The 115,343-nt window shown below is 49.9% G+C and carries 85 protein-coding genes and 3 pseudogenes (1 of these 88 running past the window's edge); 60 read left to right on the top strand and 28 right to left on the bottom strand.

Features of this window, described 5'->3' with window-relative positions; translation table 11 throughout:
• On the bottom strand, positions 1-1,271 hold the 5' portion of the coding sequence (surA, locus tag CDA54_RS02460; protein WP_099033606.1) for a peptidylprolyl isomerase SurA. Its footprint begins 7 nt before the window's first position; only the first 1,271 of its 1,278 coding nucleotides appear in the window; it begins with the start codon at positions 1,269-1,271; its stop codon lies off the left edge, out of view.
• 106 nt (positions 1,272-1,377) lie between these two features.
• Positions 1,378-3,591, bottom strand: a complete 2,214-nt coding sequence (locus CDA54_RS02455; protein WP_099033420.1) for an LPS-assembly protein LptD — start codon at positions 3,589-3,591, stop codon at positions 1,378-1,380.
• Positions 3,592-4,132: 541 nt separating this feature from the next.
• Here CDA54_RS02455 and djlA point away from each other — a divergent pair.
• Positions 4,133-4,981 (top strand): co-chaperone DjlA, encoded by an 849-nt coding sequence (gene djlA, locus CDA54_RS02450; RefSeq protein ID WP_180237090.1) that lies wholly within the window; start codon positions 4,133-4,135, stop codon positions 4,979-4,981.
• Positions 4,982-5,217: 236 nt separating this feature from the next.
• On the opposite strand, the gene CDA54_RS02445 is transcribed toward djlA, so the two are convergent.
• Both CDA54_RS02445 and CDA54_RS02440 read right to left on the bottom strand, forming a co-directional pair.
• On the bottom strand, positions 5,218-5,811 hold the full coding sequence (locus tag CDA54_RS02445; protein ID WP_099033419.1) for a peptidylprolyl isomerase: 594 nt from the start codon (positions 5,809-5,811) through the stop codon (positions 5,218-5,220).
• Between the two features lie 23 nt (positions 5,812-5,834).
• On the bottom strand, positions 5,835-6,968 hold the full coding sequence (locus tag CDA54_RS02440) for a methyltransferase (protein WP_099033418.1): 1,134 nt from the start codon (positions 6,966-6,968) through the stop codon (positions 5,835-5,837).
• 18 nt (positions 6,969-6,986) lie between these two features.
• Between CDA54_RS02440 and CDA54_RS02435 the strand changes: the two genes are divergently transcribed.
• The 14 genes from CDA54_RS02435 (at position 6,987) to nqrM (ending at position 20,561) form a co-directional block, all read left to right on the top strand.
• Positions 6,987-7,604 (top strand): alpha-ketoglutarate-dependent dioxygenase AlkB family protein, encoded by a 618-nt coding sequence (locus tag CDA54_RS02435; RefSeq protein ID WP_229748018.1) that lies wholly within the window; start codon positions 6,987-6,989, stop codon positions 7,602-7,604.
• Positions 7,605-7,950: 346 nt separating this feature from the next.
• On the top strand, positions 7,951-8,274 hold the full coding sequence (gene bolA / locus CDA54_RS02430; protein WP_099033416.1) for a transcriptional regulator BolA: 324 nt from the start codon (positions 7,951-7,953) through the stop codon (positions 8,272-8,274).
• Positions 8,275-8,521: 247 nt separating this feature from the next.
• Positions 8,522-9,028, top strand: a complete 507-nt coding sequence (locus CDA54_RS02425; RefSeq protein ID WP_229748017.1) for a TRAP transporter small permease subunit — start codon at positions 8,522-8,524, stop codon at positions 9,026-9,028.
• The gene (locus CDA54_RS02420) at positions 9,028-10,398 is read left to right on the top strand and encodes a TRAP transporter large permease (RefSeq protein WP_099033415.1); all 1,371 of its coding nucleotides are present in this window, start codon (positions 9,028-9,030) and stop codon (positions 10,396-10,398) included. The genes CDA54_RS02425 and CDA54_RS02420 overlap by 1 nt, the downstream gene beginning before the upstream one ends.
• A 15-nt stretch (positions 10,399-10,413) precedes the next feature.
• Positions 10,414-11,502: a TRAP transporter substrate-binding protein gene (locus CDA54_RS02415; protein ID WP_099033414.1), complete on the top strand. Its 1,089-nt coding sequence runs from the start codon at positions 10,414-10,416 to the stop codon at positions 11,500-11,502.
• 140 nt (positions 11,503-11,642) lie between these two features.
• The gene (gene fabV, locus CDA54_RS02410) at positions 11,643-12,821 is read left to right on the top strand and encodes an enoyl-ACP reductase FabV (RefSeq protein WP_099033603.1); all 1,179 of its coding nucleotides are present in this window, start codon (positions 11,643-11,645) and stop codon (positions 12,819-12,821) included.
• Between the two features lie 441 nt (positions 12,822-13,262).
• Positions 13,263-14,603 carry a Na(+)-translocating NADH-quinone reductase subunit A gene (locus CDA54_RS02405; protein ID WP_099033602.1) on the top strand — a complete coding sequence of 447 codons (1,341 nt, stop codon included), beginning with the start codon at positions 13,263-13,265 and terminating at the stop codon, positions 14,601-14,603.
• Between the two features lie 3 nt (positions 14,604-14,606).
• Complete coding sequence (locus CDA54_RS02400; protein ID WP_099033413.1) at positions 14,607-15,824, top strand: NADH:ubiquinone reductase (Na(+)-transporting) subunit B; 1,218 nt, start codon at positions 14,607-14,609, stop codon at positions 15,822-15,824.
• Complete coding sequence (locus CDA54_RS02395) at positions 15,814-16,569, top strand: Na(+)-translocating NADH-quinone reductase subunit C (RefSeq protein ID WP_099033412.1); 756 nt, start codon at positions 15,814-15,816, stop codon at positions 16,567-16,569. Before CDA54_RS02400 ends, CDA54_RS02395 begins: the two co-directional genes overlap by 11 nt.
• 13 nt (positions 16,570-16,582) lie before the next feature.
• A complete protein-coding gene (locus tag CDA54_RS02390; RefSeq protein WP_099033411.1) occupies positions 16,583-17,215 on the top strand; it encodes an NADH:ubiquinone reductase (Na(+)-transporting) subunit D in 633 nt (210 codons plus the stop codon).
• A 3-nt stretch (positions 17,216-17,218) separates the two neighbouring features.
• A complete protein-coding gene (gene nqrE / locus CDA54_RS02385) occupies positions 17,219-17,827 on the top strand; it encodes an NADH:ubiquinone reductase (Na(+)-transporting) subunit E (RefSeq protein ID WP_099033410.1) in 609 nt (202 codons plus the stop codon).
• Between the two features lie 23 nt (positions 17,828-17,850).
• On the top strand, positions 17,851-19,083 hold the full coding sequence (gene nqrF, locus CDA54_RS02380) for an NADH:ubiquinone reductase (Na(+)-transporting) subunit F (protein ID WP_099033409.1): 1,233 nt from the start codon (positions 17,851-17,853) through the stop codon (positions 19,081-19,083).
• A 219-nt stretch (positions 19,084-19,302) separates the two neighbouring features.
• Positions 19,303-20,313 (top strand): FAD:protein FMN transferase, encoded by a 1,011-nt coding sequence (locus tag CDA54_RS02375; RefSeq protein WP_373286056.1) that lies wholly within the window; start codon positions 19,303-19,305, stop codon positions 20,311-20,313.
• A 14-nt stretch (positions 20,314-20,327) separates the two neighbouring features.
• The gene (gene nqrM / locus CDA54_RS02370) at positions 20,328-20,561 is read left to right on the top strand and encodes a (Na+)-NQR maturation NqrM (RefSeq protein ID WP_099033408.1); all 234 of its coding nucleotides are present in this window, start codon (positions 20,328-20,330) and stop codon (positions 20,559-20,561) included.
• Between the two features lie 56 nt (positions 20,562-20,617).
• Here nqrM and CDA54_RS02365 read toward each other — a convergent pair whose 3' ends face one another.
• Positions 20,618-22,117 carry an AmpG family muropeptide MFS transporter gene (locus CDA54_RS02365; protein WP_099033407.1) on the bottom strand — a complete coding sequence of 500 codons (1,500 nt, stop codon included), beginning with the start codon at positions 22,115-22,117 and terminating at the stop codon, positions 20,618-20,620.
• A gap of 416 nt (positions 22,118-22,533) precedes the next feature.
• On the opposite strand from CDA54_RS02365, the gene CDA54_RS02360 reads away from it, so the two are divergent.
• Positions 22,534-25,152, top strand: coding sequence for a leucine-rich repeat domain-containing protein (locus CDA54_RS02360; protein ID WP_180237089.1), 2,619 nt, complete (start codon positions 22,534-22,536; stop codon positions 25,150-25,152).
• A 178-nt stretch (positions 25,153-25,330) separates the two neighbouring features.
• On the opposite strand, the gene CDA54_RS02355 is transcribed toward CDA54_RS02360, so the two are convergent.
• The 5 genes from CDA54_RS02355 to rapA form a co-directional block, all read right to left on the bottom strand.
• Complete coding sequence (locus tag CDA54_RS02355; RefSeq protein ID WP_099033405.1) at positions 25,331-27,772, bottom strand: putative Ig domain-containing protein; 2,442 nt, start codon at positions 27,770-27,772, stop codon at positions 25,331-25,333.
• Between the two features lie 195 nt (positions 27,773-27,967).
• The gene (locus CDA54_RS02350; protein WP_099033404.1) at positions 27,968-28,291 is read right to left on the bottom strand and encodes a hypothetical protein; all 324 of its coding nucleotides are present in this window, start codon (positions 28,289-28,291) and stop codon (positions 27,968-27,970) included.
• Positions 28,292-28,471: 180 nt separating this feature from the next.
• The gene (locus CDA54_RS02345; protein ID WP_143452247.1) at positions 28,472-29,311 is read right to left on the bottom strand and encodes a DUF3530 family protein; all 840 of its coding nucleotides are present in this window, start codon (positions 29,309-29,311) and stop codon (positions 28,472-28,474) included.
• A gap of 35 nt (positions 29,312-29,346) precedes the next feature.
• Positions 29,347-30,003 (bottom strand): bifunctional tRNA pseudouridine(32) synthase/23S rRNA pseudouridine(746) synthase RluA, encoded by a 657-nt coding sequence (gene rluA, locus CDA54_RS02340; protein WP_099033402.1) that lies wholly within the window; start codon positions 30,001-30,003, stop codon positions 29,347-29,349.
• Positions 30,003-32,828, bottom strand: coding sequence for an RNA polymerase-associated protein RapA (gene rapA / locus CDA54_RS02335; RefSeq protein ID WP_099033401.1), 2,826 nt, complete (start codon positions 32,826-32,828; stop codon positions 30,003-30,005). The genes rluA and rapA overlap by 1 nt, the downstream gene beginning before the upstream one ends.
• Before the next feature lie 266 nt (positions 32,829-33,094).
• On the opposite strand from rapA, the gene CDA54_RS02330 reads away from it, so the two are divergent.
• Positions 33,095-34,492 (top strand): PhoH family protein, encoded by a 1,398-nt coding sequence (locus CDA54_RS02330; RefSeq protein WP_099033400.1) that lies wholly within the window; start codon positions 33,095-33,097, stop codon positions 34,490-34,492.
• Between the two features lie 236 nt (positions 34,493-34,728).
• On the opposite strand, the gene CDA54_RS02325 is transcribed toward CDA54_RS02330, so the two are convergent.
• The 3 genes from CDA54_RS02325 to CDA54_RS02315 form a co-directional block, all read right to left on the bottom strand.
• The gene (locus tag CDA54_RS02325) at positions 34,729-35,691 is read right to left on the bottom strand and encodes a transglutaminase-like domain-containing protein (protein ID WP_099033399.1); all 963 of its coding nucleotides are present in this window, start codon (positions 35,689-35,691) and stop codon (positions 34,729-34,731) included.
• A gap of 75 nt (positions 35,692-35,766) precedes the next feature.
• Positions 35,767-37,173 carry a siroheme synthase CysG gene (gene cysG / locus CDA54_RS02320; RefSeq protein ID WP_099033398.1) on the bottom strand — a complete coding sequence of 469 codons (1,407 nt, stop codon included), beginning with the start codon at positions 37,171-37,173 and terminating at the stop codon, positions 35,767-35,769.
• Between the two features lie 298 nt (positions 37,174-37,471).
• Positions 37,472-39,241, bottom strand: coding sequence for a DEAD/DEAH box helicase (locus CDA54_RS02315; protein WP_099033397.1), 1,770 nt, complete (start codon positions 39,239-39,241; stop codon positions 37,472-37,474).
• A 219-nt stretch (positions 39,242-39,460) separates the two neighbouring features.
• Here CDA54_RS02315 and prsT point away from each other — a divergent pair, with 219 nt between their 5' ends.
• Positions 39,461-42,199, top strand: coding sequence for an XrtA/PEP-CTERM system TPR-repeat protein PrsT (gene prsT / locus CDA54_RS02310; RefSeq protein ID WP_099033396.1), 2,739 nt, complete (start codon positions 39,461-39,463; stop codon positions 42,197-42,199).
• Positions 42,200-42,242: 43 nt separating this feature from the next.
• On the opposite strand, the gene CDA54_RS19905 is transcribed toward prsT, so the two are convergent.
• Both CDA54_RS19905 and CDA54_RS02305 read right to left on the bottom strand, forming a co-directional pair.
• Entirely contained in the window at positions 42,243-42,377 is a 135-nt protein-coding gene (locus CDA54_RS19905) for a hypothetical protein (protein WP_268235264.1), read from the bottom strand.
• A gap of 101 nt (positions 42,378-42,478) precedes the next feature.
• Positions 42,479-44,104, bottom strand: coding sequence for an alpha-glucosidase family protein (locus CDA54_RS02305; protein WP_099033395.1), 1,626 nt, complete (start codon positions 44,102-44,104; stop codon positions 42,479-42,481).
• 326 nt (positions 44,105-44,430) lie between these two features.
• Between CDA54_RS02305 and CDA54_RS02295 the strand changes: the two genes are divergently transcribed.
• From CDA54_RS02295 to CDA54_RS02275, 5 genes are all read left to right on the top strand, one after another.
• On the top strand, positions 44,431-45,507 hold the full coding sequence (locus CDA54_RS02295; RefSeq protein WP_099033393.1) for a substrate-binding periplasmic protein: 1,077 nt from the start codon (positions 44,431-44,433) through the stop codon (positions 45,505-45,507).
• 42 nt (positions 45,508-45,549) lie between these two features.
• On the top strand, positions 45,550-46,113 hold the full coding sequence (locus CDA54_RS02290) for a TetR/AcrR family transcriptional regulator (protein WP_099033392.1): 564 nt from the start codon (positions 45,550-45,552) through the stop codon (positions 46,111-46,113).
• A gap of 470 nt (positions 46,114-46,583) precedes the next feature.
• Complete coding sequence (locus CDA54_RS02285; protein WP_099033391.1) at positions 46,584-49,418, top strand: TonB-dependent receptor; 2,835 nt, start codon at positions 46,584-46,586, stop codon at positions 49,416-49,418.
• A 140-nt stretch (positions 49,419-49,558) separates the two neighbouring features.
• Positions 49,559-51,055, top strand: a complete 1,497-nt coding sequence (locus CDA54_RS02280) for a tryptophan halogenase family protein (protein ID WP_099033390.1) — start codon at positions 49,559-49,561, stop codon at positions 51,053-51,055.
• A 150-nt stretch (positions 51,056-51,205) separates the two neighbouring features.
• A complete protein-coding gene (locus CDA54_RS02275; RefSeq protein WP_099033389.1) occupies positions 51,206-51,910 on the top strand; it encodes an OmpW/AlkL family protein in 705 nt (234 codons plus the stop codon).
• A gap of 132 nt (positions 51,911-52,042) precedes the next feature.
• Here the strand turns inward: CDA54_RS02275 and CDA54_RS02270 are convergent, their stop codons facing one another.
• A complete protein-coding gene (locus CDA54_RS02270; protein WP_099033388.1) occupies positions 52,043-53,431 on the bottom strand; it encodes a M14 family metallopeptidase in 1,389 nt (462 codons plus the stop codon).
• A 162-nt stretch (positions 53,432-53,593) separates the two neighbouring features.
• Between CDA54_RS02270 and CDA54_RS02265 the strand changes: the two genes are divergently transcribed.
• The 7 genes from CDA54_RS02265 (at position 53,594) to CDA54_RS02235 (ending at position 65,333) form a co-directional block, all read left to right on the top strand.
• Positions 53,594-54,631, top strand: coding sequence for a S66 peptidase family protein (locus CDA54_RS02265; RefSeq protein WP_099033387.1), 1,038 nt, complete (start codon positions 53,594-53,596; stop codon positions 54,629-54,631).
• A 124-nt stretch (positions 54,632-54,755) separates the two neighbouring features.
• Complete coding sequence (locus CDA54_RS02260; protein WP_099033386.1) at positions 54,756-56,339, top strand: sensor domain-containing diguanylate cyclase; 1,584 nt, start codon at positions 54,756-54,758, stop codon at positions 56,337-56,339.
• Positions 56,340-56,543: 204 nt separating this feature from the next.
• Positions 56,544-58,961, top strand: a complete 2,418-nt coding sequence (locus tag CDA54_RS02255) for a glycoside hydrolase family 31 protein (protein WP_099033385.1) — start codon at positions 56,544-56,546, stop codon at positions 58,959-58,961.
• A gap of 24 nt (positions 58,962-58,985) precedes the next feature.
• The gene (locus CDA54_RS02250) at positions 58,986-60,887 is read left to right on the top strand and encodes an alpha-amylase family protein (RefSeq protein WP_099033384.1); all 1,902 of its coding nucleotides are present in this window, start codon (positions 58,986-58,988) and stop codon (positions 60,885-60,887) included.
• Positions 60,888-61,530: 643 nt separating this feature from the next.
• The gene (locus CDA54_RS02245) at positions 61,531-62,988 is read left to right on the top strand and encodes an MFS transporter (protein WP_373286062.1); all 1,458 of its coding nucleotides are present in this window, start codon (positions 61,531-61,533) and stop codon (positions 62,986-62,988) included.
• A 2-nt stretch (positions 62,989-62,990) separates the two neighbouring features.
• Positions 62,991-64,691 (top strand): alpha-amylase family glycosyl hydrolase, encoded by a 1,701-nt coding sequence (locus CDA54_RS02240; protein WP_099033382.1) that lies wholly within the window; start codon positions 62,991-62,993, stop codon positions 64,689-64,691.
• Positions 64,692-64,934: 243 nt separating this feature from the next.
• Positions 64,935-65,333, top strand: a complete 399-nt coding sequence (locus CDA54_RS02235; RefSeq protein ID WP_373286061.1) for a DUF3718 domain-containing protein — start codon at positions 64,935-64,937, stop codon at positions 65,331-65,333.
• Positions 65,334-65,391: 58 nt separating this feature from the next.
• Here the strand turns inward: CDA54_RS02235 and CDA54_RS02230 are convergent, their stop codons facing one another.
• The 4 genes from CDA54_RS02230 to tolC form a co-directional block, all read right to left on the bottom strand.
• Positions 65,392-66,990 carry an L-lactate permease gene (locus tag CDA54_RS02230; RefSeq protein ID WP_099033380.1) on the bottom strand — a complete coding sequence of 533 codons (1,599 nt, stop codon included), beginning with the start codon at positions 66,988-66,990 and terminating at the stop codon, positions 65,392-65,394.
• Positions 66,991-67,061: 71 nt separating this feature from the next.
• On the bottom strand, positions 67,062-68,102 hold the full coding sequence (locus tag CDA54_RS02225) for an MBL fold metallo-hydrolase (protein WP_099033379.1): 1,041 nt from the start codon (positions 68,100-68,102) through the stop codon (positions 67,062-67,064).
• Positions 68,103-68,209: 107 nt separating this feature from the next.
• The gene (locus CDA54_RS02220; protein ID WP_099033378.1) at positions 68,210-69,232 is read right to left on the bottom strand and encodes a LacI family DNA-binding transcriptional regulator; all 1,023 of its coding nucleotides are present in this window, start codon (positions 69,230-69,232) and stop codon (positions 68,210-68,212) included.
• Between the two features lie 295 nt (positions 69,233-69,527).
• Positions 69,528-70,877 (bottom strand): outer membrane channel protein TolC, encoded by a 1,350-nt coding sequence (tolC, locus tag CDA54_RS02215; RefSeq protein ID WP_099033377.1) that lies wholly within the window; start codon positions 70,875-70,877, stop codon positions 69,528-69,530.
• 224 nt (positions 70,878-71,101) lie between these two features.
• On the opposite strand from tolC, the gene nudF reads away from it, so the two are divergent.
• From nudF to CDA54_RS02180, 7 genes are all read left to right on the top strand, one after another.
• Positions 71,102-71,722, top strand: coding sequence for an ADP-ribose diphosphatase (nudF, locus tag CDA54_RS02210; protein WP_099033376.1), 621 nt, complete (start codon positions 71,102-71,104; stop codon positions 71,720-71,722).
• Positions 71,719-72,168, top strand: a complete 450-nt coding sequence (locus tag CDA54_RS02205) for a DUF1249 domain-containing protein (protein WP_099033375.1) — start codon at positions 71,719-71,721, stop codon at positions 72,166-72,168. The genes nudF and CDA54_RS02205 overlap by 4 nt, the downstream gene beginning before the upstream one ends.
• 45 nt (positions 72,169-72,213) lie before the next feature.
• Positions 72,214-72,960 (top strand): metallophosphoesterase, encoded by a 747-nt coding sequence (locus tag CDA54_RS02200; protein ID WP_180237088.1) that lies wholly within the window; start codon positions 72,214-72,216, stop codon positions 72,958-72,960.
• A complete protein-coding gene (locus tag CDA54_RS02195; RefSeq protein WP_099033373.1) occupies positions 72,948-73,532 on the top strand; it encodes a YqiA/YcfP family alpha/beta fold hydrolase in 585 nt (194 codons plus the stop codon). Before CDA54_RS02200 ends, CDA54_RS02195 begins: the two co-directional genes overlap by 13 nt.
• A 101-nt stretch (positions 73,533-73,633) precedes the next feature.
• A complete protein-coding gene (gene parE, locus CDA54_RS02190; RefSeq protein ID WP_099033372.1) occupies positions 73,634-75,526 on the top strand; it encodes a DNA topoisomerase IV subunit B in 1,893 nt (630 codons plus the stop codon).
• 44 nt (positions 75,527-75,570) lie between these two features.
• Positions 75,571-76,845: a YfiM family lipoprotein gene (locus CDA54_RS02185; protein WP_099033371.1), complete on the top strand. Its 1,275-nt coding sequence runs from the start codon at positions 75,571-75,573 to the stop codon at positions 76,843-76,845.
• Between the two features lie 140 nt (positions 76,846-76,985).
• On the top strand, positions 76,986-77,858 hold the full coding sequence (locus CDA54_RS02180) for a mechanosensitive ion channel family protein (protein ID WP_099033370.1): 873 nt from the start codon (positions 76,986-76,988) through the stop codon (positions 77,856-77,858).
• A gap of 275 nt (positions 77,859-78,133) precedes the next feature.
• On the opposite strand, the gene CDA54_RS02175 is transcribed toward CDA54_RS02180, so the two are convergent.
• Complete coding sequence (locus tag CDA54_RS02175) at positions 78,134-78,559, bottom strand: NUDIX domain-containing protein (RefSeq protein WP_099033369.1); 426 nt, start codon at positions 78,557-78,559, stop codon at positions 78,134-78,136.
• A gap of 225 nt (positions 78,560-78,784) precedes the next feature.
• Here CDA54_RS02175 and CDA54_RS02170 point away from each other — a divergent pair, with 225 nt between their 5' ends.
• Positions 78,785-79,837 carry an efflux RND transporter periplasmic adaptor subunit gene (locus CDA54_RS02170; protein ID WP_099033600.1) on the top strand — a complete coding sequence of 351 codons (1,053 nt, stop codon included), beginning with the start codon at positions 78,785-78,787 and terminating at the stop codon, positions 79,835-79,837.
• Between the two features lie 2 nt (positions 79,838-79,839).
• Positions 79,840-82,950 (top strand): efflux RND transporter permease subunit, encoded by a 3,111-nt coding sequence (locus tag CDA54_RS02165; protein ID WP_099033368.1) that lies wholly within the window; start codon positions 79,840-79,842, stop codon positions 82,948-82,950.
• A gap of 114 nt (positions 82,951-83,064) precedes the next feature.
• Here CDA54_RS02165 and CDA54_RS02160 read toward each other — a convergent pair whose 3' ends face one another.
• Genes CDA54_RS02160 through CDA54_RS02150 form a run of 3 tightly spaced genes read right to left on the bottom strand, consistent with a single transcriptional unit; the run spans position 83,065 to position 84,599 of the window.
• A complete protein-coding gene (locus tag CDA54_RS02160) occupies positions 83,065-83,286 on the bottom strand; it encodes a DUF2798 domain-containing protein (protein ID WP_099033367.1) in 222 nt (73 codons plus the stop codon).
• Entirely contained in the window at positions 83,279-83,959 is a 681-nt protein-coding gene (gene mutH, locus CDA54_RS02155) for a DNA mismatch repair endonuclease MutH (protein WP_099033366.1), read from the bottom strand. The genes CDA54_RS02160 and mutH overlap by 8 nt, the downstream gene beginning before the upstream one ends.
• A 1-nt stretch (position 83,960) precedes the next feature.
• Entirely contained in the window at positions 83,961-84,599 is a 639-nt protein-coding gene (locus CDA54_RS02150; protein WP_099033365.1) for a lysoplasmalogenase, read from the bottom strand.
• A 137-nt stretch (positions 84,600-84,736) separates the two neighbouring features.
• On the opposite strand from CDA54_RS02150, the gene rppH reads away from it, so the two are divergent.
• The 10 genes from rppH to CDA54_RS02100 all read left to right on the top strand — a co-directional run bounded on the left by rppH (position 84,737) and on the right by CDA54_RS02100 (position 95,332).
• Complete coding sequence (gene rppH, locus CDA54_RS02145; protein WP_099033364.1) at positions 84,737-85,258, top strand: RNA pyrophosphohydrolase; 522 nt, start codon at positions 84,737-84,739, stop codon at positions 85,256-85,258.
• Between the two features lie 11 nt (positions 85,259-85,269).
• A complete protein-coding gene (gene ptsP, locus CDA54_RS02140) occupies positions 85,270-87,549 on the top strand; it encodes a phosphoenolpyruvate--protein phosphotransferase (protein WP_099033363.1) in 2,280 nt (759 codons plus the stop codon).
• Positions 87,550-87,588: 39 nt separating this feature from the next.
• Complete coding sequence (locus tag CDA54_RS02135) at positions 87,589-88,389, top strand: sulfite exporter TauE/SafE family protein (RefSeq protein WP_099033362.1); 801 nt, start codon at positions 87,589-87,591, stop codon at positions 88,387-88,389.
• 81 nt (positions 88,390-88,470) lie between these two features.
• Positions 88,471-89,280, top strand: coding sequence for a prolipoprotein diacylglyceryl transferase (gene lgt, locus CDA54_RS02130; RefSeq protein ID WP_099033361.1), 810 nt, complete (start codon positions 88,471-88,473; stop codon positions 89,278-89,280).
• A gap of 2 nt (positions 89,281-89,282) precedes the next feature.
• Positions 89,283-90,116: a thymidylate synthase gene (locus tag CDA54_RS02125; RefSeq protein WP_099033360.1), complete on the top strand. Its 834-nt coding sequence runs from the start codon at positions 89,283-89,285 to the stop codon at positions 90,114-90,116.
• A 2-nt stretch (positions 90,117-90,118) separates the two neighbouring features.
• Positions 90,119-91,135: a response regulator gene (locus tag CDA54_RS02120; RefSeq protein ID WP_099033359.1), complete on the top strand. Its 1,017-nt coding sequence runs from the start codon at positions 90,119-90,121 to the stop codon at positions 91,133-91,135.
• The gene (locus CDA54_RS02115; RefSeq protein WP_099033358.1) at positions 91,128-92,093 is read left to right on the top strand and encodes a GGDEF domain-containing protein; all 966 of its coding nucleotides are present in this window, start codon (positions 91,128-91,130) and stop codon (positions 92,091-92,093) included. Before CDA54_RS02120 ends, CDA54_RS02115 begins: the two co-directional genes overlap by 8 nt.
• A 90-nt stretch (positions 92,094-92,183) precedes the next feature.
• On the top strand, positions 92,184-93,260 hold the full coding sequence (gene dinB / locus CDA54_RS02110; RefSeq protein ID WP_099033357.1) for a DNA polymerase IV: 1,077 nt from the start codon (positions 92,184-92,186) through the stop codon (positions 93,258-93,260).
• A gap of 90 nt (positions 93,261-93,350) precedes the next feature.
• The gene (locus CDA54_RS02105; RefSeq protein ID WP_099033356.1) at positions 93,351-94,904 is read left to right on the top strand and encodes a M17 family metallopeptidase; all 1,554 of its coding nucleotides are present in this window, start codon (positions 93,351-93,353) and stop codon (positions 94,902-94,904) included.
• Between the two features lie 212 nt (positions 94,905-95,116).
• Entirely contained in the window at positions 95,117-95,332 is a 216-nt protein-coding gene (locus tag CDA54_RS02100; RefSeq protein ID WP_099033355.1) for a DUF1653 domain-containing protein, read from the top strand.
• On the opposite strand, the gene CDA54_RS02095 is transcribed toward CDA54_RS02100, so the two are convergent.
• Together CDA54_RS02095 and CDA54_RS02090 are read right to left on the bottom strand one after the other, a co-directional pair.
• A complete protein-coding gene (locus tag CDA54_RS02095; protein ID WP_180237087.1) occupies positions 95,329-96,312 on the bottom strand; it encodes a class I SAM-dependent methyltransferase in 984 nt (327 codons plus the stop codon). The genes CDA54_RS02100 and CDA54_RS02095 overlap by 4 nt on opposite strands.
• Before the next feature lie 141 nt (positions 96,313-96,453).
• Positions 96,454-99,336 (bottom strand): TonB-dependent receptor plug domain-containing protein, encoded by a 2,883-nt coding sequence (locus tag CDA54_RS02090; RefSeq protein ID WP_099033353.1) that lies wholly within the window; start codon positions 99,334-99,336, stop codon positions 96,454-96,456.
• 313 nt (positions 99,337-99,649) lie between these two features.
• On the opposite strand from CDA54_RS02090, the gene CDA54_RS02085 reads away from it, so the two are divergent.
• From CDA54_RS02085 to CDA54_RS02055, 7 genes and pseudogenes are all read left to right on the top strand, one after another.
• Complete coding sequence (locus CDA54_RS02085; protein ID WP_099033352.1) at positions 99,650-100,750, top strand: sensor histidine kinase; 1,101 nt, start codon at positions 99,650-99,652, stop codon at positions 100,748-100,750.
• Positions 100,743-101,498, top strand: a complete 756-nt coding sequence (locus CDA54_RS02080) for a LytR/AlgR family response regulator transcription factor (protein WP_099033351.1) — start codon at positions 100,743-100,745, stop codon at positions 101,496-101,498. The genes CDA54_RS02085 and CDA54_RS02080 overlap by 8 nt, the downstream gene beginning before the upstream one ends.
• 107 nt (positions 101,499-101,605) lie before the next feature.
• On the top strand, positions 101,606-102,454 hold the full coding sequence (locus CDA54_RS02075) for an MBL fold metallo-hydrolase (protein ID WP_099033350.1): 849 nt from the start codon (positions 101,606-101,608) through the stop codon (positions 102,452-102,454).
• 234 nt (positions 102,455-102,688) lie between these two features.
• Positions 102,689-103,678, top strand: coding sequence for a serine/threonine dehydratase (locus tag CDA54_RS02065; protein WP_099033348.1), 990 nt, complete (start codon positions 102,689-102,691; stop codon positions 103,676-103,678).
• An 87-nt stretch (positions 103,679-103,765) separates the two neighbouring features.
• A pseudogene (locus CDA54_RS19995) lies at positions 103,766-103,936 on the top strand (hypothetical protein); the annotation flags it as partial.
• Positions 103,937-104,440: 504 nt separating this feature from the next.
• Positions 104,441-105,412, top strand: a pseudogene (locus CDA54_RS19990) (methyl-accepting chemotaxis protein); the annotation flags it as partial.
• Between the two features lie 39 nt (positions 105,413-105,451).
• On the top strand, positions 105,452-107,107 hold the full coding sequence (locus tag CDA54_RS02055; RefSeq protein WP_099033347.1) for an amidohydrolase: 1,656 nt from the start codon (positions 105,452-105,454) through the stop codon (positions 107,105-107,107).
• A 2-nt stretch (positions 107,108-107,109) separates the two neighbouring features.
• Here the strand turns inward: CDA54_RS02055 and CDA54_RS02050 are convergent, their stop codons facing one another.
• Positions 107,110-107,955: a LysR family transcriptional regulator gene (locus CDA54_RS02050; protein WP_099033346.1), complete on the bottom strand. Its 846-nt coding sequence runs from the start codon at positions 107,953-107,955 to the stop codon at positions 107,110-107,112.
• A 153-nt stretch (positions 107,956-108,108) separates the two neighbouring features.
• Here CDA54_RS02050 and gcvT point away from each other — a divergent pair, with 153 nt between their 5' ends.
• From gcvT to gcvP, 3 genes are all read left to right on the top strand, one after another.
• Entirely contained in the window at positions 108,109-109,200 is a 1,092-nt protein-coding gene (gcvT, locus tag CDA54_RS02045; protein WP_099033345.1) for a glycine cleavage system aminomethyltransferase GcvT, read from the top strand.
• A gap of 125 nt (positions 109,201-109,325) precedes the next feature.
• The gene (gene gcvH / locus CDA54_RS02040) at positions 109,326-109,715 is read left to right on the top strand and encodes a glycine cleavage system protein GcvH (RefSeq protein ID WP_099033344.1); all 390 of its coding nucleotides are present in this window, start codon (positions 109,326-109,328) and stop codon (positions 109,713-109,715) included.
• 143 nt (positions 109,716-109,858) lie between these two features.
• Positions 109,859-112,762, top strand: coding sequence for an aminomethyl-transferring glycine dehydrogenase (gcvP, locus tag CDA54_RS02035; protein ID WP_099033343.1), 2,904 nt, complete (start codon positions 109,859-109,861; stop codon positions 112,760-112,762).
• Positions 112,763-113,002: 240 nt separating this feature from the next.
• Here gcvP and CDA54_RS02030 read toward each other — a convergent pair whose 3' ends face one another.
• A complete protein-coding gene (locus CDA54_RS02030) occupies positions 113,003-114,421 on the bottom strand; it encodes an alkaline phosphatase D family protein (protein ID WP_099033342.1) in 1,419 nt (472 codons plus the stop codon).
• Between the two features lie 601 nt (positions 114,422-115,022).
• On the opposite strand from CDA54_RS02030, the pseudogene CDA54_RS02025 reads away from it, so the two are divergent.
• Positions 115,023-115,265, top strand: a pseudogene (locus tag CDA54_RS02025) (hypothetical protein); the annotation flags it as partial.
• Positions 115,266-115,343 lie beyond the last annotated feature (78 nt).

The following is a 115,343-nucleotide window of genomic DNA, read 5'->3' as shown; positions in this document are numbered from 1 at the left end:
AGTACTTCGATATAGGCGCTGTCACGCATTTCCCGCAACCAGTTGTCAGTTTCTTCAGCGAACTTACGATTGAACAGCAGACGAGACGCCTTCTCTTGCTGCACTTTATCTGTGACATCGCCGACTCTTCTGTCCAGTAACTGGACAATATGCCAGCCATGGGAGGAGCGGAAAGGTTGACTAATCTGGTCTTTTTCCAGCTTTTCCAGCGCCTCTTTAAAAGCGGGTACATAGGCACTTGGGTCCGACCAGCCAAGTTCGCCGCCTTTAAGTGCCGAGCCGGGATCCGCAGAATGCTCTTTGGCCAGTTCAGCAAAATCAGCCTCTCCGGCAAGAATCTGTTCTCTGAATTCTTCCAGCATCTGTTGTGCCCGTTCTTCGCTGAGAATGACGGTGGGTTTAATCAGAATATGGCGGGAGTTAACTTCTTCAACCTCTACCTGTTCCATGCCCTTCAGATCACTAACTTTAAGAATGTGAAAACCTGCCCCACTGCGAATAGGACCAATTAATTCACCTTTCTTTTTGTCTTGTACGGCTTCGGCAAACAACGTGGGCATGGCATTAATATTCATCCACCCCATGTCACCCCCTTCAAGGGCTTTGGCTCCGGATGATGAAGCAATGGCAATCTTGGCAAAGTCAGATCCATTATTGAGTAGTTCCAGAACTTTATTGGCCCGGTCTCTGGCGCTGTCGATATCTTCTTCTGTGGGCTCGGGGGGAAAACCGATAAGAATATGCCCCAGACGGTACTCAGCTTGCTGCAAACCTTGTTGCTGCATCAGCCTTACCAGGCTTTCTACTTCCTGAGGTGTGATATAAACACGGCGACGAACATTGGCCCTGCGCACTTCTCCGGTGATCAGTTCGCGGCGAACTTCTTCACGATAGCTGTCGTAGCTGACACCTTCAGCAGCGAGACTGGCTCTGAGCTGCTCAACGGTAGCACCTTCACTTTCAGCAATACTGGCGATCGTCTGTTCAAGTTGCGGGTCGCTGACCTGAATCCCCATACGTTCGGCCATCTGCATTTGCAGGCTGGTCAGTATAAGACGTTCTGTGGCCTGCGTACGAACGGCCTGATCAGAAGGTAAGTCCTGTCCGGAGGCAATAGCGTTACGTTTGACAGACTGAACCAGTTCCTGGATTTCGCTCTCCAGCACCACGCCCTGATCGACAATGACCGCTACGCGATCCAACTCCTGAGGTTGACTGCTTACGGCAGCCGAGAAAAAAAGCAAAAAGCATAGTACTGGGTTTAATTTCATATTTGACTTCATTGGTTGGTAATTTTCCCGATCTTGATCGCCGCCCAGCTTGCCCACTTTTGCGCTGTGGTCAAGGAGAAACTTGCTGACGATCAGACTGATCATATCAATTATTCAAGAAATAGGGGTGCCGATATCCGAACAACCCTTCATTTAGTAACGATCTGGCCGAATCTTTTCCGCCAAATCCTTTAAACACAAATTGTAATGCAATACCTGATTCGAACTCGTCGTTACTCTGTTCACCGAGGGCATCGAATCTGTTGCTCAGATAGCGCTGTGCCACAAATTGCAGTGCCCAGCAGCAGGACTGGTATTGTATGCCGGTAAAGCTTTCGATCGTTCTGTGGGTTGATAAATCCTTGTACCAGCGACCAACCCAGTGCCAGTTCTGGTGTAATGGCCAGCTTGCTGTCACACCCACCTGATCAATCTCGTTGCCAGCGATATCCCTCACATAGCGGTGATTTAACTGAATCAGTTTATTGTCGGCCAGCTTGTAATCCAATGAAATATTGCTTCGCTCAACCCGTTGGTTTACTGACGACAACTGGATTTGTGAGCGAACAAACCACTTGGAACTGATGCGCCAATCAAGTTCGGCTGCCAGAGCCGACCTGTCTTCTTGCCGATTGTTATCGCTGAGCCTTGTATCACCAAAATAGAATATCTGCCCCAGACTAAGACGCAATTGCTCTGTGTCATTGTCATCCAGCAAACGGGTGGTTAAACCCAGAGTCAGTTGGTTGGAATCGCTGATACGATCCAGCCCGGTAAACTCCTGGCCTCGGAACAAGCCGATATAATCATTCAGCAACCTGCTGGTATCGTAGCGTCCGATCTGCTGCTGATCTTCATAGCTGGTATACAGATACTGCATTTTGGGTTCCAGTGTCTGAGTCATCTGATCGCCAAAAAGTTCGATTTGTCGCTCAAAGTTTACCGCTCCGTAGATCCGGCCCTGGCCCAGGGTGCGGCTCACAGACTCTTTCAGGTTAGAGCCCTGGGGCAGTGATTGACGGTAGAATGTCTGCAGTAATGTTCCCTCTGCTACAAATTCACCCCAGCTATTATGCAGCGGCAGGCTTACTGTTGGTGCCAGATGAAGACGGGTTGCCGATGGACTGTCCTGCTCGCCATTCTCGAAATGAGCCAGTTCGGAGTTAAGTCTGAACTCGAGCAGAGATGTCAGATCCTGATGATAATCCAGTTTGAGTTCCGGAATGGCGCGGTAGCTATTAGGGTGATTGCCAATGATTTCAAAATCTTTTATCTGTGCGGAAAAATTCAGATTATCTGAGAAATACCACAGTTGCAGATTCTGATTTAGGTGTGTATCGGCTCTGTTGTAGAAATCTGAGCCCAGATCAACAATGTAATTATCGTCACTAAGGCCGTTTATTTCTGCACTTACCTGCCAGTTTTCCGATAACTCCCCCTGATGCACAAACCGATAAAAATAACGTGCCTCATCGAGATCGCTGCGACGGTCATCGTGCAGGTACTCGAGATCAAGCTGGCCATTGTGAGACTCAGTCAGATATCTGAATTCGGTCTTCAGCTGCAGCCCCCGGTCAGACATCAATCTGGGAGACACAGTGGCGTCATAATTGGGAGCTATATTCCAGTAGTAGGGTTGTTCATAAGACACGCCTATTCTGTCGGAACTCGACAGGGTCGGAAACAGAAGACCGGTCTGACGCTGCTCAGAAACGGGAAAGCTGAAATAAGGAAGATACAGCACAGGAACGCCAGCCAGGTAGAAACGGGTATTTCTGGCTTCACCCCAAATCTCCCCAGGCCCTAACGTAATGCTGCTGGCTTTAATTAACCAGTCTTCGTGACCAACAGGACAGGTAGTGAAACTGACGCCCTCGAGATTGATCCCGGTCTGATTACTGATATCAATATGTTGCGCCTGCCCCCGTCCGACAAACCCGAGCATCTGATATTCAGTATTTTCCAGTGATAAGCTTCCTGAAGCCAAATCCAGACCCATATTGTCACTGGTGATATGAATCTGGTTATCAGTAAAGGCGATATCGCCACTGGCTTTGAGCTGTCTGGCCGTTTTATCAATCAGGGCCTGCTGAGCCTGGATAATGCCCTGTTTGCTTTGTATTTCCACTCTGCCACTGAATTGGGCAAGTTTGTCCTGTTGTATCTGCGCATTTCTGGCTTTTACTCTTATGTCACTATCACCCGGCAGACTCTGACTGCTTAATGGCAGTGTCGGAGGTGCCAGACATAAAGGCGGCTGAGCCCAGACAACAGTGCAGAACAGCCCCAAAGGCAATAGTGTAATTCGGGATATTTTCATAAAGGCGCGGATGATGCTCAATAAACCGGTCACGGGCAAAAAAGGCAATTTTAAGGGTTTCAGTCTGTTTTACCAGTACTATACCCAGGAGCACCATTATTCCTTTGTAATTAAGTCGTGATTGAAGACTATTCTGATGTTTTTTGTTCAGACGGAAGAGCATCTTAACGGCGTTAAAAAGCGAATTTATAACGGACATGAAAACACTTGCGTTGAGACACTTATATGAGGCGATGGTCAGTGGAATTTATACCATCGCTCCCGGTATAATCCACAGCCCGCCCAGGCATTACAGTACATTTTCAATGTCAGGTTTTATCGCCAGGCAAGGCTGGTCATAGGCTGTCTTCAGAGGTGATGAAATCTGAGAGTAGATGGTGCTTTTGAAGTTATCTTTTGAGGCGGCACAGGTTTGTCAATCTGGCGTTCAGAGAAAAAACGCGTTGTCAGAGGCGTTGGCTTCAAAAGCGCTGTTTGGGTATATTAGCCGTGGCAACTCGTTGAAGGTTTGCGCTCAATCTTATCGTTAAGGAATATTTATATGCCAATTTGGGGAAAGGTGCTCGGTACTTTCTTTGGTTTTATGTTTGGTCGCATTCCCGGAGCTATTCTTGGTTTTATCGTCGGACATTTATTTGATCGGGGATACAGTCAGGATTTTAACCAAATGGGCGGGTTTGGGCGGTTTTTCGGGAAAGCCGATGATTTGAATCGCCAGGCTGTTTTCTTCCATGCTCTGTTTTCCTGCATGGGGCATGTTGCTAAAGCCAATGGTCAGGTGACCACTGATGAGATTAAGATGGCCACCGCATTGATGGACCAGATGGGGCTCACAGGTGAAACCCGCAGTGAGGCGCAACAAGCTTTCAGAGAGGGTAAAGCTGCTGACTTTCCTCTGAAGCAGACATTGCAGGAATTTCATCAGTCCTGCCATGGCCGCAGGGATATTTTACAGGTGTTTCTGGAGATTCTGATTCAGGCAGCGTATGCCGACGGGGGGCTGGATAAGGCCGAACAGAAAGTTCTGGAAAATGCTGCAAGTTATCTGGGATTTCGTCAGCACGAACTACTGTACTTACTGTCAGTGTATGAAGCAGAACTGCGCTTTCGTACCCGTAGTCACCAGCGACGCACCAGCAGTGGCGGACCCAGAGGGCGCAGTACCTACTCCGATGCACAGAGCCTGAATGATGCCTATCAAATACTTGGGGTGAACAAAAGTGACGATATGGCGAAGATCAAAAAAGCTTATCGTAAGCTGATGAGTGAAAATCACCCTGATAAGCTGGTTTCCAAGGGTTTGCCTAAGCAGGCACTGGAACTGGCTAAAACCAAGGCACAGGATATTCAGGCTGCTTATGAGCTAATTAAGAAAAAACGGGAAGGCTGAGGTTTAGCACCAACCATACGAAAACAACGCCTGGAGCGATTTTTAACGCCAGTAGTTTAATGGCGGCCCGCAGGGCGCAGGACAGGGATAGGCCGTAGTAAAAGGGTGAAAAATTTAACCACAGAGGCACGGAGGGCACAGAGGTTTTAAGGCACAAGGCATGGGCCCTGCATTTCTCTGTGTTCTCTGTGCCTCTGTGGTGATAAATATTATATTTTTCCGGAATATCAGCCAGTTCAGAATTGCGGTGGCAATATCGTGGCTTTTTTCAATATGACAGGTTCAACCGGCACATTGGGCCAGCCAAAAGTCGGATCCACCTGAGTTTCAACGGCGGCAATCTTATCCAAAACCTCCATACCCTCGGTAACCCTGCCAAATACGGCATAGCCCCATTTTCTGCCGGGATCTAAGCTTTCATTGTCGTTCATATTGAAGAAAAACTGTCTTCCTGCAGAGTGGGGATCATTCTCTCTGGCCATGGCCAGGGTGTAGAGTTCGTTTTTGTTGCCGTTGCCGGACTCGTTAAATATGGTTCTGATAGTGGGTTTACTGTTGAATTCTGTGTCATAGCCGCCGCCCTGAACCACAAAGTCCTCTATGACTCTGTGAAAAATGGTGTCTTCATAGCTGCGCTTTGACACATAGAGCAAGAAGTTGTTACTGGTGATTGGCGCTTTGATGCGATCCAGCTCCACCACAATCTCACCCATGCTGGTTTCCAGTCTGACTTTCGGAAACAGGTTGTCAGGCTGAATTTTAGCCCCTTCATTCTTGGCTGCCACAGACAGGGACGCCAGTGTCATAAAAATTGCAACCCAGACTCTCATAAGGTTTCCTTTTTAGTTACGGGTTATTTTTTAATGGCTGATAAGATACTGAATTTATTATTTGCTGCAACCTGATGATAGCTGCCAAATAAACGTTTCAACTTATGATGGTAGTCCAGATGACGGTTGCCGATGATCCTCAGTTCTCCACCGGTATGAAGACAGTCATTTGCCTGCTTAAACATGTGCCAGGCAATGTGATCGGTGATGCGCTGCTGTTGATGAAAAGGCGGATTACAGAGGATCAGGTCTGCCTTGCGGGGAATGAATGCACTCAGACAGTCACTGACAACAAATTCACACCGCTGCAGTTTGTCAGCCATATTATATTGCACATTAAGCCTGGCTGAGGCCACCGCCATAAAAGACTCATCCACAAAACACGTGTTCTGTGCATTTCTTTGAGCCAGCATTGCCATACCCAGAATTCCATTGCCGCAGCCAAGATCAATCACTGATTTTCCTCGTGCATCAGGCAGGTGCTGAAGCATAAAACGGGCGCCAATATCGAGTTGCTGGCGGGCAAACACGTTGGCATGATTATGTATGCGCCAGTTGTGCTCTGGCAGGTTCCAACACGTGGGGTAGGGTGAAACCAGACCTTTGTTGCTTTGAGACTGACAAAATATCAGTCTCGCTTTCTTTTTCGCCAGAGAAGTTCTGACCGGCCCGAGATACTTCTCGAATAAGCTCAGCGTTGAAGTGTGGATCTGCGTGACTTTGCCAGCAGCGATGATACGGGTATTCGTAGTGACCACTGATTGCAGCTGGCAAAGCTGATGCTCGAGTAATGCCAGTGTTTTAGGAATCTTAATCAGCACCCACTCGGGAGATTCGGCGGGCAGAGTCAGGCTGTCAAAGAAGTTCACCGTATTGGTATTGAGCTTATTGATTTTCAGATTTTGCTGACAGGCCAGCTGAGATACCAGTGAGTCTCCCATCCAGCATGGATTTTGTGCAGCCAATGCGCAACACAGAGCACCGCAATCGTCATTGAATATCCACAAAGACTTTGCGTTACGCCCGCTCTGTGCGGCAAATTGTTCAACAATATACTCATCGGCAGCGTCCCAGGCCTGTTCGCTTTTGTGTTGGGAGGACGCCGGATAGCGGTAAAGTTCAAGGGTCTTATCTGTTAGGATCAGACTGGTATTCATATGTGTACGGGTCCATTAATGCAATCAGTGCAAAATAGTCTTTTCGCCCGGCAGGACATCAATATGGCAGATGCCGAACTGACCTATGTGGCAGACTTTCTGCCCGCCAGCGAGGCAGATTCGCTGTTGGCTGTTTTACAGGGCACATTGGCCTGGCGTCAGGATAGTATCAGAATTTACGGGCGAGAGGTTAAAATCCCCCGCTTGCAGGCCTGGTATGGCGACATGGAAGCCAGCTATAAATACTCAGGGCTGGATATGCACCCAATACCCTGGACGCAAGCTCTGCTTGATGTAAAACACGCCTGCGAGCAACAATCTAATAGTAAATTTAATGCGGTACTGGCGAATTACTATCGCAACGGGGCTGATGGGATGGGCTGGCATTCTGACGATGAGCCAGAGTTGGGCAGCAACCCGGTAATCGCTTCTGTGAGCCTGGGCCAGAGCCGCAATATGGATTTCAGACATCGACAAAGCGGTGAGAAATACAGAATTGAGCTGGGCCATGGTAGTTTGCTGATTATGGCAGGCCCGACCCAGCAATATTGGCAACACGCCGTGCCGAAGAGCCGTAAAGCCCTGAATGAACGCATTAACCTTACCTTTCGCCATATTATCCCACGAGCCTCTTAGCATAGGGTTTTACATTGGAATAACTTTATTAGCTGACGAAAAACTGTACTTTTCTCTAAGTATTCCAGGTTATAAAAGTTTGAATTAAACAGAGTTAAAAATATAAATCGTAGCCTCAGTGAGTTAGCATAAATGGGTGGGTTATTTATATTTTGGCCTTTGTTTCGTCACCGTATATAGCTAAATTTATGCAGGCTGTGCTGATTTTTTATTGTGCTTTTGCAGCGGAAATAATCCCAATGATAAGTTCAGGAAACAACCTATTCTTTGGCACTGCGCAGCGTAACAGGATTCGCATTAGCCCATCAGTTTATGTACAAACCCAGAGAGAGAATAAGGAAAGTCGATGAATATTCAGTCCCGAATTGAAGAAAAATTACTCAGTCATTTTGCCCCGGCTTACCTTGAAGTGGTGAATGAGAGTCATCAGCATAATGTACCTGTTGGTTCACAAAGCCACTTTAAGGTGGTACTGGTGTCTTCTTCTTTCGATGGTGAACGATTGATTAATCGTCATCGTGCAGTTAATGCTGTTTTACGTGAAGAATTGGCTGAACATATCCATGCACTAGCGCTGCACACCTATACCGATAGTGAGTGGCGTGGTTTGTATGGCGGTGCGCCTGATTCTCCTGATTGTCTGGGCGGACTGAAACGAAAAGCCTCCTGAGTCTGTTTGATGTCATGATGCTACCGGCCGCGTAGCATCATCTTCCCCCCTTGATTATTAATTTTTGATTCGCTTGACCATTCCAATTGCGTGAATATTTTGTTAAAAACGGCTGCCAGATGACAAAATGGATAGCGGGTTCAGTAAGAGTTAAAAGCCCTGAAATCGCTGGTACTCGCTAAACTGCTCATATATTCTGTGTTTAGTGACCAACTGATAACAACTAAAACAAGAGCGCGGACCTTCCTTGTTACAACGTTGCCAAATTATTATCGATCGAACCAATGATATGCTGTGCAAACTGGTCAGCTGGCTGACCTTGCTGATGGTATTGTTGGTATTCACCATTGTACTGCTCAGATATGGCTTTAATCTGGGCTGGATTGCCATGCAGGAATCCGCTTTGTATCTGCATGCTATCGTGTTCCTGCTCGGTGCGGCCCATACTCTTAAGGCCGATGAGCATGTCAGAGTCGATATTTTTTACCGTAACGCGTCACCCGGGCGCCAAGCCTGGATTGATATTCTCGGCACCTTGTTGTTGTTGATACCGGTAAGCCTGACCATTCTGATATTGAGTTGGGATTATGCGGTTAATTCCTGGGCCCTGCTTGAAGCCTCAGGGGAAGCCGGAGGTCTGCCGCTGGTTTTTATTCTCAAATCACTGATCCCTTTGTTTGCCCTGACTATGCTGCTGCAGGGAATCGCGCAAATATTTAACAATATCCTATTCCTTAAAGACGGGGTGCGCTGATGGAATGGCTCTCCCTGTTAATGTTTGTACTGGTTTGTGTGGTGCTGATGCTCGGTTATCCGGTGGCATACTCACTGGCGGGCACGGCATTAATTTTTGCCGGTGTATGCTCCTTATTTGGTGCATTCGATATGGCCTATATGAGTGCGCTGCCCAGCCGTCTGTACGGGATTATGACGAATCAGACTCTGCTGGCGGTTCCTCTGTTTGTGTTTATGGGCATAATGCTGGAAAAATCCAGAGTGGCAGAGCAATTACTGACGGCAATGGGGCAGGTGTTTGGTCGCTATCGTGCGGGACTCGCTGTATCCGTGATTCTGGTGGGCATGTTAATGGCGGCCAGCACCGGGATTGTCGGTGCAACGGTAGTTACCATGGGACTGTTATCACTGCCTTCTATGCTTGAGCGCGGATATTCCCCGGCTCTGGCCACTGGCAGTATTTGTGCCACCGGCACGCTGGGACAGATTATTCCGCCTTCTATCGCACTGGTGCTGCTGGGTGATGTGTTGTCCAGCGCCTATCAAAGAGCGCAACTTAATATGGGCATTTTCTCACCGGAATCGGTATCGGTGGGAGATTTGTTTGTGGGCGCGTTGATCCCGGGCCTGATATTGGTTGGATTATATTTAGCCTACGTATTAGGGCTGGGTTTTTTCAGGCCCCAGTCGGTACGTAAAGATCAATCTGAACAGCAACAGACCCTGAGTGTCGTGTCTCTGCTGCGTGCACTATTGCCGCCTTTGCTTTTGATGGTACTGGTGTTAGGTTCTATTTTACTGGGGTTGGCCACGCCTACAGAAGCGGCTGGTGTCGGGGCGCTGGGGGCATTGCTGTTAGCGATGTTCAGTCGCCAGCTTTCAGTTAAGCGTCTGCAGGATGTCATGCTAAGCACCACTAAAGTGACGTCAATGGTGTTTCTGATCCTCATCGGTGCGTCAGTTTTTTCATTAGTGTTCAGAGGGTTAGGCGGTGAAACCTTAATCGAAGACTTCTTTACCGGCCTGCCTGGCGGGGTGTTCAGCGCCATGTTAGTGGTGATGCTGGTGATTTTCCTGCTCGGTTTCATTCTCGACTTTATTGAGATCACCTTCGTGGTAGTGCCCATAGTGGGGCCTGTATTGCTGATGATGGGCGTGGATCCTGTCTGGCTGGGGATCATGATCGCCATTAACCTGCAAACCTCTTTTTTAACTCCGCCCTTTGGTTTTGCTTTGTTCTATCTTCGGGGGGTTGCTCCTGAAGGCGTAAAAACATCGGATATGTACAAAGGGGTAGTCCCCTTTATTATTCTGCAGCTGCTACTATTGGTCGCTCTTGCCATCTGGCCAGAGTTGGTAACCTGGTTACCAGATAAAATTTATGGCTGAAACAAGGAGTAAGTCTTGAAAATTGTTAACGTTATTGGTGCAGTGGCGCTGAGTGCCTTGCTGTTTGCCTGTTCTGATCAGGAATCGCAGGAAACGGCCGCTTCTGAAGCCCGGCAAAGTTATAAGTGGAAGCTGGTAACATCCTGGCCGAAAAATTTCCCTGGGTTAGGCAGGGCGCCGGAGACATTTGCGAACTACGTGGAGCGTATGTCAGGCGGACGTTTAACGATTCAGGTGTATGGTGCCGGTGAGCTGGTACCAGGCTTTGAGGTATTTGATGCAGTATCAAATGGCACCGCTCAAATGGGCCATGCAGGAAGCTATTACTGGAAAGGTAAGGCACCGGCAGCACAGATTTTTACGGCGATCCCCTTTGGTATGAATGTTACCGAAATGAATGCCTGGATCCATTATGGCGGTGGTCTTGAACTGTGGCGAGAGTTGTACAAGCCCTTCGGAGTCATTCCGTTCGCAGGTGGAAATACCGGTGTGCAAATGGCGGGCTGGTTTAAAAAGGAAATCAATAGTATCGGGGATCTGAAGAACCTCAAGATGCGGATGCCGGGTTTAGGCGCAGAAGTACTTAAAAAAGTAGGGGGAATGCCAGTGGCTTTGCCCGGAGGACAGATTTTCACTTCATTACAAACCGGGGCCATTGATGCCACTGAATGGGTGGGCCCTTATAATGATCTGGCATTTGGTCTGCATAAAGTGGCTGATTATTATTATTACTCTGGCTGGCACGAGCCTGGCGCTATGCTGGAATTTACCGTCAATGAAGAGGCTTACAATGGGCTGCCTGAAGATTTACAGGCTATTATTGAAGTGGCGACCCGCGCCGTGAATCAGGATATGCTGGATGAATATACCGCCCGCAATAATGAAGCACTGATGGCGCTGCAGGATAAACACGGGGTTAAAGTATTGCCTCTGCCCAATGACGTTATGCAGGCACTTAAGACGGCGTCATTGGAGGTCATGCAGGAGCAGTCCGAGGCAGATCCTCAGTTTGCAGAAATATACGACTCCTATCGTAAATTCCAGCGCAATGTCAGCCGTTATCATCAGTTGTCCGAATTTGAATACTATAAAAATCGTCAATGATGCGACGCTGTATTAATTCAATTCATGCCAAAAACGGCCGTTCTGTGCCCCTTTATGCTCTTTGGCATTAGCTGCTCAGAGTTGTTTATCAGTATCAGGGGGATACAATGCCCCCAATTTCATTTGAAGGAATATTTATTATGGTTATCCAGCCGAAAATTCGCGGCTTTATCTGCACCAATGCTCATCCTGTGGGTTGTGCCACCAATGTAAAAAAACAAATCGCTTATATTTCTAATCAGCAGCAACCAGATGATGGTCCAAAAAACGTACTGGTATTGGGGTGTTCTACCGGATACGGGCTCGCCTCCCGCATCACCGCTGCCTTTGGATATGGCGCAAAGACCCTGGGTGTGTGTTTTGAAAAACCGCCAACAGAGCGCAAAACGGGCACAGCGGGCTGGTATAATACGGCGGCCTTTCATCAGCAGGCCCATGATGCAGGACTGTATGCAAAAACCATTAATGGCGATGCGTTTTCCAATGAAATAAAAGCCGAAGTCATTGAAGCCATCAAAGCTGATATGGGTAAGGTTGATCTGGTGGTATATAGCCTGGCTTCACCGCGACGTACTGATCCCAATACCGGTGAGACCTTTAAGTCTGTGCTGAAACCCGTCGGCCAGGGGTATACAACCAAAACCTATGACACCGACAAGGATCGGGTACATGAGATCGAGCTGGAGCCGGCGACTCAGGAAGAGATTGACCATACAATCAAGGTAATGGGCGGTGAAGACTGGGAGATGTGGCTGGATGCTCTGGATGAAGCCGATTTACTGGCAGATGGTTGCCGTACTACGGCCTATACCTATATAGGTAAAGAACTGACCTGGCCGATATACGGCCATGCCACCATTGGTAAAGCCAAAGAAGATCTGGACAGAGCCGCCTCGGCGATTAATGCCTCAAAGGCAGATAAGCAGGTTAAGGCCTATGTTTCATCACTAAAAGCGCTGGTGACCCAGGCTTCCTCCGCGATTCCGGTAATGCCGTTATATATTTCTTTGATTTACAAAGTCATGAAAGAAGAAGGCACCCATGAGGGGTGTATTGAGCAAATTCAGGGCCTGTTTGCAGAAAAGCTCTTTGCACCGAACCCACAAACTGATGAAGCCAATCGTTTGCGTATGGATGACAAAGAAACCAATGAGCAAACACAGGCTAAGATAAAGGCGTTGTGGGATCAGGTGACGCAGGAGAATTTTCATCAGCTAAGTGATTATGAGGGTTACCATCAGGAATTCCTGCACCTGTTTGGTTTCGGCTTTGACGATGTGGACTATGATGCGGATGTCGATCCACTCGCACAGTGGTAATAATGAGCCGTTAAAAAACGAACCGCCGTTAAGGCGGTTTTTTTGCTCAATAGCAGACACTGGCCTAAAGTTGCACAAATATTGCCATGGAAAAGGTGGGCCGGTTAGTGCTAAAATGCGCCGCTTAGAGACCAAGCTAAAAGGTTTCAGCCTCTTTTTCCTGAATTGGGCAAGGTTGTTTGCAGTTGATTTCCTCATGCACAGCATGTGATGAATTTCTGCAGTCACTTAAGCGGTACAGGTCATTGGGGATGATGAGGAGCCTTTGTAAGTCGGCAGCGGACGCAGAGCCGAACCGTACAACTCAAGTATTAAAGTATAAATTGCAGGCGCTTGCCACATTTGTGAGCAGGTCAGGTTCGCTTTGAGTCCTCATCAGGGTTGGGTTTTTAATCCAGGCAATCCTGATGAGTATTCAGTCAATGAGTAGTGCAATTGCGTATGATTAAAATCACTAAAGGGTTGGACCTTCCTATCACGGGAGAGCCACAACAACAGATCCATGATGGTCCCCAGGTTAACCGGGTGGCCGTACTTGGAGAAGAGTATGTCGGGATGCGCCCTACTATGCATGTGCAGGTAGAGGACAAAGTTAAGAAAGGTCAGTTACTTTTCGAAGACAAAAAGAATCCCGGGGTTAAATTCACTGCGCCTGCCGCCGGAACTGTGGTTGAAGTTAACCGCGGAGCCCGACGTGTGTTGCAATCAGTAGTGATAGAATTGGATGGAGACGACAAAGAAAGCTTCGCCAGTTATGAAGAGGCGAAGCTCGATAGCCTGGCTCGTGATGAGGTGGAAAAAAATCTTGTTGACTCCGGGTTATGGGTTGCGCTTCGCACTCGACCTTACAGCAAATCGCCTGAGTTAGGTTCAAAGCCTGCGGCGATTTTTGTTAATGCCATGGATACCAATCCATTGGCGGCGGATCCGACGGCTATTATTGCTGAACGCAAACAGGACTTTATTAATGGTCTGAAGGTGTTAAGCAATCTTACCGATGGCAAGTTGTATGTGAGCAAAGCCGCAGGCACCGATGTCAATGTTGGTGATGCCAAAGCTGAAGTCAATGAATTTGCCGGTCCGCACCCAGCAGGTCTGGTAGGTACCCACATCCATTTCTTAGACTCTGCCGGACCTGGCAAAGTGGTGTGGCATATCAATTATCAGGATGTGATGGCCTACGGCGCATTTTTCACCACAGGTGAGATCGATAATCGCCGGGTTATTGCTTTGGGCGGCCCCGCCGCTAAAAATCCTCGTCTTCTGCGTACCATTCTTGGTGCCAGTACCGAACAGCTCACCGCCGGTGAAATGACAGGTGGCGATATTCGCGTGGTTTCCGGCTCTGTGCTCTGTGGTACGAATGCACATGGCGTACATGGCTATCTGGGACGTTTTCACCTGCAATTGAGCTTGCTGGCAGAAGGTAACCAGAAAGAGTTCTTCGGCTGGTTGCGCCCGGGCAGTGATAAGCACTCTGTTACCCGCGCGTATCTGGGACACTTGTCGCCTAAACGTCTGTTTAATATGACCACTACCACCAATGGCTCGGATCGTGCCATGGTGCCAATTGGTAACTATGAGCGGGTGATGCCGCTGGATATTTTACCCACCATGTTGTTGAGAGATCTGCTCTCCGGTGATACTGACAGCGCACAGTTGCTGGGATGTATGGAATTGGATGAAGAAGATCTCGGATTGTGCACTTATGTGTGCCCTGGCAAGTATAACTATGGACCTGTCCTGCGTGAGTGCTTGGCCAAAATTGAGAAAGAGGGCTGATCCATGAGTTTAAAAGATTATCTGGAAAAAATTGAACCCAGCTTCGAGCCGGGTGGAAAATATGAAAAATGGTATGCCCTGTATGAAGCAGCGGCGACTATTTTTTACACTCCTGGTAAGGTTAACCAGGCCGTTACTCATGTTCGCGATAGCATCGATCTGAAGCGCATCATGATCATGGTATGGATGGCGACTTTTCCGGCCATGTTCTACGGCATGTACAACGTTGGTATGCAGGCCAATGATGCCCTGATGGCAGGAGCCTCATGGGCTGACACCGTCGACGTATACTGGCAGGCAGGCCTGTTTGCCACTCTGGGCGGTGAATTGGGAACTCAGGCAGCTGGCTGGGGTTCAATGTTGCTTTATGGTGCCTGCTTTTTCGTGCCAATTTATGCGGTTACCTTTATTGTCGGCGGCTTCTGGGAAGTGCTGTTCGCTTCTGTGCGTAAACATGAAGTGAACGAAGGGTTCTTCGTTACCTCTGTGTTATTCGCGCTGATTCTGCCAGCAACAATACCTTTGTGGCAGGTGGCATTAGGGATCACCTTTGGTGTCGTAATCGCTAAAGAAGTGTTTGGCGGCACAGGCCGTAACTTCCTTAACCCGGCACTTTCTGGGCGTGCATTCCTGTACTTTGCGTACCCTGCACAGATCTCCGGTGATGCTATCTGGACCGCTGCCGATGGCTTCTCAGGTGCAACCGCATTGAGCCAGGCTGCCAGCGGCTCATTGGATTATGCCGACACGCAGCTGTGGTGGGACTCATTCTTTGGAAGCATTCAGGGCTCCGTGGGTGAAGTCTCTACTCTGGCACTGCTGATCGGTGGCTTGTTTATCATGTATATGCGCATCGCCTCATGGCGCATTGTGCTGGGTGTGCTGTTCGGTATGGCACTGTTCAGTACCTTGCTGAACATGATTGGCAGCGATACCAATACCATGTTTGCCATGCCCTGGTACTGGCATCTGGTTACCGGTGGTTTTGCCTTTGGTATGCTGTTTATGGCTACGGACCCGGTGTCTGCGTCGTTCACCAACCAGGGGAAATGGGCATACGGTATCCTGATTGGTTTTATGTGTGTAATGATCCGCGTGCTCAATCCCGCTTTCCCGGAAGGTATGATGTTAGCCATCCTGTTCGCTAACCTGTGGGCACCTTTGTTCGACTACTTCGTTGTGCAGGGCAATATCAAACGGAGGATGGCACGTGTCAGCTAAACAAGAATCTTTCGCAAAAACTGTCGGCATAGTGGTTGCCGTCTGTCTGGTTTGTTCCATCGTAGTATCCGGGGCGGCAGTTGGGTTGCGCTCCTTGCAACAGACTAACGCAGCTCTGGATAAGCAAAGCAATATACTGCATGCAGCTGGATTGCTTGAACAAGCTAAAGGCGATATTGCCGGTACTTACGAGTCTATGATTGAACGACGTTTCGTTGACCTCAGTACTGGCGAATATGTGGATATGCCTGCCGATTATGATATGTATAAGGCGGCCAAAGTGACGGAAAAAAGCATCGCCGTTGAAAACAGTAATGTAGGCTTTCAGCGTCGAGCGGATGTTGCCAGTGTTTATCTGGTGAAAGATGAATCCGGCACCGTAACCCGTATTGTTCTGCCGGTTCACGGAAGCGGTCTCTGGAACCTGATGTATGGTTTTCTCGCCATTGATAATGATGGCAATACCATTCGGGAACTGATCTATTATGATCAGCAGGAAACACCCGGGCTCGGTGGTGAGGTGCAAAACCCTGACTGGCAAGCCAAGTGGGATGGTAAAAAAATCTATAAGGACGGTGATGTTGCCATTGCGGTGAAGAAAAATGTAGCAGCAGGAAATGAATACGCTGTTGATGCACTTTCAGGCGCTACACTGACCAGTAATGGTGTTCAAAATACGCTGGATTATTGGTTGGGTGAAAATGGCTTTGGCCCTTATCTGAATAAACAGCCCTGGAAGTCTTGAGGAGGCAATAGCAATGTCAAAAGCAAAAGAGTACAAAAAGACGCTGTTTGGGCCGATTCTGGACAACAACCCCATCGCCTTACAGGTGTTGGGTGTCTGTTCGGCTCTGGCAATTACAACGAAACTGGAAACAGCACTGGTCATGTCGCTGGCACTGACTATGGTGGTGGCGTTTTCTAACCTGTTTATTTCCATGTTACGTAACCACATTCCTTCCAGCGTGCGTATTATTATTCAGATGACCATTATCGCGTCCCTGGTTATTGTGGTGGATCAGATTCTCAAGGCGTACTCCTATGAGATCTCCAAGCAGCTCTCAGTGTTCGTGGGGTTAATCATCACCAACTGTATCGTCATGGGACGTGCAGAAGGCTTCGCGATGAAGAACCCGCCAATGATGAGTTTGCTGGATGGTATCGGCAATGGTCTGGGTTATTCCTTTGTATTAATCATCATTGGGGTTATCAAGGAGCTGTTCGGTTTTGGTACGTTGCTCGGCTATGAGATTCTGCCGCTTGTGCAAAATGGTGGCTGGTATCAGGGTAATGGTCTGCTGATTCTGCCGTTCAGTTCGTTCATGCTGATCGCCGGCCTGATCTGGTTTATTCGTACCATCAAGCCAGAGCAAGTGGAGCCTAAGGAGTAAGCCATGGAACATTATCTGAGTTTGTTAATAAAGAGTATTTTTGTTGAGAACATGGCCCTCTCGCTGTTTTTGGGCATGTGTACATTTCTGGCCGTATCCAAAAAGGTTAAAACCTCCATGGGTCTTGGTTTGGCAGTAATTGTGGTGCTGGGTATCTCTGTTCCGGTTAACCAGGTTATCTATGTCAATGTACTGGCGCCCGGAGCCCTTGACTGGATGGGCTTCCCGGAGGCTGACCTGAGCTTTCTGAGCTTTCTGACCTTTATCGGTGTGATTGCAGCGTTGGTGCAGATATTAGAAATGCTGCTGGATAAGTTTTTTCCACCGTTGTACAACGCGCTGGGAATATTTCTGCCATTGATTACGGTTAACTGTGCGATTTTTGGCGGCGTGGCTTTCGCTGTACAGCGTGAATATAACTTTAGCGAAAGTGTTGTCTATGGTTTAGGCAGCGGTATAGGTTGGGCTCTGGCTATTACCTTGCTGGCGGCCGTGAGAGAGAAGCTTAAGTATGCGGATATGCCTGAAGGCATTCGCGGACTGGGCTCCGTATTTATGATTGCCGGGCTAATGGCGCTGGGTTTCCAGTCGTTCACTGGCATCGCACTGTAACGCACGACACATAGGAGTATCTAATGAATCAAGTAGAGATTTATCTTGGTGTCGGCATGTTCATCGCCATCGTGCTGGTGCTGGTGTTCATCATTACCTTCGCCAAGTCAAAATTGGTGCCTTCCGGTGAAGTCACCATCGAAATCAATGGTGATCCGGAAAAATCTATTACCGCATACCCCGGTGACAAACTACTCGGGGCGCTGGCTAACGCGGGTATTTTCGTTTCTTCCGCATGCGGCGGTGGCGGTTCATGCGGCCAGTGCCGGGTAGATATTAAAGACGGTGGTGGTGAGATTCTGCCTACCGAACTTGACCATATTACCAAGCGCGAAGCCCGTGAAGGTTGCCGCCTGTCCTGTCAGGTGGCCATCAAGCAGGATATGAAAATTGAGCTCGAAGACGAAGTCTTCGGTATCAAGAAGTGGGACTGTGAAGTTATTTCCAATGACAACAAGGCCACCTTCATTAAGGAACTTAAGCTCAAAATCCCCAATGGGGAGAGCGTGCCTTTCCGTGCCGGTGGTTATATTCAGATTGAGGCTCCACCTCACCACGTCAAATATAAAGACTTCGAGATCCCTGATGAGTATAAGCCTGACTGGGAGCGTTTCGGTTTCTTTGATATCGAATCTAAGGTGGATGAAGAGGTCATTCGTGCTTATTCCATGGCTAACTACCCGGAAGAGAAAGGGATTATTCTTCTGAATGTCAGGATTGCCACTCCGCCACCAAACAATCTGAGCCTGCCTGCCGGTAAGATGTCTTCTTATATCTGGAGTCTGAAGGAAGGTGATAAAGCGACCATTTCAGGTCCTTTCGGTGAATTCTTTGCTAAAGAGACGGATGCGGAAATGGTGTTTGTGGGTGGAGGTGCCGGTATGGCACCTATGCGTTCACACATTTTCGATCAACTGCGTCGGCTCAATACCGACCGTAAGATCACCTTCTGGTATGGTGCCCGTTCTCTGCGTGAAATGTTCTATGTAGAAGATTTCGATGAACTACAGGAACAAAACGATAACTTTACCTGGCATGTGGCATTGTCTGATCCGCAGCCTGAAGATAACTGGGAAGGTTACACTGGCTTTATCCATCAGGTATTGCTGGAAAACTACCTCAAGGATCACCCGGCCCCGGAAGATTGTGAGTTCTACATGTGTGGACCTCCAATGATGAATGCGGCTGTCATCAATATGCTCAAGGAAATGGGCGTTGAAGATGAAAATATTATGCTCGACGATTTCGGCGGCTGATATTCGGAAATAAAAAAAGGGGCCTCGGGCCCCTTTTTTGTAACAACTACACCACAAACAGTTTTTTTACCGCGGAGCCGCAGAGTTCGCAGAGAAAACAGAGATCAAAGTCTCCGCTTCCTCTGAGACTCTGCGGTGATATTTTTTGTTGTGAGTATCAAATGCGGTTGTGGTCAGTTTTATGGTCTGGAATGAGTGGTATAACATCAGAGAAATAGTTTGAAATTCAGTAGTTTACAGTTTTATTTATGGCCTTTGGTATTATTTATATTGGTGGCCTGTTCACAAGCTCCGGCAGAATCTGTATTGCATGGCCAGACAATGGGCACGACCTATAACATTAAGTTTGTAAACAGCGCAGGGCTGGACGAAGTGCAATTGCAGCAACAGATTGACAGTAAACTTCAGCGCGTCAATGCGCTGATGTCCACTTACGATCCGCAGTCAGAACTGTCGCAGTTTAATCAGTGGCAGAGTACCGAGCCCTTTCCTTTGTCTGATGAGACCCTGCTGGTGATGCGGGAGGCAAAGCGACTGGGAGAGCTCAGTGGTGGCCTGCTGGATGTGACGGTTGGCCCGCTGGTAAATTTATGGGGTTTCGGTCCCAAGGCGCGGCCGGAGAAAATCCCATCGCCACAACAAATCGAGGCAGTGCAGGCGGCCATTGGGCTGGATAAACTGGTACTGGATACAAACAGTGCGCGTAAATTGCAACCGGATCTCTATGTGGATCTGTCGACTATCGCCAAAGGTTATGGGGTGGATGTGGTGGCTGACTTTATGCAGGAGCAGGGCATTGAACACTACTTGGTGGAGATTGGTGGCGAGATGCGTCTTAAAGGCATAAAGGCATCGGGTCAGTCCTGGCGGGTAGCGATAGAAAAACCGGTCTCCACAGAGCGTGCTGTACAGCAGATTATCAGCATCGGTGATAACGCATTGGCAACATCCGGTGACTATCGCAACTATTACGAACAGGAAGGTGTGCGCTACTCCCATTTGATTGACCCAACCACAGGTTATCCAATCCAGCACAATCTGGTTTCAGTTACGGTGGTACATCCCTCCAGTATGACGGCTGACGGCCTGGCTACGGCCCTGAATATCATGGGGGCGGAAAGAGGACTTGCCTTTGCCAAACAACATAATTTGGCCGTTTTGCTGATCACCCGCGAAAAAGACGGCTTTAAAGGGTATAATACGCCCGGGTTTGAACCTTATATTCAGTAGTTAAGGATGGTTTTGTGAGTACATTTTTTCTGGCGTTCGGCTTTTTTCTTCTGGTCGTGGTGTCCATGTCAGTGGGCTATCTGGTGCAGAAGAAAAGTATTTCAGGCAGCTGTGGTGGTTTAGGTTCCATCGGAATCGAAAAGGCCTGTGACTGCCCCGAGCCCTGCGATCGCAAAAAGGCTCGTCAGGAACGTGAGCAGGCGCGCCAGAAAAAGCTAGAGGAATGGCAGCAGAATAAAATCATCTGATTATCCTGGCGGGCAGGGCGGATAGTCGTTTATGCCGCTCCAATCTTTGCTTTTTGTCAGGCTCTGTCGCCTGCAATCGCCCGCACTTTGTTCCGGATAAGATAGAGTAATATCAGACTCGGCAGTACCATCAGTGCAGTCAGCACAAAGAATATTTGCCAGTTACCATCAAAGTAATCGACGATGACACCGCTGTAGGCGCCCAGCGTGGTGCGCCCGAAGGTACCTATGCTGGCCAGCAGCGCATACTGGCTGGCAGTAAAAGCGCGGTTACACAGTACCGAGATAAAGGCCATAAACGCCACGGTACCCCAGGCGGCGGTAAAGCCATCCACCACGATGGTGACAAATAACAGCGTTTTATCCGGGCCCACCGAGGCCATCAGGGCAAATAACAGGTTGCTGGCCGCCATCACGATGCCTCCGACAAATAACCCTTTTATAATGCCAATACGCAGATTCAACAGCCCGCCAGTAACAGAGGCAACAATGGTCACCGCCCAGGTCAGAAGCTTGGAATAAGCGCCGATATCTGAGTTGCTGAAACCGATCTCTTTGTAAAAGACAATGCTCATGCGCCCGAGTATGGCTTCGCCCATCTTAAACAACACCACAAATAACAACAGTGACAGCGCGACTTTGACGCCGTTGCGGTTAAAGAAGTCCCGCAAGGGCTCACCGAGGGATACCAGCAGCCAGGCCAGGGCTTTTTGTGTGCTGCCTGCTGCAACGGGCCCCTGTGCGGGTGCCTGGCGCAGCATTCTGCTGATATTACTGATAGCTAAGATAGCCAGCCCCGCTACTACCAGGTTAATTGCGCCGGTCTGATAGCTGAACCAGGTGGGGGCAAAAACCTGTGTTATGCACAGAGCAATGGCAACAATGATGGCTGTTAATACCAGCGTAGCCTGATGTTTGTGCACTGATATGGCGCTCAGGTAACGGCTCTGCGCCTGTTGGTAAACATTTTCACGATAGGATTTGGGCTCATTGGCAACCCATACGCCAATACTTAACAGCGCCATAATACCCGCCAGCAACAGATAAATATCCGACCATTGCCAGCCCGGCAGGTCAGCCATAAAAAACGGTATTGCTCCTAAACCGGCATAGCCGGTCCACCAGCCTGAGGTAGCCATGGCCGCTGCAGTAGATTGTTGTTCGTTCTGGTCGGCTGGAATGCTATCAATCCGGAACGCATCGATAACAATATCCTGAGTAGCCGATGACAACGAGATGGCCAGAGCCGTGAGGCCGGCAAAGGTCAGGGTCTGGGTGGGATCCACCAATGACAGCCCCAGGCAGCCCAGCACCATCAGCCATTGCATCAGTAAAATCCAGCCCCGGCGCTGACCTAAAGCCTGCAGCAGGGGAAGTCTTATCCTGTCTACCAGTGGCGACCACAGGAAATTAATCGAATAAACCGCAAAAACAGCGGAAAAATACCCAATCGCAGAACGTGTCAGCCCGGCATCTTTAAGCCAGGCCGACATCACCGAGCCTATCATCACCCAGGGGAAACCACTGGCGATGCCTAACAGAAAAATGCTCAGCATTGTGCGGTTACGAAAATGGTTTAGTTGTTCAACAACAAAAGACAAGGGGCAGGTTCGGGGTTAGCTGACAATCAGGCTATTGGGCCATGGATAGACGCCGGAATCAAGAGACAGGCGAACTAATCAATCCATAGCTACTGCACGAAATTGCTTCACGCATTTTGTTGGAGCAACTAAAGTAAGAAACTGTCCGATAAGCACATTTATTTACATATTCGTGAATGTTTGGTATTTTTAGAGCGTTTTTTAACACCTTCAGAAAAACGCTTCATCAAGCAAAGGAATGACCAAGCGCCATGGATGAGACGCAATACCTCCGACTCTCATGCTCGTTTTTTCCTTTGATTTTGACATTAATATAATAAAACTTGGGTCAGAAAATGAGTAAACAGTATCTAATATCTCTAGCATGTCTTGTGCTTTGTGCATGCGGTGGTGGTTCATCAGACAGTCAGCCAACGCCACAGCCGCAGGCACCAAACCAGCTACCCACTATCTCCGGTTTAGAATCTGTCACAGCCTTTGAGCGGGATAGTATTGAGATTTCCGCACAGGCATCTGATGCAGACGGCCAGATAGATAGTTATCAATGGTCACAGACCTCTGGTACAGAAGTCGAACTGTTGGGAGGTACCACCTCAATACTGAGTTTTAGTGCCCCGGCACTGACCGAAGAAGAGCAACTGGAATTTTCTCTCACCGTAACCGATAACGACGGGGATACAGCTACTGCATCTGTAACGGTAGATTTATCGGTTTATCCGGAGATTGATAAGTCTTTAATTGCGGATCCAGGCTTGTCAAACTGCCTGTCTGCTCAATCAGCGGATTCCGGCACCAGATCTTTGACTTGCGATGGTTATTCTATCGCTGATCTGGATGGTATCGCTGAAATGACACAACTCGAGTCACTGGTTATTAAGGGCAGTGCTTTACAGAATACGGATGGTATTGCTTATCTGGACACACTGAAACATCTGGATATCACTAAGAATAACACCGGTATTACAATGAATCTGGCCGGTCTGCAAGGCCTGCAAACGCTTAAAATTGAGACACAGGGAACTCTTTATGGCCTGAGTGAGCAATTAGCGCCGTTAACAGCACTTAAAACATTAGAGTTGGATTCAAACCGCAACTGGCCTGGCGTCTCTCTGGCTAGTCTGACTTCAGCGACGGATATGGAGGCGCTGGATATACGCAATATTGAGGTCACAGACGTTGGGGGCCTGAAAGAACTCGAAAGCCTTACTCATTTGACCTTGTCTAATACCCGATTAAATACGCTGTCTTTTCTGGTTGATTTAAACAACTTAAAGTCGTTGGATATAAGCTACAACTACCAAGTTAGAGATCTTAGTGCGTTGTTAAATCAGGGGCAGTTAGAGAGTCTGAATATTGAGGGGTTATCGCAAATCGATACGAGCCCTCTTGATCAACTCACAGCTCTCAAGGAACTCAGTCTCGGCGGTTCTGGTGGTGAACTGGATATTGAATTTGTTGAGCAACTGACAGAGCTTGAAGCACTGAGTGTTAAAAATACCAATTTGCTGTCTGGTTATCAGACTATCGTTAATCTTACCAAACTGAAATCACTGACCTTGTCCCAGGTTGATATCAGTACTCTGGGCTTTCTTGCTGAACTGACCGCTCTGGAGTCTCTTGATCTGTCCGGTAACAGGCGAATCAGTGATATCAGTGCAATCGGGCAACTTACCAATCTTGAAGAATTAAGTCTGGCCCAACTTGACAACCTCAGTGAGCTTCAACCCTTGTCGGGTCTTAGCAGTCTTAAATCATTAGATTTATCGAATACTGGTAATTACGGTATTTCCTTAAACACCGAGGCGTTAACGGAACTTGAACAACTGACTTACCTGAACATAAGTAATAGTCATATCAATGATCTGAGCTTTTTATCCTCAATAATCTCTTTACAGACCTTAGAAGCCGAGTATTTGAATACCAACGGGAGTCTGCCAGATTTGAGTGCCTTGGAAGGTTTGGAAGCCGTTTACTGGGGTTATTTAAATGAGCAGGATGCGATCAATTTGGGAACAGCTAGCTCGGTAGCATTGCTTAGTATTAAAGAGCTACAAACCAGCGACTTTGGCTTTCTGAAAGAAATGGATAATCTTCAGATCCTCGTAGTAGAGTCTGGCTCTTATGCAACAACCAGTGGAGATGGACTCGAGTTATTGACCAATCTGGAGGCTTTGTATGTTGGCAGGAACCAGATAGAAACTATGCCGGACCTGGCGGAGCTGACTAAACTGAGTTCGGTGACTATGCAATCAAGGCGTTTGACCAGCCTGAATTTCCTCAAGAATACATCATCGCTTCGCTATCTAGATGTTCGACAGGCCAATGAACTGACCTGTCAGACATTGGCTGAGACAGAGGAATTGTTCTCTAATATTGATTTCAAAGTGCCAGCTGACTGTGTAGAGGTTCCCGTAACGAACCTGGTATTTGCGGATGAAAATCTGAGTTCGTGTATACGACAGCGTGGGTCAGATGCGATGGATATAACCAGTATCCGCTGTCATTCTAAAGTAGCTTCCATGGAGGGGATTGCGCAACTTCCTAATTTGACCAGTATTACTTTGTATTATATTGATAATGGGGCAGCTCTCTCAGAGCTGGCGGAACTATCCAACCTAACGGATTTGAGCCTGGAAAATACCTCTTTATCGACACTAGCTAGTTTACCTACTTTAGATGCATTGACTACCTTAGAGGTTGATTCCAGTCAACTGGTAAGCTTAAACAGTCTCGCCACTATGCCTAATGTGACGAGACTGGAGATTGATTACAATTCAGCTTTGGTTAACTGGAATGGAATAGATAAGCTACCCAAGCTCAAATATATTGATGCCTATGGGAATTCCAGTTTGGAGGATATTTCTGCAACGCTGGTTCATCCTTCTCTTGAGAGAGTCTATCTTTCAGGCTCACACAATCTGACTTGTGATGACAAACAAGCAATGGAGGATGCCGGAATTCAGGTTAGTGGGTGGTACAGTTGTGACTAACTAAGTCTTCAATCACGTTCCAGAAGGGCGCAGAGGCGCCCTTTTTATTTATAAAGAAAGTTTCCGCTTAAGTTTAATCTCGTTTGCAAAGCAATTATTCGGTGACACTTCAGATCTTATCTTTATAACAGAGATCCCCGCTTTTGCGGGGGGCTGTGTATAGGCTTAGTGTATTAGGTCAGTCCAGGGTGGAATTTTCCCAGGCTTCCTGCCACTGGCTAAGATCGACTTTCTGCAGCCATTTCAGCAAAGGGGTCTGAATTAGGCCTTCCTCATCCTTATCAACCTGGCCGTTACCGTTCCTGTCGTTAAAACCTCTGCGTTGCTCCAGAATCAGATACTGATTTTCATCTCCACCTAAAAGAATCCAGTCTCTGGTTACGTAACTACGATCTGTAATAACGTGAAGCATCGACACAAGGCCTTCAGATGTTATCTCCCAGCCAGAATAGTCTTTTCGCCAGAAACTCGGAACAACAGCATCAGAAGAGGCTTCAGGATTGATGCTTGTGTAGTCATTATTCTTGGATAAAATAAGAGCAAACGCCCGTTCTTGCTTTATTAACCCGTTGTTCTGATAATCCGATGAAGCCCAATGGCCGAACTCCCACACGGAATTCCATCCATAGGGTAGTTCAGAAGTCAGTATATTGGTCAGTTCCAACTCAAGATCATCAGGCTGATTCGTTTTGGCTATCCACCTGACCAGGCGCTGTTCAAGTTCCTCATCCACATAATGATTAACCAGTGCTGCATATAACACGCCGTTGCTAGCGAAGGGAATATACTCGTAGCGTTCGTTTGCCGTGGTAACAGATAGTTTATTCTCTTCAACATTACCGACAATGCTCTTGCCGCTTAATCTGGCGGTGGTCTGTTCGCCATTGACCGTCATCAGATCAACAATATAGTTCGTCATTTCCAGGCTCCCATCGGCCACTTCATAGGCTGAGGGGACTGTATAACTGAGCGGTAATGCCCATTTTCCAGATGAGAAATCTGCTGTCATATCAGGTTGACCCATTCCAACCTGCGTATAGAGCTGATGGCTGCTTTTAAGCGTAATCTGGGCTGTGGGCAGTTCTTTCACACATTCACACGAGAGGTAGGACGTTAATGAATCAAGGGTATAAGTAACCTGGTGGGAACCTTGAGCCCAGATAATGCCGGACTCTCCTGGTATCAGAGTATAGGATTCCTGTATTGTTTTTTTATCCAGGTAGACGTTAATAGTATGTTCATTAGCGGCCTGATTTATCTGCTCAACCAGCTCATGCGAAAAACCATACTGATCGGCCAGAATCTGATAATCTTTGTAAATATCCTCTTTTTCCGAGAGTGGGACCCATACTAGCTCTTCTTCTGCTCTGGAAGGGTAATTCAGGATTAATCTGTTGCCTTCTTTAGTCCAGGTAAGTTCAAATTCTCCAACTTCGTAATCGTATCCTTTGACTCCCTCAACAAATGCCATGCCGGTGCCGTCTGCATGTAGCTCCAGAATGATTTCACTAGATGGCACATGACCCTGTTGCGGGGCCTGGGAAAGGATATGAATACCAACCAGATCCTCATCCGTAATGGCCTGCACAACATCCGTATCAGTTAACGTGGCATTAATGGCCGTGTTTAAATCCAGTGCAAAGGCCTGGGCATAATCGCCACTTTCGTCTGCCAGCCCTTGTTCCTGCAGCCATTGCATTGCAGTTTCCCATGCAGAAGTCGTTTCACTTTGCCAGGCAGTGAGGGTGCTGGCTGAGTCAGGTAAAGCATAGGCCGGGTTGTCTGCCAGTAACTTAATCAGACCTGCCATGGTATGCAGCCTGTCGGCATCAATAGCCTGCTCCAGGGCTGATAGCTGCTCTGGTGTGGCAGCAACGCCATTATTCTTGTCTGCGGCCAACAGGTATCGGGCGGTGGAAAGCTGAGTAATATTAAGCCTTGGAATTTCGGAGGCGATGAGTTGCTCATCGCTTCCGGCTATTTCAATCAGTGTCTCATATGATGTGATCTGGCTGATAAGTTCAATATGTGCCTGCTCACCCGCACCCACAGCTTTAATGGTCAACATATCAGCAGGTGAGTATTCTCCGTCGCGCAGGACAATGGTCAGATTATAGTTTCCTTGATTATCTGCTGTGGTGTTGAAAGTGTTGTCGCCAACAGTGACAGTAATCTCGCCCTGACTCAGCGGTGCATCGGTGGCTTTACCATTAAGGCTAATTTCTCTGACTGCCAACACCTGTAAATCAAAGGAAGGCAGAGACTGAGTAATGTCTCCGTCCGATACGCTGATAACGATGTCAGAATATATGCCGGCATCCTCTCTGGATGGGGTACCGTTCAGCTCGCCAGTATCTGTATCAAAGCCAGCCCATTCCGGCAGGTTTTCCACACTGAAGGTCAGAGTATCGCCATCGGCATCTGAGGCCTCGGGTATAAAACTGTAGTCAGCGTCCTCATCTACTGTGGCTGCAGATGTGCCGGTAATGGTCGGAGCGTTATTAACTGGCGCCGGTGGCGTTGTTGGTGCACCGCCATCAGAGCCTCCGCCGCCTCCACAGGCCGTCAGAAATAAGATAAAACAAAGATATACGGGGAACGAAACACGTGATGGATTCACGGTACAACTCCTTTTGCGAATAAGATTCCTGGATAGGGTGTGATTACAACTTGTTACTAATCTTCACAGAAACGGTGAAGATAGTCCAGAATTGAGGGGGAGTTGCATCGCTGAAGCTGGACTAGCGGTAAATAGACAATAGTGGTTATGCAGTGTGTTCGGTTTACGATAAGGAGAAAGAAGGTGCTGGTGGTTCTAAGGCCTGACACCCACACAATCAAGGGGGTAGTGGCCTTCGCCTTCGAGGTATTGCAGGCAGGTGATGAGTTCACTGCGCAGGTAGGGATCTTCCTGTAATTTTTGTTCTGACCAGAAATGCACCTGATGCAGCAAGTGCCAGAATACCCGCTCTTTCTGAGTGCAAGGTTGGGTCAGCGTGTTTTTCACCTGACTCCACTCCTCCATGGTATCCCAGAAATACAAGTCCACTTCCCGATAGGGGATGCGCCCCTCCCAGAAAGCTTTGACGAAATACACCAGTTGAGATGCTTTGCGGTTGATAAAATTATTAACAGTCACAGGTTTAATAATACTCCGGCCCGTTTTTCCCCTAGTATAGTTAGGAATTCAGGATTTATCCTGATGTAGCGTTAACCGAATATCCTGTTCAGGTTACTCAGTTAAGTGCCATTGGGGATCCCTTAACTGCTAATAGTTTCGCGGTAAATGACAGCGTTGTCAAACAGGCGAGGAGGCTTCTTACCAGCCCATGTGGATTAACCATCCCTGAACTTCTTTTGCAATATAGGGGTATTGATGAGCATAAAGGTCAGTACCGACAATTTCACGCTGCCGGTAATGCATTTTCAGGGCTTTTTCAGCGGCAATCAGTCGCTGTTGTCGCTGACTGAGGGTCCAGGCATTGTTCCAGCGGTTATAGATATCCAGCACCGGAATCGTCAACCCTGCCATTTTCTCAGCCAGTTGATGGTTACGCGCTGGTTCAGGCCAGTAGGGGGATACCGTCACCAAAGCGTCAGGTAGCCCCGTTTGCTGCTGTGCATAATGGTTCAGCAGCGCGGCGGCACTGGAACCTTGTGAGATAACCAGTACAAAGCCAGGGTAGTTCTGGGTAAACTGTATGGCAGCATCCACCCGTTCGCTAATCAGCGTTTCAAAGCGCTCGTATTGTTCGGTGCTGAGTATTGACGCCGGTTCAATAGGCTGGATGCTCTTTGGTTGTTCAGCTGCGTCTTCACTGTCGCCGGACTCCTGAACAGCGTACAGTTCAATCTCAGGCGCAGTGATCACCAGGGTAACCCAGCCTTCGTCATTCAGATGACGCGCAAGCGGACCAAGAGACTGATTGCCAAGGTGAGAAAGACTGAAATCATTGACCAGAATAGCCACGCCCATATTGTTGGGGATGGTATGCTCACTGAATAGCGCGGCGAAGCGCTGCTCGCCGGCTTCGAGCTGGCGATACTGGTGCTCCGGGAACCCACGCTGAATATCCTGATTCCGCATCTCAGCAGGAACTAACTGCTCGGCATGGCAGCACAGTGACACAAAGAAAAGCAAACAGATGCGTTTTATCATAGGTCTTTTATCGGGAGAAATGCCGGTAACTTGAGTCAGAACGGGCAGCAAGAGTCAAATCTGATCCGTTGCCCGGTTACCGGGTGAGTCAGCGCAAGCATACAGGCATGCAGTTGTAATCTTGAGGCCATTTCCAGAGCCTGTGAATGAGCATACAGACGATCACCCAGTATCGGATGTCCCAGGCTGAGCATATGTACCCTGAGCTGATGCGAACGACCCGTGATTGGCACCAGCTCTACGCGGGTTGATGCACGCTCATGTTCCAGTACATGCCATCGGGTCAGAGCGGATTTTCCCCTTTCCCTGTCCACCATTTGTTTAGGACGATTGGGCCAGTCACATATCAGCGGCAGGTTAACTTCACCGCTTTTTTGTTTTGGCGTTGCCCAGATCCTGGCCTGGTAAATTTTTTCGGTTTCCCGGTATTGGAATTGTCGGGAAACATGTCGATGACTGTGTTTGTTCAGCGCCATCAACATAATTCCGGATGTGGCCATATCCAGCCGATGTACCACCGTGGCAGTGGGGAATACCGACTGTGCCCGGTTTTGCAGGCTGTCTTTATGTTCGGGTGCCTTTCCAGGCACTGATAACAGCCCACTGGGTTTATCCAGTACCAGCAGATCCTCATCCTGATACAGGATTTTCAGCCAGGGTTCGCAGGGTGGTAAGTAGTGAAGTAGCGCCATCAGTGAGAATTCACCACCAGCCGGATAGCTTCCAGTTGCAGCCGGGCGCCATTGATCAACTCACCCAGCTGATGGATCTGGTGGGCAAGGTGCTGGATCTCTTCATCTCTGATGCTGGGGTTAAGCTTTTTCAGGTTAAGCAATCTGTCCAGTTCATCGCCGAGCTCTGCCTGCATTTTACTCAGGCAGGAATGGCGTAATTCCCGGGCAGCCTTCGCTGCGGCTTTGCCCGCCTGTTTCAGGCCAGTCTGAATCTGCGACTCTAATGCCTTGAGGAGCTGTCCGGCAATTTTGTTGTTCAGTGGTTGCAGCTCGTTAAAGGGTTGCATCACTTCCTTGCCTTTGGCATCCAGACACAGGCGAATAGGGGTAGGCGGCAGATAGCGGTGTAGCTGAAGATCACGGCTGGCGTTGGCGCTGAGTACAAACAGGCATTCAATAAAGTAGCAACCATTTGCCACAGACTTATCCTGCATCAGTGCCAGACTGCTTTTTCCCAGCGTGTCGGTAAGGATCAGATCCATGGCGTGTCGCACCATGGGATGATCGGCGCTGAAAAACTGAATATCCTCAATAGCCAGCGCTGTCTCCCGCTCATAGGTAATCGTCAGGCCTTCTTCATCAAGACCCGGTAACTGATTGACCATGGTGTCACCGGGGCGCAGGATATAGCTGCTTTCGTTCTTGTCCTCCTGCAATACACCAATGGTGTCAAGCAGCCTGCCCATAAATCGCTCCAGCCTGGCAGAATCATCGATACTATGGATAGCATCCAGTAACGGCTCCACTTTGCCGCGGCCGGAAGAATTCAGTTCCAGCAGTTTATCTCTGCCCGCTTCCAGATCTTCTCTGAGCTTAAGGTACCGTTGTCGGGTTTGCTTTAAGAGCTTATCGAACAGACCCGGCTCTGAATCCGGGCGCAGTGCATTGAGAAGTTCGTGCCGGACCTCTTCATAGACGGTGCTGCCTACCGGGCAGGTGTGCTCAAAAGCATTGAGTCCCTGATGGTACCATTCAAGCAGCTTTTGCTGGGCGCTGTGAGCGAAGTAGGGGAGGTGAATCTGTATATCTTGTTGCTGACCAATTCGATCCAGTCTCCCGATACGTTGTTCCAGCAAGTCAGGCAGCAGTGGCAGATCGAATAACACCAGATGGTGAGCAAACTGAAAGTTGCGTCCCTCACTGCCAATCTCGCTGCAAATCAGCGTCTGAGCACCTTGCTCTGACTGGGCAAAAAATGCCGCCATTTTATCCCGTTCAACGATACTCAGGGCTTCATGAAAGATACCGGCGTGAATGCCAGCCCTAATCCGCAACGCTTCAGCCAGTTGCATGGCTGTGCCGGCACTGGCACAGATCACCAGTACTTTCTCATTTTTAAATTGCTGTAGCAGTCCGATAAACCAGTCCACTCTGGGATCCGACTGGGTCCATTGTTCCTGCAGCGAGGCGTGCCGTTCAGGAGTCAGATAGTATTCAACGTCCAGATCCTCTGACTGAAATAACGTCTGATATTGTTCAGGCAAATCTAATGGGTAACTATGCAGGTGACGTACAGGAAAGCCTTTGATTCCAGAGCGACTGTTTCTGAATAGCAGGCGCCCGGTTCCATGGCGATCAATCAGCTCACCAAGCAGATGCTGTTTCTCCTGTTCAGTAGCCTGATTGAGGTTTTTCAGTCTGTCGGCCAGCTCCGGGGCAAACTCTGTGATGTCAGAGATCTGCTCCGGTGTAAGCGAGTTGCCTTCAAGTAACGGCGCGATAGCTTCAGCGAGCTGGCTGTAACCCTGTTCTTCCTGTAAAAACGCCTGATAGTCATAGAAACGATCCGAATCGAGCAAACGCAGACGGGCGAAGTGGCTGGCATGGCCCAGTTGATCCGGGGTGGCGGTTAGTAGCAGAACACCACGGGTAACAGAAGCCAGCGCTTCGATACACTGATAAGCTGCTGATGGCGCCTGTTCTGACCATTCGAGATGGTGCGCCTCATCCACTACCAACAGGTCCCAGGGAGCGGCCTTTGCCTGGGCCTGGTATTTGGGGTTTTGGGTCAGAAAATCCAGACTGCAGAGTACCAGTTGTTCAGATTCAAAAGGATTGTCAGATTCTTCACTCAAAGCCTGACAGCGCTGAGTATCAAAGATGGCAAAGGCCAGATTGACCCTGCGCAGCATTTCTACCAGCCATTGGTGTACAAGACTGTTGGGCACCACAATCAAAACCCGGGCGGCCCGGCCGGTAAGAATTTGCTGATGAATGATAAGCGCCGCTTCGATGGTCTTACCCAAACCCACTTCATCGGCCAGCAATACTCTTGGCGCATGGCGATTGGCCACTTCAGCGGCGATATGAATCTGGTGGGGTATCAGGTCTACCCTTGCCCCGGTCATTCCCAGTAAGGGGGAAGTCTGGTGCTGATATTGCTGTTCAAGACAGGCCAGGCGCAGATCAAACCATTTCGGATCATCATACTGGCCACTGAGCAAGCGCTGATCAGGCTGATCGAGTACAAAATGATGATCCACAAAGGTTTCTTTCAGGCTGGTATTCAGACCGGTATCAAGGCGCTGGCCAATATAGGTTAACTGGCCATCCAGCTCACTGATTTCTTCAACCAGCAGTTGCCAGCCCTGATGACTGGCGATCTTGTCGCCAATGCCAAAGGTTACCCGTATCAGAGGAGCGGATGCCAGTGTATAGGTGCGCTGTTCGCCAGTAGCCGGAAACAGCAAAGTGACGGTTCTGTCTGCTATCTCTACTACTGTGCCGAGTCCGAGCTCTGACTCTGTCTGACTTATCCAGCGTTGCCCCAGGGCAAATGACATAATAACTCCGGTAAAATGTAGTGCGGCGGCGGATTTTACTCTGCCGGGAAAGATTTTCCTACCTTGCAGAACAAAGGGACCTCTAAAAGTAGATGATCAGCGGGCAAAAGTGTTTTATTGTGAACCTGTCGTCGTTAAAACTTACGCCGACAAAGCAAAAAGCTTGTGCTGTTCGTGGCTGAATGCTTTTTTCGTCATGGACGCATTGATGGCCACCAATGGTCAGTGTCTGGCCGCTGGTGGCGCACCCCAGCCGGAGACGCTAAATGGCCAAAACCAAAGCTGTTAATACTAAGATTTACGTTCTCGATACCAATATCCTCCTGCATGAACCCTTTGCTTTTCTCTCCTTCAAAGAAAATGATGTCGTCGTTCCTATGACGGTGCTCGAAGAGCTGGATTATATTAAAGACAGTAAAAAAGATGTGGCCCGGGATGCGCGTATTTCCATTCGCGCTATGGAAGATGTGTTACATGAAGCTACACCCGATCAGCTTACTGCCGGCGTTTTGCTGAAGGGGCTGGGCTCGGGCGTTTCGGCGCCGACCGGGCACTTCTCCATTTTTTCAGATCACGGTATGCCTAAGGCTCAGCAGGTTTTCACCAGCAATGAAAATGACAACCGTATTATTAATGCCGCACTGCATATTCAGCAGCGGGCCACCCCAAGACAGGTCGTGCTGGTCACCAAAGACATTAATATGCGCCTCAAAGCCAAAGGTGCCGGACTGGCGCATGTGGAGGACTATCGTACAGATCAGTTGATCAGCGATATTAAGTACCTCAGCCGCGGATATCATAAGTTTGAAGGGAATTTCTGGGACAAGGTTAAGTCGGTGGAAAGTCGCACTGAAGGCCGCGAAACGGTGCATAGTATTGATCGTAAAGTGTTTCCTGAGGCCTATATCAATGAATTTCTAATCGATGACTCAAACCAGTTTGCGGCTGTAGTGGAAGGAATGACCGACTCCACCCTGGAAATTCTCGATTTGGGTTATGAACGCCTGATGTCAGGGAAAGCCTGGGGGATTCATCCGAAGAATATCGGCCAGGCCATGGCGCTGCACGCGCTACTCGACCCCTATATTGATCTGATTATTATGACCGGCCCGGCGGGTTGCGGGAAAACCCTCCTGGCACTCGCGGCGGCCCTGGAAATGGTGATTGAGCGCAAAATGTATGACAAGATCATCGTTACCCGCAACACTCCTGAGATTGCCGAATCTATTGGTTTTCTGCCCGGTACCGAGGAGGAGAAAATGGCGCCCTGGCTGGCGGCTATTACCGACTCACTGGAAGTGCTGCATAAAAATGATGAGAATGTGAAAGGCTCCATGAGCTACATCATGGAGAAGGCCAACATCCAGTTTAAGTCGGTGAATTTTATGCGCGGGCGCAGTATCCAGAATGCCATTGTCATTCTCGATGAGAGTCAGAATCTGACCGCCTCACAGCTTAAAACCATCATTACCCGCTGTGGCGAGGGCACTAAGCTGATCTGTACCGGTAACCTGGCGCAGATTGATTCTAACTACTTAAGCCCGGTGACATCGGGCCTGACCTATCTGGTGGAGAAGTTTAAGAACTTTACCGGCAGTGCCACCATTAACCTCGACGGTGTGGTCCGCAGTCGCCTGGCCGAGTTCGCCGAAGAGCATTTGTAAAAGACTTTTCACCACAGAGGCTCGGAGGGCACATAGAGGTAAAGGGGATTAAACTGTTAATACCTCTGTGTTCTTCGTGCCCTTGTGGTTATTTTTGTCTTTTTTTAACAGGTCGCGGTCCACAATAGAGGCATTCGGGGATTTTTAGCTCCATCCCGTAATCCGCTTCGCTCCTTACAGGCTACCGATAACATAAATGGTGAGTCCTTTGCGATCTCAGCGACTCTGCGGTGAATTTAGTTCTGGTTGACGATTTCAAAGCTGTACATGCCACCGTCGATGGCGGCCAGGCTCTGTTCTGCAATCTGACCTGCAGGCATCAGGGCGGGGCCTGTGGGCTCAGCCAGAATGTAGGTATTACCGTTTAGCCTCAGGGTTTTATCTTTACTGCTATGGGCCAGCTGTACGCCCAGAAGTGCGTGGTTGGGCAGATAAATAATGGCGATTTTTACCGTCGGCAGCATCGATCGAAGCAGCGCAGCGGCCACCACGGTTTTACTGTCGCAATCCCCATGGTTATTGACTAACACTTGCGCCGGTGGCAGGTAACCTGAACCATCAGACACCATTCTGTTCTCGAGCGGGTTATAAGGAATCGTCTGTAACCAGCTCAGCAACATATTCACATAAGCCCGGGCCTGGCTGTTGTCTTTAAGTTTGGCATACAGGGCGTTTGCAGCTGGCAGTAAGGCTACGACACTCTCCCGTGCATAGCGGATATGGTCCGGTTTGACCCCTTCCTTTCCGAAATGATTGGTAAAATGGGCGTAGTAGTTGTCATAAAGGTAGTCATCAAAGGCTTTTTGCTGCAGTTCCTGCAACTTTTTTTGCCAGTGTTCGATGTTCTCACGTTTTCGTGATCGCACTTCGAAAGCCAGTTCTTCACCTACTTTTCGTACCTCAATCCGCGCTTCTCGGGGATCCACCACCTGCGCCGCTTTTTGCATCGCTATCATCACATGACGCTGGGCAATATGAGGCTGATAGGTTAGCAGCTTCTGGAACTGCTCATTGACCTGTTGCTTATCAAGGTCAAATATTATTTCCTGAGGCAGGTTGTCATGATCCAGCCAGCTATAGCTTAACTGAATTGTGGTATCACTTTGTGTTTTCGCAAACACCACTTGCTCAGCATGACTCAGATGATTTGCTAAAAGTGTAGCTATGATAAAAGAAACCCGATAAAAGACTTGCCCCATACCACTCAAAGAAAAATATCCCGACAATTTTAAGTCAGTATAGCCATGGGATGATTGTGGAACAACGGTATCACGTTACGCCTTTGCGGGTGTTATGCTGGCCGAATCCGTTTTGAACCAGTTCAGCTTATCTCGCAGTGTAACTACACTGCCGACGATAATCAGAGCTGGCGGCCTGATATGAGTTGCGCGGTCCTCAATGTCAGCCAGTGTACCTGTCACCACCTGTTGGTTAGCAGTAGTGGCCTGCTCAACCAGGGCGATGGGTGTACTCTTGTCCATGCCATTGGCTATAAGCTCACGGCAGATAACCGGCAGGCCGGTCAGACCCATATAAAATACCAGTGTCTGACCTTTTTGAACCAGTGCCGGCCAGTCCAGATTTATAGAGTCGTCTTTGAGATGTCCGGTGGCAAATACCACAGACTGCGCATGATCTCTGTGTGTCAGTGGAATGCCTGCATAGCTGGCTGCACCACTGGCGGCCGTAATGCCGGGCACTACCTCAAATTCAATCCGGTGCTCAAGCAGGGTTTCAATTTCTTCGCCGCCCCGCCCGAAAATAAAGGGGTCACCGCCTTTTAGACGCACCACCCGTTTGCCCGCTTTCGCCTCGGTGACCAGCAATTGATTGATATCCTGTTGCGGCAGAGTGTGGTTACTCGCCGCCTTACCCACATAAATCTTTTCTGCGTCGCGGCGTACCATGTCCAGAATTTCCTGCGATACCAGACGATCATATACCACCACATCGGCTTTTTGCATTAATCGCAAGGCACGAAATGTGAGTAATTCTGCGTCACCCGGGCCGGCTCCGACCAGATAGACCTGACCGGTAATTTTGGGTGACGATTGTGCCAGATAATGCTCCATCAACTGTGTGGCTTTACCTTCATTGCCTTTAAGCACTTGTTCTGCAATATCGCCATCGAAGAAGTCTTCCCAGAAATACCTGCGCTGGGTCAGGTTGTTGAAGCGTCGCTTGACCTTTTCCCTGAATGTCTGGGCAAATGCACCCAGGCGGCTGATGCTGCGGGGGATATCAGCTTCAAGCTTCTGGCGCAGATAACGCAGCAAAACCGGGGCTACGCCGCCACTGCTCATTGCAATCAGAACAGGAGAGCGGTCGATAATCGACGGGGTAATAAAACCACATTGGTCAGGAGCATCCACTACATTGACCAGCAAGTTTCTGGCTTTAGCTTGTTCGCTAATTTGTTGGTTAAGGGCGCGATCATTGGTGGCCACAAAGACCAGTTGACGGCCATTAAGGTCGTGTGGCTGGTATTCACGGGAATGCCACTCCAACTGAGATTGTTCGCTGACCAGCCGTTCAACCGTAGAGCACGCCCAGGGCGCCACTATGGTAATGCTGGCATGGGTACGTAGCAGCAGCTCTGCTTTGCGGGCGGCCACTTCGCCGGCCCCCACAACCAGCACATTCAGTGCCGTGGTATCAACAAATAAGGGGAAATATTGCATGGGAAAACACTTAATCGGACGTTATCTGAGAGTCTGACACAACTGCTTATAACAACAAAATATCAAATTACGAAAATATATGCTTTTTAGTGAGGAGTGAGGAGGTAGAGTGATGAATTATGAATGCTGAATTATGAATAAAAAGCCTTCAACCACGAAAAACACTAAACTCACGAACGAACTATTACCTCTCGCAGAGGCGCAGAGAAGTAAAGGTGTGGTGCCATAAAGCCCCTGCGTCTCTGCGAGATCAAAGTTCCTCTTTTTTGCTCTTTTCAGTAGAGGACTTCAGCCTGAATTACTCTTTGGGTTTACGTTCTTTACGCGGTTTGTCGAATTTAGGCTTATCTCTTTTCGGTGGCTCATCGGTCCATTCTCTGATCCCCAGTTTCTGCCCTGAAACCCTGGCTTTTTGCAATACCTGGCGAACTTCCGGCGGCATCCCTTCGGGTAAATCTACCGTACTGAAACTGTCATGGATTTCGATAGCGCCGATATGCTTGCTGTCCATACCCGCTTCGTTGGCAATGGCGCCGACGATATTACCGGGTTTGACGCCATGTGTATGGCCTACATCCAGGCGGTAGCGCTGCATCCCTTCCTCGGGCTTGGAACTGCGACGGCGGGGTTTATCACCAGCTTTACCATCCCGTCCTCTTGGTCCTCGTTCGGGTCTGTCTCTGCCCCCCCGATCACGTTCTCCGCGCTCGACTCTTGGCGGGCGGGCATTAAGATCAGGGCGATCAGATTCACTCAGAAGCAGAGGTTCATTACCCTGAGCCAGTTTGGCCAGCGCTGCCATCAGCACTTCAGGCTCAGCTTCCGTTTCTGCCTGAATGGCCTCAATAACGGTGATTAGAGCTTCCAGCTTGTCATCATTCATTGCCTCGATAACGGACTGTTTAAAGCGTTTGAGACGCTGCTCATTCAGCTCGGAGATCGATGGGATGGTCATGACTTCAATTTTTTGACGGGTAGCCTTTTCTATGGCCCCCAACATGCGCTTCTCACGGTGTGAGATAAACAATATGGCTTCACCGGAGCGTCCGGCTCGGCCTGTACGGCCGATGCGATGCACATAAGATTCGGTGTCATAGGGAATATCGAAATTGATCACGTGGCTGATGCGTTCCACATCCAGCCCCCGGGCTACCACATCGGTAGCGATCAGAATGTCTATTTTACCCTGCTTGAGGCGATCAACAGTCCGTTCTCTGGCACTTTGCTGAATATCGCCGTTTAGCGGTTCAACGGCAAAGCCTCGTGCGGCAAGCTTTTCCGCCAGTTCCATAGTAGCGTTTTTAGTGCGTACAAATACAATGATGCCATCGAATTCTTCCACTTCAAGAATCCGGGTCAGTGCCTCAAGTTTATGATGGCCGGCTACCTGGCAAAAACGCTGGCGAATGGTGCTGGCGGTACTGACCTTAGAGGCAATCCTTACTATTTTTGGGGATTTTAAGTACTTATTGGTGATATTGCGGATGCGATCGGGCATGGTTGCAGAGAACAATGCGGTCTGACGCTCTTTCGGAGCATGGCTTAAGATCCACTCCACATCATCAATAAAGCCCATACGTAGCATTTCATCGGCTTCATCCAGTACCAGGAATTTCAGCTTATCAAGTTTCAGGGTGCCCTTTTTAATGTGGTCAATAATTCTGCCCGGTGTACCCACAACAACCTGAACACCGCGCTTCAATGGCCTGATCTGGTTATCGTAGGATTGTCCGCCGTAAATAGGCAGTACTTTAATATTGCGATCAAAGCTGGCGTAGGTGTGAAAGGCTTCTGCAACCTGAATGGCCAGCTCCCGGGTAGGTGCTAAAACCAGCAATTGTGTTGTGGTGTCGCTACTGTCTATCTTTGCCAGCATGGGCAGGGCGAAGGCGGCGGTTTTTCCGGTGCCTGTCTGTGCCTGACCTAACAGATCGTGACCTTCCATAATCAGCGGAATACTTTCCGCCTGTATCGGAGAAGGCTTTTCATAGCCTACTTTCTCCAGTGCCTTGAGTACCGGCTCGGGAAGGTTTAAGTCTGTAAAGCTGAGATCTGTATTACTGGTCATAGGGTTCCTGCTGCTGATCGCCGACATCCGACAATATTAAAGCCGCAATTATATGCGATTTGACTGATTTAAGACAGTAAAAGCCACAAATGACACAAAAGGATTATTGTTTCGGCCCGGGTAAATATTCCGCCAAAGGCTGTCGTGACAATTGACTGTCCGGCGACTCTGGCCTATGGTGGGATTCTACTTGTACTCACTGTTACATAAGGATTTCCAGTGTTTCGTATTTTCTTAATTTTGTCCTTCAGTATGCTCGTGTTGGCGTGCAGTCAGCAAACGGGTGAACAGCATCTTGAAAAGGCACAAGGCTATGCGGCAGAAAAAGATCATCCTGCGGCAGTCATTGAGCTGAAAAGTGCGTTGCAGAAATCGCCTCAGTTGGCGGCCGCCCGATTTGAACTGGGCCGCATTTATGTTCAGCAACAACAATTCCAGCAGGCCGAGAAAGAGCTTAACCGCGCCATGGAATATGGTTACCCAGAAGAGGAAGTGATACCGCTATTGTCAAAGGCGTATCAGAAAACCGGCGCTGATGTGGCCCTGAGCAAACTGAAAAATCAGTATGCGGGTCTCAGCGAAGAAAAGGCGGCAGAAGTTGGTTTCTACAAACTGGAGTCTTTAGTCAGACTGCAACGTACCGATGACGCCCGTGCGTTAATTGAGCAGATTAGAAATTATGATACGGATTCGCCATATAAAGCTCTGGCTCTGACCTACTCCTATTTGCTGGATGAAGAAAAAGAACGGGCAATGTTGCAGTTGAAAGACGTCATCAGCAATCATCCTTATCAGCCTGACGCCCTGACGCTTTTAGGGCGGTTACATATCAGTGAAGGTAACCGTGAAGGTGCCATTGAGGCCTATCAGCAATATTATGCCGCCAATCCCGATGATCATCAGGTCAGCTTTATGCTGGCCAGATTGCTGACGGATGCAGGCAGGACAGAAGAAGCGGAGCCGATTCTGGATAAATTGCTGACAGTCAGTGATACCAACCCATTACTGAACCAGTTAAAGGGATTGAGTCGCGCGAATGACGGCGATCATGAAGAGGCCCTGAAATATACTGAAAAGGCACTGATGAACAAGGGCACTGATCCCGGTCTGCGACTTGCTGCGGGGTATAGTGCGTTCCAGCTTGGAGATTTCAGCACGGCGGTTCAGCACCTCTCCCATGTGGCCAGTGACCTGCCTGCAAATCATCCCGGCCTGAGGCTTCTGGCTGCCAGTCAGATACAACTGGGGTTGACCGATGAAGCGGGTGAGACCCTCAAACGTCTCGAGCAGCTGTCGGACCAGGAAGCGCAGTTGTTTTCAGCCGCCGGATTTGAAATGCTCAAAGAAGGCAACATAAAAGGGGCCGAGGAAATGGTGGCGCGTTCACAGGGGCTGAGTGAATCCGCCACTGACTTAACCCGCCTTGGCGTGTTGCAACTATCACTGAACGATGTCAAAGGTATTCTGAATCTTGAACAGGCCCTTGAGCAGGAGCCGGAGCAGGATACCACCAGAGCCACACTGGCCACGGCCTATCTGGTAACAGAACAATATGACAAAGCCATGCAACTGGCCCAGGAGTGGAAAGAGCAGGGGGATGTGCAGGGGTTTTTGCTTGCAGGAACGATATTGAGACGCCAGGGAGAGGATCAGCAGGCCCGTGCAGAGTTTGAACAGGCAGAACAGATGGCGCCGGAAGATCCGAAAGTCAGGCTGGCTCTTATTGATCTTGCACTTGCAGAGAATGAGACTGAACAGGCGACTGCGTCATTAAAGCAGTTGCTGGATGAGCACCCGACACAAATTCCGGCGTTATCAAGATATTTTGATCTGATGCACCGAAGTAAAGAGAGTGAAAAGGGTATTGCGCTTATTCGCAAAGCGCTCTCTGAGAAGCCTGACAACATTCAGCTGAAAGTGCTTCTCGCCCATGCTTATCTGCTAACACAGCAGCCACAGGAAAGTATTAAGCTTTTGTCTCAGGAGGAAGCTGCAAAAGATTTGCCGGTCAAATACTGGGACATTCTTGGCCAGTCCTACCTTCGCAGTAATAAGATAAAGGAAGCGACTGACCATTACGATACCTGGCTGGAATATCACCCGCATAATCTTAAGGCAGTAATGGGTAAGTTGTTTCTGCTGGATATACAGAATCAGTTTCAACAAGGTCTTGAACTGGCCAAAGATGTGATGTCTCGCTATCCCGATGATGTGCGTTTGCTGTCGGTTTATACCCATTTTCTGCTGATGACAGGTGATTTTGAAGAGGGTCGTAAGCGATTTGATACCTTGCCAGCAAAGGTTAAGGCAAGTTCATTGGGCAAGGGGCTGCATGGAAGGTTGCTGGCCGGTGAAGATAAATGTGCTGAGGCGATGCCAAATATTCAGGCGGCCTATGAGGACAAACCTAACCACCGACATCTATCGTTGGCCGTTTTCTGCCTGAATAAACTGGACAGACGGGAAGACAGTTATCAGTTGTTAAGTGAGCATGTGGACAGGATGCCCCAGGATCAAGCCTCACTGATGATGCTGGCCGAGCGCGAGATTCCCAGAGATATGAAACAGGCTGCGGCGCGCTATAAGCAAGTACTCGAACTTAACAGCACCAACTACCTGGCTCTCAATAATATAGCTTACCTGCAAATGAAGCTGGGTAATTTAGACGATGCGCGGGATAAAGCTTTGCTGGCTCTGGAACAGCGCCCTGAGGATCCTGCCGTGCTGGATACTGTCGCACAGGTAATGAAAGCCCGGAACAATTTGAGTGAGGCGGAGAAGTACCTGGCCAGGGCTGCTGAGAACAATCAGACTACAGATGAAATTTATCTTAATTATGTAGAAGTTCTGTTTGAACGCGGAAGAACTGAACTTGCCAGGCGTAAGCTTAATCAAAGAGATTATAAGCAAGACAGTGCCATCAAGCGTGCAGAAAGTCTTAAGCAACAGTACCAATAGTTAAAAAGGAGTGGCCCGGCCACTCCTTTTTAATGGATAGTATTTAGTCTTTCAGGTGATACAAAACGTCATCAAGTAAACGATCTAGCTCCTGCCCGGTTTCCCGCACCTGTTTGGCTAATAGTATGGGCGAAGGATTATTTTTAGTCACCGGCTGTTCCAGCTGATTTCGTTTCATTGCCTGAACCATGTTGTATTGATCTTATCTATACGTATATTAACGGGGCATAAAAAGATCAACTTATCAGCAAAAAGCTGCTGATAAGTATCAACAAAACGCTAGTCCAATGTTGAGAAGAGACAACCGTACGGAGGCAGGCTGAGGATGCCATTATCCAGTGAGCCAGTCTTAAGCCCATGCTGAGTATCGATGACTGCAGCAGAATGAATGTTCAGTTCACATCTTACGGCTTGATCAGAGAGGTTGAAGCAAACCAGAAGCTTTTGCTCAGGCGTATTACGAACGAACGCCAGCACTGACTCGGGTACGTCTAAAAATGCAATGCTGCCCCTGATCAGTGCAGCTTGGTGTTTGCGCCAGCGCATAAAGTGACGAAAACAGTTAAGCACGGAGTCATTCTGTTCATGCTGAGTTTCAACCGCCTGGGACAGGTGGCTTTGAGGTACGGGCAACCAGGGCTTTGCGTCAGTGAAACCGGCGTTTTTCTGTTCTGCCGACCAGGGGTGTGGCGTTCGGCATCCGTCTCGGCCTTTGAAATTAGGCCAGAAGGTAATACCGTACGGATCCTGTAGATCTTCAAATTCAAGCTCAGCCTCGGGCAGACCGAGTTCCTCTCCCTGATATAAACAAACACTGCCGCGTAACGAGGCGACCATCGCCAGCAACACTTTGGCAAAATCCGGAGCCGGGCTATCCCCTGTACTCCAACGAGATACGGCTCGCTGCACATCGTGATTGCTGATCGCCCAGCAGGGCCAGCCATCAAGCATCTTTTGTTCGAGTGCTTCTACTGTACGGCGAATGTAGGCAGCGGAAAACTCATCACACAAAAGCTCAAAACTGTATCCCATATGCAGTCGTTTGTTGCCCTCGGTGTACTCAGCCATGCTGGCCAGAGAGTCTTCAGAGGAAATCTCTCCCAATGCAACGGTTCCTGGGTACCTGTCCAGCAGCGTTCGCAGTTCCTCTACAAAGCCAATGTTTTCAGGTTGTGTGTTGTTGTAGTAGTGATACTGGAACGCATAAGGATTGTCTTCACTAAATCCACGCCCTTTACGCTCCTCGGCAGGCTTGGCCGGATTGTTGCGCAATTGCTGATCATGGAAGCAGAAATTAATCGCGTCCAGACGTAGCCCGTGCACGCCTTTTTTCAGCCAGAACTCTACGTTGTTGAGCACTGCTTCGCGGACTTCAGGATTATGGAAATTTAAGTCGGGCTGGCTGACCAGGAAATTATGCAGGTAATACTGACAGCGTCTGGGTTCCCATTGCCAGGCTGAGCCGCCAAAAATAGACAGCCAGTTGTTCGGCGGCGAGCCGTCTGGCCTGGCATCGGCCCATACATACCAGTCCGCCTTATCATTGTCCCGGCTCTGACGGCTCTGCAAAAACCATTCATGTTGATCCGAAGTATGGCTCAGCACCTGATCAATCATCAGCCGAATTCCCAGCCTGGATGCTTTTTCTACCAGCGCCTCAAAGTCGATCATCGTGCCAAACATCGGGTCGATATCCCGGTAGTCACTGATATCGTAGCCAAAGTCTTTCATGGGGGATTTAAAAAAGGGAGAAATCCAGATCGCGTCTACACCCAGACTGGCCACATAATCAAGTTTACTGATAATTCCTGGCAGATCTCCAATACCGTCGCCGTTGCTGTCCTGAAAACTGCGCGGATAGATTTGGTAGATTACGGCACCTCGCCACCATGGCTGTTGATTCATACGCTAATTGCTTTTTCTTATTGCATAAATGTTGGCGAAGCATACGCCACTAGTAATTGGTCTGTAAAAACCCTGCATACGTATTCAGTCATTTTATGTGGCAGGGAATACCCTGTCTCTATCTTAACTTACTGTTATTAAAATACTTTATTTCTGTGGCAATATTGGCTTCCGGTACCGCCTTCTGGTGTTCCGATATGACCTCGCCAGTTACCAAAAAGCGGTAACTAACCAGGTTTAATAGCCAGCTAGCTGTGACAAGCTTTTGAAACTCAACACAATACCCCCTATGCTGAGCCTGATAGATAATACAAAAAGGATAACCCATGTCATTTCGCCTACGCCTGGTCTGGCTTTTATTACTACTCTCAATGAGTTCTGCTAAGGTTTTCGCCCAGGCAGCTCCTGACGATACCCTGGTCATTGGTACAAAAATAGCGCCTCCCTTTGTGATCAAGCAGGAGAATGGGGATCTGACCGGCATCAGCATTGAATTATGGCAACAGGTTGCTGCTGAAATGGGGGTAACCTACCGGTTTGAAGAAGCAGAGCTGGATGAATTGATAGGCGGGCTTCAAAGCGGACGATTTGACGCATCTGTAGCGGCATTAACCGTGACGGCTGCTCGTGAATCGAGCGTTGATTTCACTCATCCCTATTTTACAACAGGTCTGGCCATCGCGACGTCCAAACACAGCAGTGGTATCTGGACCATTATTGCAGGTCTTTTTTCCTGGCAGTTTCTGGTTGCTCTTGCTGGCCTGGGTGGATTATTACTGGCAGTGGGTGTTGTACTCTGGTTGTTCGAGCGCAAAAGAAATGCCGAAATGTTTGGCGGAACAGCTGCGCAAGGAATAGGCGCAAGCTTCTGGTGGGCCGCGGTCACTATGACAACCGTGGGCTATGGCGATAAGGCCCCGACAACCTTTGCCGGAAGAGTGGTGGGGCTGGTCTGGATGTTTGCAGCAATTATTCTGATTTCCAGTTTCACGGCCGCTATTGCTACCAGCCTTACCGTCAGCCAGCTGGAAACCAAGATAACCGGGGCCGATGATTTGCCCGAGGCCAGTGTCGTTAGTGTGGCCAGTTCCGCCAGTGCGGACTATCTGCAACGAAATGGTATCGGCTTTGTACAACGCGCATCGTTGGCCGGGGCGCTGGAAGAGGTGGCCAAAGGACAGACCGATGCACTGGTATATGATAAACCTATTATGCAGTATCTGGCTCGCCAGACTTACCCCGGAAAACTGGCAATTCTGCCGGAAATTCTTGAGCGCCAGGATTATGCCATTGCGGTTGCAGAAGGCAGTGGGTTGCGAGAGCCAATGAATCAGGCACTATTAGAGGTTATTGCTAGCGACGAATGGCAACAACGGCTGGATTTTTATCTGGGCAACCATTGATAGCGCACCAGCTTCTATAATGAAGTGTTAACGGAGGCTGGTATGACCGACAAAAACATTATTCTGGATAAGGCGCTGCAATTGGGTAAGCAAACGGGCTGGGAAAATCTTAGCCTGGCTGACACAGCCCGTGTTCTGGATATTCCTCTGGTTGATATTTATCAGCACTTTAGTCAGAAAGATGAGCTGGTGGACGCCTGGTTTGACCGTGCCGATCGGCATCTCCTCAGTATCCGTTCCGGGCCGCAGTGGCTGGCTAAGCCACCTGCACAACGCATTGAAGAGGCGGTCTGGCGTTGGCTTGAAGCCCTGGCGGAGTACCGCCATTTAACCGGTCAGATGTTGTTATACAAACTTGAACCCGGTCATATTCATCTTCAGATTGGAGGCCTGTTACGGATCAGCCGGACTGTCCAATGGCTGATGGAGGTAGCGAACCTTCGGGCCCGGCATCTGGCCCGTATTCAACAGGAAATTGCCTTAACAACGGTGTTTGTCAGTACCTTTGTTCATTGGCTGAATGATAATTCAGAACAACAACACTGTTCCCGCCGCAGTCTCAGCTTTAAACTGCGTACCGGCGCATTACTTAAGATCTGGAAGTAATTTTACTACCATTAATTTTAAGTCCTCTATGAGCCTCGCTTCTTCTCTATAACTCCTCAGACTTTGAGTGGCCGGTGTCGTCTGCCAGATGCAATTAAAATAACGCTTTTAGCGATAGGTTTTATGCGCAAATCACTCGCCAAATCCTGGTGAAACATTTTATATATGTAATTTAGTTACACTTTATTCATACGAAATGATGCGTTTTTCTCATGCTGTTAAATTTATAAAACGCTTATAAAACAGTTGCATACGCTGTATCTCAAAGGGTGTCTTTATGGATTTTTAGCAATTAAATGTTATTGAAATGTTACTGAATTTCTATGAATACGTATGCAAGACATTGTGCCTGTTTGAACTCTGGCGTTACTATCCTCGGCAACAAATTTCTGCACTTTTTGTGCAGGTATGCACAGTAACAGTGCCCCTGGCACCGCAACAGCACAAATTAAACAATCAGGACACAAGTCATGAAAAAATTTAACCCCAGTCTTATTACCAGCGCACTGATCTCCAGTGGTTTGGTATTTGGTGCGTCGCCGGTAATGGCGCAATCTGCTCAGCAGCAGGCCGAACAGAATGAAGCCGTAGAAGTTATTCAGGTATCGGGTATCCGGGCCAGCTTACAGCGGGCTCAGGCTATCAAAATGGACAGTACGTCCATCGTTGAGGCACTGTCAGCGGAAGACATTGGTAAATTGCCTGACACCAGTGTGGCCGAATCATTAGCCCGTTTGCCCGGGCTGGCCGGTGAACGTCGTAACGGTCGTACCAGTGGTCTGTCTATCCGTGGTTTCAACGAAAACTACATAGGTACTTCACTCAATGGCCGCGAACTGTTGGGGATGGGTGACAACCGTGGTGTAGAGTTTGACCTTTATCCTTCAGAGATTGTCTCGAACGTTGTTGTTTATAAAACACCTGAAGCCGGCCTGATGGCTCAGGGGATCGGCGGCACAGTAGATTTACAGACAGTAAGCCCGTTAGGCGCAGAACGCACTATTACCTTTAATGCCAACATTGAGCAGAATGAAAAGTCATCCGGTAACCCGGACTTTGATAATAAGGGACACAGATTCGCGTTTAACTATGTCGACAGTTTCGCCAATGACACTCTGGGTGTTGCATTAGTTCTCTCATCACTTGAGACGCCTCGTCAGGAAGAGCAGTTCCGTGGCTGGGGGTATGCCGATGTTTCCAAGACCGAAACCGCTGACGGTGAAGCGATTCCGGCAGGTACCAAAGTACTGGGTGGACACGATTCATTCGTGCGCTCGGCCATGCTCGAACGCGACTCTGTGGCTGCAATCGTTGAATATGCACCATCCGATGATCTGAAGATCAAGTTTGATGCCCTTTATATCGACTTTCTTGAGAATGACGTCAGACGCGGTCTCGAAGAGGGTGGCGCAGAGTGGGGTACCGGCGCTTACACAGTAACCGGCGTTGAAGATGGCCTGGTGACTGAAGGTTACTATGATGGCTTCTATTCAGTAGTGCGCAATGATGCCCGCTCTCAGGATGCAGAGCTGACCACCTTTGGTCTGAATGTTGAGTATCAAATCAATGATTACTGGGAAGCCGAGTTTGATTTGTCTACCGGTAAGGTGGATAAGACCATCACTGACGTTGAAAGCTATTCTGGTGTTGGTCGTGCCGGTATTGATGGCCGTCCAATTACCGCTCGTTCGTGGGAAATGACCTCTACCGGCGCTGTTTATACGGATCACCCTACCATGGCTCCCGTTGATCTGACTGATCCGTCATTGATTACACTTGCCGGACCTCAGGCCTGGGGCGGCGCACTGGCGCCGGTTGAACGTTTTCAGGGCGTTGACGGGTTCGGACCAGAAACTGCACAGGATGGTTTTGTTAATCAGCCTATATTCGAAGAAGAGCTCACCAGTGCACGCTTTGAAGTAAAAGGCTTTGTGGAGTGGGGAATTTTCTCTGGCCTCAATGTGGGTGTGAGCTATCAGGATCGCAGCAAATCCAAGATCAACAATGGTGCATTTCTGACAGCCCCAACCTGGCCTGGTGATGCCCCCATCCCTGATGTACTGGGTGTGGCAGATCTCAGCTTCACCGGTATCAATGGGGTACTGGCTTACGATAGCCTGGGATTGTTTAACGAGGGTTTCTACACTGAAACCGATGCTGCACTATTTGAAAATGGCCGTTTTGGTGACACCTATACTATTGACGAAGAACTGCTGACCGTATTTGCCAAGCTGGATATCGATACTGAATTCTCCGGCATCTATGTACGGGGTAATTTGGGCTTGCAGATGGTGAGTTCTGACCAGGCTGGAACGGGCTTCAGCACTACTACTGGCCCTGGTGGCTTTACCGAAGCGGTGCCCGTAACAGGCGAAGACAGTTATACCGATGTACTGCCGACACTAAACCTGAGTTTTGAAGTGGCAGACAACCAGTTTGTGCGCACCAGTATGTCCAAGGTAATGAGCCGTCCGCGTATGGATGATATGCGTCCTAACGCCCAGGTTGATTTCCAGTTTAACGATGGCAACATCTTAAGCGGTGATATTGAGAACAGCCCCTGGAGTGCAAGCGCAGGCAACACTGCTCTGAAACCACTGGAAGCCAATCAGTTTGATTTGGCTTACGAGAATTACTTTGCCGATGATGGTTATTTTGCCGCAGCCTTTTTCTACAAGGATCTGACAAACTGGCACAGAAACGGTGAGACCATCGCGGATTTCTCTGACTCATATATTCCTGGCTTCCACCAGTCTTCCGAAGAAACCGGCAACCAGGCACCAGTGCTGTTTGAAGGGCCCCTTTCCTTCGTTGAAGACGGTTTGACCGGCTTTGTTCGCGGCTACGAATTACAGGCCAGTGTACCAATGCGTCTGGTCAGTGATGCGCTGGACGGATTTGGTCTGGTTGCCAGCGCGACCTTTATGGATGGTGAACTGGATGATGGTGGCCGGGTGCCCGGTTTATCTGATGAAATTTATCAGTTGACCGCTTACTACGAGAAAAATGGCTTTGAATTCCGGATTTCCGGTTCCAAACGTGATGTCTTTTCTACCGAGGCTCGTGGTCTGAGTCTGTCATTGGTTGAAACAATGGACAGAGGCTTTGAGCTGTGGGATGCGCAGATTGGTTATGACTTCAGCGAGTCTGGTATTGAAGCCCTGAAAGGATTGCGGGTAACCCTGCAGGCACAGAACCTGACAGATCAGGATACGGTGCAGACTGATGGTGACGATCCGCGTTTTGTAACGCTGTATCAGAGCTTTGGGGCCAACTATCTGCTGGGTGTGAATTACACCTTCTGATAAAGCGGGCCAGAGTGGTCAATGAGGTCACTTTGCCCTTGTTGTTGGTGAAACCGACATACTGCTAGAATCAAAAACCCGACCAGTCCTCTGGTTGGGTTTTTTTGTCATACCAACAGGTATAAACGGGCTGTAATAAGATGAAAAGTGTAATGCGTAAAGTGGTGATCCTCGGTGGCGGAACCGCTGGCTGGATGTCGGCGGCGTTGCTGAAAAAAATGCTTGGCAATGCGGTGGATATTGAACTGGTGGAATCCGAGGCGATTGGTACTGTCGGTGTTGGTGAAGCTACTATTCCACCGATTCGGCTGGTCAATAATGTGCTGGGTATCAAAGAAGCCGATTTTCTGCGTGAAACCAAAGCCACCATGAAACTGGCGATAAAATTTGAGAACTGGCGGGTACCCGGAGAAGGCTATTTCCATACCTTTGGTGCGCCGGGCAAGAGTATGGCATTTTGCCACTTTCATCATTACTGGCGACGTGCACAGCAGGAAGGACTTAAAGACAGTTTGTGGGAGTATGATCTGAACTACCTGTGCGCACAGGCTGGCAAATTTTCTCACATCAACAGCAAGGATCCTGTACTGGAGCTACCTTATGCCTACCATTTCGATGCATCTCTGTATGCCCGCTTCCTGCGCAATTACAGTGAGAAACTGGGTGTCACTCGCACCGAAGGTAAAGTGGAGAAAGTCGATCAGAACAATGACAGCGGCTATATTCAGTCCCTGCAACTGGATAACGGTAAGATAATCGGCGGGGATTTGTTTCTCGATTGTTCCGGTTTCCGTGGATTACTGATCCAGCAGAAGCTGAATACAGGCTATGAGGACTGGAGCCACCTGTTGCCCTGCGACCGTGCTGTTGCGGTGCCTTCAGAACGTTTCCAGAAAACACTGCCTTATACCCGGTCCATCGCCCATGGAGCAGGCTGGCAGTGGCGCATACCGCTACAGCACCGCAATGGCAACGGTATGGTATACAGTAGTGCTCATTGCAGTGATGAACAGGCCGCAGATACGCTGCTGGCTAATCTCGACAGTAAAGCCTGTGGCGATCCCAACTTCATCCGCTTTTTGACTGGCCGGCGTCGCAAACAGTGGCATAAAAATGTGATCGCAGTAGGTTTGTCCAGTGGTTTCCTGGAGCCACTTGAATCAACCAGTATTCATCTTATTCAGTCTGCAATTGTCCGCCTGATACATTTGTTTCCTCATCAGGGTATCCAGCCTGCGGCTGTAGCGGAATACAATAAACAGTCAAAGCTTGAGTTTGAACAAATCAGAGACTTTCTGGTGTTGCATTACCATGTTAATCAACGCACTGATACCCAATTCTGGCGCGACCTGCAAAGCATCGAGATTCCAGATTCTCTGACTCAGAAAATCGCCCTGTTTGCCGAAACGGGCCGCTTGTTCCGGGAGCAGAATGATCTTTTCCTCGAAAGCTCCTGGTTACAGGTGATGATGGGGCAGGGAATTATGCCGAAAGATTATCACCCCATGGCAGACAATCCGTCCCGTGAGCAGTTACTCGGCATGTTGCAGCAAATCCGGCAGGTGAAGCAGGATCCCTTGCCAAAAATGCTTGATCACGATGAATTTTTAACCAGTTATTGTCAGATAAAGGAGTAGGGGCAGGGCCTGCAAATTTGACCTGGATCATAAAACGGCTTCGTTTCGACCCCAGCAGAGAATTGCCTGATAAAAACCTTGATCTCAGTCAGGTTATTATCTGAAAAAGCCTTGCACAATGCGCTCAGATTCTTTTAACGGAGCGCAACAATGAAAAAAACACTTCTTACTTCACTACTGGCCACTGCAGCTTTTGCTCCTGTGGCGATAGCGGATTTCAGCCTCAATGTGGGTGCAATTAATGTCAGCCCTGATGAAAGCAGCAGCTACCTGAATGTGGTGGAAACCGTCGCCGGTTTGCCACAAAACTCCAGCCAACTGGCTGTCGACAGCAATACCCAGCTTGGCCTGACACTGGATTATGCCTTTGGCGATAACTGGACACTGGAAGTGGTTGCTGCCACACCTTTCTCCCACGACATAACCCTTAACAGTAGCGTCGGTGCGGTGAATGGCCTGAAAGTCGGCGATACCAAACATCTGCCGCCTACGGTGCTGGCGCAATATCACTTTTTCTCCAAACAGGATGCCTTCCGTCCTTTTGTGGGGTTAGGACTCAATTACACCCTGTTCTTCTCTGAAGGGGTAAATCAGGAGTTGGTGGATGTGCTGGTTGCCACCGGCGCAGCGAGTGCCAGTGATAAGGTCAGCCTGCATCTGGATGATTCCATTGGCGTGGCATTGCAGGCAGGCTTTAACTATCGGCTCAATCAGGATTGGGGCATTCATGGCATGGTGGCCTGGGCCGATATTGACAGCGATGCTGAAGTACGGGTTAACGGCACCGCCGTGCAGCCAATCGATGTTTCTATCGACCCGATGATCTTTATGCTGGGCGCGAAGTATTACTTCTAGGCAACACTTCTCCCAACGGTGTCGCTAGCGTTCGCTGCAAGCCTGATGGCTTGCAGCATTTTTGTGATTGTTAATCTATGGCCTTGTTGGCTACCTCCAGCCTCAATTCCTGCCTGAAATTGCCCTGGTAATTCAGGTGTTATAACCGTTCAACAATGTACCCGATTCAAGTTCTATCAACAGGCCGTTAATCACGGCAATTTTACGGCCGTCTTTATGCTGCATAAAGAACACCGCACGCTGATTGCGTTGTGGTTTTTCTGCGGGGGCGGATTGTTCGTTGAGCAGCACCGGGAAGCCTGTCTGGCTGTCGAGAAGCTCAGGTTCACCGGCGAAGTGCCCGTAGCCCTGTTTTAACAGTTCAAGGTAACGCTCACCGGTCAGTTTCAACGAAGATGTTAGCTGGTAAGCTTTGGCCGGCTGATATTGCCAGTCACTGGCGTCAAATTCAAAGAAGGGATAGAAAGGTGACAGATCACCTACGTCTTTGATTCTGGGGCGATTTGCATCAGGCAAGTCCAGATCAAGGGCAATATCCAGTTTGTATTGATGTTCACCTTGTATCTGCAGATCCTGAATAATGACATCGCGGAATGCTTCACGCTCATTCATCGGAATATCGTGATAGGGTCCAAGATCCATCGCCAGGTAGCTTTTGCTGGCGATACTTTCCAGAGACGTTTCCAGCATGGCCAGATTCACCCGTCTTGCAGCCTGGCGATTCAGATCGCCCGGATAAGCGCCGGATTCAATCAGTATTGTACTGATACCCATGCCTGAGAGCGTATCGCCAAAGGCTCTGTGGGCATAGGTATCATTGTAGCGGCCCATTTTTTGCGGGATAAGTTTGTCTCCCACCTGTTTCATAACTCCGATAAGTTGCATCGCCCGCTTTCGGGTTTGGTTAATACTCTTTTGCTCATCATAAGCCGGCGCTAATAAGGATATTGTCGCCGTTTGTGGATTCGGGCCGGCAGAATAAAAGCGCCCCTGATCATGCAGATTAAATCCGAAGTCCGGTTTAAGGGCTTTGGCCTGCTCCATCAGCACGCGGCCTTCTGGGGTCTGCAGATCTTTGGCGTCACGATTGATATCAACACTCTGGACGTTATAACGTTGGGCCAGCTCCGCACCATCAGGGTTAAGCATGGGGAGCATATGCAGGGTCAGTCTGTTTTCCCAGCCCTGACGCCAGTCCTTGTCCTGGCTAATTTTATTGATAAGATCAAACAGTGCGGGGGTGGCAGTGGACTCATCACCATGCATCTGAGACCACATCAATACGGTTACCGGCCCCTCACCGATACTGATCCGATAGATGGGGCGTCCTTCATAGGAACGGCCCACTTGTTCGGTGTTAAACAATGGGTTTTGTTTTACCCGCTCGAGATAAGGCAGGATATCGGCCTGGCGGATCTGTGCTTTGTTAAGATCAGAGACTTCATATTGGCTGGCCGGCGGCAGCTGGGCGGACAGGGCGGCAGTACTAAACAGAACCATGGCTATCAGAAGTTTTCTCATTATTTTTTACTTTCTCAATTAATTATTACTATTTTGTGTTTAAAATATAATAAATTATCACTAGAGTGTTGAGACTATCTTTCGACACTACAATCGTCAAGTTAACCCTGGTCATTTAACAAGCGATATCAGGGCGGCAAAAATAATAACCGGAGACACATTATGGATCGCAGAGCCTTTATCAAAGCCACCGCACTCAGCGCCCTGGCAACACAACTTGTTCCTGCTACCAGTATGGCCGCAGGTAACAAGAAGTCGATGATCCCGCAGCGCCTGAAAGCGGGTGATAAGGTAGCGGCCGTCGCGCCCGCCAGCGCCATTTTTGATCCGGTTGAACTGGAGATTGCGAAAGAGTCTTTCGAAGCTCTGGGTTTGCAGGTGGTACCCGGTAAACACGTACTGGATCGCCACGGTTACCTTGCCGGGAAGGATGAAGATCGTGCCGCCGATATCAATGCGGCCTTTGCCGACCCTTCCATCAAAGGCATCATTGCCCTGCGGGGCGGCTGGGGGTGTAATCGGGTATTGCCGCATCTGGATTTCGACACTATAGGTAACAATCCCAAAGTGTTGTTGGGTTACAGTGATATCACCGCGCTGCTTAACAGTATGTATAAAGAAACCGGCCTCGTTTCATTTCATGGTCCGGTGGGGTTGTCGTACTGGGGAGATTTCCAGGCCGACCAACTACGCCGGGTAGTATTCGATGGTGAACAAACCATGATGCAGAATTATCCGCAGGAAGATGGGGCGCTGGCAATGCGCAGCAATCGTGCCCGAACGGTCAAATCAGGAAAAGCCAAAGGCATACTGGTAGGCGGTAACCTTACCGTGCTGACCAGTATGATCGGCAGCCCCTATGTGCCGGATATGCGCGGTAAGATCCTGCTGTTAGAAGATGTGGGTGAAACCATCTACCGTATCGATCGTTATATGTCCACCCTGCAGATGGCTGGTATATTGGATCAGGTGTCAGGGGTGGTATTTGGTCATTGCACCCAATGTGAGCCGCAAAAAGGCTACGGCGGATTTACCCTGATGGAAGTAATGGAACACTATCTCAAGCCCTTAAATGTGCCAAGTTACTATGGTGCCCAGTTTGGCCATATCAAAGATAACCATATTCTGCCGGTGGGTATTGAGGCCGAAATGGACGCCGATGCCGGTACGTTGCGTCTGCTTGAATCCGCAGTAATTTAACCCTGAATGAACCTTTACCCATCTCCATAGATATCTATGGGGATTGGGTTCCCGCCCGGATTAGGCAAACTGAGCCATTCACATCTAATCTTAAGGTCAGCATTATCTAATTATTGGCCAGCCTTTGTATTCGATTCGCCGTTATTTTCTATATTTCTTTGTTGTTTACAGCCTGACTCTGGTGATGGTGTTTCTGGGTTACAGGGTGTTTATTGAGTATCCTTATGATCTGGCGACCGTTAAGGAACATCAAAAAAGGGAGCTGGAGAGCCTGTCCAAGGGCCTCAACCTGAATTTGAACAACCTTGAAGCTATCGTTACCGATTGGGCTCACTGGACAGATACCCACAACTACGTGTTATCGCCAAAAACCAATCAGCGTTATCTTGAGGAGAATATCCTCGACAGCACATTTGAGACATTTGATCTCAGCGCCATCATTTATTTCAACAGTCATTTTGATGAGGTTTTTTCTCAGGGCTATAGTCTCGATAAAGGGAAAATGATTCCCGCATCTCAGCTTCTGGATTTCCCTTTGGATAACGTATTACGCAGCAGGATCAATCCGGGACAAGCCTGGAGTAGTTCCGGATGGCTGATCACTGAACAGGGGCCTGCGGCATATGCGCTGGAATATATTACAGACTCCAGTGAGCAGGCTCAGCCTTCCGGATATCTGATGTTTGTGCAGGCCATTACCCAGGCACAGGTTGAGAGTCTGGAGGACATCACGCGTTTAAAGCTGTCTTTCAAGCCCACTTCTCTGAACGACCCGGAAACCTTCGGTGTGGTATCGCTGATGACACCAGAACTGGTAGAGGGCTTTCAGTTACAGCGAAAACGTTTATTGGATGATTATACCGGCACACCCATTATGTTGCTGACCATAACTCATGATCCTCTGACGATTCCTGAGTTGATTGGCTGGTCAGAAGCCTTGATTCTGATACTGTTGCTTGCTGTACCCGCGGTGTTAATGTTCGCCATTGATAAAACGCTGATACGCCCGTTATGGCGCAATAGCCGTGAGATCAGCACGATGGTTGATAAGAAAAGTATTGAGGAACTGTCTCAGCAATTGCCTGTACTGGAGCTGGAGCAAATTCGTCAGGCCTTTAACAATATTGTGCGGTTAGTTAATAGCCAACAGAAAGATTTGCAGGCGTTGTCGATGACCGATGGATTGACGGGTATTGCCAACAGAAGGGCATTCGATGAGGGGGCGATGTCAATCTGGCACTCGGTGCTGCGACAGGGGGATCCTTTTCTGTTAGCTATCCTGGATCTGGATTATTTTAAATATTTTAACGATACCCTCGGGCATCCGGCCGGTGACGAAGCACTGAAGCGCATTGGTTTTGTTTTGTCGCAGTTCTGTCGACGTTCCTCAGAACTATGTGCCCGTATCGGCGGGGAAGAGTTCGCGGTGGTGATCGCCGGAGAAGATCAGGCTAATGCCGAGCAGCGTATACAACATTTAAGGCAAAGTGTAGAAGCTCTGGCAGTTCAACATCCGGCTTCTCCAATAAGCGATGTATTGACCTGTAGTATTGGTGCGCTTTATATCCCGCAGCCTGGCGCTGATTATCGCAATCTGAGTCTTTCTGATTTGCTCAGTTTAGTGGATAAGGAACTCTACCGCGCCAAACAGGAAGGGCGCAACAGAGCCAGCTTTCAGTGTTATAGCCTGCCACATCCATGTGATTAAAACCTGCTCATCGGTAATCTCTGAGCCGAGTCCGCTTTGCGCCTGTCCGATGCCATATGTGACTTTTGGATCTTTCCTCAACATATGAATACGTATGCACTGCGCTGATTTGAGAATCCCGACAGGCTAGTATGAAGGTCACGCTTAAACGGCTAGCAATATTCGCTGTACATGCCCCTTTACCGCAAGGTCGTTGGATTAAATATGAAAAAGCTTACCTTATTGATCATCACCTGCTTTTATAGTCTGCCGTCGCTGGCTGCTGAGCTGCTTGGCCATCAGTTGGAGGGCGGGGCACTGATACTGGACACCGATCAGGGGCAGGTTACCATCACGGCTTATACTCCGGGAGCCTTTGAGGTGTTTCACCAGCCTGAGGATATAGAGCAGTTACCTTCTTTTGCTATCGCCGGACAGGCTGAGAAAGCAACCGGTACGCTGGAAAAAATTGACGGCAAGCTGCTCTTCAGCCTGGGCAATTTGAAAGCCGAGATACAGCAGTCGCCGCTGCGTATTGCCTATTACTACGGCGAGCGTTTTTTGCTGAAAGAAGAAGCGGGGCTCTTTGTACATCAGACACTGCGCGGTTTTCGCTTTAACCTCAGCAAAGAGGAAAAGCTTCTGGGCGGCGGCCAGCGGGTTCTGGGTATGGACAGGCGAGGCCAGCGTCTGCCGTTGTATAACAAGGCACATTATGGCTATACCACGGAATCTCAACAGATGTATTACGGCCTGCCTTCTGTGCTGTCCAGTCACAATTATTTACTCACCTTTGACAACACGGCCAGTGGGCATCTGGATCTGGGTCATAATCAGGCCGACGTACTGCAATTTGGAGCCGTTTCCGGGCGCACCGCCTATATTATTGCCGCCGGGGCGGACTATCCTGACACTATCGCCAGCTATGTTAATGTTACCGGTCATCAGCCCATGGTGCCCCGCTGGGCGCTGGGCAATTATGCCTCGCGCTTTGGTTATCATTCCGAGGCCGAAACCCGCGATGTGGTCAGACGCTTTCAGGATGAGGATATTCCGCTGGATGCGGTGATCCTGGACCTGTTCTGGTTTGGCAAGGAGGTCAAGGGCATGATGGGCAATCTGGACTGGGATCGTGAGGCCTTTCCCACCCCGGAGCAAATGCTCAGTGATTTTAATCAGGATGGCGTCAAAACCATTCTGATCACCGAGCCTTTTGTACTGACCACCTCAGATAAATGGCAGGAAGCGGTTGAGGCCGGGGCGCTGGCAAAGAATCTGGCAGGCGAGGTCAAACGCTTCGATTTTTATTTTGGTAATACCGGGCTGATTGATGTGTTTAACCCGGATGCACAAGACTGGTTCTGGCAGACCTATCAGCGCCTGCTGGATCAGGGCGTGGGTGGCTGGTGGGGCGACCTCGGTGAGCCGGAAGTGCACCCGGCAGATACCCTGCACCAACTGGATGATGGGCGTATTGTCAGCGCCGATGAAATTCACAATGCCTATGGCCATCAGTGGGCAAAAATGGTTTATCAGCGCCATCGTCAGGCCCGCCCTGATGAGCGCCCCTTTGTGATGATGCGCTCCGGCTTTGCCGGTTCACAGCGCTACGGCATGATCCCCTGGACAGGTGATGTCAGCCGTTCCTGGGGCGGACTTAAGCCGCAGGTGGAACTGTCCTTAAGCATGGGGTTATTGGGGCTGGGTTATACCCATTCGGATCTGGGCGGTTTTGCCGGTGGTGAAGCTTTTGATGCCGAACTTTATACCCGCTGGCTGCAGTACGGCGTATTTCAGCCAGTGTATCGCCCTCATGCTCAGGAGAATATTGCGCCGGAGCCGGTATTCCATGACCAGCAAACCAAAAATATCGTACGCGAGTTTATTAAGCTGCGCTACGCCATGCTGCCTTACAACTACAGCCTTGCTTACCAGAATAGTCAAAGCGGCCTGCCGCTGATGCGCCCGCTATTTTTTGAAGAGCCACAGAACACTGACCTGATGGATAACAAAGACAGTTATTTATGGGGTGATGCCTTTCTGGTCACGCCGGTAGTGGAGCAGGGCGTTACAGAAGTGGAGGTCACCTTACCCGGGGGCGTCTGGTTTGATTATTTCACCGGCCAGCGCTACCAGGGTAACCAACAAATCCGTCAGCCCACCCGTTTAGAAACGCTGCCGGTACTGGTGCGTGGCGGCAGCTTTGTGCCAATGACTGAGCCGGTACAAACTACCCGCGATTACAGCTCTGAGCAGCTTACTCTGCATTATTACGCCGACCCACAGGTGCCGCAGGGCAGCGGCATCATGTATGAAGATGATGGCAAAACCTTCGATGCGGTAGGCAAACAACAATACGAACTGCTGCACTTTTCCGCCAGCCAGCAGGCGCATCAGCTGGATATCGAGCTTAAGCGCGAAGCCTATGACTACAAAGGTATGCCAGAGCAGCGTCAGATCACCCTGGTGGTACATAACTGGCAGCGTTCCCCATCCGCTATTGCGATTAATGGTCGCCCTCTGGATTTGTTAACAGATAAAGCTCAGGCTAAAGAAAGTGGGCAGGGGGCATGGCTGGAAGATAACAGGCTGCATCTGCGTTTTAGCTGGCGCAAAGAAAATATCACTATTGCTATCCGATAAACGGCAAAACAGGATGAACAGAATATGATGAGTAAAAGAAACGTTTTAACGCCGTTGCTGGCAACCCTGATGCTGGGCTGTTCACCGGCACAGCAAAACCCCTCTGACACAGGCAACGCAAAACAGGCTGACAGCGAACCACAAACGCAAAAGGCGATATCAGAGATGCCAGAACGACCTGTGGTATACCAGATGATGACCCGTTTGTTTGGTAATCAGAATGCCACCAATAAAGCCTGGGGCACCATTGAAGAAAATGGCGTGGGCAAGTTTGCCGATATTAATCAGGCCGCGCTGCAGGGGATTAAAGAGATGGGGGCGACCCATGTCTGGTATACCGGAGTGCCCCATCATGCGGTGATCCGTGATTACAGTGATTATGGCATCAGTCATGACGATCCGGATGTGGTCAAGGGCCGGGCCGGGTCTCCTTATGCGGTGAAGGATTATTACAATGTCAATCCGGATTTGGCCAGCGATCCGGCCAATCGATTGGCTGAGTTCGAGGAGCTGATCGCCCGTACCCATGCGCAGGGCTTAAAAGTGGTGATCGATATTGTGCCTAACCATGTGGCCCGTCATTATCAGTCTTTGTCTGCGCCCGAAGGGGCTGAGGATTTTGGTGTCAGCGATAACACCAGCGTTGAATATGCCAGAGATAATAATTTTTATTATATTCCTGGTCAGGCCTTTGAGGTGCCCGATGGCGAGCCGCCATTGGGAGGTGAGGCCCACCCTCTGGCCGACGGACAGTTTGATGAAGACCCGGCCAAGTGGACAGGTAATGGCTCCCGCGCTGCCAGACCTAATGCCGGTGACTGGTACGAAACGGTAAAGATTAACTTTGGCGTAAAACCCGATGGCAGCTACGACTTTCCGGCGTTACCGGCTTCCTATTCCGATCGCAGTTGTGCTGACCATCGTGCATTCTGGGCCGACAAAGACCTGCCCGACTCCTGGTATAAGTTCCGCGATATTGCCCTGTACTGGACAGAAAAAGGCGTCGATGGGTTTCGTTATGATATGGCACAAATGGTACCGGTGGAGTTCTGGAGTTTTCTCAACTGTTCAATCAAAAAGGTCAATCCTGAGGCCTTTTTGTTATCGGAAATCTATATCCCTGAGCAATATCGCAACTATATCCGGTTGGGCAAGATGGATTACCTGTATGACAAGGTAGGGACCTATGATGCCCTGCGCGCGGTGGTTGAGGGCAAGGCCAGTACCGATACGCTGCCCCCGGTATTTGCTGAAATTGCCGATATTCACGGTAATCTGCTGATGTTTCTGGAAAACCATGATGAACAGCGCATAGCCAGCTCACAATTTGCCGGTGACGCCGACAAAGCGAGGCCAGCTATGGTGGTCAGCAGCACAGTGGCATCCGGTGCCAATATGCTCTATTTCGGCCAGGAAGTGGGCGAGCCGGGCGCTGAAGATGCTGGTTTTGGTAAGGCAAGTCGTACCACTATTTTTGATTACTGGGGTGTGCCTGAGCATCAGAAGTGGATGAATGGCGGCAAGTTTGATGGTGATCAGCTAAGCGAACAGCAGCGCCAGCTAAGGGACTTTTATGCCCGTTTGTTAAATCTGGCGTCCACCGAGCCTGCGCTTCAGGGGGAGATGGCGGATCTGCATCAGGCCAATCGCGAGCAACCTGGTTACAGCGGTAATCTGTACAGTTTTGCCCGTTTTAATGGTGAAGAGCGCATCCTGGTGATTGCCAATTTTGATCAGCAGGGCAAAGAGTTTGAGTTAGTCATACCAGCCGGTATCACCGCAGGTATGGCACTGACCAACGGCGAGTATCTGCTGCAGGACAGGCTCTATGGAAAGTATCAGGGGAAGTTAAAGGTTGAGGAAGGTAAGGGCAGTGCCATGATCCAGCTGGGCCCGCTGGATTCACTGGTGCTTAAAATCCGCTGACCACCAATCACAAAGGCATAAAAAGCAATTTGCACCACGGAGACACCCAGCACCTTTGATTTAGCAGTCTTGCATTCTGGAAGCATCCAGTCATCAAAGGTGCTGGGCAGGCAGAGGGCACAGAGGTTTTAAGGCATGGGCCCTGCATTTCTCTGCGCCTCTGCGAGAGGAAGTTATAGGTTCGTGATTTTAGTGTTTTTCGTGGTTGAGGGCTTTTTTCACCACAGAGATACAGAGAATGCGGAGGTATTAACGGTTTAATCCTTTTTACTTCTCTGTGTTCTCCGTGCCTCTTTGGTTGTATAGACTCTCGCAGAGGCGCAGAGAAGTGCGGAATTAGCGCTAAATGCCCGGCTCTTTATTCATAATTCAGCATTCATAACTCAGCATTCACCACTAACCCACTGAATACGTATGTAATGGGCATAAATCCCTCGTGCCTGCGGGCAGTATTTTGTAACATCAAAGGCCAATTATCGTTAACACTATTCTTACAAGTTGTTCTCTGCTGAGCAGAGCATAACGGCAAAGCAGGAAACCCAGTATGCAGAGTAGCGACATCCCGGCTGATGTGCAGAGCAATCCCGAAGCCACCCCCCTTAAGCGCCATAAACCGGAACTCAACTTCTGGCAGATCTGGAATATGTGCTTTGGCTTTATGGGCATCCAGTTCGGCTTTGCCCTGCAAAACGCCAATGTCAGCCGGGTTTTCCAGACTTTAGGGGCTGACTATAACAATATGGCCCTTTTATGGGTGGCGGCACCCATTACCGGCTTAATAGTGCAGCCCATTATCGGTTATCTGAGCGACAACACCTGGAGTCGCATGGGAAGACGGCGGCCCTTTTTCCTCTATGGCGCGATTGCCGCCAGTCTGGCTTTATTTGTGATGCCCAATTCACCCACTTTGTGGGTGGCAGCCGGAATGCTGTGGATTATGGATGCCTCGATTAATGTTTCTATGGAGCCATTTCGCGCCTTTGTCGGCGATATGTTACCGCGCAAGCAGCGGGCGTTGGGTTATGCCATGCAAAGCTTTTTTATCGGCGTAGGTGCTGTGGTGGCTTCGGCACTACCATGGATGATGACCAACTGGATGGGCATCAGTAATGTGGCCGAGCCTGGCAAAATTCCCGATTCGGTTAAGTTTGCTTTTTATGCCGGCGGGGCGGTGTTTTTTCTGGCGGTGTTATGGACAGTATTGCGCACCAAAGAGTACTCACCAGAAGAACTGGCCTCCTTCGATGACGCAGAGCCTGAGCAGGGTGGCATTGAGTATGTTGAGCGTAGTGCCGGTAAATACCTGCGCAGTGGCACTATCTGGCTGGGAGTCGGGCTGATACTGGCCTGGCTGATTGATGCGAACATTGAGAAGCTGGATAAAAATCTGTATCTGATGGCCGGCGGTCTGGCCTGTTTCGGACTTGCCCAACTGGTAGCCGGATGGCTGGCCAGCAAAGGCAAGAATAAAAATGGCTACTCCCAGGTTATGAGTGACCTGTTTAATATGCCAGAGGCGATGAAGAAGCTTGCGGTGGTGCAGTTTTTCTCCTGGTTCCCCTTATTCGCCATGTGGATCTACACCACTGCGGCGGTAACAAGCCACCACTATGGCAGTACCGATACCAGTTCGGTATTGTACAATCAGGGCGCCGACTGGGTGGGTGTCCTGTTTGCGGTCTATAACGGGATATCCATTCTGGCCGCCATCTTGATTCCGCAGATGGTTAAGCTGACCAACCTCAGGCTGACCCATTTATTTAATCTGGGCTTAGGTGGTCTGGGTTTTATTTCTTTTTTGTTTATACAGGATCCTAAGTGGCTGGTGGTGCCGATGATAGGTGTGGGTTTCGCCTGGGCCTCAATTTTGTCTGTACCCTATGCGATTCTCTCCAACGCATTACCGGTGGCAAAAATGGGCTTGTTTATGGGCATTTTTAACTTTTTTATTGTTATCCCGCAGATCCTGGCCGCCAGTATCCTAGGCTTCCTGGTCACTAAAATTTTTGATGGTCAACCGGTGTTTGCGCTGGTGGTGGGTGGTGTGAGTATGCTGATCGCAGGGCTGATGACCTTGCGGGTCAGGATCCAGGAGGAATAACAATGACAAAGTCTTATCCGCTCTTAGGTGCCGCGAGCGCCGCCATTTTGTTGCTCGGCGCCTGCCAGCCACAAACCGAATCGGGTCATAAAACGCTGGAACAACAGCGCCCCGAGTACATAGGTACAGAGCATCCCTTTGCCAGTGAAGCCGTGTACTTTCTGATGCTGGATCGTTTTGTGGATGGCGATCCTGCCAATAATCACGAGGATCAGGGCGGTGATTACCCCACTTTTGATCTGCCCCTTAAGGGGGAAGATGGCTGTGAAGCCAATGTGGGTTATATGGGCGGTGATTTTAAAGGCGTATTAGATAACGCTGAGTTTATCCGCGAGATGGGCTTCACCGCCATCTGGATGACCCCTATTGTGGATAACCCTGATCAGGCCTTTGCCGGCGGCGAGCAGATAGACTGTGGCGGTGCCTTTAAAGACGGCGGCAAAACCGGCTATCACGGTTACTGGGGCGTTAACTTCTTCGAGGTGGACGAACATTACCCCTCACAAGGGCTGGGTTATAAAGAACTGACCAGCACACTGAAAAACGAATATGGCATCAAAACCGTGCTGGATATTGTCACCAATCACGGCTCGCCATCTTTTACCATGCCGGAAGATCAGCCCAAATTTGGTGAGCTTTATGATAAACAAGGCAAACTGATCGCCGATCATCAGAATCTGCCTCCACAGGAGCTGTATCCTGAAAATAATCCGCTGCATGAATTCTTTCATACTGAGCCGGATATTATGCAGCTCTCCAACCTCAACGATACTAACCCGGCGGTACTGGAATATTTTGTCGAGGCTTACAGCCACTGGATTGACCAGGGGGCGGCGGCATTTCGCATCGATACAATCAAGCATGTCCCCCATCATTTCTGGAAGGCCTTCAGCGACAGAATAAGAGAAAAGCATCCTGACTTCTTTATGTTCGGGGAAAGCTATTCTTATGATGCCAATTTTATCGCCCAGCACACTCAGCCTAAAAACGGCGGGATCTCTGTGCTGGATTTCCCCGGGCAGGAAGCCATGAACAAGGTATTCGGCGACCCTGACAGCGATTATGGCGAGCTGGAAGAATATCTGTATCTGACCCACGGGCCCTATCATAACCCTTATGAGCTGACCACTTTCTATGACAACCATGATATGCAGCGTATGCAAGCCAGCGATGAGGGCTTTATTGACGCCCACAACTGGCTGTTCACCAGTCGCGGTATTCCGGTCATTTATATGGGGTCGGAAATGGGCTATATGCGCGGCACCAAAGAGCATCAGGGCAATCGCAATTACTATGGGCAGGACAATATAGAGCAGGCCAGAAACCATCCCATTCGTGACAACCTGGCCCGCATTGCCAAAGTACGCCAGCGTTTGCCGGCCTTGCAGCGTGGGTTGCAGGTTAACCTGCTCCTGGAAGGGCACCGGGCCGCCTTTTTTCGGGTACTGCAGAATGAAGATATCGCGCAAACGGTGTTGGTGTTGCTAAACAAAGGGGATACAGAAGCCGACTTTGTGATCAGTGACGACCTGCAATCCGGCCAGTGGCAGGAAGTCTTTAGTGACCAGATGCAACAGATTGCTCAGGGACTGGAGTTTACCGATAACGTACCAGCCCACGGCGTCAGAGTCTGGATTAAAGAAGGTGAAATTCACCATCCCGGGCTTGTACAAAGATTGGAAATACTGATGGAGAACCGCTGAAAAAAGGTCGGCAAGAAATATTTTCAACGATTTTTTTACAAAAGCCGGCATTCTCAGCCGGTTTTTTTGTTTCTGCGATATCAGGCCTGCAGAGCAGCTCTGTCGGGTCTTTCAGGTCATTGAATTGATACCCTGACGATCTTTTTGGTATTGGTTTGTATACTTAGGTACGGATTAGGGTTCTGTAACCCTGCATTGTTCATTTGTTAGCCTGTTCGTGTCAAGACAAGCGAAGAGGCATTAATCATGAAACAATCTACATTACTCCTTATTACTGCTGTATCGGCATTTATCTTTGCTCCTGCAAGCTTTGCCGATATCAATGAAGACCTGGCCAATATCTGTACTATCGTTAAGAACGACGATAAATCAGAACTGCGTAAGAAACTACGCGATGTTCAGAACGATTACAGACTGAGACTGGGCGATTACTACACAGGCATCTCCTGTGGCGGTAGCAGCCTGATCCGCTATGCGATGGAAAACGGCTCTGCTGATACAGGCACCTATATGATTAAGCGTATGGGTAAAAGTGACCTGACGGCCGCCGAGAAAGACGGCATGGAGCTCAAAGACTGGGCGCAGAGTAACGGTTATATGGACAGTGAAATCGGTAAAGAACTGCTAGCCCGTATCAACTGATGACCCGCTATTTTTCAGAAAAGCCCGGCCTTTGCCGGGCTTTCTGGTATTCAGAGCCTCAAAAAAATACCCAGGCTACCGTTCCGGCTGCAAGGCAGTAATAGAGCATGGGCAGCAAGGTATAACTGATAATCCGCCCTTCCTGTCCACTGAGCCTGACCACACTGGCTGCGGCGACCACGTTTACTACGCAAATCATATTACCGGCATTGGCTCCCAGCATTTGTAAGGCCAGTATCAGGTGTTCAGGTATCCCGCTTTGCGCTGCAACCGATTGTTGTAACGAGGCAAACATCATGTTGGAAAAGGTGGCAGAGCCGGCGATAAAGGAGCCCAGCGCACCGATAAAGGGCGCAAACCAAGTCCAGTGCTGGCTGAACTGAATGACAGCCAGTTGAGCAAGCTCCATCGGCATTGAAGCCAATAGAGCCTGATTGTCAGATGAGTTGAGAAATATTCTGACCATAGGAACGGCGGCCGCAAGGGAAATGACCGCCCCTTTGAGGGTGCTGGCGCTGGTTTTCATCGAATCGCCCAGTTGTGAAACGGTCAGGCTCTGAAATGCCAGGGTACTTAAGCAAGCTAGTAAAAATAAGGTTCCCGGCAGATACAGTGGGGCAACAGAGGCCGATATTCCGCTTGAGAGGATATCATTCCAGGTTAGGGTGGCGGATTGCAAGAACGCTTTCACCGGCAGTGAGTTAAGACGTGAAATAACCAGCAGCAGGGCGACTATAAGATAAGGCGACCAGGCCCGCAATAGCCCCATACCGGCGCCGGGCTCAGAGACGCCAACAGCTTCATTCTGTTGTTTATGGTCAATAAACTGCCAGGCTATGGTTGGCAACAGTATGCCTTTTCTGACCATAGTACTGACAATTATCAGGCCGCATAATGCGCCAAGTAGAGAAGGAAACTCCGGACCAAGAAACCTTGCTACCAGATAGGCCGGCAAGGTAAAGGCCAGACCGCTGATGATGGCAAAAGGCGCAATGGCGAAACCCGGGCGCCAGGACTTAAGCGGGCTGAAGAAGCGACACAGGATCAGGCACAGGATTAACGGCAGCACAGAGGCAACCAGTAAATCAATGCTGATAGCAGTAACACTGGCTTGTCTGATAATCTCGGCATCCGGCGCGCTCAGTCCCTGAGTCAGGCCAACCAGCACCGGTGTTCCTACCGCGCCGAAGGATACCGCCGTAGAATTGGCAATCAAGGCCAGACTGACAGCGGCCAGCGGAGGAAACCCAAGGGCCAGCAACAGCGGCGCACAAATCGCGGCGGGTGTGCCGAACCCTGCTGCGCCTTCAAGGAAACTGCCAAATAACCAGGCGATGATAATCAACTGGACTCTGGGGTCCGGTGAAAGGTGAACAAAGGCCTGCCTGATCCTATCCAGTGCGCCGGAGTGACGGAGGGTGTTGAGTAAAGCCAGGGCACCAAACAGGATCCATAATATTGTGGCCGCTATAATCCAGCCCTCAATCAATGAGGCACTAATCACAGTGCCCGGCACCTGCCATACATACCAGGCCATAAAGGCCGATATGGCCAGACTAACGGGCATCGCCCGGGTTGCCGGCAATCGCAGCATCACCAGTAATACCAGGGTGCTCAGAACGGGCATCGCCGCACTGAGCAATTGCAGATTTGTCACGATAACGGCTCCACAAAACTTGCAGTACAGGTTAGCGCAATATTATCCACAGTGGTTTGCGCCTGATCAGATCATTGGGCTCTGTGTTGCCTTTCAGATTCATAGGTCTGGGTAATGGCCTCATCCAGTGAATGGTCAAAAAAGCGCTGCTTGTGCGGGTCGTCCCCTGTGAGTCTGGCTCTGCTGGCACTAACATCTACCTGCTGTTTCAGTGTTTCCAGGTCGGCTTCCTGAAACGAGTTTATCTGAGCCAGCAACTCGTCAAAATAAAATTGCATGGCATTTAACAAGGTATGGTCGTCGACGGGCTTGCCATGACCGGGTAACCAGAACTCAGGAGAGATATCCTGCATGTCCTTTAAAGTAGCCAGCCACTGCCGGGTATTGCCATGGCCAAGGTACGGCACAGCGTCCAGTAAATCACCACAGGCTAATATTTTTTGCTGAGGCAGGTATACCACCAGATCTGCGCGGGTGTGGCCAGACATGGGAATGACGCTGGCGTCAAATCCATATTTGGTTAAGTTTAACGGCTTACTGATAACCTTATCCGGTAAAACAAAGTTGGTATTTTTATTGTTCTTAAGCCATATCCTGGCTTGTCCAATCAGCTGCGCTTGTTGTGTTGCTTCAGCTTCACTAAGCGGGGAGCCGTCCATTTTAATTCCTTGCTCAAGGCGCTCTTCTGCGATGGGCAACTGCGCTTGCAGGTAGATAATTTGCTCCTGCAAGGTTTTCTGTGCCCGCTGTGGAATATCCTCTAAGTGACTGGTATGGCCAATAATGGTCAGCTTGTCGCCATAAGCGGTTTTGTAGTGTGCATTGCCCTGAATATGATCTGTATGCCAGTGAGTGTTCACCAGTACAGCAACGGGCAAACCTATTTTATTGTCGATAAAGCTGATAATAGCGGCAACGTCTTCGGCGCTTTGTTGACTGTCTACCACTAACACGCCATTGTCACCGCGCATAATCAGGCTATTGCTGTCATCAAAGCGTTCAGTGTCAGGTTGCACCGCAACCCAGACGGAATCTGAGATTTGCTGAATATCTATTGCAAAACACAGGCAAGGCCAGCTAATCAACGTCAAGGCAACAAAGTTTCTGAACATAGAAAACCTAAAAGGAATCAAATAAAAGTATAAACTACCTGGCTAAAGTCAAAACTAACAGATTTGAGGGGCGAACGGGGGGCTTTGAGTGGCAGGCGGGGCATAGGTTACGCTCTGCCGCAGGACTCCCGTATCACCAGTTCCGCAGGGATCAGAACCGGCTCACGTTGTTCCCCTTTGATAAGGCCAATCAGGCTGGTTACCAGCAGCTCCCCGGCTTTTTTGGTATTCTGATGGACTGTCGTCAACGGAGGGTTAGCAAAACTGGCCAGCAAAATATTGTCATAACCCACCACCGCGATTTGACCGGGAACATCTATGCCTTTGTCCTGGAGTGCCCGCATGGCACCAATAGCAATGAGGTCACTGGCACAGACAATGGCATCTACACCGCTGTCTTTAGTAAGTAACTCCACTGCCGCCTGATAGCCAGAATCCTCAGTGGTAATGGCGTCAATCTGCAATGGTTTGTCGTTGCTACCCGCCTGCTGAAGGGCGTGGCACATACCTTTAAAGCGTTCGAAAAACTCCGGACAATGGTTGTCAGCCCCGCCGACAAAAGCCAGGTTCTTGCGTCCCAGGCCGATAAGGTGCTGGGTAATTTTATAGCCACCCTGAAAGTTATCGCAGCCTACAGACAATCCAGGATGTGCATTGTCGACTTCGCCCCAACGTACAAAATGGGTCTGCTGTTGCTCAAGCTTGCTGAGTTTGTCCTGGTAGTTCATGTAATCGCCGTATCCCAGCAGAATGATACCGTCAGCTTTATTGGTATCTTCATAATCGGCGTGCCAGTCGGTACTGTACTGCTGAAAAGAGACGAGTAAATCATATCCTTCCAGAGCACAGGCTTTAGTGATACTGCCAAGCATGGACAGAAAGAATGGATTGATCATAGAGTCGTCAGAAGTGGGATCTTCAAATAATAACAGAGCAATGGTGCGGCTGTGTCGCTGGCGCAAGCTGCTGGCATTCTTATCGACTTTGTAATTGAGCTGAAGGGCGATGGCCTGAACTTTTTCCCGTGTTTCCTGATTCACCAGAGGGCTGTTCCGCAGCGCCCGTGAAACAGTGGATTGGGAAACGCCCGCCATATGGGCAATATCAAATGATGTGGCCTTATCTCTCATTACACTCCGCTCTTCTGGAGGACATATAGCTTAATTACTGGTTATACACCAGGAGCTCAGCACAGGGCAAATGATCAGTTCATCGCGCCTCAACAACTCAGGGACAATTCTCTATGCGGACTGGTATTACACGGTGACTGAAACGCTGGCTTTATCTGTGTCAGGGTAGTGGTGGGCGTAATTATCTGTGAAACCTGTGTTTATGTGGCTGGAATTCACAAAATATCGGGGAGTGGATGCTGTCTGTTTATCAATCAGGGGGATACCATTATCCCCCTGACTATAAACGACATGTTCAGTCGTTGCTTGCGGCCATCAATCCCTGATTGATATCAATCAGGTCCTGTTCTGTAAGTGAGCCGACGGCTTTTTTCAGTTGCAGTGAGCTGATAATAAAGTCGTAGCGGGCATTGGCCAGATCCCGTTTGGCACTGAACAGGTTGCGGGTGCTGTTCAGCACATCGACGATAGTACGTGTACCGACTTCAAAGCCTGTCTCTGTGGCACTGAGTGCACTTTCGGCCGAAACCACCGCCTGTTTGAGTGCTTCGGTAGTAGAAATGGCAGCAATAATATCATTGTAAGCGCTGCGAACAGAGCGGACGGTAGACCGATGAGCCAGCTCCAGATCTTCGCTGGTGGCCACATAATTATATCTTGCCTGATCCACCTGAGCACTGGTCCGCCCGCCTGAATAAATCGGTACGCTCAGGTTAAGGCCAATAGAGTTGCCATCCGTTGAGGGCAGGCTGCTTTCAGTTCCGCCTACTTCTACGTCTTGTTTGCTGCTGTCATACTTGGCACGTAAAGACAAAGTCGGTAAATGATCGGAACGCGCAGAGCGAATATCATCCTGAGAAATATCTTTGGCCAGTTTAGCGGCCAATAACTCCAGGTTCTGTTCTTCAGCAACCTTCACCCAGTGGCGTGGATTCTCAGGAGAAGGGCGGCTGGGAGAAAAGTTTTCCGTATTCAGTATGGCCAGCTCTTCGTGGTACTTTCCTGTAATAGCCCGCAACTCTTCCAGACGCAATTCCACATCATTTTCGGCGCGTATCTGTTGCGCCACTGTACTGTCATAGTTGGCCTGAGCTTCATGTACATCGGTGATCGCAGTCAGACCCACGGCGAAGCGTTGTTTGGTTTGTTCCAACTGCCTTTCGATGGCATTCTTTTCCGCTTTGACAAAATCGAGGCTGTCCATGGTCCGTAGTACGGCAAGGTAAGCACTGGTGGTACGAAGAATCAGATCCTGGACTTCGTTAGAATAAGACACTTCAGCCTGACGGGATACTTTCTCGGCTCTGTCCATCTGAATCCAGTTGTTGTGATCATATAATGACAAATCCAGCTGCAGGCCCCAACTGGTGGTATCGGTATCCGATTCAATAATTACAATACCACTTTCCTGAAAGTCCACTCGCTCACTGCTGGCCATAGAATACCCGGCCGATGCTGATATCTGCGGTAATAATGAGGCGCGATTGATAGCAATACCACGTTCCGCCGCTTGTTGCTGAGCCTTGGCTTTATTGACAGTCGGGTCATTCTTCAGAGCTAACTGGTAAACCTGGTGAAGATCGTCGGCGTAGGCTTGTGAGGTAAAGCTAAACCCAACAAGTAGCGCCAGCAGTGATTTTTTCATGTATGTTCCTAACATTTTTCTGAACCGTCAGTGTAAAGTAAACGGAATCGTTTATTTTTTCAGTGTACCAAAGTTTAAGTGAATCAGGCGCTCACTTTAACCCTTTTGAGGTAACAGCGCGTGACCAAGTGTAACAGAATATGTGGGGTGCTTTTGTCTGTAATCATACTGCCTTATGTTAGGCTGAGATCAACCGCCGGACAAAGAAGCCTGAGGTATTGGCAATGAAATCGATTAGCAGTTTTACCGCCGAGGATGTTCAGATAGACGAGCGGAAAGAAGTCTACAAGGGCTTTTTCCGCTTACATACATATCGCTTACGGCACCGGTTATTTGCCGGTGGCTGGAGTGATACGATGGTCAGAGAGCTGTTTGAGCGGGGCAGCGCTGTATCGGTGTTGCCCTATGATCCAATCCGTGATGAGCTGGTATTGATAGAACAGTTTCGTATCGGCGCCATGCAAACCAGCCCCTCTCCCTGGTTGTATGAATGTGTGGCGGGTAATATTGAGGCCGGTGAAGAACCTGAGCAGGTGTGCCGCCGGGAGGCTCAGGAAGAGGCAGGGCTCGAACTGGGCCGTTTGTATCCCATGCTGAGTTACTTGTCGAGTCCGGGAGGAACGTCCGAGAGGCTGCATTTATATATGGCCGAGTGCGATGCGACTCTGGCTGAAGGGATTTATGGTGTAGATGAAGAACACGAAGATATACGCGTGGTCAGAATGAAAGCCGACGAAGCACTGAAAATGCTCGAAGCGGGACAGATTGATAACGCAGCAGCGGTAATTTCGTTACAATGGTTTGCTCTGAACAAGCAAAAAGTATTGGATAACTGGCGTAAATGACGGTGACTGAACAGCAGCGGCGAAAAAAATATGTGCCGAGTCTGGCGAATCTGCAAGCGGTATGCGCGGCCAACTATGTGAGCCTGCAGCGTTTGCTCCCAGAGGTTGACGAGCAGAACATGGCCTATTGCTTTGCTGCCGGTAGCAACCTGAGTTACAGCATCGTCATTCAGCAATGCGAGCCGTATACCACTACTGTGGAGATGCGACAGAATAGTTCCGGCCTGCCGGATTATTTGCAGCCGGTAATGCAGATCCGCCTTTACCATGATGCTAATCTGGCTGAAGTGCTGGGCTTTCAACATATGAGTCGCTTTCGTCCCAGCTACCAATACCCTAATCAGTTAATGCATCAGAAAAATGAGAAAGAGCTGGTCAATCACTTTCTGGCCGAATGGCTGGGATTCTGTTTGCGCAATGCCTCTTCATCCACTGTCAGCCCGTAACTTGTCCGGAATGCCCTGTTGATCGGTTCAGATTCCTGCGTTCGTGTGATCCAGATAACGGATTGTCATCTGTTTGCCGATATTCAGCGTTGCAGTTACCGGGATATTAACCCTTATATCACCCTGCGACAGGTACTGGTTCATGTGAAGGCGCTTGAACCTGATCGGGTGATCGTTACCGGCGACCTGAGCGGTGACTTATCGGGACTCAGTTACCAACACTTTGCATCCCTTTGGCAACAAGCTGAGATACCTGCGGCTTTGCATATTCTTCCCGGCAATCATGATCAGCCTTCGTTGCTGACGCAGTTTTTCAGCCATGAAATGAAATGGCTGCAGGCCCCGCTGCGTGATAATAACTGGTGTTTACATGCGCTTGATAGCCATTATCAGGGCACGCTGGGCCATGTGAGCACAGCGCAACTGGAACGGCTTGAACAGCAGGTCAGGGCGATGCCGGATGCTTCACATCTGGTGGCTGTACACCACCATCCGATACCCTGTAATAGCTGGATGGATAAGCATCAGTGGTGTAATCGCGACGCGTTTGTGGCGCTGCTGGAAGCCTTACCGCAAATTCGGCTGGTGATCCATGGCCACGTGCATGCTGAGCTAACCTTTTTTCAGGGGCAAACCCAGATCCTCGCGTGTCCTTCAACATGTTGGCAATGGCGGCATACGCAGGAGTTTGCGGTTGATGACCAGGCACCAGGGCTGCGATTACTGGAATTGCACTCCGGCGGTAGTTTTAATACGCAGATTATAAGAGTGAGTCATCAATGCAACGTGTAATGATTTATCTTCATGGTTTTCTGAGTTCTCCCGGCTCGGTGAAAGCCAATCAGATGCGCGACTTTATTACCAGGTACCATCCACAGGTACAGCTTGAAGTACCGCAGCTGGCTAACTTCCCGGCACAGGCTCTGGAACAGGCTATTGCCCTGGCAGAGCACTACCGGGATAAAGAACTGGCCTTTGTGGGCAGTTCCATGGGGGGCTTTCTGGCCAGCCACCTGGCGAATCGTTTTAATGCCAAAGCGGTGTTGATCAACCCGGCAGTGCACCCCCATCTTTTGTTGCATGGCATGCTCGGTGAACATCAAAACCCATATACCGGTGAGGATTTTATGTTGACAGAGGCCCATGTGCAGGAGCTGATGCAACTGGATATCAGCCATATCGATAAACCCGAGAATCTCTGGGTGCTGCTGCAACGTGGTGACGAAACCCTGGATTACAGACTGGCACTGGCGCTGTATAAGGATTGCAGGATCACTCTGGAACAGGGTGGCAGCCATGCCTTTGATGGCTTTGAACGTTATCTGGCCGATATTACCGGCTTTGTGTGGGCAAAGTCCGGGTGAGTTGGTAACATCATAAAGGATCAATGCCAGCCGGATCTGTACCGAAGCCCTCTGGGGTTGAGATAAAACAATAACAACGCTTTTAAACAAGATGATTCAGCATGTCCAATCAAAGTTATAACGCACAAGCCATTGAAGTTCTGAGCGGTCTGGAGCCGGTAAAACGTCGTCCGGGAATGTATACCGATACTACCCGACCGAACCACCTCAGTCAGGAAGTGATCGATAACAGCGTGGATGAAGCCCTGGCCGGATACGCCAGCGAGATCAAAGTGATTCTGCATGATGACCAGTCGCTGGAAGTGATTGACGATGGCCGCGGTATGCCGGTGGATATTCACGCTGAACATGGTATCAGCGGCGTGGAGCTGATTATGACCAAGCTTCATGCAGGCGGTAAGTTTTCCAACAAGAATTATCAGTATTCCGGCGGTTTGCACGGTGTGGGTCTGTCTGTGGTCAACGCCTTGTCAAAACGGGTGGAGATCACTGTGCGTCGCGATGCTCAGGTCTATCAGATGGCCTTTGAGAATGGTGATAAGGTTCAGGAGCTGGAAGTGGTGGACAGTTGCGGCAAGCGCAATACCGGCACCCGGGTCAGGTTCTGGGCCGATGCGCAGTATTTTGACTCGGCCAGATTCTCGGTAACCAAGTTGCTGCATGTGCTCAGGGCCAAAGCAGTGCTGTGTCCCGGTTTGCGAATCCGGTTTGAAGACAAGATCAGTAAGGAATCCCACGAGTGGTTTTTTGAAGACGGGCTCAGAGACTATTTATACCAGTCGGTTAGCGCCTATCCTTGCGTGCCGGAAGATTCGCCTTTCGTGGGCGCGTTTTCGGGCAATCATGAAGCCGCAGACTGGGCGGTTATCTGGCTTCCCGAAGGGGGAGAGCTGATTACCGAAAGTTATGTGAACCTGATCCCCACCACTCAGGGGGGCACCCATGTTAACGGTCTGCGTCAGGGGCTGCTGGAATCGATGCGGGAATTCTGTGAATTCCGAAATTTGCTGCCCCGGGGTGTAAAACTAACCCCGGAAGATATCTGGGATCGATGCAGCTATATTCTTTCCACCAAGATGCAGGACCCACAGTTTGCCGGGCAGACCAAAGAGCGGTTGTCATCCCGACAGGCTTCCGCATTTGTTTCCGGTGTGGTCAAAGATGCCTTCAGTTTATGGCTGAACCAGCATACTGAAGTGGCCGAGCTACTGGCACAAATCTGTATCAGCCATGCCCAGAAAAGGTTACGTCAGAACAAGAAAATCGAACGCAAAAAGGTCACTCAGGGGCCAGCACTGCCTGGTAAGCTCACCGACTGTACTACACAGGACAATACCCGCTCAGAGCTTTTTCTGGTGGAAGGGGATTCAGCAGGTGGTTCGGCCAAGCAGGCCAGAGACAGAGAGTTTCAGGCGGTGATGCCGCTACGTGGCAAGATTCTCAACACATGGGAAGTGGAATCCACTCAGGTACTGGGCTCCAATGAGATCCACGATATATCTGTCGCTTTGGGAATCGATCCCGATTCTGACGATTTGTCCGGATTGCGCTATCACAAAATCTGCATTCTGGCTGACGCTGATTCAGACGGCCTGCATATAGCCACTTTGCTGTGCGCCTTGTTTGTGCGGCATTTTCGCTCATTGGTCAATCACGGCCATGTGTATGTGGCGATGCCGCCATTGTTCAGAATAGATGTGGGAAAAGAGGTTTCCTATGCCCTGGATGAGGGCGAGAAACAAGGCATTCTTGACCGTATCGAAGCGGAGAAAAAACGTGGAAAAGTTAACGTGCAGCGCTTTAAAGGGTTGGGGGAAATGAACCCTATTCAGCTACGTGAAACCACCATGGATCCCAATACCCGCAGGCTGGTGCAACTCACCGTGGATGATGATGCCAGTACGCTTGAACTGATGGACATGTTGCTGGCAAAAAAACGTGCCCCAGATCGCAAGAACTGGCTGGAAAGCAAAGGCAATCTGGCGGAAATCTGATTGATTGTGGCTAACGGGCTGGTTGTGGCAGGAATCATGACGTAATGAGATCTCTTAAGGGCTTGTTGCGGCTGCTTATCGGTATGATGCTGCTATCGGCGGGCGTAGTTGGTGTTCTGTTAGTATTGGTGATCGATAGCCAGCCGCTGGTAGAGTCAGACAGCGCTGCACAGGTAGAAGAAGCCGACTCAGTGACAGAGTTGTTACCCCAGCTTCGTAATGCCTATGCACACAGCGAACAAGAGCAGGTGCTGAGCATCAGTGCACAGCAGCTTGAAAGTCTCGTCGGGGTCATTCAACGTGCCCGCGCGGGGTTTCGTGGGCAGGTCAATATTGCTCAGGGATTGGGAGTGCTGGCAATCAGTTATGAGCTGCCACTTGCAGGCACCTATCTTAATCTCAGCACTGAGCTTAAAGCCGGGCCGGGCATCCAGTTAGGAACGATGCAGTTAGGTGATATCAGTCTGCCGGGAAATGGGGTGTTGTCACTATTCAGCATGCTGGTGGACTGGAAGCTGGATACGCATATTGCCAGTGAACTGATGGATCGGGTGCAGCAGGTTGATATCAGCAGCAACGCCATGGCGATCAGGCTGGCGCCTTTTGCAGATTTACTTCAGCAGCTCAGAGAAATGCCACCTTCAGTCTTATCCCCCGAAGATGAACAAAAGCAACAGCGGGTACGCCACTATCTGGCCTTACTCGATAGTCTGGAGGTGCCAGAGACCAGTACACTGTCATTACACTATTACCTTCAGCCGCTATTTGAACAAGCATCGGCACGCGCCGTGGACACCGATGCCGTACGGGAAAATGAGAGTGCCTTGCTGGCACTGGCCATTTATACCGGTAATCGCCACTTTGCCAGGTTTGTTGGTCTTCAGGCGCTGCCGCGCAGGGGACATCGAATGGACATCGTACTGGCCGGCCGACAGGATCTTCAGTTGCATTTTATATACTCAGCAGCCATTAAACTGCTCTCTGATCAGGGGATCAGTATCGCAGTGGGGGAATTTAAAGAGCTGATGGACAGAGGAGAAGGCGGCAGTGGCTATAGTTTTGTGGATCTGGCGGCCGATATGGCCGGAGTCAGATTGGCAAGAGCGGCGCTGGAGCCTGACAGGGCCAGACTGGTCCAACAACGCCTGGCGAGGGCACAAGATTCGCGGGTGTATTTCCCTGCGGTACTGGATTTACCGGAGGGAATGGATAAAGATGAATTTTCCCGGCGTTTTCAGGCTGTAGACAGTCCGGCATATCAGCAACAGGTCGACAAGATAAAAGCACGGTTAAAGGCGTTGCCCCTCTATCAACCCTGATCTGTCGGAATGCCAGGTACTAAAAACACCGCACTGGCCAACTATTCTGTACTGCATATCTTGCAAAATACCCGTGCAGTCAGGATGATATGTCCGGTTAAATCTCAAACCTCACCAAACCGAGTTTACAAGGAGCACCATTGGAATACTGGCTGGAAAAGATTTTTGCCTTTATGTTGACCCATAAGCTGGTAACCACCCTGTTACTGTTATTTGTGATGCTGGGGATTAAACGGCTGATAGTGCGTCTGGTACGCAGAAGAGGGAAAAAACGCGCAGAAGACAAACGACCAGCTGTGAACGCCATAAAGAATGTCAGCAATATGCTGCTGGTGGTGTTTATTCTGGTGCTCTGGTCTGCAGAAGTGCAGACACTGGCCTTTTCTATTGCCGCCTTTATGGTGGCCATTGTATTGGCTATGCGTGAGTATATTCAGTGTTTTACCGGCTTTATTTATGCAACCAGTGCGAGAATGTTCAGAGTCGGTGACTGGATCCAGGTGGGGGAGCATTACGGGGAAGTGATTGAGTCAGACTGGCTCAGCCTGACTCTGCTTGAAGTGCATATGGAAACGTATGAGTACTCGGGTAAAACCCTTAATGTGCCGAATAATCTGTTGATTACTAAGCCGGTGAAAAACCTTAATTTTCTGAAACGCTATTCTACCCACTCTTTTATTCTTACCCGGGATCAGAGTGTAAATGTGTTTGCCTTTAAAGCGCTCCTTGAGGAAAGAGCCCGGGAATACTGCGAACATTTTCACGATGTGGCTTTGCGCTACAACAACCTGATTGAGAAGCGCCTGGATGTGAATATTTCCGGCCCGGATCCGGCAATTCGTATTACCACCAATAATCTGGGAGACACAGAAACCCGGATTACGATTTTCTGTCCTACTGACCAGGCCATAGATATTGAACAGAAAATTACTGAAGACTTTATGGGGTTGTGGTTTGAAACCCGCGATAGCAAAGGCACAGAGGTGAAAAGCAACGTTCATATCAGTTCCTAAAAGCGGTATTCCCGGCAGTTAATCGCTTTATTTTGTTTAACCTTCAGTTTTTTCAGGTTTCTCAATCAAACCGGCGCTGGATAAGCGGAGTAAATTTCAGAGTTGTACGATTCTTGTACTTTTGGGTTTTCTCTGTACTTAGTAAATTCATAATTTATAGTTACGTTAAACAATAACTTACAGAGTAGCGTTAACCGAAATAAGTGATAAGGGTACTTTTCTTATTATGGGAAATATAAAAGTAAGCTTCACAATCTAAATGCCTGCTAAGTGGTTCAATCCTTTGCCTGATTAAACCATTCTCTGAGCTCAATCAATTCATCTCCCCTTTGCCAGTCATGCAGGCCTAATTCATAAGGGTTGTTCAGTTGAATTGAGCGGATAGCTGAATCTGCCCAGCCCGGCACCGGGTATGTTTTTAACTCCGCGGTGAAAGCGGGAGGTAAATGGCACTCATATACCCGCAATCCTGAGTTGGTGTCGCCCAAATGGCGTCCCACCTCTACATTAAACCCTGTTTGTTCCCAGGTGTTTCTGTGGGCCGTGCATTGGGCGCTCTCATCGCCCTGAGGGGTACCTCCTGGCAGATCAAAGCCAGCAGCATGTCGGTTAGCCGTCGTTACAAGCCATTTGTCGATTTTGATTAGGCAGGCTGCTCCGCCAACGGTACTCTGCCGCTGCTGAGCATCTACCCTGCACATGGGCTGTGCAGGCGGTTCGCTGCTGCAGGCGGCGAGCAGTGCAGAGGCACAAAAAAGTAATCTTATTTGCAATTTACTACGTAGAGTTCAGGGATTTAACGCCTATGGTAGTATAAGCGCCCCGTGCAGGCTATCACTTGCATACAGGTAACGTTACTTTTATACGAGCCGGCCTGGTGACAAACCGGCTGCAATCATCTTCATCAGAAAAGGGCTTTGGGCCAGATGGCAAAGAAACTTACGATCTCACCTGTTTTGATTTTATTGCTGATGGTAGCGGCTGTTACTGTCTATCTTTATCTTCAGCCTGAAGAAACCCAGCCTTCACGGCAGATGAGCCCGGTGCCGGTAAAAGTCGAAGAGGTTACACAACAAGACTTTGCCGTAGTGGTGGAAGCGCTGGGCACGGCCACGGCGAATGAGGCTGTGCAGATTACCGCTCAGCAGAGTGAGGTGATCTCCAGCATAGGATTTGATGATGGTGATATGGTGGAAAAGGGCCAGCTTCTGGTACAACTTAATGATCGGGAAGAACAAGCCCGGGTCAGTGAACTGGAAATAAACCTGCAGGAGGCGAAGAGGCAACTGCGGCGTATCACCAATCTGGCCCGTGAAAATGCAGCTTCAGCACAGTTACTGGATGAGCAGGAGGCAAGAGTGAATGCCCTCAAGGCACAACTGGAAGTGACTGAGTCGCAGTTAGCAGAGCTGGAAATCCGTGCACCATTCTCCGGTAAGCTGGGTATTCGCCGGGTCAGCAATGGTGCCCTGGTGCGCCCCGGCGATATGATCACCACACTGGACGATCTCAGTAAAGTTAAGGTGGATTTCAGTATTGCCGAACGCCATTTGGCGGATGTAGCAAGAGGCCTGCAGGTGGCCGCTACGACCGTGGCGTATCCAGGTGTCATCTTTCGCGGTGAGATTGTGAGTATAGATTCGCGACTGGACCCGGTGACCCGTTCGGTACAGGTCAGGGCTTTGGTGGATAATCCTGAATTGCGATTGCGCCCCGGAATGCTGCTTCAAATCCAGTTACAGAAACAGGTGCTGAACACCCTGGTGCTTCCTGAAAGCGCACTGATTCCTATTCAGGAGCAGCAATTTGTGTATGTCATCGGTGCAGACAATAAAGCACAGAAACGGGAAGTAAAGATTGGTCGGCGCAAGCCCGGGCTGGTGCAAGTGATTTCCGGATTGAAGGCTGGAGAGCGTGTTGTGGTTGAAGGTGCGCTGAAACTCGGCGATGGCATGTCTGTCAACATACTGGAGCAATAACCATGCTGTTATCGGATTTGTCTGTAAAGCGACCGGTTTTTGCTTCTGTGGTAAACCTGCTACTGATTGTGTTTGGCATTGTTGCTATCAGCAAATTGTCGCTCCGGGAATACCCGGATGTGGAAACGCCCATCGTCTCGATTAGTACGAATTACCCCGGTGCTTCTGCGTCAATTATTGAAACACGAATTACTCAGTTGCTCGAAGACCGCATCAGCGGCATTGAAGGCATAAAGAATATTAACTCCAGTAGTCGTAATGGCCGCTCCTCCATCAGTATCGAATTTCATTTGTACCGGGATATTGATGCGGCAGCTAATGACGTACGAGAGCGAGTCAGCCGGGCGTTGAATAACCTCCCCGCTCAGGCCGAACCCCCGGAGGTGTATAAATCCGATTCCGATGAAGATGTAGTGGTCTGGTATAACCTGCGTAGCGATAATATGTCGGTGATGGAACTGACCGACTACGCGGATCGCTATGTGGTCGACCGGCTGGCGGTAGCCGACGGCGTGGCCAGAGTCAGAATTGGTGGTGGTCGTACTTATGCTATGAAAGTCTGGCTGGATCGCAATGCCATGGCCGCCCGGAATGTGACCGTAGAGGATATCGAGCAGGTGATTCGTTCTGAGAACGTTGAGCTTCCTGCCGGAGAGATAGAGTCTACTGATCGCGATTTCGAAGTCAGGGTAGCGCGTTCATTTCTCGACCCGGATGATTTTTCACGGCTGACGATTAAGGCCGGTGAGGATGGCTATCTGGTTCGTCTCGGCGAAGTGGCTCAGGTGGAGCTGGCTGCTGAAGACGACAAAACGGAATTTCGCGGCAATGGTGTGAATATGATTGGCCTGGGCATCGTTAAGCAGTCGAAGGCCAATACGCTGGAGGTGGCACGCGCCGCCCGAAAAGCGGTCGAAGAGATAGAGCGTAACCTGCCGGGTAATATTTTTATTGTACCCAGTTATGACTCTTCTGTGTTTATCGAAGAATCCATTGACGAAGTTTACAACACCCTCGGCATCGCGATGGTGATGGTTGTGGTGGTCATTTACCTGTTTCTTGGCAATGTTAAGGCCACACTGATCCCGGCGGTCACGGTTCCGGTGGCGCTGGTGTCGGCGTTTATGGTTCTGTATATGCTGGACTTTTCCATGAACCTGCTGACCTTGCTTGCGCTGGTTCTGGCAATAGGTCTGGTGGTAGATGACACCATCGTGGTGCTGGAAAATATATATCGGCGTATTGAGATGGGAGAGCCGCCGTTACTGGCTGCTTATCGCGGGGCCCGGGAGGTAGGTTTTGCGGTCATTGCCACGACGCTGGTGCTGATTGCTGTATTCCTGCCGTTGATTTTCCTGGAAGGCAATATCGGCCGGTTGTTTACCGAGTTTGCCATCGCCATTGCGGCGGCGGTGGCCTTTTCCAGCTTTACCGCACTGACCCTGTCCCCCATGCTCTGTTCGCGGATTCTTGAGAAGCGGGAACGCAGCAGTCGCTTCGGGCGCGCTATGGATAAAGGCTTTTCCAAACTGGAAGATCGTTATTACAGCTCGCTGGATAAAAACCTGCATCAGCCCTGGGTAACAGCATTGTTAATCATTGTCAGTGTTGTGGCTTTATATGGTTTGTCTAAAGAAGTGCCCACTGAGTTTGTTCCTAAAGAAGACAGAGGAAACTTCTTTATTATTATGCAGTCCGCCGAGGGTGCCAGCTTTGAGAGCAACAGCCGCAATCTGAAAAAAATTGAAGATATCCTGCTGCCCTATATCGACAAGGACGAAGTTAACCGGGTGTTGGTCAGAACACCGGGCTGGGGCGGCAGTGCCGGTATTGCTATCGTGGGTGCGGTGCCCTGGGATGAGCGTGAACGCAGCACCTTTGAATTAATGGATGAAATCAGTGCCAAACTGACGACCATTCCCGATGTGCGGGCCTTTGCGGTAATGCGCAGCAGCCTTGGTGGTGGTGGGCTTGGTCGTCCTGTGCAGTTTGTACTTAAAGGTAATACCTATGAGGAGCTTGTCAACGCGCGTGATACGTTGATGAGCAAAGCTGCAGATAACCCCGGTCTGGTGCGTCTTGACAGTGATTACAAAGAAACCTGGCCACAGGTGCTGGTAAACATCAATAAAGACCGCGCGGCAGATCTGGGTGTGTCTATTGGTGATATCGGCCGCACACTGGAGACGATGCTGGGACAGCGGCGGGTGTCCACCTATCTTGATCGCGGTCAGGAATATTATGTGATTATGGAGGGGCGCAAAGCCGACTATCGCAGCCCGCAGAGCATTGATAATCTGTATGTGCGCTCTCAGCGTTCGGGGGAGTTGATTCCGCTGGACAACCTGCTCAGTTTTGAGGAGCAGGCCACTTCTTCGACACTCAATCGTTATAACAGAATGCGCGCCATTACCATCAGTGCCAATCTGGCAGAGGGATATACGCTGGGTGAAGCACTGGACTATCTGAATAAGATTGTCAACGAAGACATCTCCGATACCATTGCTGTCGACTACAAAGGCGAATCACAGTTATTGCAGGAGTCCGGGAACTCCGTGCTGTTTATCTTTGCCATGGCTCTGGCAGTTACGTATCTGGTGTTGGCAGCCCAGTTTGAAAGCTGGGTGCATCCTCTGGTGATTATGCTGACCGTACCTTTGGCCTTGTTGGGTGCCTTTATCGGGCTGTATCTCAGTGGCCAGTCGATCAATATTTACAGTCAGATTGGTATGATCATGCTGATCGGTCTGGCCGCCAAAAACGGCATATTGATCGTGGAGTTTGCCAATCAGTTACGTGATGTGGGAATGGAGTTTGAGGAGGCCCTGAAGCGGGCCGCCAAACAACGCTTGCGTCCTATTGTGATGACGGGCTTTACCACGGTATTCAGTTCTCTGCCTCTGGTACTTGCCACCGGACCGGGTTCGGAAAGCCGGATGGTCATCGGAATGGTAATCTTTGCCGGGGTTATCGTGGCAACGTTTATGACCTTGTTTGTGGTGCCCACCGCCTACTACTGGCTGGCCAGGCATACCGGTTCACCAATGCAGATGACCCACAAGCTGGAAAAAATGGACGAAGAGCTGCCCTACCGTAAGGGCGAAATGGAGTAGTGGTTCAAGTTGTCAGTTCGCAGATATCAGTTTTCAGTCTCTGTTGAAATGAGACATCATCACTAAGTGTTAAGCTCGATACTTGTCTGAATGCTGGTAACTGACAACTGACGACTATTTGACCAGCCACTCTACGATGCGGCGGCTGAACGGTGCGAACAGCATCACCAGGGGGAACGCGCACAGGTGTGCCAACACGTAGGCTCTTAGCCACAGCCAGATAAAATTATCCACCAGGCCAAGGTTAATCAACGTTAAGATTCCGGACATGCAGAACGCCATAAATCCACTCATGATAAAAGCAAACAACCAACCACTGTGCTTGGGTTTAAACATCATTAAATACCTTATCGAGAATCTGTTGGGTAAAGTGCTTTTTCAGATAAAAGCCTCGCGGGCGGGTGCGAATTCTCTGACCCTGCTCGCCAATAGCGTCGGTCAGCGCGTTGCCATCGGCTGCTTTGGGCCGTAACTGCAATACTTCGCCATGGCGGGCCGTGACTGATTCTATTTTGCCCAGCGCTATTTTCTCCATAATTTCCTCCCAGTCCTGTCGCAGGGCGGCTTCCTCATCCTGATCTGGCTGCCAGATAAAGGCATTGCCAACCCGGCGCTGTGCCGGCGGAATATGACGGCTGGCCAGAATGGGCAACCAGCAGACACAATGCAATTTGTTGCGCACATTAGAGCTTTCCCAGTCCATGCCTGCAATATTAAGCAGCGGGGCATAACAGACATAAGTGGTTTCCAGTGGCATACCTTGTTCATCAACAGGCAGAGATTTGAGTTCTACCCCTAAATGGGGAAAGTCCTGCTGTGGCTTTGAACCGGCTTCGGCACCCAGCCAGGTCTCCAGTAATTGTCCGCTCCAGCCTTTATGGCGCTGCAGATTTTCAGGTGTGGCATAGCCAGCCAGTTCAGCCAGCTCGCCCAGCGAAAGTCCGGCCAGGTTTCTGGCCCGTTCAAGCAATTCGTCAATGCTTGTTGGAGGATGCTGCGGGAGGTGCACGTTAAACGTTACTCTTTGTTGTGATGGTCAGTGCGCCGTTTACCAGACAATACTGGGCCAGATAATAGCTGAGCATTACTGCAAACTCGCTCCAGGCAAGCGGCTGAATAAAGTGATCCCAGGCCAGCAGAGCATCTGAGATGATAAAGCATGCGGCCCCCACTATCAGCCAGGGGGCACTTTTACTGGCAACGATGGCCGTTGTTGCCATAGCCGTTAACGCCAGCATATAGATTAAAACAGGCCAGTACAGGGTGTTCAGTACAGGTTGCAGACGCCAGAATAATACCCCGGCGATAACCACAACCAAAGTTAATGGTGCGATTTTCCAGCGCTGCCAATGGCGAAAACGCCAGAAGTTAACGCTGTATATCAGTTGCGCGATTAAAAACGCCCCCAATCCAAAACTGAAACTGGCGGTCAAAGGTAATGCCAGCAGAATATCGCCGGTAGCTGAAAATGCCAGTGCTGTGAGCAGCAGGTATTTGTTGCTCTGAGCATTTCTCATTACCAACAGCATCAGCCACATTACGGGAATGGCTTTGAACAGAAAATCAAGAGGATAGGCCCGTAAATGCAGGGTGAAAAGATAGAACAGGGCGCTGCCGACGAAGATCAGATTCCAGTGTCTGCTTTTCATTAACCAGCTCCATATAAGGGCATTAAAGGGCCATAGAGGTTCAGCCACAGCGTAAATATTGGCTGAATTAGCTTTGAAAGAGGCCTAGTTTATGGAAGAATGAAGAACTATAAAAGAACTAATGCCCGGGAGTCTAAGTGATTGATGCCGAAGGATTCCGCGCGAATGTCGGCATAGTGATTTGCAACAGGATAGGGCAAGTATTTTGGGCAAGACGCTATGGCCAGCATTCATGGCAGTTTCCACAAGGCGGAATTGATCAAGGTGAAACTGCAGAGCAGGCAATGTATCGGGAGCTACACGAGGAAGTGGGGCTGAAGCCACAGGATGTGGAAATACTAGGGGTAACGAAAAACTGGGTCAGATACAAATTGCCGAAAAGGCTGATACGACAGGGGACCGACCCTGTGTGTATCGGGCAGAAACAAAAATGGTTTCTGCTCAGGCTTACCTGTAAAGAGGAAGATGTTAATGTTTTGCACTCGGGCCACCCGGAATTCGACGGCTGGCGCTGGGTAAGTTACTGGTATCCTGTACGTAACGTAGTGTCTTTCAAACGTGATGTTTATCGTCGTGTAATGAAGGAATTTGTGTCCATTACTATGCCAGTTCAGACCAGGCCTGCCGGGCAGCGCAATAAACGCCGACGCAGGAATTAGGGCACCAGTTCATGCTAACCCAACTCAAGCGCATCGTTCAGGAAGTTAATCAGATCCCGGATCTTGATGACGCCCTTACCTGCCTGGCGAGCCGGGTTAAAAGTGCAATGACGGTGGATTGCTGTTCTATCTATCTGGCTAACTATGAGCATCAGCATTTTGAGTTAATGGCTACCGAAGGCCTCTCCAAGGATGCTATCGGTAAGGTCTCTATCGGATTCTCTGAAGGGTTGATCGGTCTGATCGGTCAGCGTGAAGAGCCGATCAATATCGAAGATGCTCAGTCTCACCCGCGGTTTAAGCACTACCCTGAGGTCAGGGAAGAAAACTATCATGCGTTTATGGGCACACCCATTATTCACCAGCGTAAAGTGCTGGGGGTGATGACCATTCAGCAGCATAAGAAACGCCGATTCAGTGAAGATGAAGAAGCTTTTCTGGTTACCCTGGCAGCGCAAATCGCTCTGGAAATAGCCCATGCAGAGGCGCGTGGGTCAATCAGCCTGACCGATGGTGCCGACAAATCCCGTTGGCAAAAATCCCTCAAAGGCGTGCCGGGCTCTGCGGGTCTGGCCATAGGCACTGGCCATGTGCCCAATATAAAACACAGTCTTCGTAGTCAGATGCAGCGTCGATCTGAGGACCCTGATAAACAGATTGAGCGCTATCGCCAGGCGGTTATCCGCACCCGCAAGGAAGTTAAAAAGTTGTCGGATCGCATGGCCGATGCCGTTCCTGAAGATGTATTGGCGATTTTCCAGCTGTATCACAACCTGCTTGATGCCAATAGCCTCGGTCACGAAGTCGAATCTAAAATCAAGAGTGGCTGGGATGCGGCATCGTCGCTGAAAATGGTGGTTGAGCATTACATCAATAAATTCCGCGGCATGGACGATCCGTATATGCAGGAACGGGCAGTTGATGTAGAGGACCTGGGTAACAGAGTGCTGGGCCATCTGCTGCGCACTCACAAGATGCAGGCGCCGGTGCCGGATCAGGCGATTCTGGTGGCCGAAGAAGTTACGGCCTCAATGTTGGCAGAATTTCCCCGTGACAAACTCCAGGCGATTATTTCAGTTCGTGGTTCAAATAACTCCCATGCAGCGATCCTCGCCCGTGCGATGGGTGTGCCAGCGGTCATGGGGCTCTCCGATGTGCCGGTATCCCTGCTCAGTGGTAAGGATATATTGCTCGATGGTTATTCCGGTGAAGTGATTGTTTCTCCCAGCCAGAGTATCCGCCAGGAGTTCCAGAGTCTGGTGGATGAGGAAAATGAGCTCTATGGTGCAGTGCGTGAAGAGTCCGATAAACCGGCAGAAACCCGCGATGGTTGCAGAATCGGACTCTACATTAATGCCGGGCTATCAGCTGAGCTGGAGTCAATTTACGGTGCGGCGGGTGACGGGGTAGGTCTGTATCGTACCGAAATTCCCTTTATGATGCGTGAACGCTTTCCGTCCGAGCATGAGCAGTATCAGATGTATCGTGCGATGCTGGAGGCCAGTCCCAACAAGAACATCACAATGCGCACGCTGGATGTGGGGGGCGACAAGCCGTTACCCTATTTCCCGGTAGTGGAGGAGAATCCGTTTCTTGGCTGGCGTGGGATCCGTATGACGCTGGATCACCCGGAGATTTTTCTGGTGCAGTTACGGGCGATGCTCAGAGCCAGTCTGGATCTGGATAACCTTAAAATCATGTTGCCGATGATTACCACTATCTATGAAGTCAGCGAAGCTAGGCGGCTGATCCGCCAGGCCTATTATGAAGTGGCTGAAGAAGCCCAGGCCGAAGGGCAGGCACTGAAAATGCCGGAGGTGGGGGTCATGCTCGAAGTGCCGGCGGTCATCTATCAGCTTCCACAACTGGCCGCCAAAGTGGACTTCTTTTCCATCGGCAGTAATGACCTGACGCAGTATTTGCTGGCTGTTGATCGCAATAATCCCAGGGTAGCGGATCTGTATGACAGCTACCACCCCGCCGTACTAAAGGCGCTGAAACAGATCATTGAAGCCTCTGTGGAGCTTAATAAGCCGGTTACACTGTGCGGAGAGATGGCGGGTGAGCCCGGAGGGGCGATTCTTTTGCTGGCGATGGGATATCGCAAGCTGAGTATGAGCGGTTTCAATCTGAGCAAAATTAAGTGGGTGATTCGTAAAGTTTCGCTGGAAGATGCCCGGATTCTGCTGGAAGAAGTGCTCGAAATGGAGCACCCGAGCCAGGTACGTGAACGTGTAAATCGCCACCTCGAAGCCCTTGGTCTGGGTGGTCTGGTCAGAGCAGGGAAATAGACCTGTTGTCGTTGGTTAACTAAACAAGAGAATATCGTCTTGGAACCTTTGTTGTTTCTGATTGTAAGCTGTGTGTTTCTGGGCCTTATCGCCGGCCTGATGGCGGGGCTGTTGGGTATTGGTGGCGGCCTGGTTATTGTGCCGGCGCTGATATATCTGTTGCAGATAAAAATGGGCATGAGTATCGATATCGTCATGCCAATGGCCGTGGCCACCTCTTTATCTACCATCATCTTTACCGGGAGTTCGTCTTCGCTGACCCATTGGCGGTTAGGTAATGTGGATATGCGTATTTTCGGCCTGTGTTCGGTTGGCATTGCGCTGGGAGCGGTAGCCGGCGCTCAGATAGCGGCGCTGATGCCCGCTGAGTTATTAAAAAATATTTTTGCTTCATTGATGATGATATTGGCATTGCGAATGGCATTCGGCAGAAATCGCACCTCTCAGTCTACCCTTAATCGCCCAAGGTTACTGGGCATCGGTGTGGTGACTGGCACTATTTCATCTTTGCTGGGAATTGGTGGTGGTGCTTTGCTGGTGCCCGCACTGGTATGGTTCAGGGTGTCGATGAAAGTCGCCATTGGCTGTGCGGCAGCTTGCGGTATGGTGGTTGCGATTTTTGGCACAGCCAGTTTTATACTGGCTGGCTGGAACAATCCTCAACTGCCTTCAGGCAGCCTGGGTTATGTGTTTATGCCTGCGATGCTGGCGATCGTCAGTGCGTCCATGCTCAGTGCCAATTGGGGAGCCCGGTTAAGCCACCGTCTGCCAACACTGACACTGAAGAAAATTTTCTCTGGCTTTCTTATTCTAGTAAGCTTGCGCATGTTTTTTAGCTGAGGCTTAGCGGAGCATCTCTGCCAGCGTTGCGGGGGAGTGTGTCTGACAAGGCTTTGGTATTTCGACTAATTGGAATAATCAATGACAGAATATTTGCAGTTCCCGGCGATTGACCCGGTTATCTTTACTATTGGACCGGTGTCAGTGCACTGGTATGGGGTCATGTATCTGATCGGCTTTCTGGCTGCATGGTGGTTAGCCAACAGGCGTCTGGATCGCACGCAGTGGAACAAGGAACAACTCAGTGATTTGATGTTTCTGGGTTTCTTAGGGGTTATTATTGGTGGCAGACTGGGCTATGTATTCTTCTACCAGTTTGAGCAGTTTCTCGAAGATCCAGTTTATCTTTTCAAGATCTGGACAGGGGGGATGTCCTTTCATGGGGGGCTGCTGGGGGTCATTGTTGGTTTGTGGTGGTTTGCCCGTAAACACAACTCTAATCTGTTAACGGTTGGCGATTTTATTGCGCCTCTGGTGCCTGTAGGGTTAGGGGCAGGACGCATCGGTAATTTTATCAACGCCGAATTGTGGGGGCGTACCACCGATGTGCCCTGGGCAGTGCTGTTTCCCGGAGCGGGCCCTTTACCTCGTCATCCCTCGCAACTTTATGAGTTTTTTCTCGAAGGAGTCGTATTGTTTGCGTTGCTGTGGTGGTTCTCTGCATCCCGTCGTCCACTGGGGGCGGTGTCCGGGTTGTTCCTGATTGGCTATGGCAGCTTCCGCTTTATTGTCGAGTTTTACCGCGAGCCCGATGCGCATATCGGTTTGTACAATGGCCTGATTTCTCAGGGCCAGCTATTGTCCTTACCGATGGTTCTGATAGGGTTGATCATCATGGTGCTGGCCTATCGTAACGGGCCATCTGAGCGCAGCCATAAATCCAAGAGTTAAGTATGCAGGAATATCTTAAATTAATGCGCCATGTGCTTGATCATGGTGTAAAAAAAGAGGATCGCACGGGAACCGGTACGCTCAGCGTGTTCGGGTATCAGATGCGTTTTGATCTGGCAAAAGGATTTCCACTGGTAACCACTAAAAAGTGTCACCTGCGTTCCATCATTCATGAATTGCTGTGGTTTTTGCAGGGTGAAACCAATATTGCTTATCTGCAGCAAAATAAGGTCAGAATCTGGGATGAATGGGCTACCGATGAAGGAGAGCTTGGTCCGGTCTATGGAAAGCAGTGGCGCAGCTGGCAGGGCATTGACGGCGAAGTCATCGATCAAATCGCTCAGGTAGTCGAACAGATTAAAAACAACCCGGATTCCCGACGCCTGATTGTCAGTGCCTGGAATCCCGCTGTATTGCCGGATACCCGGTATTCGCCAAAGGAAAATGCTGCCATGGGGCGTCAGGCGTTGCCACCTTGCCATACCTTATTTCAGTTCTATGTGCTGGATGGCAAACTTTCCTGTCAGCTGTATCAGCGAAGTGGTGATATTTTTCTCGGTGTACCTTTTAATATTGCCAGTTATGCGCTATTGACTCTGATGATGGCACAGGTTTGTGATCTTGAGCCGGGTGATTTTGTGCATACGTTTGGCGATGCCCACCTGTATGTAAATCATCTTGAGCAGGCACAAACCCAATTGCAACGTGAGCCCTTTGCATTACCGCAGATGAAGTTAAACCCACAGGTGAAGGATATTTTTTCATTTGATATTGATGATTTTACATTGCTGAATTACCAGGCACATCCCCATATCAAGGCGCCGGTGGCAATCTGATCATGACCACAAATGTGCTTATTTGTGACGATTCAGGTTTTGCCCGGAGGCAGATGGCGCGGTCTATTCCTAAGGGCTGGGATGTAAATATCAGCTTTGCAGAGCACGGTAAGCAGGCGCTGGAATCTATCGAAAAAGGTCTGGCGGATGTGATGTTTCTGGATCTGAACATGCCGGTGATGGATGGCTATCAGACTATGGAGCAGATCCGTGTCCGTGATATGCCCACTCTGGTTATTGTGGTCTCAGGTGATGTGCAGCCTCAGGCCCGCAAACGCATGCTGGCAATGGGGGCGCTGGATTTTATTGCTAAGCCTATAGACAGCGAGAAGTTGACTGAGTTGTTGGGGCAGTATGGGCTTTACAGTGGTAAAAGTGGCGGTGGTGAGTTACGTGAGTCAACTCAGGACGAGGAGATTGACCGCCTTGATGTGTACCGCGAAATGGCCAATGTGGCCATGGGGCAGGCCGGTGAGAAACTGGCTCAGTTGCTGGATGTGTTTATTAATCTGCCGATTCCCAATGTCAATCAGATTGAAACCAATGAACTGCGCATGGCTATCGCAGAAATTCAGCAAAAAGCCCATGTGTCAGCGGTTTCTCAGGGCTTCATCAGTACCGGAATATATGGCGAAGCGCTGGTGATTTTCAATGACACCGACTTTACTAATATGGTGGAGCTGCTTAAATACCCTTCCACAGAACACGTCGAACGTCTCGAAGTAGAAGCATTGATGGATGTTTCCAATATTCTGATTGGGGCTTGCGTTAATGCGCTGTCGCAGCAACTTGATTTGAATTTCAGCCGCAGTCACCCCATTATTCTGGGGCGCCACTGTGACCTGGAGCAGTTGCTGCAAAGCAATGTGTCACGCTGGAACAAGATAGTCGCAGTGGAGATCGGTTACTCCATTGAGCAGCACGACATCCATTTTGATCTATTGTTGCTGTTACCGCAGAGCTCCATGGATATCATGTTTGATAAGCTGGTCGCCCACAGTGAGGTGATCGATGGTTAGAGCAGCGGCAGAACAGGCAGAACTCGAAGCCATGCACTGGCAGTTAAACCTGCTGGGATCCATTGAAGTGGGGATTGTGGTGCTGGACAGAGAATACCGGGTGAAAACCTGGAATGAGTTTATGCACAATCACAGTGGAATATTACCAGCAACGATTCGTGGGCAGCGCATATTTGAATATTTTGAAGAAATCGACGAACAGTGGTTTATCGGCAAAACACGCCCGGTGTTTGAACTCAACAGTCCCGCCTTTGTGATCTGGGAACAACGTCCCTACCTGTTTAAGTTTGCCAGTCATCGGCCGGTGACCAGTGCCAGTGAACTTATGTATCAGAATATCACCCTGTTCCCGCTGATGGCTCCCAGTGGCAAAGTAGAGCATCTTTGCATCATGGTCTACGATGTGACCGATGAGGTGATCAGTAAACAGCAGTTGAATCAGGCGAACGATAAACTGCAACAAATGAGTCGGGTGGACGGGCTTACCGGGTTGTTTAACCGGCGTTTCTGGGAAGAATGTTGCAAACTGGAATTTACACGCTGTCAACGAAACCAGGGACAGGCCTCCTTGCTGATGCTGGATATCGATCATTTTAAATCTGTTAACGATACCCATGGTCACCCCGCAGGCGACGAGGTTATCAAAGCATTGGCCGCTATTATTAAGGCTTCCGTACGCGAGACCGATATTCCCGGTCGCTATGGCGGAGAGGAATTTTCTATTGTGCTGCCGGATACCGATGCACAATCAGCTACTCAGGTGGCCGAACGCATCAGGCGGGCCACTCAGGGCAAAACGATAAATCACGAAGGGGTGACATTACAGGTCACGGTAAGTCTGGGCATTGCTCAGTTAGAAGACCATCATGATGATCACATGCACTGGATCAGTGCTGCCGATCAGGCCTTGTATCAGGCTAAAGAATCAGGCCGCAATAAAGTCGTGATAAAAAGCTGAACTCCGGATTCTGGTGTTCTGGCTTGACTTTCCCGTTATTTACCGCAATATAACTGTATATTAATACAGCCCTTGGTTTCTCTGCCCATTATGACCAAGATCATTCATGTTGATATGGATTGTTTCTTTGCCGCCGTTGAGATGCGCGATAATCCGCAGTGGCGTGATATTCCGCTGGCTATCGGTGGCAGCGCCGAGCGACGCGGGGTGATCGCTACCTGCAATTACCCGGCGCGCAAATACGGTATCCATTCTGCCATGTCTACTGCGCAGGCACTCAAACGTTGCCCTCAGCTGATGTTGGTTAAAGGGCATATGCAGCGTTATGTTGAAGAGTCCCGTCGTATTCGTGAAATCTTCGCCCGGTACACTGAAGACATCGAGCCGCTGTCTCTGGATGAGGCCTACCTGGATGTTACCGATAGCGAATTGTTTCAGGGGAGCGCCACTCTGATTGCCGAAGACATTCGCCGGGCTATTTTTGCCGAGACCGGTCTGAGCGCCTCAGCCGGTGTAGCGCCCTGTAAGTTTGTGGCCAAAATTGCCAGTGACATCAATAAACCCAATGGCCTTTATACGGTTACGCCGGCACAACTGGATGGTTTTGTGCGCCAGCTGGAGCTTAAATTTATTCCTGGCGTGGGCCGGGTGACCTGGGAAAAGCTGCAAGCTATGGGGTTACACACCTGTGATGATATACGCCACTATCCTTTCGATAAACTGGTTAAACGCTTTGGTAAATTCGGTATTGCCCTTTGGCAGCGGGCTCATGGTCAGGATAATCGGCGGGTGAATTCTGAGCGTCAGCGCAAGTCAGTCGGGGCAGAGGTGACCCTGCCTGAAGATGTGCGCGACTTTGAGCAGTGTTGGCAGGTGGTTGATACCCTGTTCGAGAAGTTGCATAAGCGTCTGGCCGCTTGTCAGGCGGATCTTGCGATTCAGAGTCAGGGCGTAAAACTCAAATTTGCCGATTTTGTACAAACTACCGTAGAACATCGCCAGAGTCGTTTAGACAAGGCGGCTTTTGCGCCCTTGTTACATCAGGCGCTGAGTCGTCAGCAGGGCAGGGGAATCCGACTGGTGGGTTTAAGTGTTACCCTGCCAACAGAAGCTGACAGTCAGCAGTTGTGTCTCGAGTTGCCATCCCTTGAGTGCCACACTACTTAGAGGCAGAATAGGGTCATCTGCCATCAGGATGGTAAAACAAGCTGCTGATATTTCATCCGTTTTTATGCAGCACTGACAGCGAGGCTCTCTATGACATTTCCCCAGGCAAAAAACGAATCCAATATCGATAAAGCCATTTCCAGTGGCAGTGACTGGGACGCGGTGATTCTTATTGCGCAGGACCATCAGCATTTGAACAATCTGACACTGAAAGAAACCATTGCCTCTCATCAGCGCATTGATGCGAGAGTAGGTAAAGAGTGTATGTTGCTGATTGCCAGTGGTATCGCCGGTGGCAGGCTGGTGTATGCGCCTACCGGCCCCCTTGACCGTGGCTTTGACGACGTGCGCCGGGTCAGTGATGCAGCCAAAAAAGCCATTGTCATGGCCCGTGACGCCGGCAGTCGTAATCCACTGTTGGTGGTCTGCGGTGTTCCGGAAGACCAGGGGTATACCCACGCCCTGGAAGTGGCCTATTTCGGTGCCTGTCAGGCTCTCTGGCAGCCATTGGAAGCACGTGAAGCCCTCAACGAAGAAGACATCGAACCGGTAAAAAGTATTGGTTTGTATGCAAAAGGGAAACTGGATATGGATGCCCTGGAGGCGGTAGAAAGTGGTCGCCGTCTGGCCCGGGATTTGTGTGGTACCGAGCCAGAGCGGATGTCTCCACCACGCTTTGCAGAATATTGTGAACAGGCCTTCGAAGGCAGTTCAGTGAAAGTTGAAGTCGTCAGTGACGATGCAACCTTGCGTAAAGACTATCCGCTGCTATATGCGGTGGGCCGCTGTTCGGTACATACGCCCCGCCATCAGCCGAGGGTTATCCGGCTGGAGTATACGGGAGAAGGCGAAATACTGCAGAACCTGTTTTTTGCCGGTAAAGGCATTACCTATGATACCGGTGGTGCAGATTTGAAAACCGGCGGTCATATGGCGGGTATGAGCCGTGACAAAGGTGGCGCTGCCGCTGTTGCGGGTTTTGTGCAGTGTCTGGCCCGTTGTCAGCCTAAAGGCATCAGGGTTGTGGCCGAGATTGGTGCGGTGCGAAACAGCATTGGCTCGGACGCTTTTGTTGCCGACGAGATTATCACCAGCCATGCCGGTGTGCGTGTACGTATTGGCAATACGGATGCCGAAGGGCGGCTGGTGCTTGCAGACTTGCTCTCTCATCTGCGCGAGCAGGCCAAAGAGGCTATTGACCCCACGCTGTTCTCTGTTGCCACACTGACCGGCCATGCCGCGATGGCTTACGGTCCTTACACAGCCTATGTGGAAAATGGCGCAGCCCGGGAACATCACTGTGGCGATAAACTTGCCAATATTGGCGATATCTGGGGCGATCCGGGGGAGGTTTCCCGCTCTCGCAAGGAAGATTTTGATTTTGTCAGACCCCGTACAAAAGCCGATGATGTGCTCTCTTCCAACAATGGTCCCTCGTCCACGACGGCCCGGGGGCATCAGTTTCCAATGGCTTTTTTGAGCATTGCCTCAGGGCTGATTAATCACGACAGTAACGCCGATAAACCACTGCCTTACGTTCATATGGACATTGCCGGCAGCGGTGTCGATGCGGGTGACTGGCAGCATGACACCCCAACAGGTGCGCCTGTAGTGGCCCTTGCAGCCCGCTATATGGGCTTGTAGACGAAGATTGATTGGTCATTAGCGTCTTACCATGAATCCGGAGACAGTAGCATGTCGTTAACGTGTGTGTCCTGCCATGCCTTTACTGACATGGCCCTGACTCAACGAATGTCAGTGAGTGCTGCAAATAGTTTTGCACTCATTATCAGTTCCCGCTGAGCAGCTAACAAAATTTTGATTAAACTATCTGCTATCCGCCAGGAGTATTTGGTTTGACCGTTAAACCCGGCCGTTACCGGCATTACAAAGGCAATGATTATAAGGTGTTGGGCGTAGCCCGCCACAGTGAAGACGAAACGGAATTTGTGGTATACTGTCCCTTATATGGTGAGGGGGCGCTGTGGATACGCCCACTGAGCATGTTTAGTGAACTGGTTGAAGTAGAAGGTGCATGGGTGCCACGATTTGCTCTGGTGGAAGCGGACTAAGCCTTTGCTATCAGTTTCCAGCCTAATATGCCCTGATGGCTGGCAATTTCTTCACAGTGTTCAATGCTAAGCCCCTCAGCGGTTAACTGTTGACACTCAAAAGCCATGGCCTCTTTATCACAGGCTGCATCAAGCATAGATTGCATACGCTGAAGATGACTGCTGAAGTCGTCTTCCATGTTATTCAGCCAGTTAGCAATATCTTTGGCCTCAAAGACCTGGAGCCGGTTAAACATATCGCCGAGATCGCGATAAAATTGCAGTATTATGCCATCCGCTACACTCGGCCCCTGCTGTTTCAACAGGGCAGTGATCTGTTTGACGGCAACTGACATATCGCTGTCGGCGCGCACAAAGGTTTCCTGACCCGTATTTCCATTCAACACCTCAAAGCCTGCAGTGAAAGCGCGCCTGGCTAATGGAAAAATATCCGTTTGCATTACCCGCTCCAGAGCCTTAACACTGCATTTGGAGTGCTGATAAATCAGTCCGTTAGCATGGTGGATAATGGCCGCCAACCTGCCGCCGGGCTTGACTATTTTCGCTGCATTTAACAGTGCCTTTCGACCCGCGTATTCAATGCCAAACTGACTGAATACCAGATCTGCTGAGTTATTTTTAAGGGGCAGTGCGGCTGCATCGGCTACGATACCGCCTTCAAGACCGGGCTTTTCCAGTGTGTTTTTAACGGCGGCCAGAGAATAATCCAGACAATAATGCCTGACTTCAATCTCAGCATTTTGATTGGGTGGCTGGCAGATGCTGGATTTTTCCAGGCATTGGTGTGCAATTTCACTTACTGCGCCTTTTCCACAGGCCAGCTCCAGAATAACAGTCCGTGATTGCTGCTCAAACTGACAGGTAAAAAACTGACGCCAGAATTGCTCAATCTCGCGGTGCTCAGCTTCCTTGTTGTGGAACCCGACTTTAATAGCTTTTTGCCAGTAGGCATCCCATGCACCGGCGTTGCTTCCTGACATAACATCTGCTGCTTGCGTGGTAATAATAAAGTCACCATATAAAACGCCGGTGTATAGGTCAAGGCGCTGGAATGCCATATGAAAGCTCAGTTCTGCTTACAGAACAGGCCACCATGAGTGGCCTGCTGAGTTGTTGCAGGATTAGTACGTCAGCGTGACACCGGCAAAGACATAGCGGCCCAACGCATCATAGAATCCGGGGAAGGTATTGCCATTTCCCGAACCTGTTGGCGCATTGGGTAGCAATGGTGGCTCTTTGTCGAGCACGTTATTGATACCCAGGCGCAACGATACATTTTCATGGGCCTGCCAGGTGGCAGCCAGATCCAGATAATTCTGGCTACTGAATGTAGTGGGGCCGTCAGGCACATTTACACCCACATATTCATTGGCTTCGCCAAGATAGCGCCAGGTCGCTGTCAGGCTGGCATCCCAGGGGGTCGTCCAGGTAGCGCGCAGATTGTGGCGCCACTCTGGAGAAGGCTGCAGGCAGGATGTCCGATCCCAGTAGCCCGCACATTCGATCACTGGATCACCGGGAACCGGCTCATTATCCAGCTTCTCCAGCCAGGTTCCGACAAGGCTCAGCTTGAGGGTGCCCATATCATCCAGACTGACATCATAAGTGGCTTCGAGATCGATACCACTGGTCGCCAGGAAACCGATATTAATATCGGTGGCGGTCACACTGGCCTGACCTACCCACAGGTTGCCATTGGGGCCGCGGTTAACCAGATTACAGAACGTTGGATCCCCGCTGGCACCGCACTTCTGAATAATGGTGGTTTGTGGAATATTGGTAATGGCTTTGTCCACCTCAATATCGAAATAGTCGATGTTCATATTAAAACCCGGCAGGGCACTGGGCGAGAGCGCAAAACCAAAGGAGAAAGTATCTGACACCTCCGGATCCAGGCTGGGATTACCTCCGGTAATAGTATTGTACTGCCCTGCCGGGCTGGTCAGCCCGGTAGCCTTATATTGCGAAGGATCCAGACCGGTGCGCACACAGTCCTCCAGTGACATAGTGCCCGTCGCGCCACAAGGATCGTCGTTCATATTAAACAGACCCAGTGTCTGAGGTCTGAACAGATCCCTCACATTACCTGCGCGTACAGCGCGCTGGAAGCTGCCTCTGAATCGAAGATCTTCATTAACCGCCCAGTCCATTGCAACCTTGTAGGTATTCGTCGTTTTATCAGTTGAATAATCGGAGTAACGATAGGCCAGCTCCAGAGTGAGCTCGTCGGCAAAAGAGCGTGCTTCGAGTAACGGTATATCCAGTTCACCGAAGAATTCTTTGACATTAAACCCTCCATTCACCGACCCGGTCGGGCCGCCCTGACCGGCACCATCACCCGAAGTAAACCCCTGGTCCGGTGCAAATACCAGCGCTTCGCGGCGGTATTCCAAACCTGCTACTACGCCAATGCCCGTCGAGGTACCCGGAACCATAACACCGGCCTCGGTCAGATCACCGGTGACATAACCACTCACTTGTGTGGTGGTGGTATCACCACGGGAGTATAGCGGCAGCACCAGATAATTTAACTGAGCCTGGGTGACGCCGTCTTCCTGAAACACATTCCAGGGCACACAGTTAGGATCGCTACCGTCCAGAACGGATTGACAAACCGGATTACCCTCGTTGTCTGCAACTACATTAAGTGCCCGGATAATCCGTGTAGTAGATAGGTCATTCTGATAGGTCTGTACCATGCTGACGTTGGAGAAGTTAGCAAACACATCATAGGACCAGTTATCGTCGATAATGCCTCTGACACCCAACACACCGCGGTGAGAAGTATGGCGCAAATCATTCCGGCGGGGAGCACCCTCTACACTGCGTCGACCAATATAGACCCCTTGCAGTGTATCGTCACGGTTCAGGCCCTGAGAGGCACAGATGGTTTCAAACTGCTGGTCCGACATCAGAGGGTTGCCACAGAATAGGGTACTGGTTACAAAGAAGGCACCGGAGGGTGCAATCTGTGCCACGCTGCGATCATCCATAAAGCTCAGTTCTGCATATACATCAGCATATTCATTGATTTCATAGTTGCCGATGGCACCAAAGGTTTTACGTTCATCAGGGCGTTGATAGTAATTGAGCGGGCCATAGTTGTAGAGGTTTGTGAAGGGCACAAATTCATGGCCGCTGACTTCATAGGCATATTGATCAAAATCTGTAAACTGACCGGCCGGTGTAGTTCCCGAGCCACCACAGATAAACTCATTGTTGGCATCATAAAACAGTGCACAGGCGCTGAAATCACGTCCTGACTGGCGTAATGCCTTAATGTCTCTGAATGTACCGTAGAGGGTTACATTGCCCGCACCGTCTGCAGTATTGGCGCCCAGCATAAAGGAGAAGTCATTGGAGTGGCCGTCGCGTACATTGCTGTTCGGCAACTCAAAATTCAGCGCTTCAACCTTTTCCTGGATAGCGCTGTTGTCATTTTTGTGCTGATAGAAACTGTGTTGGTAGTCGAAACTAAAACCCTCAAAGTCATCTTTAAGGATAAAGTTAACCACTCCGGCAACGGCATCAGAACCGTAAGTTGCAGAAGCACCTCCGGTCAGTACTTCGATACGCTCGATCAATGATGCCGGGATCTGATTAACATCCGGTGCAATACCGCCGGCGATGGGCGAGCCAGCAGGCAACCGGCGGCCATTCACCAATACCAGTGTACGGGTGGTGCCGAGGTTTCTGAGGTTCAACGTGGCGGTACCGGTTGCACCATTAGCAGCCATACCTGTTTGCGCAGCAAACAAGGCGGGCATGTCGTTGAGGATATCTTCTACCCGGGTTAATCCGGTAATCGCAATATCTGCTGCACTGATTTCCGTGACGGGGCTGGCGCTGACCATATTCACCCGTTGAATACGCGAGCCAGTGACCGAGATTTTCTCAACTTCTTCTGTTTGATCCTGAGCCTGCGCACTGGATACTGGCATCAGCAGGGTGCTGCCAAACAATCCCATCTGCACCGCTAAGGCGATTCTTGTGCCGTTAGTCATGTGTTTCTCCCGTTATCTTTGTAATGGTTATAGTGAGATAACCGCTGTTATCCGGCTCTAAGCTAGACCCTGCGCGCGCCCGGAAATACCAGTGATACGCCGGTGGTCCGAATGAAGGGATAAATAGGGGGAAACCTGTTACAACCGGACGGAACCTTTTTATGTAAGCATTTAAGCTACATTTAACTGTTTGAAAGTAATGGAGAAAATATCTTTCGCTGAGGTTTTTCTTTGACTTGATTTACGGGGTGTTTGCCTTTGCCCTGTGCTCTGGTGAATAATCAGCTTTTGACTCTTTTAAAGCAGTATTTTGATGTTAGGTTCACGGTTTAAGCATATGTCCGGCTGGCGTTTCTGGCTTGGCAATATCCTGTTCTGGTTACTGATGAATACCTATGCCGCTGATCTAGGCTATCGCAGCATGGCTCGTGCGGGGCAGGAAGTGGAATGGCTAGTTGTCTGGTTGTACTATTTTGGCTGGTGGATGCCCTGGGCAATTGTGACCCCATTAGTTCTGGCTGCAACCCGTGTCGTGCCTCTGAACTGGCAAAAGTGGCGACGTACTTTATGGCAACTGATATTGATGGCCATTGGCGCGTTTGTTATTTACCTGGCGCTGGCTGTACCAATGATTGCCGGGATTGAGATGAAGTCACTCGCCCCTGAGAAGGTGCTGGAAGCCTGGAATCTGATATTTGAGCGCAGTGCCTGGCACTTTGATCTGCTCACCTATATTGCGGTGGTGTCGATTGGATATATCACTCAATATTATGACAAAGCCCGCAAAGAAGAAGCCCGCAGCGAGAGCCTGTTGCGCCAGTTAGTACAACTGGAGCTGCAATCGCTGAAATCACAGCTCAATCCGCACTTTCTTTTTAACACTTTAAACACCGTTGCCAGTTTGATTCGCCTGGATGAGAAAGACAAAGCCGTAAAAGCCCTTAGCGAGCTCAGTCTGATGTTGCGAAAAGTACTTGAAAACCAAAGCAATCAGCTGATTAGTCTCACTCAGGAGATGGAGTTTATTCAAAGCTATCTGACGATCCAGCAGATGCGTTTTGAAAATAAGCTGGAGACAAAAGTAGAGGTTAATCCTGAATGTCTGAAAATGGATGTGCCCTTTATGCTGTTGCAACCCCTTGTTGAAAATGCAGTGCAGCATGGTTCACAACTCGAATCAGATAAAAACCAATTGTTACTGCGGGTTTGGTGCCAGCCCGGTGAGCTCCATGTAAAGCTGACAAATAAGGTGCCACAGAATGATGATCATCATGGTTTTGGTATTGGTCTGAAAAATTGCCGCGAACGCTTAAAAAAACTCTATGATGATAATTATCAGCTACGACTGACCGAACTGGAGAATGGCTATTTCGAGACTTACCTGATTTTGCCCGGCGGAGGAGAGGATGATTAAGGTATTGATTGCCGATGATGAAACATTGGCGCGTCAAACTATAGCGTTACTGTTAAAGGAACAACAGGACATTGGCGAGGTATTACAGGCCGCGGATGGCAATCAGGCCCTCAGCCTGTATCAGTCTGAGAAACCCGAACTGATTTTTCTGGATATTCAGATGCCGGGTCTCACCGGCATTCAGTTAGCCGAAAAAGTCGAGCCGCAATGTGTGATTGTGTTTGTTACCGCCTATGACCAATACGCGATTACCGCGTTTGAACTCAATGCCATCGATTACCTGCTTAAACCCTATGATGATGAACGATTCTTCAGGTCGCTGGATAAAGCCAGGGCGAGATTGCGTGAACATAATTTTGGTGATTACCGGCAGGTTGGCCAGTTAATCCGGCATATGCTCGATGAACAACACCGGCAATATAAAAGCCGCCTGGTGATTAAAGACCCGGGTCGCATCCGGCTGGTGGAAGTGGAACAGATTGACTACATTCTCGGTGCCGGGAACTATGCTGAAGTGCATCTGTTTGACGGTAAGTCAGTGTTGCATCGAGAAACCATGACCAGTCTGGAACAACAACTGGATCCGGCTATTTTTGTACGCATTCACCGCTCTTCTATCGTGCGGCGCAGCAGCATCTGTGAACTTCGACCCAATGAAAAAGGAGATTACACGGTGATCCTGAAAAGTGGCCAGCAACTGACCTTGTCCAGGCGCAACAAACATAAACTGGAAGAACTACTGGGGTAAAAAGATCCCTTTATAAATGTGATCGAAATTGCCACTAACCAGCTATAGTAAAACGCTAATAATAATGAACTAATGAACTAATGAACTAATGAACTAAGGAACTGACTATGCGCTTAATATTTCTTCTGTTACTCATCCCTTTTAGTCTGTTGGCCAATGATGACAGGTTTGCCGATGTCACCATTGAGCGGACTCATCTGGCCGAATCGGTGTATATGCTTACTGGTGCTGGCGGTAATATCGGCGTATCAGCCGGGCCTGATGGGGTGTTGATTATTGACGATCAGTACGCACCACTGGCGGAAAAAATAGCGGCCAGTGTGGCAGATGTATCGGAGTCTGATGTGAAGTACGTGGTAAACACTCACTATCATGGTGATCACACGGGCAGTAACAGCTGGTTTAAGCAGCATCATCATGCCACGGTCTTTGCCCATGATAATGTGCGCATCCGGCTTGCCAGTGATAAAGACCATCACCATGATGCCTTGCCTGTGGTCACCTATGAAGATGGGATTAAATTTCACTTTAATGGAGAGACGATTCGTGTAATGCATCTTCCGGCGGGCCATACAGATGGCGATTCAGTGGTGTGGTTTGAAAAAGCCAGGGTGTTACACACAGGGGACTTGTTCTTTGAGGGGCGTTTTCCATACATTGACCTGGGCGCGGGTGGCACGGTAGCCGGTTATATTACAAATGTAGAACGCCTTATCAGTATGCTTGATGAAGACATGAAAATTATATCCGGTCACGGCAAACTGGCCACTAAGACGGATTACCAGAAATCACTGGATATGATGAAAGAAACAGCCGCCTTTGTACTAACTCAGAAGCGTGCCGGCATGAGTCTTGAGCAACTGACTGAAAATGGGCTGGATGAAAAATGGAAAGACTGGTCCTGGAACTTTATTACCGAAGAAAAGTGGATCACCACCCTCTATAAGGGCCAGTAAGCTTTTAAAGTTGTCAGCACTCAGTTTTCAGACTGAGTGCAGCGCTGAAGGTATGCGATAAAGCGTCTGGTTCGTGGCTGAGAGCGGGTGACTGAAAACTAATCAATGAGCAGGTTCTGTCCAACACTTTTGATTTGTGTATACCCCAGGCAACACCTCTGTATAATGGCGCAGCATGACCGGTAATAACCTGCATGCTAAAGTAGTCGCTGTTTGATTGTTGCAGGAACACCTATGCCCCTAACCACCTTTGCCGATGTACGCTCTGCCAGTGAACGCATCCGGCCATTTGTGCACCGTACCCCAATCGTTAATTCCAGTTTGCTCGATGCCTGGCTTGGCCATCAGGTGTTTTTTAAGCTGGAATGCATGCAACGTACTGGCGCATTCAAGCTCAGAGGCGCGACAAATGTGCTGGCCTGGCTTAAAGAAAACGATCAGTTGCCTGAACGTATCGTTGCCAACAGCTCTGGTAATCATGCCCAGGCTATCGCCTATGCTGCCGCGTTGTTTGATATTCCTGCAACCATTTTCAGTACCGAAAACGTATCCCGGGTCAAAGCCGCGGCAACCCAATACTATGGCGCAGAGCTAAAGCTTTTTGCCACCCGTACGGAGGCTGATGAGGCGGTACGCCACGCCGCCGAACAGGCAGGAACGCTGTGGATCCCGCCCTTTAATCATTCCCAGATTATTGCCGGGCAGGGCACTGCCGCGCTGGAGGCGCTGGAAGACCTTAAACAAGTGGACGGTGTGTTTGCCCCCTGTGGTGGTGGCGGTTTATTGAGTGGTACGTTACTGGCAGCCAATGAGCTTTGCCCCCAGGCTGAGGTTATCGGTGCTGAACCGCTGGCGGCCAACGATGCCGCAAACTCATTGCGTGAGGGGCATATTGTGGGCCTTGATGGCCCGCCAACCACACTGGCTGATGGCGCTGGCACCCCCTCTGTGGGCGAGTTAACCTTTCCCTTATTGCAGCAACTGGATGGATTTTATGAAGTCGATGAAGTTCAGATTGCCTACTGGACACAGTGGCTGCAGCATCTGCTGAAGATTCATGTTGAACCCACCTGTGCCATGACCATGGCTGCGGTGGTAGGCTGGTTGCAGGAGAGGCCACAACCGGCTAAGGCGCTGGTCATTATCTCAGGTGGCAATATCGACGCTGCGAAAATGCAACAGGTATGGAGAGTTGATTATCTGGACCAGCCGCCGATACTGTAATGGTGCGATTCAGTTTTCCAGCGAACGATCTTTTAACCTCCAGGCTACGTAAGCTGGCTATTCATTTTCTCTAACAGTGGGTGCGCTATGTGGTTTAACGCCGAACGAAAGAACTGGTCCATGCTTTGTAACCTGGTTAACAGCCTTAAAGACGCCGCTCTGGTGATGGATAACAATGACCGGGTGCAACATGCTAACGCCAGTTGCGCTGAACTGCTGGGCCAGCCTCCCACCAGCCTTAAAGGCCAGCAACTGGACAGGTTTATACAACCTGCCAGAGCCGGAGATAAACAAGGCGTACATGCCACAAACCGCCACAGCAAGCTTTACAAGCTCCCTGATGAAACCATCCTGGAAGTGAAGTTTTCCACCCTGCAGCAAGATGACAAGACTCACCGGCTGGTGTTGATTGATCCTGTTGCAGAGCCCGATACCCTGACCCAGCTTAAGGAACAGGTGTTTAACGGAACCGATGAAGCTCTGGTGGTGGTGAATGAGTCAGACAAGCTGGTGCTGATCAATCAGACCGCACGCCGACTTCTGAATCTGGAAAATATCAAAGCCGGGGATAATTTCGCCGGCTCGTCTTTGGCCAGTCGTATTGCCAAAATCAAAGATAGCCAGACCTTAAAATCCGATGCCGGTATCAACACTACTATGCAGGTCAATGTGCAGTGGATTGAACTGGAAGATAAGATCTACAAGGCTATTCGTATTCAGGATATTTCCGCCTTTACTAATCAGTTGCATGAAGTGGAAATGCTCGGCCGCGTTGTGGCCAATACCAGTACTTCGGTATTGATCACCAACCCTGACGGATTAGTGGAATATGTCAATCCCGGATTTGAAGCCCTCACTGGCTATTCGCTGGCCGAAGTCAAAGGCAGAAAGCCGGGCAGCCTGTTGCAGGGTGAGCAAACCAATAAGGAGACCGTGGCGCGCATCTCCAGAAAACTGAAGCAAAAAGAGCCGTTCTATGAAGAGCTGCTCAACTATGACAAAAACGGTGAACCCTACTGGATAGTGCTGGCAGTTAACCCCACTTTTGATAAAAACGGGCGCCATACCGGCTTTGTCGGAGTCAGCTCCGATATCCGCGAGATTAAGAAGCAGGTGCTGGAACAACTGAGCCAGAAAGAGGCCATCAGCAGTCAGTCGGCAGTAATGGAATTTGATCTTCAGGGCAAGCTGACATTGTGCAACGACTACACACTGGAGCAGATGGGGAAGATCAGCTCGCAGGATTTTGCCGGTATTGTTGGTAATATTTTCAGCCATTTAACTGATAAAGAAGCAGCTGAAGTCAAAAATGGTGCATCGGCCAGTGTTACGCTGAAGCTGGAAAATGCGGCAGAGCAGCTGGTCACCCTCGAATGTATTGTCAAACCGGTGAATGACCTCAACGGCAAGCCGGAAAAGCTGGTGATGTTTGGTAATAATGTATCGCAGCGCAACCGGGTGATTGAAGATACCCACAGTGCCATGTCACAGGTACTGGACAGGATCCAGAGTATTGTTACCAGCATCAATGCGGTGTCTGATCAGACGAATCTGTTGGCTCTGAATGCGGCGATTGAAGCAGCCCGGGCCGGTGAGGCCGGTCGCGGCTTTGCGGTGGTCGCCGATGAAGTACGCACCCTGGCACAAAGTTCGAATAAGGCGGCTTCTGAAATTGGCGAGCTGATCACCGAGACCAAGTCTCACGTTGACGAGCTATCGACCTTTTTAAGTTAAACCGGCAATAATAACCATAATAATTAAGGAGCACCCGGTATGCGCCGAATTGTGTTGATACTTATTACCCTGATGATAACCGAGACCGGCGGTATCGGCCTGGCCCAGGCTGAACCGACCCTTGTGCATAATGTTCAGGGCTACCATATTCTGCCAGAGCAAGGCCTTAGCCGGTTTTCCGTGCTGGTTTTTGACAATGGCAAGGTGCTGGAGAGCGGTGATAACGCGTTACTGGAAAAATATCCACAGGCAGAAAAAATTGACGGGCAGGGCAACACCCTTTTACCGGGGCTGACAGATGCCCATGGCCATATTCTGGAGCTGGGAGAAAATCTGCTGAAAGTCGATGTGCGCGGCAGCCAAAGTGCCGCTCAGGCCGCACAGCAGGTAGCAGAGTTTGCGACCGCACACCCTCAGCAGGACTGGGTCACCGGCCATGGCTGGAATCAGGTGCTGTGGCCGGATAAAAATTACCCCACTGCGGCTCAGCTCGATAAGACGATTTCGGACAGTCCTGTTTTTCTGACCCGTGTTGATGTGCATGCCGCCTGGGTCAACAGTAAAGCCCTGGAACTGGCAGGAATCGATAAAAACACGCCCGATCCACAAGGGGGGCAGATCCTGCGGGATGACAATGGACAGCCCACCGGCGTGCTGATTGACAATGCTATGGGGCTGGTCAGTACGTTATTACCAGAACAAACCGAGCAAAGCCTGAATCTGGCGCTGAATACTGCTTCTGAGCATTTGTTATCCCTCGGGATCACCAGCGTTCATGATGCCGGCATCACTCAGCAGCAGGCCGAATTTTATCGTCAGCAGGATAAAGCCGGTGAATTATCGCTGCGTATTTATGCCATGCTCGCGGCCTCGGATCCACAGCTGGCACAAATGCTTGAGCAAGGGCCCTTTTCCAGCCAGGACGATATGCTGGTGATCCGTTCGGTCAAAGGCTTTGGCGATGGTGCGCTGGGCAGTCGCGGTGCTGCAATGCTGGCACCCTACAGTGACCAGCCCCATCACCACGGGCTGATGGTGACCGCAGAAGAGAAACTTCCGGCTCTGTTTGAACAGGTGCTGGGCCATGGTTTTCAGTTTAACTTTCATGCCATCGGCGACAAGGCCAATCGCCTGGCGCTGGATAACTTTGAACAAGCGTATAAAAACGTGGGCGGTAAGGCGCTGCGCCATAGGATAGAGCATGCGCAGGTGGTAACGCTGGAAGATATTCCGCGCTTTAAACAATTGAATATTATCGCTTCCATGCAGCCGGTGCATGCCACCAGTGATATGAATATGGCCGGAGACAGAATCGGTACCGAGCGTTTAAAAGGCGCCTACGCCTGGCAACGTTTTTTACAGCAGGGCACAGTGCTGGCCGCCGGTTCTGATTTTCCGGTAGAGCTGGTCAATCCCTTTCATGGCCTGCACGCCGCAGTGACTCGCCAGAACCATAAGGGCGAACCATTAGATGGCTGGCTCCCCTCGCAGCGTATGACCCTGGAACAGGCCTTGCGCGCCTTTACCCTGGATGCCGCCTATGCGGCTCATCAGGAACAGGTGTTGGGTAACCTGACCGAGGGTAAATGGGCTGACTTTATCCTGGTGGATCAGGATATTTTTGAGGTTCCGCCAGAAAGACTCTGGCAAACCCGCGCACTACAAACTTGGGTAGCGGGTGAGCGACAAGACTGAACTCAGGCCAGACGGGAGCGGATAAACTCAGCCAGTTTGCTGCTGGCCTGAGGGTGTTGTTCAGACTGGATAAATAAATTAATGCCCACTTTACCCAGGTTTGGCAGGGCCGGGTGTTTAAGCTCAACAAGTTCATCAGGCAGGGTACTTTTAGCCAGTACCGTAATACCCAGCCCCTCTTTCAGGGCCGCCGTGATACCGCCGATATCCGCATTGGTGTAACTCACACGCCAGCGCAGGCCACTCTGTTGCAGACTCTGACGCGCGCGCTGACGATAAATACAACCCTGTGGGGCAGCCACCAGGGCAATATTCTTCGCATCAAGCTGATAACCGGCGCGCGCCACCCAGATCAGTTCGTCCTGCAACAGGGTTTCCGGACCAAACTCTCCGGGTTCATTGTCCAGCGCCAGGATCAGATCATACTCCTTGCGCTGGTCCTTTCTGAGCAACGACTTACTTAAATCACAGCTGACTTCTAATGTCACATCCGGGTAGGCTTTGGAAAAATCGCCGATTATGCTGGGTAGTACTCTTGTGGCAAATTCACTGGGCAGACCAAGGCGCAACTGGCCGGTAAGCTGAGATTGTTCAAATTCACGCAGAATATCGTCATTCAGCGTCAGCATCTGCCGGGCACGGTGATAGAGCAACAACCCATCGGCATTGATCTGCTGCTTCTGACCCTGACGCTGAAACAGCCGCCGGCCAATTTGCTCCTCGAGACGCTTTATCTGCAGACTGATGGCGGGCTGAGAGCGGCCCAGGTATTCCCCGGCCTTGGCGTAACCGCCCATATCCACCACTGCTACCAGGGCCCGTAAATTATCCAGTGAAAGTTGTTTCATGTTTTTTGTAGAGTTTCAATCCCATCAGCTTTGCTAATTAAAACCAAATAATACATAACAAATTGTAATCATTCTATTAAGATTTCCAATTTGTTGCACCACAGGCAAGGGCCTATAATTCAGGCCACTTTGTCATCAATCTCAGGTAAGGCTATGTCAACCACTCCAAGCAAAACGGTATTGCACCCCAAGCACCTTGAAGCGGGCGCGAAAATGGTGGACTTTCACGGTTGGGAAATGCCGATCAATTATGGCTCCCAGATTGAAGAGCACCACGCTGTGCGCCGTGATGCCGGTATGTTTGACGTGTCGCATATGACCATTGTTGATATCAAAGGCCCGCAAGCCAAAGCTTACCTGCGCTATTTGCTGGCCAACGACGTTGATAAACTCAAGGTCAAAGGTAAGGCGCTGTACAGCGGCATGCTGAATGAACAGGGTGGGGTAGTTGATGATCTGATTTGCTATTACTTTGCCGATGATGATTATCGCCTGGTGGTAAACTCGGCTACCCGTGAAAAAGACATCAACTGGCTGAATAAAGTGGCCGAAGGGTTTGATATGCAGATTATTGAGCAATCAGATCTGGCCATGATTGCCGTGCAGGGACCCAATGCCAAAGAAAAGGCTGCGACGCTGTTCAGCGACGAGCAGAAAGCCGCCGTTGAAGGCATGAAGCCATTTTTCGGTGTGTTTAGCGGCGATCTGTTTATAGCCACTACAGGGTATACCGGTGAAGCGGGCTATGAAATTATGGTGCCGGCTGGTGATGCAGGAGCCTTCTGGCAGAAACTTCTGGATGCAGGCGTTCAGCCCTGTGGCCTGGGAGCCCGTGATACCCTGCGACTTGAAGCCGGTATGAACCTTTACGGCCAGGATATGGACGAAAATATCTCACCGCTTGCGGCAAACATGGGCTGGACCATTAGCTGGTTGCCTGAAGAACGCGAGTTCATGGGCCGCACCGCCGTTGAAGAATATAACCGCAGCGGCAAGGAAAAGCTGGTAGGCCTGGTAATGGAAGAAAAAGGGGTACTGCGTACCGGCCAGAAAATCAAGGTAGAAGGCGGCGACGGGGTGATCACCTCGGGCAGTTTCTCGCCAACACTGGGCCATAGTATTGCCATGGCCAGAGTGCCAACCCCGGTAGGTGCCAGCGCCGAGGTGGAAATGCGCAAAAAGTGGGTTACAGTAAAAGTCGTTAAGCCCAGTTTTGTACGTAACGGCAAAAAGGTTGAACACTAAATAACACGTTATGGAAAGTGGGGTCAGAGTAAACTTTTTTGCATTCGCAAAGTAGTTATGCCAGGCCAGGTAAAAGTTTACTCTGACCCCACTTTCCCCAAACAAAGAATAAAAGAGGAATCCCAATGAGTAATATCCCATCAGAATTGCGTTATGCCGCCTCGCACGAGTGGGTTCGCCCGGAAGGGGACGGTACTTACACCGTAGGTATTTCAGAACATGCCCAGGAATTGCTAGGTGACATGGTATTTGTTGAAGTGCCTGATGTGGGCGACACCGTCGCCGCCGGTGATGATGTAGCTGTAGCTGAATCAGTAAAAGCTGCCTCTGATGTGTATGCCCCGATAGGTGGTGAAGTGGTTGCCGTGAATGAAGAGCTGGAAGACTCTCCCGAACTGGTTAACTCTGACCCCTACGGCGATGGCTGGTTATTCCGCATTAAAGCCGACGATGACGGCGAGTTTAATGAATTGCTTGACGCCGAAGCTTACGAGAACAGCATCGACGAAGAATAAAACTCCAAAGGAAAAAGTGGGGTCAGAGTAAACTTTTCGGATGGACTAAAAGCTGTTCTGAACTGACTCTTAGAAAAGTTTACTCTGACCCCACTTTTTCTTTCTCTTTCCAATTTTAACTTTAAACCTGACAAGTGAGCCTTATGTCTGACTCTGTACTCTCCCTATCCCAACTGGAACAAAAGCAGGACTTTGTTCGTCGTCATATCGGCCCAGGACAGGCAGAAATTGCTGCCATGCTGGAAACCGTTGGCGCCGACTCGCTGGAGGCGCTGATTGAACAGACTGTACCAGCCGGTATCCGCCTGCCCGAGCCGCTGAAACTGGGCGAGAGTCAGACAGAAAGCGAGGCACTGGCCAAACTCAAAGCCATTGCCAGTAAAAACAAGGTATTCCGCAGCAATATCGGTATGGGTTACCACGATACTCATACGCCGAATGTGATCCTGCGTAACGTGCTGGAAAATCCGGGCTGGTATACCGCCTATACGCCTTATCAGCCGGAAATTGCCCAGGGCCGCCTGCAGTCGTTACTGAATTTTCAGCAGATGACCATTGATCTGACCGGCCTGGAGCTGGCTTCAGCCTCATTGCTGGATGAAGGCACCGCCGCCGCCGAGGCCATGGCACTGGCCAAACGGGTTTCGAAAAACAAAAAATCCAATCTGTTTTTTATCGCCGATGATGTGCACCCGCAAACCATCGACCTGGTAAAAACCCGCGCCGATCTGTTCGGGTTTGAAGTACAAACCGGCCCCGCCGATGTGGTGGCTGAACTGGATGTGTTCGGTGCCCTGTTGCAATACCCCGGCACAACAGGTGAGGTGCGCGATATCAGCGACCTGATTGCAGCAGTACAAAGAAAAAAAGGCGTTGTGGCAGTGGCAGCCGATATTATGAGCCTGGTGATGCTTAAATCCCCCGGTGAAATGGGCGCCGATGTGGTGCTGGGCAGTGCCCAGCGCTTTGGCGTGCCCATGGGTTACGGTGGCCCCCATGCAGCGTTTTTCGCCACCCGCGATGCGTATAAACGCTCTTTGCCGGGTAGGATTATCGGTGTATCCCAGGACAGCCGTGGCGAGCCTGCGCTGCGCATGGCGCTGCAAACCCGTGAACAGCATATCCGCCGTGAAAAGGCCAACTCCAATATCTGTACTGCACAGGTGCTGCTGGCCAATATCGCCTCTTTTTATGCCGTGTATCATGGTCCGGAAGGCTTAAAAACCATTGCCAGCCGCATTCATCGCCTGACCGATATTCTGGCCGCGGGCCTTAAGCAAAAAGGTTTTGAGCTGTTGCACAATAGCTGGTTTGACACCATCACGGTAAAAGTGGGCGGCGATGCGAGCAGTGATAAAGAAACCATTGTAAAACGCGCCCTTGAGAACAATATCAACCTGCGCACCGACCTTGACGACTTGCTGGGCATCAGCCTGGATGAAACCACCAGCCGCGCTGATCTGAATGCCCTGTTCAGCGTCTTTATAGGTTCGGATCATGGCCTTGATATCGACAAGCTCGACAACGCGCTAAGCGATAACAGCGATTCCATTCCTGCTGAGCTGATTCGCACCTCTGACATTCTTACTCATGAGGTGTTTAACAGCCACCACTCTGAAACCGAGATGCTGCGCTATATCAAGTCTTTAGAAGATAAGGATCTGGCGCTGAATCACTCGATGATTTCACTGGGCTCGTGCACCATGAAGCTGAACGCCACCGCCGAGATGATCCCCATCACCTGGCCGGAATTTGGCAAGCTGCACCCGTTTTGCCCCATCGATCAGGCACAGGGTTACCAGCAGATGATTACCGAACTTGGCGATGATCTGATTGAGATCACCGGTTACGACAATATCTCCATGCAGCCCAACTCCGGTGCGCAGGGTGAATATGCTGGCCTGATCGCCATTCAGCGCTATCACGAGAGCCGCGGCGAAGGGCACCGTAATGTGTGCCTGATCCCTAGCTCAGCCCACGGCACCAACCCGGCCTCGGCGCAAATGGCCAGCCTTAAAGTGGTGGTGGTGAACTGTGATAAAAACGGTAATGTGGACATGGCCGACCTTAAGGCCAAGGCCGAAGAGATGGCCGATAACCTGTCGTGCATTATGGTTACTTATCCGTCTACTCACGGCGTATATGAAGAAGGCATTCGCGAAATCTGCGATATCGTGCATCAGCACGGCGGCCAGGTGTATATGGACGGCGCCAACCTCAACGCTCAGGTGGCCCTGACCACCCCCGGCTTTATTGGCGGTGACGTGTCGCACCTGAACCTGCATAAAACCTTTTGTATTCCTCACGGTGGTGGCGGCCCTGGTATGGGCCCGATAGGCGTAAAATCACACTTAGCGCCGTTTTTGCCTAATCACCCAGTGGTAAACATACCCGGTACCGGCGAAAACAACGGCTCGGTATCGGCCGCGCCATGGGGCAGTGCCTCGATCCTGCCGATCAGCTATATGTATATCAAAATGATGGGTGGCGAAGGGCTGAGAAAGGCCACCGAAGTGGCGATTCTTAACGCCAACTATGTGGCCAGACAACTCAGCGGCCACTACCCGGTGTTGTATAAAGGCCGTAACGACCGTGTAGCCCACGAGTGCATTATCGACCTGCGCCAGCTTAAAGAAGCCTCCGGTGTCACCGAAGTGGATATTGCCAAGCGCCTGAATGACTATGGCTTCCATGCGCCCACCATGAGCTTCCCGGTAGCCGGTACGCTGATGATTGAGCCCACGGAATCCGAAGCCAAAGTGGAGCTGGACCGCTTCTGTGAAGCCATGATCAAGATCCGAGAAGAAATTGCCAAAGTGGAAAGCGGCGAGTGGAGTGAAACCGACAACCCACTGCATAACGCCCCCCACACCCTGGCGGATATTTGCGACGATGAATGGACGCACAGCTATAGCCGCAACATCGCCGCCTACCCGGTAGGCTTTGTGGGCAAGAGCAAATTCTGGCCCACGGTAAACCGTATCGACGATGTATACGGCGACAGAAACCTGATCTGCTCCTGCCCCAGTGTGGAGAGTTATCGGTAGGCAGAGGACAGAACCTGCTATTCGCAGTCAATAAGATGTTTAATGGATAGTCAGAGCCCACTTTACAGTGGGCTTTTTTATGCGATTCAGAAAAACCTTGTGTTGCGATTATCCGTAACCGGGATTGTCTGAAGTGGCAAATCCAATTGGAAACTGGAGCGGTCACCGTGCAGTGAGCATTGAACCAAAAGCAGATACATTTGGTTCAACGCCTTTGATCCCATTGATTGATTTTGTATTTCAGGCCTTAACATCTGCTCTTAGAGGTGTTGGAAGTTCGGGATCGACTTTTTGCTTCCAACTACTAACACCATTGCGCAGCTCACTGGCGCGTATGGTGATTGGATTGTCCCAAACGGTTTGCGCCCTAAAATTAATTACATTGAATTTTACTACTGGATCTTCCTGAGTGAGGTCGAACTCGAGTAAGCCAGCATTATGCCCCCCGGTGAATGGTTCACGCAGGCGAATCTCCGGTGTTTCAATTGGTTCTGGCATCGGGGTGTCCTGAGCAAGACCAGAGCTGGCAAACTCGTAAAGATCGTAGCCACCCTGAGCTGACCATGGAATACAGTTTGCCTCGGAGCGGTGTATATCCCCAGACATTAACAGCACGCCGCTGATATGTTGATCACGGATAAAATCAAACAGGTTATTACGCTCATGTTGGTAACTAGTCCAGTTGTCTTCCCCAAACGAGTCCGGATTGTATGACCAGCCGCCACCACAGATAAGCACTTTAAACGGCGCAGAGCTGGCCTTAAGCCCATCTTTTAACCACGCTAACTGTTCACTGCCAAGATGGCTCTTGTCCGGGCCATCTGGCTGGTCGTTAGAGTCTCGGTGATAGCGATTATCGAGGAAAAAGAAGTCTACCCCGGCATAATTGTATTGAAAGAACACTCCAGGAGATTGCTCGGTTCCATATGAGGGATTTGCCCAGTAGCGTTTAAATAGCTTTAAGCTTTCTTCCTTCATCGGATTTTCTTTACCGCTATTATTCAGGCCATAGTCGTGATCGTCCCAAATGGCTAATTGAGGAACTCGGCTACAAAATTCCTGGAGTTCTGGTACAGAGCGCTGGATTTTGTACAAGTCAGACATAATGCCTGGCTCTACCGTATCGGCGTAGATGTTGTCACCCAGCCAGCAAAACAAATCTGGCTCCCAACGATCCAGAGCGCTCCAGATGGGTTGATCTGGAAATTCTTGCCAGCGTGCGCAAGACCCAAAGCCAAGAAGGAATTTGGCGTTTTTTGCGGGGGCGGTTTTGAACTGGAAAGGAGGGACATTATCCATGTATTTCGCCGGTTTTCCATCGACCCACGGACGGTAGTAGTACTTAGTATCCGCTTCCAGACCTGAAATGTTGATAGTTGCAACAAAGTCATTTTCCGGGCCGGTTTGCATTTCTGGGCTGAGCCTGGCATCTGAGAGATCAGACTGCTTCCCATATTGTATGCTCACCTGATAGCGACCACTGGAGCGCATCCAGATGTTAATATCATTTTGGCCAACAGCACCCGCCATCGGGCCATGCAAAAGTCGGGGGTAGCCTGTGGCCGCAGCCAGTGCCTGGCGCCATGCTCCAGAAATTAAAGGTAACGTCCCGCCAGCAATGGCCAATGATTTTAAAAAATAACGCCGAGTTGTTTTCATAAGTTCTCCAGTGATAGGTCTTTGCAGCAAGTACTAATTTTGAAACCTTCGTTATGTTCGAAATGAAGCGGGTTATAGGTTTCGTTCCACTCGCGACTTTCATATTGGCAATTTCTGTTCGCAAAGCTTCGGGCAGTTTATCGACGCTATCGCCACCGCCATTACCATACCGCGTTCTCCAGCGGAGCCGCAGGCCGGCTCCCATTAGTGCTGACACTATCTGGTCAGGTAGCGCATCCGGCAAACCCGCTTCACTGAGAAGCTCTACTATCTTAGCTATGACACCGGAATTTCATGACAAAGGTGTTTTCGATCCTGTTTATGAATAATCCTTGCATGTATCCAGCCTGCTGCCGGTTTAAACTACTCAACAGTGAGGTGACAGAATCCATTAATGGAATATATATTACATAATGTAGTTTAACGGAATATATATATCAACCGTAAAGGAGCGCAAGCGACGTTAGTCTGGGGAGTTGCTGATGTAGTTAAGGAAGGGGAGCTGTGTAGTGGCAGACTCAGCTGAATCATCGGTTATTCGTTTGAGAGGCGTTATAGAACTGTTCTGAAACACTACCGAAGACAAAAAAACACCGAAGTGGATATCGCCAAAGTGGAAAGCGGTGAGTGGAGTGAAACTGGCAACCCACTGCATAACGCCCCCCACACCCTGGCCTATATCTGTGATGACGAGTGGACGCACAGCTATAGCCGCAACACTGCCGCCTACCCGGTAGACTTTGTGGGCAAGAGCAAATTCTGGCCCACGGTAAACCGTATCGACGACGTCTACGGCGACAGAAACTTGATCTGCTCCTGCCCCTGTGTGGAGAGTTATCGGTAGGGGATAAAATCTGTGCGAGGCAATGCAGATTGCTAGCAGGTAAATGCCGTAATAATAAAAACCCGCTATCCACGGATA

The sequence above is a fragment of the Lacimicrobium alkaliphilum genome (assembly GCF_002591895.1).
GTDB lineage: Bacteria > Pseudomonadota > Gammaproteobacteria > Enterobacterales > Alteromonadaceae > Lacimicrobium > Lacimicrobium alkaliphilum.
The sequence above is the reverse complement of the archived record's forward strand: the minus strand, read 5'-3'. Positions and strand labels throughout refer to the sequence as shown.

Coding starts and splice junctions, on each gene's coding strand:
- djlA (WP_180237090.1), top strand. CDS start 4,133: ATGCCAATTTGGGGAAAGGTGCTCGGTACTTTCTTTGGTTTTATGTTT.
- rapA (WP_099033401.1), bottom strand. CDS start 32,828: ATGTCATTTGCCCTGGGGCAACGCTGGATAAGTCAGACAGAGTCAGAG.
- CDA54_RS02125 (WP_099033360.1), top strand. CDS start 89,283: ATGCAGGAATATCTTAAATTAATGCGCCATGTGCTTGATCATGGTGTA.
- CDA54_RS02405 (WP_099033602.1), top strand. CDS start 13,263: ATGATTAAAATCACTAAAGGGTTGGACCTTCCTATCACGGGAGAGCCA.
- CDA54_RS02175 (WP_099033369.1), bottom strand. CDS start 78,559: ATGTGCAGGGTAGATGCTCAGCAGCGGCAGAGTACCGTTGGCGGAGCA.
- rluA (WP_099033402.1), bottom strand. CDS start 30,003: ATGGCGCTACTTCACTACTTACCACCCTGCGAACCCTGGCTGAAAATC.
- lgt (WP_099033361.1), top strand. CDS start 88,471: ATGACAGAATATTTGCAGTTCCCGGCGATTGACCCGGTTATCTTTACT.
- CDA54_RS02150 (WP_099033365.1), bottom strand. CDS start 84,599: ATGAAAAGCAGACACTGGAATCTGATCTTCGTCGGCAGCGCCCTGTTC.
- nudF (WP_099033376.1), top strand. CDS start 71,102: ATGAAATCGATTAGCAGTTTTACCGCCGAGGATGTTCAGATAGACGAG.
- cysG (WP_099033398.1), bottom strand. CDS start 37,173: ATGCAATATTTCCCCTTATTTGTTGATACCACGGCACTGAATGTGCTG.
- bolA (WP_099033416.1), top strand. CDS start 7,951: ATGAATATTCAGTCCCGAATTGAAGAAAAATTACTCAGTCATTTTGCC.
- CDA54_RS02420 (WP_099033415.1), top strand. CDS start 9,028: ATGGAATGGCTCTCCCTGTTAATGTTTGTACTGGTTTGTGTGGTGCTG.
- gcvH (WP_099033344.1), top strand. CDS start 109,326: ATGAGTAATATCCCATCAGAATTGCGTTATGCCGCCTCGCACGAGTGG.
- CDA54_RS02030 (WP_099033342.1), bottom strand. CDS start 114,421: ATGAAAACAACTCGGCGTTATTTTTTAAAATCATTGGCCATTGCTGGC.
- nqrE (WP_099033410.1), top strand. CDS start 17,219: ATGGAACATTATCTGAGTTTGTTAATAAAGAGTATTTTTGTTGAGAAC.
- CDA54_RS02315 (WP_099033397.1), bottom strand. CDS start 39,241: ATGACCAGTAATACAGATCTCAGCTTTACAGACTTAAACCTTCCCGAG.
- CDA54_RS02080 (WP_099033351.1), top strand. CDS start 100,743: ATGATTAAGGTATTGATTGCCGATGATGAAACATTGGCGCGTCAAACT.
- fabV (WP_099033603.1), top strand. CDS start 11,643: ATGGTTATCCAGCCGAAAATTCGCGGCTTTATCTGCACCAATGCTCAT.
- CDA54_RS02160 (WP_099033367.1), bottom strand. CDS start 83,286: ATGTTTAAACCCAAGCACAGTGGTTGGTTGTTTGCTTTTATCATGAGT.
- CDA54_RS02220 (WP_099033378.1), bottom strand. CDS start 69,232: ATGAGAGATAAGGCCACATCATTTGATATTGCCCATATGGCGGGCGTT.
- CDA54_RS02115 (WP_099033358.1), top strand. CDS start 91,128: ATGGTTAGAGCAGCGGCAGAACAGGCAGAACTCGAAGCCATGCACTGG.
- gcvT (WP_099033345.1), top strand. CDS start 108,109: ATGTCAACCACTCCAAGCAAAACGGTATTGCACCCCAAGCACCTTGAA.
- CDA54_RS02165 (WP_099033368.1), top strand. CDS start 79,840: ATGCTGTTATCGGATTTGTCTGTAAAGCGACCGGTTTTTGCTTCTGTG.
- CDA54_RS02270 (WP_099033388.1), bottom strand. CDS start 53,431: ATGAGAAAACTTCTGATAGCCATGGTTCTGTTTAGTACTGCCGCCCTG.
- CDA54_RS02265 (WP_099033387.1), top strand. CDS start 53,594: ATGGATCGCAGAGCCTTTATCAAAGCCACCGCACTCAGCGCCCTGGCA.
- CDA54_RS02345 (WP_143452247.1), bottom strand. CDS start 29,311: ATGATAAAACGCATCTGTTTGCTTTTCTTTGTGTCACTGTGCTGCCAT.
- gcvP (WP_099033343.1), top strand. CDS start 109,859: ATGTCTGACTCTGTACTCTCCCTATCCCAACTGGAACAAAAGCAGGAC.
- CDA54_RS02390 (WP_099033411.1), top strand. CDS start 16,583: ATGTCAAAAGCAAAAGAGTACAAAAAGACGCTGTTTGGGCCGATTCTG.
- CDA54_RS02185 (WP_099033371.1), top strand. CDS start 75,571: ATGAGATCTCTTAAGGGCTTGTTGCGGCTGCTTATCGGTATGATGCTG.
- CDA54_RS02400 (WP_099033413.1), top strand. CDS start 14,607: ATGAGTTTAAAAGATTATCTGGAAAAAATTGAACCCAGCTTCGAGCCG.
- CDA54_RS02275 (WP_099033389.1), top strand. CDS start 51,206: ATGAAAAAAACACTTCTTACTTCACTACTGGCCACTGCAGCTTTTGCT.
- CDA54_RS02250 (WP_099033384.1), top strand. CDS start 58,986: ATGATGAGTAAAAGAAACGTTTTAACGCCGTTGCTGGCAACCCTGATG.
- CDA54_RS02445 (WP_099033419.1), bottom strand. CDS start 5,811: ATGAGAGTCTGGGTTGCAATTTTTATGACACTGGCGTCCCTGTCTGTG.
- CDA54_RS02195 (WP_099033373.1), top strand. CDS start 72,948: ATGCAACGTGTAATGATTTATCTTCATGGTTTTCTGAGTTCTCCCGGC.
- CDA54_RS02105 (WP_099033356.1), top strand. CDS start 93,351: ATGACATTTCCCCAGGCAAAAAACGAATCCAATATCGATAAAGCCATT.
- CDA54_RS02225 (WP_099033379.1), bottom strand. CDS start 68,102: ATGTTCAGAAACTTTGTTGCCTTGACGTTGATTAGCTGGCCTTGCCTG.
- CDA54_RS02285 (WP_099033391.1), top strand. CDS start 46,584: ATGAAAAAATTTAACCCCAGTCTTATTACCAGCGCACTGATCTCCAGT.
- CDA54_RS02280 (WP_099033390.1), top strand. CDS start 49,559: ATGAAAAGTGTAATGCGTAAAGTGGTGATCCTCGGTGGCGGAACCGCT.
- CDA54_RS02330 (WP_099033400.1), top strand. CDS start 33,095: ATGGCCAAAACCAAAGCTGTTAATACTAAGATTTACGTTCTCGATACC.
- CDA54_RS02440 (WP_099033418.1), bottom strand. CDS start 6,968: ATGAATACCAGTCTGATCCTAACAGATAAGACCCTTGAACTTTACCGC.
- CDA54_RS02435 (WP_229748018.1), top strand. CDS start 6,987: ATGCAATCAGTGCAAAATAGTCTTTTCGCCCGGCAGGACATCAATATG.
- CDA54_RS02095 (WP_180237087.1), bottom strand. CDS start 96,312: ATGTCAGGAAGCAACGCCGGTGCATGGGATGCCTACTGGCAAAAAGCT.
- CDA54_RS02065 (WP_099033348.1), top strand. CDS start 102,689: ATGCCCCTAACCACCTTTGCCGATGTACGCTCTGCCAGTGAACGCATC.
- tolC (WP_099033377.1), bottom strand. CDS start 70,877: ATGAAAAAATCACTGCTGGCGCTACTTGTTGGGTTTAGCTTTACCTCA.
- CDA54_RS02295 (WP_099033393.1), top strand. CDS start 44,431: ATGTCATTTCGCCTACGCCTGGTCTGGCTTTTATTACTACTCTCAATG.
- CDA54_RS02240 (WP_099033382.1), top strand. CDS start 62,991: ATGACAAAGTCTTATCCGCTCTTAGGTGCCGCGAGCGCCGCCATTTTG.
- CDA54_RS02090 (WP_099033353.1), bottom strand. CDS start 99,336: ATGACTAACGGCACAAGAATCGCCTTAGCGGTGCAGATGGGATTGTTT.
- CDA54_RS02075 (WP_099033350.1), top strand. CDS start 101,606: ATGCGCTTAATATTTCTTCTGTTACTCATCCCTTTTAGTCTGTTGGCC.
- CDA54_RS02255 (WP_099033385.1), top strand. CDS start 56,544: ATGAAAAAGCTTACCTTATTGATCATCACCTGCTTTTATAGTCTGCCG.
- CDA54_RS02120 (WP_099033359.1), top strand. CDS start 90,119: ATGACCACAAATGTGCTTATTTGTGACGATTCAGGTTTTGCCCGGAGG.
- dinB (WP_099033357.1), top strand. CDS start 92,184: ATGACCAAGATCATTCATGTTGATATGGATTGTTTCTTTGCCGCCGTT.
- CDA54_RS02050 (WP_099033346.1), bottom strand. CDS start 107,955: ATGAAACAACTTTCACTGGATAATTTACGGGCCCTGGTAGCAGTGGTG.
- CDA54_RS02205 (WP_099033375.1), top strand. CDS start 71,719: ATGACGGTGACTGAACAGCAGCGGCGAAAAAAATATGTGCCGAGTCTG.
- CDA54_RS02305 (WP_099033395.1), bottom strand. CDS start 44,104: ATGAATCAACAGCCATGGTGGCGAGGTGCCGTAATCTACCAAATCTAT.
- CDA54_RS02290 (WP_099033392.1), top strand. CDS start 45,550: ATGACCGACAAAAACATTATTCTGGATAAGGCGCTGCAATTGGGTAAG.
- CDA54_RS02365 (WP_099033407.1), bottom strand. CDS start 22,117: ATGCTGAGCATTTTTCTGTTAGGCATCGCCAGTGGTTTCCCCTGGGTG.
- CDA54_RS02170 (WP_099033600.1), top strand. CDS start 78,785: ATGGCAAAGAAACTTACGATCTCACCTGTTTTGATTTTATTGCTGATG.
- CDA54_RS19905 (WP_268235264.1), bottom strand. CDS start 42,377: ATGAAACGAAATCAGCTGGAACAGCCGGTGACTAAAAATAATCCTTCG.
- CDA54_RS02085 (WP_099033352.1), top strand. CDS start 99,650: ATGTTAGGTTCACGGTTTAAGCATATGTCCGGCTGGCGTTTCTGGCTT.
- CDA54_RS02455 (WP_099033420.1), bottom strand. CDS start 3,591: ATGAAAATATCCCGAATTACACTATTGCCTTTGGGGCTGTTCTGCACT.
- CDA54_RS02245 (WP_373286062.1), top strand. CDS start 61,531: ATGTGCTTTGGCTTTATGGGCATCCAGTTCGGCTTTGCCCTGCAAAAC.
- CDA54_RS02055 (WP_099033347.1), top strand. CDS start 105,452: ATGCGCCGAATTGTGTTGATACTTATTACCCTGATGATAACCGAGACC.
- ptsP (WP_099033363.1), top strand. CDS start 85,270: ATGCTAACCCAACTCAAGCGCATCGTTCAGGAAGTTAATCAGATCCCG.
- CDA54_RS02325 (WP_099033399.1), bottom strand. CDS start 35,691: ATGGGGCAAGTCTTTTATCGGGTTTCTTTTATCATAGCTACACTTTTA.
- parE (WP_099033372.1), top strand. CDS start 73,634: ATGTCCAATCAAAGTTATAACGCACAAGCCATTGAAGTTCTGAGCGGT.
- nqrF (WP_099033409.1), top strand. CDS start 17,851: ATGAATCAAGTAGAGATTTATCTTGGTGTCGGCATGTTCATCGCCATC.